This window comes from Methylocaldum sp. GT1BB, from assembly GCF_051027545.1.
Lineage (GTDB): Bacteria > Pseudomonadota > Gammaproteobacteria > Methylococcales > Methylococcaceae > Methylocaldum.
The window spans coordinates 7,501-122,843 of record NZ_CP194902.1 but is presented as its reverse complement, the minus strand read 5'-3'; the positions used below and the strand labels follow the sequence as shown (position 1 = coordinate 122,843).

101 protein-coding genes, 2 tRNA genes and 1 pseudogene (2 of these 104 only partly in view) are annotated in these 115,343 nt (G+C 57.8%); 62 read left to right on the top strand and 42 right to left on the bottom strand.

The window, feature by feature from the left end; genetic code table 11:
* The 15 genes from recA to lpxB all read left to right on the top strand — a co-directional run.
* Window positions 1-778: the 3' portion of a recombinase RecA gene (recA, locus tag ACR2TX_RS01770; RefSeq protein ID WP_077731254.1), read on the top strand. It extends 272 nt beyond the left edge of the window; only the last 778 of its 1,050 coding nucleotides appear in the window; the start codon falls outside the window, past its left edge; the stop codon is at window positions 776-778.
* Window positions 779-795: 17 nt separating this feature from the next.
* Window positions 796-1,236, top strand: a complete 441-nt coding sequence (locus ACR2TX_RS01765) for a regulatory protein RecX (RefSeq protein ID WP_168175468.1) — start codon at window positions 796-798, stop codon at window positions 1,234-1,236.
* 40 nt (window positions 1,237-1,276) lie between these two features.
* Window positions 1,277-3,877: an alanine--tRNA ligase gene (gene alaS / locus ACR2TX_RS01760; RefSeq protein ID WP_434131009.1), complete on the top strand. Its 2,601-nt coding sequence runs from the start codon at window positions 1,277-1,279 to the stop codon at window positions 3,875-3,877.
* Window positions 3,878-3,902: 25 nt separating this feature from the next.
* Window positions 3,903-5,132 carry an aspartate kinase gene (locus tag ACR2TX_RS01755; protein WP_077731251.1) on the top strand — a complete coding sequence of 410 codons (1,230 nt, stop codon included), beginning with the start codon at window positions 3,903-3,905 and terminating at the stop codon, window positions 5,130-5,132.
* A 133-nt stretch (window positions 5,133-5,265) separates the two neighbouring features.
* The gene (gene csrA, locus ACR2TX_RS01750; RefSeq protein ID WP_077731250.1) at window positions 5,266-5,472 is read left to right on the top strand and encodes a carbon storage regulator CsrA; all 207 of its coding nucleotides are present in this window, start codon (window positions 5,266-5,268) and stop codon (window positions 5,470-5,472) included.
* A gap of 24 nt (window positions 5,473-5,496) precedes the next feature.
* Window positions 5,497-5,589 (top strand) — tRNA-Ser (locus ACR2TX_RS01745).
* A 225-nt stretch (window positions 5,590-5,814) separates the two neighbouring features.
* Window positions 5,815-6,078, top strand: a complete 264-nt coding sequence (gene rpsP / locus ACR2TX_RS01740) for a 30S ribosomal protein S16 (RefSeq protein WP_077731249.1) — start codon at window positions 5,815-5,817, stop codon at window positions 6,076-6,078.
* A 26-nt stretch (window positions 6,079-6,104) separates the two neighbouring features.
* The gene (gene rimM, locus ACR2TX_RS01735; protein WP_434131008.1) at window positions 6,105-6,605 is read left to right on the top strand and encodes a ribosome maturation factor RimM; all 501 of its coding nucleotides are present in this window, start codon (window positions 6,105-6,107) and stop codon (window positions 6,603-6,605) included.
* Between the two features lie 12 nt (window positions 6,606-6,617).
* On the top strand, window positions 6,618-7,367 hold the full coding sequence (gene trmD / locus ACR2TX_RS01730) for a tRNA (guanosine(37)-N1)-methyltransferase TrmD (protein ID WP_434131005.1): 750 nt from the start codon (window positions 6,618-6,620) through the stop codon (window positions 7,365-7,367).
* Between the two features lie 11 nt (window positions 7,368-7,378).
* Entirely contained in the window at window positions 7,379-7,729 is a 351-nt protein-coding gene (gene rplS / locus ACR2TX_RS01725) for a 50S ribosomal protein L19 (protein WP_077731246.1), read from the top strand.
* A 193-nt stretch (window positions 7,730-7,922) separates the two neighbouring features.
* A complete protein-coding gene (gene xerD / locus ACR2TX_RS01720; RefSeq protein WP_240502572.1) occupies window positions 7,923-8,786 on the top strand; it encodes a site-specific tyrosine recombinase XerD in 864 nt (287 codons plus the stop codon).
* A 27-nt stretch (window positions 8,787-8,813) separates the two neighbouring features.
* Window positions 8,814-9,602, top strand: a complete 789-nt coding sequence (gene lpxA, locus ACR2TX_RS01715; RefSeq protein ID WP_156880764.1) for an acyl-ACP--UDP-N-acetylglucosamine O-acyltransferase — start codon at window positions 8,814-8,816, stop codon at window positions 9,600-9,602.
* Between the two features lie 51 nt (window positions 9,603-9,653).
* Entirely contained in the window at window positions 9,654-10,589 is a 936-nt protein-coding gene (locus ACR2TX_RS01710) for a Gfo/Idh/MocA family protein (RefSeq protein ID WP_077731244.1), read from the top strand.
* A 106-nt stretch (window positions 10,590-10,695) separates the two neighbouring features.
* Window positions 10,696-11,793, top strand: coding sequence for a DegT/DnrJ/EryC1/StrS family aminotransferase (locus ACR2TX_RS01705; RefSeq protein WP_086134463.1), 1,098 nt, complete (start codon window positions 10,696-10,698; stop codon window positions 11,791-11,793).
* Entirely contained in the window at window positions 11,786-12,991 is a 1,206-nt protein-coding gene (gene lpxB, locus ACR2TX_RS01700; protein ID WP_434114079.1) for a lipid-A-disaccharide synthase, read from the top strand. The genes ACR2TX_RS01705 and lpxB overlap by 8 nt, the downstream gene beginning before the upstream one ends.
* Here lpxB and ACR2TX_RS01695 read toward each other — a convergent pair.
* The gene (locus ACR2TX_RS01695) at window positions 12,967-14,778 is read right to left on the bottom strand and encodes a GGDEF domain-containing protein (RefSeq protein ID WP_434114077.1); all 1,812 of its coding nucleotides are present in this window, start codon (window positions 14,776-14,778) and stop codon (window positions 12,967-12,969) included. The two genes, lpxB and ACR2TX_RS01695, sit on opposite strands and share 25 nt — an antisense overlap.
* 223 nt (window positions 14,779-15,001) lie before the next feature.
* Between ACR2TX_RS01695 and ACR2TX_RS01690 the strand changes: the two genes are divergently transcribed.
* From ACR2TX_RS01690 to ACR2TX_RS01670, 5 genes are all read left to right on the top strand, one after another.
* Window positions 15,002-15,499, top strand: coding sequence for a GreA/GreB family elongation factor (locus ACR2TX_RS01690; protein WP_077731240.1), 498 nt, complete (start codon window positions 15,002-15,004; stop codon window positions 15,497-15,499).
* 3 nt (window positions 15,500-15,502) lie between these two features.
* Entirely contained in the window at window positions 15,503-16,216 is a 714-nt protein-coding gene (locus ACR2TX_RS01685) for a M48 family metallopeptidase (RefSeq protein ID WP_077731239.1), read from the top strand.
* 4 nt (window positions 16,217-16,220) lie between these two features.
* Window positions 16,221-16,712: a protein disulfide oxidoreductase gene (locus ACR2TX_RS01680; protein WP_434131002.1), complete on the top strand. Its 492-nt coding sequence runs from the start codon at window positions 16,221-16,223 to the stop codon at window positions 16,710-16,712.
* Window positions 16,713-16,748: 36 nt separating this feature from the next.
* Window positions 16,749-17,726 carry an NAD(P)H-quinone oxidoreductase gene (locus tag ACR2TX_RS01675; RefSeq protein WP_434132389.1) on the top strand — a complete coding sequence of 326 codons (978 nt, stop codon included), beginning with the start codon at window positions 16,749-16,751 and terminating at the stop codon, window positions 17,724-17,726.
* 61 nt (window positions 17,727-17,787) lie between these two features.
* Entirely contained in the window at window positions 17,788-18,501 is a 714-nt protein-coding gene (locus ACR2TX_RS01670) for a tetratricopeptide repeat protein (RefSeq protein ID WP_133717925.1), read from the top strand.
* Window positions 18,502-18,513: 12 nt separating this feature from the next.
* Here the strand turns inward: ACR2TX_RS01670 and ACR2TX_RS01665 are convergent, their stop codons facing one another.
* The gene (locus ACR2TX_RS01665; protein ID WP_434114073.1) at window positions 18,514-18,825 is read right to left on the bottom strand and encodes a pyrimidine/purine nucleoside phosphorylase; all 312 of its coding nucleotides are present in this window, start codon (window positions 18,823-18,825) and stop codon (window positions 18,514-18,516) included.
* A 178-nt stretch (window positions 18,826-19,003) separates the two neighbouring features.
* On the opposite strand from ACR2TX_RS01665, the gene ACR2TX_RS01660 reads away from it, so the two are divergent.
* A complete protein-coding gene (locus tag ACR2TX_RS01660) occupies window positions 19,004-19,966 on the top strand; it encodes a carotenoid biosynthesis protein (protein ID WP_077731234.1) in 963 nt (320 codons plus the stop codon).
* Window positions 19,967-20,041: 75 nt separating this feature from the next.
* Here the strand turns inward: ACR2TX_RS01660 and ACR2TX_RS01655 are convergent, their stop codons facing one another.
* From ACR2TX_RS01655 to ACR2TX_RS01630, 6 genes are all read right to left on the bottom strand, one after another.
* A complete protein-coding gene (locus ACR2TX_RS01655; RefSeq protein WP_077731233.1) occupies window positions 20,042-22,585 on the bottom strand; it encodes an ATP-binding protein in 2,544 nt (847 codons plus the stop codon).
* Between the two features lie 51 nt (window positions 22,586-22,636).
* Window positions 22,637-23,104 (bottom strand): FKBP-type peptidyl-prolyl cis-trans isomerase, encoded by a 468-nt coding sequence (locus ACR2TX_RS01650; protein WP_077731232.1) that lies wholly within the window; start codon window positions 23,102-23,104, stop codon window positions 22,637-22,639.
* A gap of 518 nt (window positions 23,105-23,622) precedes the next feature.
* Window positions 23,623-25,461, bottom strand: a complete 1,839-nt coding sequence (locus tag ACR2TX_RS01645) for an ABC transporter ATP-binding protein (RefSeq protein WP_077731231.1) — start codon at window positions 25,459-25,461, stop codon at window positions 23,623-23,625.
* A 313-nt stretch (window positions 25,462-25,774) separates the two neighbouring features.
* Entirely contained in the window at window positions 25,775-25,960 is a 186-nt protein-coding gene (locus tag ACR2TX_RS01640) for a hypothetical protein (RefSeq protein WP_434130998.1), read from the bottom strand.
* A gap of 173 nt (window positions 25,961-26,133) precedes the next feature.
* Window positions 26,134-26,838, bottom strand: a complete 705-nt coding sequence (locus ACR2TX_RS01635; protein ID WP_077731229.1) for an endonuclease/exonuclease/phosphatase family protein — start codon at window positions 26,836-26,838, stop codon at window positions 26,134-26,136.
* Between the two features lie 10 nt (window positions 26,839-26,848).
* Entirely contained in the window at window positions 26,849-28,921 is a 2,073-nt protein-coding gene (locus ACR2TX_RS01630; RefSeq protein ID WP_434130996.1) for a VTT domain-containing protein, read from the bottom strand.
* Window positions 28,922-29,761: 840 nt separating this feature from the next.
* On the opposite strand from ACR2TX_RS01630, the gene ACR2TX_RS01625 reads away from it, so the two are divergent.
* Window positions 29,762-30,376, top strand: a complete 615-nt coding sequence (locus tag ACR2TX_RS01625; RefSeq protein WP_166642602.1) for a response regulator transcription factor — start codon at window positions 29,762-29,764, stop codon at window positions 30,374-30,376.
* Between the two features lie 799 nt (window positions 30,377-31,175).
* Window positions 31,176-33,593: a PAS domain S-box protein gene (locus ACR2TX_RS01620; protein WP_434114062.1), complete on the top strand. Its 2,418-nt coding sequence runs from the start codon at window positions 31,176-31,178 to the stop codon at window positions 33,591-33,593.
* Here the strand turns inward: ACR2TX_RS01620 and odhB are convergent.
* Window positions 33,579-34,829 (bottom strand): 2-oxoglutarate dehydrogenase complex dihydrolipoyllysine-residue succinyltransferase, encoded by a 1,251-nt coding sequence (gene odhB / locus ACR2TX_RS01615; protein WP_077731224.1) that lies wholly within the window; start codon window positions 34,827-34,829, stop codon window positions 33,579-33,581. The genes ACR2TX_RS01620 and odhB overlap by 15 nt on opposite strands.
* Complete coding sequence (locus ACR2TX_RS01610) at window positions 34,804-37,656, bottom strand: 2-oxoglutarate dehydrogenase E1 component (protein ID WP_434130993.1); 2,853 nt, start codon at window positions 37,654-37,656, stop codon at window positions 34,804-34,806. Before ACR2TX_RS01610 ends, odhB begins: the two co-directional genes overlap by 26 nt.
* A 555-nt stretch (window positions 37,657-38,211) precedes the next feature.
* Here ACR2TX_RS01610 and ACR2TX_RS01605 point away from each other — a divergent pair.
* Both ACR2TX_RS01605 and moaA read left to right on the top strand, forming a co-directional pair.
* The gene (locus ACR2TX_RS01605) at window positions 38,212-39,417 is read left to right on the top strand and encodes an EAL and HDOD domain-containing protein (protein WP_077731222.1); all 1,206 of its coding nucleotides are present in this window, start codon (window positions 38,212-38,214) and stop codon (window positions 39,415-39,417) included.
* Between the two features lie 125 nt (window positions 39,418-39,542).
* Window positions 39,543-40,544, top strand: coding sequence for a GTP 3',8-cyclase MoaA (gene moaA / locus ACR2TX_RS01600; RefSeq protein ID WP_077731221.1), 1,002 nt, complete (start codon window positions 39,543-39,545; stop codon window positions 40,542-40,544).
* Between the two features lie 123 nt (window positions 40,545-40,667).
* Here moaA and ACR2TX_RS01595 read toward each other — a convergent pair whose 3' ends face one another.
* From ACR2TX_RS01595 to moaB, 3 genes are all read right to left on the bottom strand, one after another.
* A complete protein-coding gene (locus ACR2TX_RS01595) occupies window positions 40,668-40,874 on the bottom strand; it encodes a DUF6494 family protein (protein ID WP_077731220.1) in 207 nt (68 codons plus the stop codon).
* Window positions 40,875-41,099: 225 nt separating this feature from the next.
* Complete coding sequence (locus ACR2TX_RS01590) at window positions 41,100-41,780, bottom strand: NnrU family protein (RefSeq protein ID WP_434130992.1); 681 nt, start codon at window positions 41,778-41,780, stop codon at window positions 41,100-41,102.
* 82 nt (window positions 41,781-41,862) lie between these two features.
* Entirely contained in the window at window positions 41,863-42,384 is a 522-nt protein-coding gene (gene moaB / locus ACR2TX_RS01585) for a molybdenum cofactor biosynthesis protein B (RefSeq protein ID WP_434130990.1), read from the bottom strand.
* Between the two features lie 317 nt (window positions 42,385-42,701).
* Between moaB and ACR2TX_RS01580 the strand changes: the two genes are divergently transcribed.
* From ACR2TX_RS01580 to ACR2TX_RS01570, 3 genes are all read left to right on the top strand, one after another.
* Window positions 42,702-44,069, top strand: coding sequence for a TolC family protein (locus ACR2TX_RS01580; protein ID WP_434130988.1), 1,368 nt, complete (start codon window positions 42,702-42,704; stop codon window positions 44,067-44,069).
* 106 nt (window positions 44,070-44,175) lie between these two features.
* Window positions 44,176-45,258, top strand: a complete 1,083-nt coding sequence (locus ACR2TX_RS01575; protein WP_434130986.1) for an efflux RND transporter periplasmic adaptor subunit — start codon at window positions 44,176-44,178, stop codon at window positions 45,256-45,258.
* Window positions 45,255-48,491, top strand: coding sequence for an efflux RND transporter permease subunit (locus tag ACR2TX_RS01570; protein ID WP_434130984.1), 3,237 nt, complete (start codon window positions 45,255-45,257; stop codon window positions 48,489-48,491). The genes ACR2TX_RS01575 and ACR2TX_RS01570 overlap by 4 nt, the downstream gene beginning before the upstream one ends.
* A 377-nt stretch (window positions 48,492-48,868) precedes the next feature.
* Here the strand turns inward: ACR2TX_RS01570 and ACR2TX_RS01565 are convergent, their stop codons facing one another.
* A complete protein-coding gene (locus ACR2TX_RS01565) occupies window positions 48,869-49,150 on the bottom strand; it encodes a DUF4389 domain-containing protein (RefSeq protein ID WP_077731622.1) in 282 nt (93 codons plus the stop codon).
* 197 nt (window positions 49,151-49,347) lie between these two features.
* Here ACR2TX_RS01565 and ACR2TX_RS01560 point away from each other — a divergent pair, with 197 nt between their 5' ends.
* Window positions 49,348-49,863, top strand: a complete 516-nt coding sequence (locus tag ACR2TX_RS01560; protein WP_086134491.1) for a DUF2127 domain-containing protein — start codon at window positions 49,348-49,350, stop codon at window positions 49,861-49,863.
* Between the two features lie 58 nt (window positions 49,864-49,921).
* Here ACR2TX_RS01560 and ACR2TX_RS01555 read toward each other — a convergent pair.
* A tRNA-Gly gene (locus ACR2TX_RS01555) sits at window positions 49,922-49,995 on the bottom strand.
* Between the two features lie 152 nt (window positions 49,996-50,147).
* Here ACR2TX_RS01555 and ACR2TX_RS01550 point away from each other — a divergent pair.
* From ACR2TX_RS01550 to ACR2TX_RS01540, 3 genes are all read left to right on the top strand, one after another.
* Complete coding sequence (locus tag ACR2TX_RS01550) at window positions 50,148-51,575, top strand: glutamate--cysteine ligase (protein ID WP_434130982.1); 1,428 nt, start codon at window positions 50,148-50,150, stop codon at window positions 51,573-51,575.
* Complete coding sequence (locus ACR2TX_RS01545) at window positions 51,563-52,600, top strand: M14 family metallopeptidase (protein WP_077731625.1); 1,038 nt, start codon at window positions 51,563-51,565, stop codon at window positions 52,598-52,600. Before ACR2TX_RS01550 ends, ACR2TX_RS01545 begins: the two co-directional genes overlap by 13 nt.
* A gap of 151 nt (window positions 52,601-52,751) precedes the next feature.
* Window positions 52,752-53,036, top strand: coding sequence for a hypothetical protein (locus ACR2TX_RS01540; protein WP_434130980.1), 285 nt, complete (start codon window positions 52,752-52,754; stop codon window positions 53,034-53,036).
* A 64-nt stretch (window positions 53,037-53,100) separates the two neighbouring features.
* On the opposite strand, the gene ACR2TX_RS01535 is transcribed toward ACR2TX_RS01540, so the two are convergent.
* From ACR2TX_RS01535 to ACR2TX_RS01495, 9 genes are all read right to left on the bottom strand, one after another.
* Window positions 53,101-53,706 (bottom strand): peroxiredoxin, encoded by a 606-nt coding sequence (locus tag ACR2TX_RS01535; RefSeq protein ID WP_077731627.1) that lies wholly within the window; start codon window positions 53,704-53,706, stop codon window positions 53,101-53,103.
* Between the two features lie 34 nt (window positions 53,707-53,740).
* On the bottom strand, window positions 53,741-53,968 hold the full coding sequence (locus ACR2TX_RS01530; protein ID WP_077731628.1) for a hypothetical protein: 228 nt from the start codon (window positions 53,966-53,968) through the stop codon (window positions 53,741-53,743).
* Between the two features lie 169 nt (window positions 53,969-54,137).
* Window positions 54,138-55,118 (bottom strand): sulfur carrier protein ThiS, encoded by a 981-nt coding sequence (thiS, locus tag ACR2TX_RS01525; protein ID WP_077731629.1) that lies wholly within the window; start codon window positions 55,116-55,118, stop codon window positions 54,138-54,140.
* Between the two features lie 3 nt (window positions 55,119-55,121).
* Complete coding sequence (gene aroG / locus ACR2TX_RS01520; protein WP_077731687.1) at window positions 55,122-56,225, bottom strand: 3-deoxy-7-phosphoheptulonate synthase AroG; 1,104 nt, start codon at window positions 56,223-56,225, stop codon at window positions 55,122-55,124.
* Between the two features lie 176 nt (window positions 56,226-56,401).
* Window positions 56,402-56,782, bottom strand: coding sequence for a hydroxymyristoyl-ACP dehydratase (locus ACR2TX_RS01515; RefSeq protein ID WP_434130977.1), 381 nt, complete (start codon window positions 56,780-56,782; stop codon window positions 56,402-56,404).
* A gap of 41 nt (window positions 56,783-56,823) precedes the next feature.
* The gene (locus ACR2TX_RS01510; protein WP_086134484.1) at window positions 56,824-57,609 is read right to left on the bottom strand and encodes a beta-ketoacyl synthase chain length factor; all 786 of its coding nucleotides are present in this window, start codon (window positions 57,607-57,609) and stop codon (window positions 56,824-56,826) included.
* Window positions 57,606-58,793, bottom strand: coding sequence for a beta-ketoacyl-[acyl-carrier-protein] synthase family protein (locus ACR2TX_RS01505; RefSeq protein ID WP_086134485.1), 1,188 nt, complete (start codon window positions 58,791-58,793; stop codon window positions 57,606-57,608). The genes ACR2TX_RS01510 and ACR2TX_RS01505 overlap by 4 nt, the downstream gene beginning before the upstream one ends.
* Window positions 58,794-58,846: 53 nt before the next feature.
* Window positions 58,847-61,162 (bottom strand): MMPL family transporter, encoded by a 2,316-nt coding sequence (locus ACR2TX_RS01500; protein ID WP_434130975.1) that lies wholly within the window; start codon window positions 61,160-61,162, stop codon window positions 58,847-58,849.
* On the bottom strand, window positions 61,159-61,791 hold the full coding sequence (locus ACR2TX_RS01495) for a LolA-related protein (protein ID WP_086134486.1): 633 nt from the start codon (window positions 61,789-61,791) through the stop codon (window positions 61,159-61,161). Before ACR2TX_RS01495 ends, ACR2TX_RS01500 begins: the two co-directional genes overlap by 4 nt.
* Before the next feature lie 831 nt (window positions 61,792-62,622).
* Here ACR2TX_RS01495 and ACR2TX_RS01490 point away from each other — a divergent pair.
* From ACR2TX_RS01490 to ACR2TX_RS01480, 3 genes are all read left to right on the top strand, one after another.
* Window positions 62,623-63,273 carry a DUF938 domain-containing protein gene (locus ACR2TX_RS01490; RefSeq protein ID WP_156880741.1) on the top strand — a complete coding sequence of 217 codons (651 nt, stop codon included), beginning with the start codon at window positions 62,623-62,625 and terminating at the stop codon, window positions 63,271-63,273.
* A gap of 45 nt (window positions 63,274-63,318) precedes the next feature.
* Window positions 63,319-63,897 carry a beta-class carbonic anhydrase gene (locus ACR2TX_RS01485; protein ID WP_077731637.1) on the top strand — a complete coding sequence of 193 codons (579 nt, stop codon included), beginning with the start codon at window positions 63,319-63,321 and terminating at the stop codon, window positions 63,895-63,897.
* 165 nt (window positions 63,898-64,062) lie between these two features.
* Entirely contained in the window at window positions 64,063-64,419 is a 357-nt protein-coding gene (locus ACR2TX_RS01480; protein ID WP_086132823.1) for a cupin domain-containing protein, read from the top strand.
* Window positions 64,420-65,004: 585 nt separating this feature from the next.
* Here the strand turns inward: ACR2TX_RS01480 and ACR2TX_RS01475 are convergent.
* Window positions 65,005-66,192 carry an ankyrin repeat domain-containing protein gene (locus ACR2TX_RS01475; protein WP_434130972.1) on the bottom strand — a complete coding sequence of 396 codons (1,188 nt, stop codon included), beginning with the start codon at window positions 66,190-66,192 and terminating at the stop codon, window positions 65,005-65,007.
* 206 nt (window positions 66,193-66,398) lie between these two features.
* Here ACR2TX_RS01475 and ACR2TX_RS01470 point away from each other — a divergent pair, with 206 nt between their 5' ends.
* The 5 genes from ACR2TX_RS01470 to ACR2TX_RS01450 all read left to right on the top strand — a co-directional run bounded on the left by ACR2TX_RS01470 (window position 66,399) and on the right by ACR2TX_RS01450 (window position 69,743).
* Window positions 66,399-67,448: a hypothetical protein gene (locus ACR2TX_RS01470; RefSeq protein ID WP_434114027.1), complete on the top strand. Its 1,050-nt coding sequence runs from the start codon at window positions 66,399-66,401 to the stop codon at window positions 67,446-67,448.
* 276 nt (window positions 67,449-67,724) lie between these two features.
* Window positions 67,725-68,351 (top strand): class I SAM-dependent methyltransferase, encoded by a 627-nt coding sequence (locus ACR2TX_RS01465; RefSeq protein WP_086132821.1) that lies wholly within the window; start codon window positions 67,725-67,727, stop codon window positions 68,349-68,351.
* Window positions 68,352-68,444: 93 nt separating this feature from the next.
* Window positions 68,445-68,828, top strand: coding sequence for a hypothetical protein (locus ACR2TX_RS01460; protein WP_086132820.1), 384 nt, complete (start codon window positions 68,445-68,447; stop codon window positions 68,826-68,828).
* Between the two features lie 261 nt (window positions 68,829-69,089).
* Window positions 69,090-69,482: a Rieske (2Fe-2S) protein gene (locus ACR2TX_RS01455; RefSeq protein WP_077731688.1), complete on the top strand. Its 393-nt coding sequence runs from the start codon at window positions 69,090-69,092 to the stop codon at window positions 69,480-69,482.
* Window positions 69,483-69,518: 36 nt separating this feature from the next.
* The gene (locus ACR2TX_RS01450) at window positions 69,519-69,743 is read left to right on the top strand and encodes a hypothetical protein (RefSeq protein ID WP_086132819.1); all 225 of its coding nucleotides are present in this window, start codon (window positions 69,519-69,521) and stop codon (window positions 69,741-69,743) included.
* 562 nt (window positions 69,744-70,305) lie between these two features.
* Here ACR2TX_RS01450 and ACR2TX_RS01445 read toward each other — a convergent pair.
* The 13 genes from ACR2TX_RS01445 to ACR2TX_RS01385 form a co-directional block, all read right to left on the bottom strand.
* Window positions 70,306-72,771 (bottom strand): EAL domain-containing protein, encoded by a 2,466-nt coding sequence (locus tag ACR2TX_RS01445; RefSeq protein ID WP_434130969.1) that lies wholly within the window; start codon window positions 72,769-72,771, stop codon window positions 70,306-70,308.
* Between the two features lie 7 nt (window positions 72,772-72,778).
* Window positions 72,779-73,216 carry a response regulator gene (locus tag ACR2TX_RS01440; RefSeq protein ID WP_086132817.1) on the bottom strand — a complete coding sequence of 146 codons (438 nt, stop codon included), beginning with the start codon at window positions 73,214-73,216 and terminating at the stop codon, window positions 72,779-72,781.
* Window positions 73,213-74,925, bottom strand: coding sequence for a PAS domain S-box protein (locus ACR2TX_RS01435; protein WP_077731646.1), 1,713 nt, complete (start codon window positions 74,923-74,925; stop codon window positions 73,213-73,215). The genes ACR2TX_RS01440 and ACR2TX_RS01435 overlap by 4 nt, the downstream gene beginning before the upstream one ends.
* A 949-nt stretch (window positions 74,926-75,874) precedes the next feature.
* Window positions 75,875-76,414: an IS630 family transposase gene (locus ACR2TX_RS01430; protein WP_156881976.1), complete on the bottom strand. Its 540-nt coding sequence runs from the start codon at window positions 76,412-76,414 to the stop codon at window positions 75,875-75,877.
* Window positions 76,411-76,932: a helix-turn-helix domain-containing protein gene (locus ACR2TX_RS01425; RefSeq protein WP_434130815.1), complete on the bottom strand. Its 522-nt coding sequence runs from the start codon at window positions 76,930-76,932 to the stop codon at window positions 76,411-76,413. The genes ACR2TX_RS01430 and ACR2TX_RS01425 overlap by 4 nt, the downstream gene beginning before the upstream one ends.
* A 90-nt stretch (window positions 76,933-77,022) precedes the next feature.
* A complete protein-coding gene (locus ACR2TX_RS01420) occupies window positions 77,023-78,018 on the bottom strand; it encodes a hypothetical protein (protein WP_077731647.1) in 996 nt (331 codons plus the stop codon).
* Entirely contained in the window at window positions 78,015-78,314 is a 300-nt protein-coding gene (locus ACR2TX_RS01415; RefSeq protein ID WP_077731648.1) for a 3-hydroxyacyl-ACP dehydratase FabZ family protein, read from the bottom strand. The genes ACR2TX_RS01420 and ACR2TX_RS01415 overlap by 4 nt, the downstream gene beginning before the upstream one ends.
* Window positions 78,315-78,354: 40 nt before the next feature.
* Window positions 78,355-78,996, bottom strand: coding sequence for a hypothetical protein (locus ACR2TX_RS01410; protein ID WP_347258467.1), 642 nt, complete (start codon window positions 78,994-78,996; stop codon window positions 78,355-78,357).
* 3 nt (window positions 78,997-78,999) lie between these two features.
* Window positions 79,000-79,269 (bottom strand): phosphopantetheine-binding protein, encoded by a 270-nt coding sequence (locus ACR2TX_RS01405; RefSeq protein WP_240502592.1) that lies wholly within the window; start codon window positions 79,267-79,269, stop codon window positions 79,000-79,002.
* A 53-nt stretch (window positions 79,270-79,322) separates the two neighbouring features.
* Complete coding sequence (locus ACR2TX_RS01400) at window positions 79,323-80,375, bottom strand: hypothetical protein (protein ID WP_077731650.1); 1,053 nt, start codon at window positions 80,373-80,375, stop codon at window positions 79,323-79,325.
* A gap of 41 nt (window positions 80,376-80,416) precedes the next feature.
* On the bottom strand, window positions 80,417-81,697 hold the full coding sequence (locus tag ACR2TX_RS01395) for an NAD(P)/FAD-dependent oxidoreductase (RefSeq protein ID WP_086132813.1): 1,281 nt from the start codon (window positions 81,695-81,697) through the stop codon (window positions 80,417-80,419).
* A gap of 153 nt (window positions 81,698-81,850) precedes the next feature.
* A complete protein-coding gene (locus ACR2TX_RS01390) occupies window positions 81,851-83,059 on the bottom strand; it encodes an SAM-dependent methyltransferase (RefSeq protein ID WP_086132812.1) in 1,209 nt (402 codons plus the stop codon).
* Between the two features lie 490 nt (window positions 83,060-83,549).
* Window positions 83,550-84,335, bottom strand: coding sequence for a peptidase (locus ACR2TX_RS01385; protein ID WP_077731653.1), 786 nt, complete (start codon window positions 84,333-84,335; stop codon window positions 83,550-83,552).
* A 454-nt stretch (window positions 84,336-84,789) separates the two neighbouring features.
* Here ACR2TX_RS01385 and ACR2TX_RS01380 point away from each other — a divergent pair, with 454 nt between their 5' ends.
* From ACR2TX_RS01380 to ACR2TX_RS01350, 7 genes and pseudogenes are all read left to right on the top strand, one after another.
* Window positions 84,790-86,250, top strand: coding sequence for a circularly permuted type 2 ATP-grasp protein (locus tag ACR2TX_RS01380; RefSeq protein ID WP_434132387.1), 1,461 nt, complete (start codon window positions 84,790-84,792; stop codon window positions 86,248-86,250).
* On the top strand, window positions 86,235-87,212 hold the full coding sequence (locus tag ACR2TX_RS01375; protein ID WP_077731655.1) for an alpha-E domain-containing protein: 978 nt from the start codon (window positions 86,235-86,237) through the stop codon (window positions 87,210-87,212). Before ACR2TX_RS01380 ends, ACR2TX_RS01375 begins: the two co-directional genes overlap by 16 nt.
* Window positions 87,213-87,227: 15 nt before the next feature.
* Complete coding sequence (locus ACR2TX_RS01370) at window positions 87,228-88,457, top strand: hypothetical protein (RefSeq protein ID WP_077731656.1); 1,230 nt, start codon at window positions 87,228-87,230, stop codon at window positions 88,455-88,457.
* A 350-nt stretch (window positions 88,458-88,807) separates the two neighbouring features.
* On the top strand, window positions 88,808-89,302 hold the full coding sequence (locus tag ACR2TX_RS01365) for a YchJ family protein (protein WP_077731657.1): 495 nt from the start codon (window positions 88,808-88,810) through the stop codon (window positions 89,300-89,302).
* Window positions 89,303-89,737: 435 nt separating this feature from the next.
* Complete coding sequence (locus tag ACR2TX_RS01360; protein WP_077731659.1) at window positions 89,738-90,679, top strand: Kazal-type serine protease inhibitor family protein; 942 nt, start codon at window positions 89,738-89,740, stop codon at window positions 90,677-90,679.
* A 213-nt stretch (window positions 90,680-90,892) separates the two neighbouring features.
* Window positions 90,893-92,097, top strand: a pseudogene (locus ACR2TX_RS01355) (zinc-dependent alcohol dehydrogenase).
* A 502-nt stretch (window positions 92,098-92,599) separates the two neighbouring features.
* Window positions 92,600-93,619 (top strand): trypsin-like serine protease, encoded by a 1,020-nt coding sequence (locus ACR2TX_RS01350; RefSeq protein ID WP_166642696.1) that lies wholly within the window; start codon window positions 92,600-92,602, stop codon window positions 93,617-93,619.
* Between the two features lie 263 nt (window positions 93,620-93,882).
* Here ACR2TX_RS01350 and ACR2TX_RS01345 read toward each other — a convergent pair whose 3' ends face one another.
* From ACR2TX_RS01345 to ACR2TX_RS01335, 3 genes are all read right to left on the bottom strand, one after another.
* Window positions 93,883-94,836 (bottom strand): response regulator transcription factor, encoded by a 954-nt coding sequence (locus ACR2TX_RS01345; RefSeq protein WP_077731663.1) that lies wholly within the window; start codon window positions 94,834-94,836, stop codon window positions 93,883-93,885.
* 1 nt (window position 94,837) lies between these two features.
* On the bottom strand, window positions 94,838-98,212 hold the full coding sequence (locus ACR2TX_RS01340) for a response regulator (protein WP_434130967.1): 3,375 nt from the start codon (window positions 98,210-98,212) through the stop codon (window positions 94,838-94,840).
* Between the two features lie 224 nt (window positions 98,213-98,436).
* Window positions 98,437-99,285 (bottom strand): hypothetical protein, encoded by an 849-nt coding sequence (locus ACR2TX_RS01335; RefSeq protein WP_434130964.1) that lies wholly within the window; start codon window positions 99,283-99,285, stop codon window positions 98,437-98,439.
* 650 nt (window positions 99,286-99,935) lie between these two features.
* Between ACR2TX_RS01335 and ACR2TX_RS01330 the strand changes: the two genes are divergently transcribed.
* The 15 genes from ACR2TX_RS01330 to ACR2TX_RS01260 all read left to right on the top strand — a co-directional run bounded on the left by ACR2TX_RS01330 (window position 99,936) and on the right by ACR2TX_RS01260 (window position 114,480).
* Window positions 99,936-101,168, top strand: coding sequence for a hypothetical protein (locus ACR2TX_RS01330; RefSeq protein ID WP_434114000.1), 1,233 nt, complete (start codon window positions 99,936-99,938; stop codon window positions 101,166-101,168).
* Between the two features lie 97 nt (window positions 101,169-101,265).
* Window positions 101,266-102,507 carry an urea ABC transporter substrate-binding protein gene (gene urtA, locus ACR2TX_RS01325; RefSeq protein ID WP_434132384.1) on the top strand — a complete coding sequence of 414 codons (1,242 nt, stop codon included), beginning with the start codon at window positions 101,266-101,268 and terminating at the stop codon, window positions 102,505-102,507.
* Between the two features lie 330 nt (window positions 102,508-102,837).
* Window positions 102,838-104,481 (top strand): urea ABC transporter permease subunit UrtB, encoded by a 1,644-nt coding sequence (gene urtB / locus ACR2TX_RS01320; RefSeq protein WP_434130961.1) that lies wholly within the window; start codon window positions 102,838-102,840, stop codon window positions 104,479-104,481.
* Window positions 104,482-104,484: 3 nt separating this feature from the next.
* Complete coding sequence (urtC, locus tag ACR2TX_RS01315; RefSeq protein ID WP_434130960.1) at window positions 104,485-105,570, top strand: urea ABC transporter permease subunit UrtC; 1,086 nt, start codon at window positions 104,485-104,487, stop codon at window positions 105,568-105,570.
* Window positions 105,567-106,382, top strand: a complete 816-nt coding sequence (gene urtD, locus ACR2TX_RS01310) for an urea ABC transporter ATP-binding protein UrtD (protein ID WP_434130958.1) — start codon at window positions 105,567-105,569, stop codon at window positions 106,380-106,382. The genes urtC and urtD overlap by 4 nt, the downstream gene beginning before the upstream one ends.
* Window positions 106,382-107,161 carry an ABC transporter ATP-binding protein gene (locus tag ACR2TX_RS01305; RefSeq protein WP_077731672.1) on the top strand — a complete coding sequence of 260 codons (780 nt, stop codon included), beginning with the start codon at window positions 106,382-106,384 and terminating at the stop codon, window positions 107,159-107,161. The genes urtD and ACR2TX_RS01305 overlap by 1 nt, the downstream gene beginning before the upstream one ends.
* A 136-nt stretch (window positions 107,162-107,297) precedes the next feature.
* Window positions 107,298-107,882 (top strand): HupE/UreJ family protein, encoded by a 585-nt coding sequence (locus ACR2TX_RS01300; protein WP_434130957.1) that lies wholly within the window; start codon window positions 107,298-107,300, stop codon window positions 107,880-107,882.
* Window positions 107,883-107,891: 9 nt separating this feature from the next.
* A complete protein-coding gene (locus tag ACR2TX_RS01295; RefSeq protein ID WP_434130955.1) occupies window positions 107,892-108,716 on the top strand; it encodes an urease accessory protein UreD in 825 nt (274 codons plus the stop codon).
* A gap of 223 nt (window positions 108,717-108,939) precedes the next feature.
* The gene (gene ureA, locus ACR2TX_RS01290) at window positions 108,940-109,242 is read left to right on the top strand and encodes an urease subunit gamma (RefSeq protein ID WP_077731674.1); all 303 of its coding nucleotides are present in this window, start codon (window positions 108,940-108,942) and stop codon (window positions 109,240-109,242) included.
* A 12-nt stretch (window positions 109,243-109,254) separates the two neighbouring features.
* Complete coding sequence (locus ACR2TX_RS01285) at window positions 109,255-109,560, top strand: urease subunit beta (RefSeq protein WP_077731675.1); 306 nt, start codon at window positions 109,255-109,257, stop codon at window positions 109,558-109,560.
* Entirely contained in the window at window positions 109,557-111,281 is a 1,725-nt protein-coding gene (gene ureC, locus ACR2TX_RS01280; protein WP_434130951.1) for an urease subunit alpha, read from the top strand. Before ACR2TX_RS01285 ends, ureC begins: the two co-directional genes overlap by 4 nt.
* Window positions 111,282-111,291: 10 nt before the next feature.
* Window positions 111,292-111,732 (top strand): urease accessory protein UreE, encoded by a 441-nt coding sequence (gene ureE, locus ACR2TX_RS01275; protein ID WP_434130949.1) that lies wholly within the window; start codon window positions 111,292-111,294, stop codon window positions 111,730-111,732.
* A complete protein-coding gene (locus tag ACR2TX_RS01270) occupies window positions 111,722-112,396 on the top strand; it encodes an urease accessory protein UreF (protein WP_434132382.1) in 675 nt (224 codons plus the stop codon). The genes ureE and ACR2TX_RS01270 overlap by 11 nt, the downstream gene beginning before the upstream one ends.
* Before the next feature lie 10 nt (window positions 112,397-112,406).
* Complete coding sequence (ureG, locus tag ACR2TX_RS01265) at window positions 112,407-113,027, top strand: urease accessory protein UreG (RefSeq protein ID WP_086135683.1); 621 nt, start codon at window positions 112,407-112,409, stop codon at window positions 113,025-113,027.
* A gap of 415 nt (window positions 113,028-113,442) precedes the next feature.
* Entirely contained in the window at window positions 113,443-114,480 is a 1,038-nt protein-coding gene (locus tag ACR2TX_RS01260; RefSeq protein ID WP_077731681.1) for a cytochrome-c peroxidase, read from the top strand.
* 123 nt (window positions 114,481-114,603) lie between these two features.
* On the opposite strand, the gene ACR2TX_RS01255 is transcribed toward ACR2TX_RS01260, so the two are convergent.
* Window positions 114,604-115,343 carry the 3' portion of a hypothetical protein gene (locus ACR2TX_RS01255; RefSeq protein ID WP_434130948.1) on the bottom strand. 529 nt of this gene lie beyond the right edge of the window, so the window shows 740 of its 1,269 coding nt (coding positions 530-1,269); its start codon lies beyond the right edge, outside the window; its stop codon occupies window positions 114,604-114,606.

Below are 115,343 nucleotides of genomic sequence, written 5' to 3'. Positions count from 1 at the left end.
TTTCGTCGATGCCGAGCACGCCCTAGACCCCGTTTACGCGGAAAAAATTGGTGTCAATCTGGACGATTTGCTGGTATCCCAGCCCGATACCGGCGAGCAGGCACTGGAAATCGCCGACATGTTGGTTCGGTCGGGCGGCGTCGACATCGTCGTGATCGACTCAGTGGCGGCTTTAACGCCTAAAGCGGAAATCGAAGGCGAAATGGGCGACTCCCATGTCGGTCTTCAGGCTCGTTTGATGTCTCAGGCGCTGCGAAAACTTACGGCCAATATCAAGCGCTCGAATACTTTGGTCATTTTCATCAATCAGATCCGCATGAAGATCGGCGTTATGTTCGGCAATCCGGAGACGACAACCGGCGGAAATGCACTCAAATTTTACGCTTCGGTTCGTCTCGATATTCGCCGTTTGGGGGCGATCAAGAATGGTGACGAAGTGGTCGGCAACGAGACTCGTGTCAAGGTGGTGAAGAACAAAGTGGCGCCTCCGTTCAGGAATGCGGATTTCGAAATTCTTTACGGCGAAGGCGTTTCCCACGAAGGCGAATTGGTCGATTTGGGCGTGAATTACGGCATTCTGCAGAAGTCGGGCTCCTGGTACAGTCTCGGAGCGGAGCGTATCGGCCAAGGTAAGGATAACGCTCGCAATTTCCTGAAAGAGCGTCCGGAGTTGGCTGAAAGCATCGAGTCTAAGATTCGTGAAAAAGCCTTCGGCAGCAGCGCCCCTGCAGTGGGGCAGGTCGCTGCGTCCGATCCGCTTGAGGAGGCCGGATCCTGAGCGACGTTCCCGACTCGTTGCAGGCGGTAAAGGCTGCGGCCCTGCGTTATCTTTCACATCGCGAATGCAGCAGTGCGGAGCTGCGGCAGAAGCTTTGCCGCAAGGGGTATTCGGAAGCCGTGGTTGAGCAAGTCGTTGCAGATCTGGCATCTCAAGGCTTGCAGAGCGATGGGCGTTTCGCTGAAGTGTTCGCGCGCAGTCGCGCCGAAAAGGGATACGGAGCGTACCGGATTAGACAGGAGTTGCGACAGCACGGCGTCGACGTGGATAAATCGCTGGAAAATGATCGGGATTGGGACGCGTTGATCCATAAAACTTATGTCAAAAGGTATGGCGAGACCATTCCGGATTCGCTCCTAGAGCGTGCGGCGCGGGAGCGCTTTCTTAGGCGACGTGGCTTCGAATCGGATCAGATCCGCCGCTTGTTCAAACGCTTGAGATATCCTGACAGCGAATAATCCTCACAAGAATAAGAATGAAACCATCGGTAGCAGCGAAATGACCAGCGCAGAACTGCGTTCACTTTTTTTGAAGTATTTCGAGGAGCGGCAACATACGGTCGTTCCATCCAGCTCGTTGATTCCGGCCGATGATCCTACTCTGCTGTTCACGAACGCGGGTATGGTTCAATTCAAAGACGTGTTTTTGGGGCGAGAAGAGCGTCCGTACGTTCGCGCGGCCTCGGCGCAACGCTGCGTAAGAGCGGGTGGTAAGCACAACGACTTGGAAAACGTTGGATATACGGCGCGCCATCATACGTTCTTCGAGATGCTGGGGAATTTCAGCTTCGGCGATTATTTCAAGCGTGATGCGATTCATTACGCGTGGGAATTTTTGACCGGGGTTTTGAAGCTGCCGGCCGAGCGGCTCTGGGTTACGGTTTACGACCAGGATAAGGAAGCCGAGGCGATCTGGCTTAACGATGTAGGCGTTGATCCAACACGGTTTGCACGCATAGGCTCTAAGGATAACTTCTGGAGCATGGGCGACACGGGGCCCTGTGGCCCTTGTACCGAAATTTTCTATGACCATGGCGAAGGGATTCCGGGAGGTCCGCCCGGTCCGCTCAACGAGGATGGCGATAGGTACATCGAAATCTGGAATCTCGTATTCATGCAGTACGATCGTGCTCCGGATGGAACGCTTACGCCATTGCCTAGGCCATCGGTCGATACAGGTATGGGCTTGGAGCGGATTGCTGCCGTCGTTCAAGGCGTACACAGCAATTACGAAATCGACATCTTTAAGGCTTTGATAAGGGCCGCAGCGGATCTTGCGCGAGTCGGAAGCACCGACAACAGCTCGTTGAGAGTACTGGCCGATCATATTCGCTCGTGTGCTTTCCTGATTGCCGACGGCGTTTTGCCGTCCAACGAGGGGCGCGGCTATGTGCTCCGTCGTATCATTCGAAGAGCGATTCGCCACGGTTACAAGCTGGGGATTCGCGAGACCTTCTTTTACCGGTTGGTTGATCCGCTTTGCGCTCAGATGGGTGATGCGTATCCGGATTTGGCTGCGGCGCGGTCCATGGTGGAGCAAGTCCTAAAGAAGGAAGAAGAGCGTTTTGCCGAAACCTTGGAGCAAGGGATGAGAGTTCTGGAAGCCCATCTCAAGGGGATGAGCGGCAAGACGATTTCCGGCGATGCTGTGTTTCAGCTTTATGACACCTACGGCTTTCCGGTTGATTTAACAGCCGATTTTGCCCGTGAGCATGGTCTGATTTTGGACCTGGAAGGTTTCGAGAAAGCAATGGAGGAGCAGCGGGAGCGCGCGCGCGCGGCCAGTCATTTCGGCGTCGATTACTCCCACGATGTACATCTCGACGTACGCTGTGAATTCACCGGTTATAAGAGTTCGCATGAGGAGACAGCCGTTGAGGCGGCGCTACGGGATGGCAAGCCCGTTGAGACTCTATCGGCCGGCGAGGAAGGCATTCTGATTTTGGCCAAAACTCCGTTCTACGCCGAGTCTGGTGGACAGGTCGGCGATCGAGGCATCATTCGCGCGGGCGACAATCTGTTCGAAGTATCGGATACCCAGAAGAAGACCGGCGATTTGATTCTTCATATCGGGCGAGTATTGAAAGGCGAGTTCAAAGCCGGTTCGATTTGCGAGGCGGAAGTCGATGTCGAGTCTCGCAATGCTACGGCGCTCAATCATTCCGCGACTCACTTGCTGCACGCGGCATTAAGGAAAGTTTTAGGGGATCACGTGACTCAGAAGGGCTCCCTGGTTGATCCCGACCGGTTACGTTTCGATTTTTCCCACTTTGCGCCGGTAACGGCGGAGCAAATCGAGACGATCGAACGGTTGGTGAATGAACAGATTCGTGCCAACAATGCCGTAACGGCGGAAATGATGCCGAGGGAGGCCGCCATCAAGGCGGGAGCGATGGCCTTGTTTGGTGAGAAGTATGGCGATAACGTGCGTGTCCTTCGGATCGGCGATTTTTCGACCGAATTGTGCGGCGGAATTCATGTCAAACGCGCTGGTGACATTGGCTTGTTTAAGATCGTGAGCGAAACCGGAGTGGCAGCCGGAGTTCGTAGAATCGAAGCGGTTACAGGTGAGGCCGCTGTCGATTGGATAGAGAAAAACGATCGCATCTTGCTGTCTCTCGAAGAGAGAGTGAAAGCCGGGCGGGACGCTTTGGATGAAAAAGTGAACCAGCTTCTCGAAAGAAATCGTTCTTTGGAGAAGGAATTGGACCGACTCAAAGCAAAGCTGGCGAGTGCCGCAGGTGACGATCTGGTCTCTCGGGCGATATCGGTCGACGGAGTGAAAGTTTTGGCGGCAAAAGTGGAAGAAAGCGATCCGAAAGGGCTTCGGGATATGGTCGATCAACTCAGGAATAAGCTGGGGAGTGCAGCGATCGTGCTGGGGTCGGTCAAAGAAGATAAGGTGACGCTGATCGCCGGAGTAACCAAAGATCAGATAAACCGGATCAAGGCCGGGGATTTGGTTAACGCAGTGGCCGTGCAGGTCGGCGGAAAAGGTGGCGGCCGAGCCGATATGGCTCAAGCTGGGGGGACCAATCCGGCAATGCTGGACGTAGCGTTGAAGAGCGTACCGGATTGGGTGCGGCGCCATACGGCATAATCACAGACAGACTTCTCAGAAGAACATGGCCTTATACGTACATAAATACGGCGGTACGTCGGTGGGTAGTACCGAGCGAATACGACATGTCGCCGACAACATTGTCAAAGCGCGAGGGAGAGGCGAGGACATCGTTGTTGTCGTATCTGCAATGAGTGGAGAAACCAATCGTCTGGTGACCTTGGCTCAGGATATTCAGGCGCGTCCCGAGCCGCGGGAAATGGATGTACTGCTCGCTACGGGTGAGCAGATCACCATAGCTCTTCTGTGCATGGCTCTGCACGAAAAGGGCATCCCGGCATGCTCATACACTGGCGGGCAAGTCAGAATCGTCACCGACCGCGCCCATACGAAGGCGCGTATTTTGAATATCGACACCGATCGCATCTTGAGTGATCTCGGTCGGGGCAGGGTGGTGGTGGTAGCCGGTTTTCAAGGCATCACCGAGGATGGTGATATCACCACATTGGGGCGCGGCGGGTCGGATACCACGGCGGTAGCCCTGGCTGCGGCGCTCAAAGCGAGTGAGTGCTTGATCTATACCGACGTGGATGGTGTTTACACCACCGATCCGCGCGTTGAGCCGCGCGCCAGGCGGCTGGACCGAATTACATTCGAAGAAATGTTAGAAATGGCGAGTTTGGGATCGAAAGTATTGCAGATTCGATCAGTCGAGTTCGCCGGTAAATACAATGTCCCTCTACGGGTGCTTTCGAGTTTTAAGGAAGGCCCTGGCACGTTGATCAGTTACGAGGAAGAAAACGTGGAAAAGCCGCTAATTTCCGGCATAGCGTTCAATCGAGACGAAGCTAAGCTGACCATTATGGGTGTGCCCGATCGTCCAGGCATCGCCTATAAAATCCTTGGTCCCATCGCAAATGCGAATATTGAAGTCGATATGATTGTCCAAAATATCGGAGAGGACGGCACAACCGATTTCACGTTTACAGTGCATCGCAATGACTATGGAAAAGCTTTGGACATTCTGCATAGCACTTGCGCCGAACTCGGCGCGCGCGAAGTTGCTGGTGATGACAAGATTGTCAAAGTATCCTTGGTTGGTGTCGGGATGCGCTCGCACGCCGGGATTGCCAGCAAGATGTTCGAGGCTCTTGCAAAAGAGGGGATCAATATCCAGATGATATCGACCTCCGAAATCAAGATTTCTGTAGTTTTGAATGAAAAATATCTGGAACTCGCAGTTCGGAGTTTGCACGAAGCCTTTAATCTCGATCAGTCGGTGGAAGCGGCGTGAGGTCAAATTTTCATTATAAACATAAGAAAAACTGATATAATATAGCGCTTAACCGTTTGTGTTGGTTGGCTTGGTGTTGCGGCAAGCGGCACCATTTTAAGGTAGGTCACGAGCGACCGGAAAGGAAGGATTTATGTTGATATTGACTCGTAGAGTCGGTGAGACTCTGATGATCGGGGATGATGTAACGGTTACCGTATTAGGGGTAAAAGGTAATCAGGTTCGCATTGGTGTGAACGCGCCCAAGGAAGTTTCTGTGCATCGGGAAGAGATCTATGAGCGCATAAAAAGAGAGCAGCAGGCTCAAACACCAGAAAAAACAGCTGAGCATACGGAATAAGTCGATTATAATCTCGTCAGTTTCGGAGAGATGGCCGAGAGGCTGAAGGCGCTCCCCTGCTAAGGGAGTATAGGGTCAAAAGCTCTATCGAGGGTTCGAATCCCTCTCTCTCCGCCATTCCATTAAAGCGCAGAAGATCTCGAGTGGCGATTACCCGGTTCGGGTGGGTTCGGGAGCTGCGAGTCTGTTTTCAATCTAGCCCGTATGACGCAAATCTGTTTCAATTTTGGCGCTGAGTCTTGGTTTGGCATGATTTTGGCGGCCAAGTCTTCACATAGACAGGTTTTTCGGTAAAATATCTGGTTTTTTCGGGTTGTTCTTGCATCCTTAAGAGGAAATTTAATGGTCACGATTCGTCTTGCCCGTGGTGGCGCAAAAAAGCGCCCTTTCTATCATGTCGTTGTTGCCGACAGCAGATGTAAACGAGATGGTCGTTACATTGAGCGAGTTGGGTTTTTTAACCCGATCGCTTCCGGGAAAGACGAAAGACTGCGTTTAAATGATGCGCGTGTTCAGTACTGGCTGAGTCAAGGCGCCAAGACGACCGAACGGGTTCACTCCTTGATTAAGGAATTTCGGAAAGGCGCAGACTCGGCTGCGGCTTAAATTTATTCCCGCGACACAAGTTTACAGTGGCGCGGCAGATTGTCGCCGGTGAAGTGTTGGGTGCGTTTGGCGTCCGAGGGTGGGTAAGAGTTCGCTCACATACCGATCCGCCAGACAATATCTTGAGTTATTCGCCGTGGCTGATCGGCGATGAGAAAACTCAAAAGGAATTTAAGATCGTCGGCGGGCGCCGGCATGGGAACACGGTCGTAGCGCATCTGGAGGGTGTGGATAACCGTGACCAAGCGTTGCAGTTATCTACGCTGAATATCTTCGTTAACAGAGAACAGTTTCAGCCAACGAAGCCAGGCGAATATTATTGGGCGGATTTGATCGGGCTTGAGGTCCGTACGACATCCGGCATTAGTCTGGGTGCCGTGACCGGCATGATGGAAACCGGTGCGAACGATGTTATGACGGTTCACGGCGAGCGAGAGCGCTTGATCCCTTTTGTGGTCGGCGAATTCGTTAAGAGTGTCGACTTGAATGAGGGTGTTCTAATCGTAGATTGGGATCCGGATTTTTAGAGCCGTAGCTCAATGCGTTTCGATGTCGTTACCCTGTTCCCCGAAATGGTCGAAAGTGCCGCCAGGTGCGGTGTAACCGGGCGGGCAATCGAAAGAGGGATTGTCGATCTCAAGCTCTGGAATCCGCGGGACTGGACCTCGGATCGGCATAGAACGGTAGATGATCGTCCCTACGGCGGTGGGCCGGGCATGGTTATGAAAGTCGAGCCGTTGCGCAGTGCAATCCGTGCGGCACGAGCCGACTCGGACCTAGCGGCAAAGACGATTTATTTGAGCCCGCAAGGCGGTTTGTTGACTCAAGATGTTGTCGTTCGTCTTTCTCGGCAGCCGAGACTTGTTCTGGTTGCCGGACGCTACGAGGGAGTCGACGAGCGCCTGATCGAAGCCGAAATCGACGAAGAGTGGTCGATAGGTGACTATGTCTTGAGCGGTGGCGAGTTGGCGGTGCTGGTGATGTTCGATGCGGTGGTTAGATTGCTGCCTGGTGTTTTAGGGCATGCAGATTCGGCTGTTCAGGACTCGCACATGGCGGGGTTGTTGGATTGCCCCCATTACACTCGGCCTGAAATGCTCGATGGCCGGCGAGTTCCTGAGATTTTGCAGAGTGGAGACCATGCTGCGATCAGACGCTGGCGCTTGAAACAGTCCCTGGGCCGAACTTGGTTAAGAAGACCAGATTTATTAGCTAAGCTTGAGCTCGATGCGGAGCAGCGGAATTTGCTGGAAGAGTTTAAACACGAATTGAAAGCCGGAACGAATTAAGGGGAATCGCAATGTCCAGTCACATTATTCAGCAACTTGAGCGCGAATGGATGAGCCAGAAAACGGTCCCGGACTTTGGTCCAGGCGACACCGTGGTCGTACAGGTGAAGGTGAAAGAGGGAAATCGCGAGCGCCTGCAGGCCTATGAAGGCGTGGTCATCGCCAAGCGGAACAGGGGATACAATTCCGCTTTCACGGTGCGCAAAATTTCTCATGGCGAGGGCGTGGAAAGGGTTTTCCAAACCTATAGTCCTCAGGTCCAGGATATTCAGGTTAAGCGCCGCGGCGACGTTCGTCGCGCGAAACTTTATTATCTCCGCAGCCGCACTGGCAAGGCCGCCCGTATCAAAGAAAAAATTTGATCGGAACGAGAAATCGCCGCGGCGATTGATGCGGGAATCGAAGACGGGCAGCGAGCGCTGCCCGTTTGTCGTATGGGGACCGAGATAAATCAGGCGCGTTTTGTGAAAACGCCATCGTTCATAAGGCATGAAGGCTGTTGGCTCGATTGAACCTCGCATTGCCGATTCGGATGGTGATCTGATCCGGCGTTTCATGAACGCCCTCTGGGTCGAAGAAGGATTAAGCGAGAACACTCAAAAAGCGTACGGAAGTGACGTCAGCCTGTTTGCCGTTTGGTTGAGCAATACGCACAAAAAATCGCTTTGCCAGGTAGAGGCGGGCGAGATAGAAGGCTACTTGGCGCTGAAATATCGTCAGAAGGCGAGTGAGCGGACCAGCGCCCGACTCCTTTCGAGCCTGCGGAAGTTTTACTTATTCGCCACTCGCGAAGGCTGCGTAGATAGAGATCCGACCGTGTCCATAGAGGCGCCTCGCATCGGGCGCCCGCTACCGAAAACGCTCACGGAGAAGGATGTGGAAGCCTTGCTGGAGGCTCCGAACACCGATGAGCCTTTAGGCTGCCGGGATCGGGTTATGCTGGAAGTCCTTTATGCCACCGGACTTCGTGTAAGCGAATTGGTCGGGCTTACGCTCGGGCAATTGAATCTCCGCCAAGGTGTCGTTCGCGTAGTGGGTAAGGGACGCAAGGATCGCTTGGTACCCATCGGCGAAGAGGCGGAAGATTGGGTGAACCGTTACCTGAAGTCGGCACGGCCGATGATCCTGAGGGGGAGACGCAGCGACGATGTGTTCGTCACGGATCGCGGAGCCGCAATGACGCGCCAGGCCTTTTGGCACCTCATTAAGCGCTATGCTTTGCTGGCCGGCATTCATAAGCCGCTTTCGCCCCATACTTTGAGACACGCTTTCGCTACACATTTGCTGAATCATGGCGCTGATCTTCGGGTGGTTCAACTCTTATTAGGGCACAGTGATTTGTCGAGCACACAAATTTATACCCACGTCGCCCAGGAGCGCTTAAAAGACCTTCACGCCCGCTGTCACCCGCGCGGTTGAAACCGTTCTGAGCTTAGCCGAGGATTTATGATTGCGAATATACATCCTACCGCCTGCATCGCTCCGGATGCCAAACTAGGGATAGGCGTTTCGGTGGGTCCTTACGCCGTGATTGAGAGCCGCACCGAAATCGGGGAAGGTTGTCGCATCGAGGCCCATGCCGTCATTCATTCGTACGTTCGCATGGGAAGGAACAACCACGTCTGTCCACAGGCGGTCATCGGCGGATTGCCCCAGGATCTGGGGTTCGATCCTCTAACGGAAACCTATGTGGAGATTGGCGACGCCAATGTTTTTCGCGAAGGCGTGACCGTGAGTAGAGCCACCCGAAAGGGCGACGCTACGCGGATCGGCGCGAATAACTATCTGATGAACAATAGTCACGTGGCACACGACTGCCGGTTGGGCGACAACAATATTTTCGCCAGCGGTGCCACACTCGGCGGCCATGTTCAGGTAGGGGATCGGGTTTTTTTCGGGGGCGGGGTCATGGTTCACCAGTTCTGCCGCATCGGTAGCTTCGCGATCTTGCAGGGACTTGCGGGTATCAATAAAGACGTTATTCCCTTTACGATGGTAGGTGGAAGACCGGGTAAGCATTATCGGCTGAACCTGGTAGGTATGCGGCGCGCGGGGATCGACGGAGACCGTCTGAAAGCCGTATCGACCGCCTACCGGCGTTTGCGGAACAAAAAAAGCCTGGACGACTTGCCGGATACGCCGGAACTGGCCTATCTTCGAGGTTGGCTGGCGGAAGAATCGAAGCGCCACGGGACTTTGGGGTTTATCGATATACATGTCCGTGGTGAAGATTGAATCGGTCGATACGTCGCCGCATCCACTTTCTTTCTCAGTTTAAAAAGCGCCATGAGTTCACTGAAATGTGCCGTGATCGGAGTCGGTTACTTGGGGAAGTTCCACGCGGAAAAATATGCTGCACTTCCTGATTGCGAATTGGTCGCCGTAGTCGATACGGATCTGCGGACAGCCCAAGCCGTAGCGGATAAGACCGGTAGCCAGGCGCTGACTGACTATCGGGAACTGCTCGGCCGAGTCGATGCCGTGAGCATCGTGGTACCGACCAGCTTGCATCACCAAGTGGCCAAGGATTTCTTGGCGGTGGGAGCGCATGTGCTGGTGGAAAAGCCGATCACGGTGACGGTAGAGGAGGCCGATGAGCTTATCCGCATCGCCGAAGAAAAGTGCCGCGTGCTCATGGTGGGGCATCTGGAACGCTTCAACGCCGCTCTATTGGCTCTCGATCTGACCGAGGACAAGCCGATTTTTATCGAATCGCACCGTTTGGCGCCGTTCAAACCACGCGCCAACGACGTCAGCGTAGTGCTTGATCTTATGATCCACGATATCGATATCATCCTGGATTTGGTCGATTGTGAAGTCGACCGCATCGACGCCAAAGGCGTGCCGGTATTGACCGGTGACGTCGATATCGCCAACGCGCGCATTGCGTTCAAGAATGGCAGCGTGGCCAACGTTACGGCCAGCCGCGTCAGCCAGAAAGTCGAACGCAAGATGCGTATGTTCATGCCCAATGCTTATATTTCCGTTGATTTCCAAAATCGCGCTTTGACGCGCCATCGTAAAGGTGAGGGCGAGATGTTTCCCGGCATACCGGAAATCGTCAGTGAAGAGTCCGTGTTCGACAACGGAGATGCTCTGATGGAGGAGATCAAGCATTTCGTCGCTTGCATCCGGAACGGACGCGAGCCTTTAGTGTCCGGGCATGCCGGACGGCGCGCTCTGGCAACGGCTACCGAAATCACCCGGCTACTCAACGCCTGACCATTCACGCCTGAATGGTTTTCCTGCCCCTGGCGCTGCGGTCGCGGGGGCTTAATGTCGCTACGCAACGCTTGTCATGACAACGCCTACAGGAGAGATAGATCTCATGATCCCCATGGTCGACCTAAAAGCCCAATATCTGCAAATCAAGGACGAAATCGATCAAAGCTTGAGGCAGGTCTTGGATAGCTGCGCCTTTGTTCTGGGGCCGAACGTCAAGGCCTTTGAAGAGGAAACGGCGGCTTATCTGGGGGTCAAGCACGCGATCGGTGTCGCTTCGGGAACCGACGCCCTGCATTTGGCCCTTTTGGCAGCCGGTATCGGCGAAGGGGACGAGGTCATTACGACACCGTTTACCTTTATCGCGACGGCGGAAGCCATTCGCTACGTTGGCGCCAAGCCTGTTTTCGTGGACATCGATCCCAAGACCTTCAATATCGATCCTGATGCCATCGAGGCGGCGATCACCGAAAAGACTGCGGCCGTCATGCCGGTACACTTGTTTGGCCAGCCGGCGGACATGCAGCGGATTTCCGCGATCTGCGAAAAGCACGGGCTCAGGATGGTGGAAGACTGCGCCCAGTCGTTCGGTGCATCCATCGGCGGGCAGCAGACCGGCAGCTTCGGCGTGAGCGCCGGATTCAGCTTTTTTCCGAGCAAGAATCTCGGCTGCTATGGCGATGGCGGTTTGGTCACCACGAATGAGGATGATATCGCCGACAAGGTCAAGGTGTTGCGTAACCACGGGTCCGAGGTGCGGTACTACCACGACGTGATCGGTTACAACAGCCGGCTCGACGAATTGCAGGCGGCAATCCTGCGCATCAAGCTGCGACGTATCGACGATTTCAACCACAATCGCCGCCGTGTCGCCCATCTGTATTCGGACCTGATGGCGGATCTGCCGGTAACCACGCCTTATGAGGACGGCATAGGCGTACACGTTTACCATCAGTACACACTGCTGACCAACCGGCGCGACGCCGTCATGCAGGCACTCCAGAAGTCCGGCATCGCCTGCGCGGTTTATTATCCGGTGCCGTTGCATCGGCAGAAGGTATTTGCCGAAGAGTGTGCCGGGCTAACTCTGCCGGTCACGGAAGCGGTCGCGGCGCGTTGCCTGTCCTTGCCCATTTACCCCGAACTTCAGGAAGCCGATGTCCGCCGCATCGTGTCGGTCATCCGTGCGGCTTTGAATGACTGAGCGCTCGCCTCTCGTCATGTTGAGCGCCGGAGAAGCGTCCGGCGATCTCCACGCCGCCCATCTATTTCGGGAGCTCAAAAAACTCATCCCGAACCTCCGCGGCATCGGCATGGGCGGCGTCAGAATGCGCGAGGCGGGGATTGAACTCCGTTGCGACTCCACCCATCTCGCCGTCATCGGGCTCGCCGAAGTGGCCAAGCATTACGGTGAAATTCGGCGAGCGCTCCGTTCGATGCAGCAGATAGCTTGCGAAGAGAAACCGGATTTGCTGATCTGTGTCGACTACAAGGAGTTCAACTTTCGTTTGGCGCGGAAGGCAAAGGAATGCGGCGTCAAAGTCCTGTTCTATGTGAGTCCGCAGGTTTGGGCTTGGCGCCCTGGGCGGGTGAAGAGCTACGGCCGGATCGTGGACCACATGGCGGTGATATTCCCGTTCGAAGTGCCGTTCTACGAGGCCTATAAAATACCGGTGACCTACGTGGGCCATCCTTTGGCGGGAAAGGTAAAGCCCTCCATGGAGCGATCCGAAGCTATGGCTAAATTCGGATTTGCGGGCAAACGCCCGGTTATCGGACTGTTGCCGGGTAGCCGGGTCAACGAGATTAACCGGCTTATGCCTGTCATTCTCGACGCCGCGGGACGGTTGGCGCACGAGTTTCCGGGAGCGCAATTCGTTCTTTTTCGCGCCCCTTCGATATCGGACGAGTTGCTGCACAGCCATCTTGCGCTTAGCGATCTACCCGTCCGCGTGATCGAAGGGCAGGATTACGATGCCCTGCAATGCTGCGATGCCGTGATCACCGTTTCCGGCACCGCGACGCTTGAAGTGGCATTGCTGGGTATACCGATGGCAATCGTCTATCGGCTGACTCCGCTCAGTTATTGGTTGGGGCGCCTGCTGGTCCGCATCCCTTATATCGGATTGCCGAACATTTTGGCGGGTCGTCATGTGGTCCGCGAGTTTATTCAGCACGATGCGGCGCCGGACAATATCGCCGGCGAGATCACCCGAATTCTTCGGGATCACGATTATGCAGAAGCGATGCGGCAGGCGCTCAGGCAAATCAGGGACGACTTGGGAGACAAGAATGGCGCGCTCAAACTCGCGCAGCTGGCAGCGGAAATGCTGAACTTGGAATCGAAGCCGAAAGCGGCATCCGATCAATCAGTCAGTCAGTGCATGAACAACTTGGTTTGAATGGCGATTTCTTCCAGGGTCGAAGTCAGATTGATTCGTTCTTCGCTCTCGAGATTTTCGATGTACATCGCGTTGCCGCAAGATTCCTTAGCCTTCTTTTTGGCTATCGATGCCAGTTCGGCGATAACTTCCTTGGTCAAGCCATTCTGACTCGCGGCCACCGGCAAAATGCCGATCGAAAGAGATACGAAAGGAAAATATCGTTTCTCTCCATACCTGTCGCACGCTTCGATGCCGCCGATTTGTCGGTCTTTGGCGGTGTAATGTTCCGGTACGAGCGTCTCGAAGGTTTGTAACAGGTGTCGACAGCGTTCTTTCCAGTCGGCGCTCCGGAACAGGACGATAAAATCGTCGCCGCCGATATGCCCTACAAAGTCCAAATCGGTATCGGCCGTTTCTGTCATGAGTCGGCCCACAAGCTGGATGAGATCGTCGCCGCGTAAATAGCCATAAACGTCATTGTAAGCTTTGAAGTAATCGATATCGCAATATGCGACGACGAAATCCTCTCGATTACGCAGGAACTCATCCAGTTTCTGTTGAATCAAAACACTACCGGGCAATAGTGTCAGCGGGTTCGCGTAGCGGGCTTTAGTGATCTGCAAATCGGTGATCGTGCTCAGGAGATCCAGAAGAGTGCCTTTGCCGATCAAACGTCCGTTTTCCGTAATAATGAATTCGTCCGTTTGGTGATTGACCGCGCTGGTCAGGCAGCGACTGACGTCCTCGAGGGATGTGTGGAGGTCGAACTTGAGCGTTGGCCTGAAGGCGAATTCCTGTATGGGTTTTCGACCATGCAAGTCGCGTCCGTATCGGCTCGCCAAGAGATTCATCAGGTCGTTGCGCAAAATCAGTCCCAAGGGTTCGCCAGTGTCTACAATGGCCACCGATTGGAGCGTTTCACTGATTCGGAAGAGATCGCCGACTTCTTCCATGGTTGATTGTGGCGATATGGTCGGAACTTCTTTCAACAGGTGTGCGATAGTCAGCTTTTCCGAATAAACGTTGCGTTTTTGTCGGTCACTGAACAGTTGCGGGTTAAGCGCGATATCGGGAGTCTTTTTCGGTGGAGCAAAATAGAATCCCTGGGCCATGTCGATGCCCAGGTTGCGCAAGGCAGCATATTCGTGTTTATGTTCGATACCCTCGGTTATAGTCTGGCAACCCAGAGACTTGGCGATTTCTATGATGGACTTGATGAATTGGCGCTTGGTTTGGTCTTCGTCGACGCCCTCGATGAAATGCCGATCGATCTTGACGAAATCCGGATTCAGCTCTGACCAGAGCTTAAGACTGGAATGGCCGGCTCCGAGGTCGTCCAAGGCGACTTTGAAACCCATTCCGCGATAGTGCTGGAGGGCATGCTGAAAAACTGTCCAGTCTTGAATGGGTTGCGTTTCGGTGATTTCGACAACGACGCGATCCGGATCCAATTTGTGATTCTGTAGGTACATGAGTGTTCGTCCGTGAATGAATTCGTCGTCGGTCAAGGTAATGGGATTGATGTTGACGAAGAGATGTCCCGACAGAGCGAGTTTGGCGAATTGGCGGATGATGAGCTTGCGGCACAGAAAGTCCAGTTCCACCAGGCGCCCATACTTGGCCGCCGCGGCGAACAGAACGTTGGGCCTATGTAGCAAAGATTCGGACGGTCCTCGAATTAAGCCCTCATATCCAAAAATCGCTTGTTTATCCAATACGACTATCGGCTGAAACAAAACGGTTAGCTGTTCCAGCGCGAGAATACGATCCAGCAGGCTTTTGACGTGGACTTCTTGCTTCTGCACCTAGGACTCGTCGCGATCGGTGAATGAGGCAGTCGTTTAATGATGAACTATAGCAGTTTGTATCATTTTGACCGACAAATATGACAGCAAACGTTTTAGGAACGTGTAAACATAAATTGCAACTGGCCTTGGCATTGGCTTCGGCAATGACGCCGAATGCCTCGGCACTTCCGGGCACGGGATTTTTCCATGCCTCTCTCGGTAAGATTTTGAGGTGGTTATCATGAGTCGCGCTTTTGTCAAAGAACCGGATGGCGAACAGCTTGGTGACGATCTTCCCGAACGGCCTCGGAGCTCGTATACCAATTATGTTACTCCGCAGGGATTGGCGCAGCTGCAACGGCGGGTTCGCGAGCTTAGTGCGCAAAAAGAGGCCCTGATTGGGAACGACGATCTGGGCGCCCGGCAACAGCTTAAGCAGGTGGAGCGCGATTTGCACTATTACGAGGAGCGTGTTCAAAGCGCCGTGGTGGTGCAGCCGGAAGCCCAGTCCGACGACAAGGTACGCTTCGGTTCAACGGTCGAGGTTCTCGATTCCGACGGCCAGACGCTGCGTTTTACCATCGTTGGCGAGGACGAGGCGGATGCGACTCATGAGAAGATCAGCTGGATGTCGCCTTTGGCACGGGCTTTACTGGAGGCTCAAGTGGGGGATGTAGTGACGTGGAAGAGACCGGTGGGGGATAAGGAATTGGAAGTCGTCGCGATTCGAAAAGGCTAGGCCGTGTCGTCAGGCTTTCCTTTGCCTTACAGCATTCGCCATAGCCGACGGGCCAAGCATCTTCGTTTGGTCGCGAAACCCGAAGGAATCGAGCTCGTCGTGCCGCCCACGATCAGCGAAGCTCGAGCCCTGGCGTTCTTGCACAAGCATCGCGACTGGGCCGAACGCAAGCTTTCGGAGATGCGTTCGACGACTGCTCAATCCGGGCCGGCGCAGCGTTTGGAGAACGGTTCGACCGTTCCGTTTCAAGGTCGTGAAGTGCCGCTCGTGATCCGCGAGCATACCGGGCGGCGGACGCATATCCAGTATGATGGCCATTTCCTGGTCTCCGTACCTGCGGGTACGGAGAACCAGCCGCATCTCGCCAGGAATGCACTTTTTAACTGGACGAAGTTGTGGATACGAGATCAGGCCGGATTCATCATACAAAGACATGCTGTTCGCTTCGGATTGTATCCGCGTCAAATCAGGGTCAAGCGGATGAGTAGCCGATGGGGGAGTTGCGGCCCTAGGAACGACATCAACCTGAACTGGCTTCTGGCTTTTGCGCCGCCGTCGGTATTGGAATACGTGGTTGTGCATGAACTATGTCACATCCGCCATCGGAATCACTCGGCCGATTTCTGGGCCTTAGTCGCCCGGCATCTGCCCGCCTATTCCGGCGAACGCCAGTGGCTGCGCCAGAACGGCGCTGCTCTTTTGAGACGGTTCGAGTAGCGCCATGGCAAACAAGCTGAAGCAAATATTGGTATTCGGCAGTACCGCGGTTGTGCTGTACATCGGTGTACAGTTGATCGCCACTCGCAGCTTGGTGTCCGGGATGCCGCCCCCGATACGGGCAACTGCTTTGGACGGCACGGCGTTGGATGTACCCAAGCCGGAAGGACGGCCGGCCGTAATCTACTTTTGGGCGAGTTGGTGTCAGATCTGCAAGGCGATGCAGAGCTCCATTCGATCATTGGCACGAGATACGCCGCTGGTCAGCGTGGCGCTGTTGTCGGGGGACGAAACCGAGGTCCGTGAGTACGTCAAACGGGAAGGATTCGAGTTTCCGGTAGTTCTCGACCAGGATGGCGCTATCGGCAGAGACTACGGAATTCGGGGTGTGCCGGCCGTGTTTATTTTGGGTCCTGACGGTCATATTCGTTTTTCCACCATCGGCTACACCAGCGAATTGGGGCTCCGGTTGCGGCTTTGGCTGGCGGGTCTATAGGAGTTTTTTGATTTGACTGGTTTTTTCCCCGGCACGATGGCGGCCGTCGAGATCGCCCAATCGGGCGGTCCGGAGGTTTTGCAGTTGTGTCGGCGACCGATGCCGCAGCCGGGGCCTGGCGAAGTGCTGATCAAGGTAGCTGCGGCCGGGGTGAACCGGCCGGATGTCATGCAGCGCAAAGGGCTTTACCCGCCTCCGCCGGGAGCGTCCGATGTACCGGGCTTGGAAATCGCGGGCGAAGTGGTAGCTTTGGGCGAAAGCGTGCGTGAGCCCGCCATCGGCGAATCGGTTTGCGCCCTGGTGAGCGGCGGGGGATATGCTGAATATTGCGTGGCCGCCGCGGCACTCTGTTTACCTATGCCGAAAGGATTTGGGCCGATCGATGCCGCCGCCATGCCTGAGACGTTTTTCACGGTCTGGACCAATGTATTCGAGCGGGGCGGGCTGAAACCCGGAGAAAGCATGCTGGTACACGGGGGCAGCAGCGGCATCGGCACCACGGCGATTCAATTGGCCCGTGCATTCGGCGCCAGCGTGTTCGTAACCGCGGGAAGCGCGGAAAAATGCCGGTTCTGCGAGCAGCTCGGGGCTACCGCGATCAACTATCGCGAGGAAGACTTCGTCGACCGCATCAGGGCACTGACCGAGAGCAAGGGCGTAAACCTGATTCTCGATATGATCGGCGGCCCTTATCTCCAGCGGAATCTCAGTTGTCTCGCCGCAGATGGCCGCTTGGTCGTGATCGCGGTTCAGGGCGGACCCAAGGCGGAAATCAACCTGCTCCCCATTTTTTTGAACCGTCTGACCTTGACCGGCTCAACCTTGCGGCCGCGGAGCGTGGAAGAGAAGGCCACGATTGCCGATGCGCTGAGGCGGAAAGTGTGGCCGCTGCTCGAATCGGGTCAGGTCAAGCCGGTGGTGCACGCCACGTTTACCTTGGCCAAGGCAGCAGAAGCCCATCGACTGATGGAAAGCAGCCGGCATATGGGCAAGATCGTCTTGTCGGTCGCTTGAGTGCGGACAGGCTAGCGGCTTGCGCGCTTTTTTAGCTGAATTCAAGAAACCGGAATAAATCGTGATCTCAGTTGGCTACAAGAAATTTCCAGTTCTGACGTTATTGGCGGCGAGCGTCTGGCTGGTCTCCCCGGCATCGGCTTGGGCCGGATTCGAGGAAGGTATGGCGGCCATCGAACGGCGTGACTATTCCGCGGCCTTCGCTGAATTCAAGCCTATGGCGGAGCAGGGCATGCCGGAAGCTCAAGTCAATTTGGGCAATCTTTACATGAAAGGGCTAGGTGTGCCGCTGGACTATGTCGAGGCGCGGCACTGGTACGAGCAAGCGGCCAGGCAAGGCGATACAACGGCCGAAAGCAAGCTCGGCGTTCTTTACTTCTATGGTCTGGGAGCTCCGATCGACATGGGCGAAGCTGCGCGTTGGTTCAGCAAAGCGGCCGAGCAGGGCGATGCCAGCGCCCAAGCCGTGCTGGGTTCGCTTTATGCATCCGGCAACGGCATCGACAAGGACAATGCTCAGGCGTATTTCTGGTACACGCTTGCGGCAGAACAGGGTAATCAGAACGCGGCCGATGCCAAGGACAGCCTGGTCGAGGAAATGGCTCCCGGCGAAATGGCCCTGGCTTTGGACCGTCTCGCCGAGTGGCAGAAGCAAAAGGAGAATGCTGAGGCGCTTTCGCTAGAGAAGCCAAAGGCAAAAAACGCGCACGTTAAGAAAGCATCGAAGAAAGCGACTCAAAAGACCAAGATGAACCGCAAGAGCCAATCGCGTTAGTTTTTGTTTGTCTCAGGCGAAGTGGCAAACATAATCCAGCATGTCAATCACTTCGATATCGAATCGGCTGTTGCCAGGAATTTCAAATGAATCGCCGGCCCCGTAAGTTTTCCATTCTGTCTCGCCCGCTAAGCGCACTCGGCAAGCGCCGGCATTAATTTCCATGATTTCCGGCGCGGCGGTGCTGAAAGTCAGGGCCGACGGGAAGATCACGCCGACGGTCTTGCGGCTGCCGTCCGGAAAAAGGACGGTATGGCTGACGCATTTGCCGTCGAAATAGACATTGGCTTTCTTGACGACGCTGACGTTGTCGAATTGCGACATGGTGGCTCCTTAAAAACAAAGGCCGCCATTATACGTGACGGTTCGGCGTCTTGAAGAATCTCGCGGTTTCACGGAGAGCGTAATCGATATCGAGTTGGTGAATGAGCATTCAGGCCACCTGGCCGTCAAAGTCCTTGCCGGTTAATATGAAAGGTTTCGTAAACCTCGCACCTGTCGAATGTTCGAGCAACTCCTCTGGTCCTTGATCCATCGTCCGTACATCACGGTTTTTCTGATCGCATTCCTGCTGCTTTCCTGGCTGGAGCAAGGCGCTCGGCGAACGGTGATCTGGGTGATCAGCAGCTATTTGGTGGCTCTGCTGGCCGAATGGGGGAGCATCAACCATGGAATTCCGTTCGGGAAGTATGTCTACCATTACGAGGCGCTGAGCAACGATTTGGTCGTTTTTGGCGTTCCGTTCTTCGACAGCCTGTCGTTTTCATTTCTCAGCTATGTCAGTTTCTCGCTGGCGCAGTTCTTTATGTCTCCCCTATGGATCAAGGCGTACGACGTGCAGCGCGTAACCTCGGTAGAGGTCCGAAATTCGGTGTCGGTGTTGCTGCTCGGTGCATTTCTTATGCTGGTCGTCGACCTTATCGTCGACCCGATCGCCAACCTCGGCAAATATTGGTTCTTGGGGGACATTTATCATTATCCTGACCCTGGCGTTCATTTCGGCGTGACCCTCGAAAATTACGCCGGCTGGTATATCGTCGCGACGGTGACGATTTTGCTGAATCAGCGCATCGATCGGCTGTTGCTGGACCGGGAGCAAAGGCGCGGAGAGCCGGTTAGACTGGTCTATGTGCCGTTGAAGGGATTGTTCGCTCCGTGTTTCTGGAGCGGCATCGTGATTTTTCAACTGGGAGTGACTTACTGGCTCGCCTATGGGGTAGAGGCGGTTCCCGATCAAGAACAATTGAAGTTACAGGCGCTGACCGGCAGCTTCATCATCGCGCCGATCCTGGTACTCGCCGCGGCGCAGCTGACCAAGCCTTCCAACCGTGTAAAGGGCGACGATATACGGGAACGAATCGGTACCTATCCGTTGGGTTCTGCTGTCCGCAGCGACGACGAACCACGCGGGGCGTCGCCGCCGGCAACGCTCGTTGCGGCGTCGCAAGACCATGAAGGTTTTTGACAGCTCCGGCGTCGCACAAACCGGCGCGGCCCACATCCGACCGGAGATAATTCTTGACATAAGATCCGGGCAGGGTTACGAGGCCTTGGCGCGTGCCGGCTTTGCATGTGAACCGGTGTCGGCGTAGCGCCAGGTCAGGCCCAAGGATTTTTGCAGGCTGTTCAGCAAATCCCCGAGATCTACCGGCTTGGTGATGAAGTCATCGAAGCCCGATGCCAGGCACATGTCTCTGATGTCATCGAACGCATGCGCGGTGACTGCGATGACTTTGACGTTTTGCCCGGATTCCGTCTGCCGTAAATGTTTGACCGTTTCTGCCCCATCCATATCGGGCATCAAGAGATCGATCATGATCAGGTCAGGTTCGAAAAGCGCGAACTTGTCCAAGCATTCTCTGCCGTTCGAGGCCGTTTCTATGACAAAATCCAGTGATTCCAGAAGCGCCGACAGCATCGTCAGATTATCCGGATTATCGTCGACGATCATGATCCGTCGCGCTTTTCCGGTGTAACCAATGACCTGATTCTCATCGGCTTTCGGTTTCGACGGATTCGATGCTGCCGGCAACGCCAGCGAAACCGTAAAAACACTGCCTTGGCCGCGAGTGCTTTGCACGTCGATTTGTCCGCCCATGGCATCCACCAACCGCTTGCTGATAGCTAGCCCTAAGCCTGTTCCTTCCGTAGAGTCGTGATCGGCCACTTGCTCGAAGGCCAGGAAAATTCGTCCCATATCCTCTTCGGCGATACCCTGGCCGGTATCTTCAATCCGGAAATAGACGGTTTCTCCATGACTGAAGACTTTCAGAGCGGCATACCCCTGATGGGTGAACTTTATGGCGTTGCCGAGGAGATTGATGAGTATCTGCCGTAAGCGCTTTTCATCACCGATAACGTATTCGGGTAGAGTCGCGGCCTTTTCATAGATAAAACCAACGCCCTTATTTATTGCTCGGAATTCGAACATCTCGGCAATGCCGTCGAGAAACTCTACGAAATGGAAAATGGAATTTTCCACCTCCAGTCGCCCCGCCTCGATTTTGGATAAATCGAGCAGATCGTTGATCAATGTCAGCAAATGATGTCCGGAGCGGCCGATATAACCCAGATATTCCTTGTGTTTTGAGGTGAGATCGGTCTGTTTTTGAAGCACCTGGGTAAACCCGAGTATTCCGTTCAAAGGAGTTCTCAACTCGTGGCTGATGTTGGCGAGAAACTCGGTTTTGGCGCGATTCGCGGCTTCGGCGGCCTCTTTTGCTTCCTTTAGGGCCAGTTCGCCTTGCTTGCGTTCCGTAATATCGACCCAGGCGCCGATCGCTTCGATCATGTTTCCCTCGGAATCTCGAAGCGATCTAAGCTTGTCGTGAATCCACCGGTACGAGCCGTCCTTGTGTCGAAACCGGTATTGATGCGTGAGTTCGCCTTGACTAATCAGGAGGCTTTGATTTTCCAGAGCGGCAGCACGGTCGTCCGGATGAACATGATCGATCCAGAAGGTCTCGTCGCAATACCATTGGTGCGGTTCATAGCCGGTCACCAGGGTTATGGTTTCGCCCATGAAATCGACCTTGAAGGGGCATTCCGGATTGCCCGTTCGGGAGAGTATGTAAATTACGGATGGGCTGGTATTGACGATATATTCGAGCCGATTCTGGGATTGCTCCAATTTCTGCTGTTGGGTGCGCAGAGCAAGCTCAAGCTGTTTGTAGTCGGTGATATCTGTGAATACCGCTTGGATCAATTTTTTTTGATTGAGCTGAATGACCTTGGTGGTGACGCGGATATTCCGTACGATGCCGCTTTTTGTAATATGCTCGGTTTCGAATACATCTTCCCCGGTATCACGAGTTTTCTCGATATGTCGTCTGATGTCCTCTTCCGATTGCTGCCGATCGATATCGCTTATTCGCAGTTTCCGGAATTCGTCACGCCTATATTCGAGATTTTGGTGAGCCTTCGGATTGAAGTCGATCAATTTGCCGCTTTCGATATCCATCAGCACCAGCGCATCGGGCATTTGCTCGAATAACGTGCGATAGCGGCTTTCCGATTCGCGTAACGATTCCTCGATGCGGAGGCGCTCCAAGATTTCGTCCTCGAGTTGGGCGTTTGCTTCGACCAGTTGCGCGGTGCGTTGCTCCACCATTTTTTCGAGATTGGCGTTTAGTTGTCTGATTTCCTGCTCCTTCCCTTTGCGCTCTTCGATCTCATGCTGCAACTGGCGGTTTGTCTCTTCGAGCTTGGCAGGACTCGGGAGTTTGAGGGCGTGGGGAATCAGCGGCCAAAGCAGGACCGAGGTCGCGATCGAGACTAGGCCGGTAAACAGTTTGACGAATCCTTCCAGCACGTAATTGGGATGCCAAATCGTCCAGATTTCCATTAGATGCGTTGTCCCGCACGCCATGATGAAGATGCCGAACAGGACAAAGATCGAGCGGAACTCAAGGTCCCGCCGCTTGAGGACGAAGAAAATCAGTGCCGCGGGGATGGAATAATAAGCCGCCGTAATCAGCGAATCCGATAGGACATGAAGAAGCAGCAAATCGGAGCGCCAAAGAAGGCACGTCCCGTGAGGTATGAAATCTTTGATCGTCTGAGAATCGAAGAGATTTTCGAACATGGTAGGCTCACTTGAAGTGAAAACCGCATCCGGTTGCGCAGTCAGATCCGATTAAGGATTAACCTTTACCAGTTCCACATCGAAGATCAGAGCCGCGTTTGGCGGAATCACGCGGCCTGCGCCACGTTCGCCGTAGGCCAGTTCAGGGGGGATGAAAAAGCGGTATTTGGCGCCTTCCTTCATGAGTTGCAAACCTTCGGTCCAGCCGCGAATAACCCCGTTCAAAGGAAAACTCACGTTTTCGCCGCTGTCGAATTCCTGGCCCGAGATCAGGCTGCCGCGATAGTTAACGGTTACGGTGTCGGTGGCCTTCGGTGAAAGGCCGTTGCCCTCGCTAAGGATCTGGTACTGCAACCCGCTCGCGGTACTCAAGATGCCGGGCTTTTTCTCGTTGTCGACCAAAAATTTCAAGCTTTCCCGCTTGTGTTTTTCTGCATCGGCAGACGGCGAAGGGGTGCAGCCGGACAGCCCGAATATGACAAGAGCAACTGCTCGGGCAAAAGATCCGAGTTTCTTCATAGTGTTTACACTCCATTTTAGGTTTGATGTGCGAACCGGATGCCGTGTTGGGCGCCTCGAAAAAACTACTTGCGGCCCGAGTCCAAGACGTCCGGACAAATCCGCCGAAAGCGACCATTCCGCAGGGAGCGGAATGAGACGAACCGCGTTCGTCCGAAGGGCAAAGTCCACGGAAGGACATTGCCAATTTGGACTGCCAATGGCAGGCCCCGTTAAGGGCGGCTCCCACGGATGGGAGCCGCGACACAGGAACCGGAGTGTACATGGAGTACATGAGGATTCCGCAGTCCTGTGCGGCGTACGTCCCTGTGCCGCAGGACTGTCCGAGCACGCGCAACACAGCAATCGGGCCGCAAGTAGGTTCTTCGAGGCGCACTGTCGCACGGGCTCCAATGCGCGGCATATTGTCGGACAAGAAAAAAAGCCGAGTCCGAATAGCAGCTCGAATCATCGAGCGAACCACGTTTTTACTCGGCTGGGCCTGCTTCTGCAAGAGTGGCGTCAAGTAAACAGTCTCGCTACTGCGCTGCATAACGCGAGAGATCTGTGCTCGTATCGGGAAGAAAACCCCCTGCCTGCATGGTCCACAATTTGTGGTAAAAGCCTTTTGCTGCAAGCAATTCCCGGTGATTCCCGTCCTCGACGATGCGGCCTCGGTCGAAGACCAGGATACGGTCGAGATGCGCGATCGTGGATAAGCGGTGGGCGACGACGATGACCGTTTTTTGGCCCATTAGCCGATCGAGATTGTCCTGAATCGCCTTTTCCGTTATCGAATCGAGACTGGACGTAGCCTCGTCGAGTATCAAAATCGGCGCGTCTTTGACCATGACCCGGGCAATTGCGATACGTTGCCGCTGGCCGCCGGACAACTTGACGCCGCGTTCGCCCACCAGGGAGTCGTAGCCGTCTTTCATGCCGTCGATGAACTCGTCGGCGCGCGCCATTCGCGCTGCGGCGGCGATTTCGGCATCTTCGGCGTCCGGCCGTCCGTAACGTATATTTTCCCGCAGCGAACGATGGAATAGGCTGGGATCTTGGGGAATCAGACTGACTTGCTCGTGAAGCGAGTCCTGGGTTACGTGAGCGATGTCGGTGCCGTCGATCAGGATCTGACCGCCTTGAGGTTCGTAGTAGCGGAGGATCAGCCCGACGAAGCTGGATTTTCCGGAGCCCGAGAATCCGACCAGGCCGACCCGCTGACCGGGCTCGATGACGACGCTCAACCCGTCGAATACCCACTGTCCCGGCACATAGCCGAACCGGACATCGCGGAATTCGATCCGTCCGCGCGTTATTCGCAATGGTTGTGCCTTTGGCGTATCGACGATGTCATGGGGTCTGACGATGGTGGTGACGCCGTTGCCGACATTGCCCACATATTCGAAGAACTCCAGAAAGCGGCGGCTGAGATTGCGGGCATCACCGATGATCAGAAGCGCCAGTCCGGCGCTCATCGCGAAGTCGCCGACCCCGATCAGACCTTGGTCCCAGAGCCTCAAGGCGAAGTATATCGTGCCTACCTTCAAGGCAGCCGCGGATATGAACTGAAACCAGCGCACCCGCTCCATGTACCAGAAAGTCCGGCGCCCGGCTTTGACCTCCGTTTCGAGATAACGGTCGAGATAATCCCGCTCGTGACGCAGTCGGGCGAACAATTTGACATTCAGGATATTAGTCACGGAGTCGACGATTTTGCCGTTCACTTGGCTGCGGGTTTCGGCATAAGCCTGAGCGTAAGGACGGCAGCGTTTGGCCAGCCAGAACGATACGCCTACGTAGACCAGCACCCAGGCCGCTACGAACCATCCGAGATTATCGTGAGTTCTCAGCAGCAACGCGACGGACACGGCGAATACGACTCCGACCGGCCAGAAATCGAAGAGAATCGCCCAAGCGGTATGATTGACGCTCATGGCGGTTTCGGTGATCCGGTGCGCGAGTGCGCCGGCAAAATGCCCGCTGAAATACCGGACGGAATGGTGCTGCAGGTAGGCGTACAGTATTTGCGTTGTCCTTTTGCGCAAGCGCGGTCCCACCATGATCAGACAGGCGCCGCTGGCCCGGCTGAACAGGATTTCGGCGATATTCAATGCGGCGAAAAGCATCAAGGGCGTTTTCAAGCGCTCCGTCAAGGGAATCGAATCACCGCTTGCCTCGGTCACGCCATCGATGATTTGCCCGATGGCGTAGGGTACGAGGATGTTGCTCATGGCCTGTCCCGTTTCCAGAATCAGCATCAGCAGAAACCATCCACGAAACCCTGCCATACAGTGAATAATGAAGCGAACGCTGGTATTCGGCAGAGCGGGGGCGTCAGTTGCGCGTTTAAAAGCGAACCTTGTCGAATCGTTCATGATGAAGGCAGTGTGTTTGGGGAAACGGTGGCGGCGGTCAGTTTCAGGGCGACTCAGGCGCTATCTATCCGCACGAGCCCGGAAAATCTCGTCGATTACTGCTTTTGGGGCAAGAGGACAACTCTGTCGCGAAAGTCGCAAGACAGGCGTTGTTGACGACATGAGCGGCGGGCGGACTACGCCCGCGTCTGTGGTTAGCTTCGTTGCCCGAACGGATCGGGCAACGAAGCGAGGCGGAGCCTCGGGTCCTCGGGATTATAGGGATAGCCGAAATGCTCGGACGAGTGGGGTCGCGTCAATCCGTAAGCATTCGCTAACGGGCTTGCGCGTGGAAGCCAGACTCGAAGCCGATCGAATGGGGGCGTTCATAGCGGTCTTCGTTGTCTGCATCCATTTCGTTATCGGGTTGAATCCGGATATCCAGCCTATCAACATCGTCTGCCCATTTGTCTAAAAGCGCTGGCAGACTCTTCCTCAAATAGTCTCCTTTGATTCTCATGGTACTTTCCTTATTTTGAGTGAGTTTGCGAATTAAGTCCTGCACCTCGGCAAAGCCTCGGTAGTCAATTTATAAAAAAATTCAAGTCGCAGGTAAATCAGAATTCCTTATGAATATCGAGTTATAGATAAGTAACTGTGAGTCATTCCTGAGACAGTGAACGTAAAAAAACCTTACGGATTCGAGCTCGAATCCGCCGGTTTCAGTACTGCCCGCAAGGGCAGATGATCGGAGGTTTCGCGCGCCAGAGGCGTTGAGTATGCCGCAATGTCCGCAAGAAGCTCGCGGGGTTTGACCCAAATTCGGTCGAGAGGGAACAGAGGAAATATGGACGGGTAAGTGGCGATATCGGGTATGTGTCCGAAATGGTTGCGCAGCCAGCGAAAAGGCCTTCCCCATAGAAACCACTCGTTCAGATCGCCGAAGAGAAGCGCGGGCGGCGGGGCATCGGCCAGTATGCTCAGAAGCCGGGTCATTTGTTTCCGCCGTTCGCCGGGAAACAATCCCAAATGAGTCCCGATCGCGCGAAGAGGCCCGCAAGGACTGTCGACCGACAAATCGATCGCTGCACGGGGTTCCCGGTGCGGTATGCTGAGATCGACACGCCTAATGTTACGAACCGGCAGCCGGGTAAGGATGGCGTTGCCGTAGTGCCCGTTGCGGCGGAGCAGCGTCGGGCCCGGAACGGCCCGGTAGTGCAGACGGGAGGCGAAATGCTGAAGCAGGTCGAGAGCGACTTCAGGCTCCCATTGCAGTTCCTGGAGCGCGATGAGGTCGGCATCGAGTTCCCGAATGATGGTCAGGACTCTCTCCGGATCGTAACGTCCGTCTCGTCCGATGCAGTCGTGAACATTGTAAGTTGCAACGACTAACGACATGCCGGACCCGTTACCCGATCGAGCCGCCGGCGCATGCCGTGTTTTCCGCTTCGCGCCGACGCAGCCATCGGTGCGTAGCGAATGCGGCAGCCCCGATAATGGCGGCGGCGGCGACGAGCAAGGCGATATTGATCGGACTCGGGTGATGGACCGCAGCAGCCAAGCGATCCGAAAAAACCGTGATGGCCATGGCGCCGGGGACCATCCCAAAGATCGTTCCCAATAGAAAGTCGCGGAAACGGATATGGGAGGCTCCCGCAACTAAATTGACCACGGTGAACGGCGCGACGGGTATCAACCGGACCGTAAGCATGGCCAGCAAGCCACGATGACGCAGCCAGCGGCTGAGCGTATTGAGTCGGGCGCCGCCCAGGCGCCGCACGATATCTCGACCGAAAACGTGGCCGAGCGCAAAGGTGAGAGAGGCACCTACCAGTGACCCGAGAATCGCATAAACAAAACCCGTGATAGGACCGAACACAACTGCCGTCGTGAAGATCACCAATGTGATCGGTATCGCTGTTATAGCGGCAAGTATATAGGCGCCGATGACCCATACCGGCGTTGCCGGAGTCCGTTGCAGTGTGCGTCCGACATTGATCAGCGTCTCCTTGTCGAGCCATTCGTGCAGTGGCCCCCAGCGCCACGCGGCCGCAAGCGCCCCGATAGCTGCGAGCAGGCTGAGGGTGGCGGTAATCCGTTTGCGGGCGGAAGGCCGGTGTTCCACGGGGATGAGTTCGTCGATCAATCGATCGGGATCGATGGGCGCTTCCGGATCGACTACGCTGGCCTGGGGTAGAAGGGCATCGGCCTCGGGCGATACTTCGCCTTCAAGGTGCCGAAGCGTGTGCGGGTTTCCCCGTAAGCTTTCTATGGCGACAATCAGCGAGCCCGCCTGTCTGATAGCCAGTTCCATTCGATCCGTTCCGACGCCCAAATGCTCGGCCAGCAAGCGATTTCTTAAACCTGTAATCGCTTTTGCCGTATTTGGCTCGGTCGCTTCGATGGCAAGATTGCATTCCGTGTCCAGCCCCATCGAGCGATTGTTAAGATTCGCCGAGCCGACGAGCGCAAGGCGGTCGTCCACCACCATCAGTTTGGAATGTACGTTGATGCACTGATCGTTCAGCCCATCGCAGTCGGGATAATAGATCCGGAACTTGCCATGTCGGTCGGCTGCGCGAAGGCGGCGAAGCAATCGAGCCCGCAAGACTTCCATTGTGGTTTGCTCGAGCCAACCGCCGCCGGTCAGTCGCGATACGACGACGATCTCCGGCGGATTCGGCTCACGAAGTCTCAATTCGAGTAGAGCGCCGACCGAAGAAGCCGTCAGATACTGGTTCTCGATATAAATCGTGTTCTTCGCTGACCGGATTGCATCGACGTACAGCTCCCGGAGTTCGAGAATTTCGACACCGCCGTTGAACCGTGGGATCGTTCGGACGATTGCGACATCGACATCGCTGATGTCCGGGACGATCGACGGGGGCCAGGGATCGGTTCCGGCATCGCTGTCGGCGCGGAGTTGGTTGCCTGTCGCATTGCGCCAGCGCTCACGGGCTAACATGCCGAGCGCCGCAGCTGCTTCTCCGTCCACCATCATCTGCACATCGTGGACCGGGGCGTAGGCTTGGCCGTTGGATCTTCGACGGTAGGGGGCGTTGGGTTCATGGTCCGGCGTATCCCAACGTTCCTGGGCGAGATCCATGCCACCGACAAAGGCCACGGCGTCATCGATCACGACGATTTTCTGGTGGTGCGAGGCACCGACCGGATGCCGGCCATCCAGATAAAAGTGAAGGTGCCGATGTCTTTGCCAGCCAAGCGTGTAAATCGGCAGGACTTCGCGGCCGGGTGCATAAAGCATTGCGAAGTCCCAATTCAAAATATAGACATCCAATCCGCGGCGGTCTTCGATAAGCGCTTTCAGAAAGTCGCCGAGCTGGATCGGAAATGCATCGCTGACGCCATCTTGGGCTAACTTGGTTCGGCTGTCGATATCCCAGCCGATGATGAAAATAGATCGCTCAGCACGAGTCGCTGCCGCTCGCAAGGCCGGAAAATACGCCGAGCTGTCGATCAAAAATGAAGCTCGACGGGCGCGGGCAATTCGCCAACAGTTGCGTCCAGGTTGCAGTATGCGGTTCTCGCCTTCTCGTTGGGCATCGAAATTCCTCATTCTTGTCCCTTGGTGGTGATCTAAAGGCATTGAAAATTGCCGGAGCAAGTCTGACGGCTTGTATGATCGAGATCGCGGAAACAACGGTCGAATCTCTTTTTAGAGTGTTTGACAAGCTCTAGCCCGCATTTCTCACACCCTTTCGTTGCGAGGGCGTCGAGACGATGCTGTGGGCGCAGCATGGACCGAGCGACGGCGAAGGCGTAGCCGGCACATCAGGCTGTAGGATGTGCCGACGAAGGAAGGGTCGCGACTAAAGCGACCGTTTGCGATTGGAAGGGGTGCGACTAAAGCAACCGTTTGCGATTGGAAGGGTCGCTTCGGCGCTCCCGAAGCGACCGTTTGCGATTGGAGGAGTGTGAGAAATGCGGGTTAGCGGCTAGCTCTCCAAACAATGCGGATTCGCTTGTCTAAACGAGAGGGGGCGGGTTCAATTCGGCGTTGCTGTAGCCGTTTGCGAGGTGCGGGATGGGTTGATCGCTAAGATGAATGTCCTTCGCTTCGGAAAAACGATCCGCTGTCTCATCGTGATGCAGCTTGTCATTCTTACGAATATGGTCTCTCGAAACCGATATAGACGTAAGCCTAGGTTTACAAAGCTGTATTTGGGGAGATAGGATAACGTATTCATCGATCATATTTCGGGCCGGTTTGGCTGCATATTCGTATATACAAATGCATGACCTTCATGGAAAATACCGACCGCATACCCTCGAAACCATACTAATTGGAAAGGCGTTAGATATGGCTGTTAATGGACTAACAGTTTTCATCGTCGACGATGACCCCGACGTGTGCGATGCCTTGGCAGCGCTACTGAGGGCTGAGGGATTTGTTGTTGAAACCTACCTGTCCGGGCCTGATTTCCTGGCTTCGGTGAAGCCCGAGCAACAAGGATGCCTCATTCTGGATATCAATCTCCCGCAAATTTCCGGGTTGGATTTGCAACAGATCCTTACTGAGAGGGGATTTAACCTTCCTATCATTTTTCTGACGGGATTTGGCGACGTGCCCAAATCGACAGCAGCCTTCAAGGGTGGAGCCGTAGATTTTCTTGAAAAGCCCGTCGATGCCGACGTCCTGATACCGGCGATAAGAAACGCACTCGCTCTCAGTTATCAGCGTTACGAAGAAAAGTCGCGTCAGCACGAGCTTGATGCTCTATACGCTAATCTGACACCGCGTGAAAAGGAAATTTTGGTGTACCTAGCACGTGGCTATTCGGCCAAACAGGTCGGCAAGGCATTGGGCATCAGTCATCGTACCGCTGAAATCCACCGTGCCCGCATTATGGAGAAGCTGGGCGTTCAGTCACTCGCCGATCTCGTGGCACTCGCGATTCAGATGGGAATCCGTTAATCGTCACGACGAGATTTGACCGGGCGAGCCATACTTGGGCTGAGTTGGTACGGTTTGTAGCGGGTTGATGACTGTCGTTTGGCACGACAGCGTTGGCTTGTGTCGCCGCTTGGGAACCAAAGCTTGTCGCCTATTTGCGAAACCTAGAAGCGTTGCGCTCCAGAATCAGTTCCGGCGTCGGTTAACCGAACGTCACCATCAGGAGCCTATTCCAGTAGGCCATAGAAACCCTTTGACAAGCTTCGAGCGAACGGCTTATTCCATTCGGCATTCGAGTGAACATTACGTAGGGTGGGTTAGCGGAGCGTAACCCACCGATTCGAGGTCGCTCGGTGGGTTACGGCCTCGCGGCCTAACCCACCCTACAAAAATTAATGCCTTATTGAAAGCGATTTGGAATTACTGGCATAGGCCGTAAATTCCTCTTGGTTCTGCGTCACGGGTCCTTTTGGTAGCAGATAAGGCAGAGAGCGTAATCCAGACATACGTAAGAGTACGTACATTCGAATCGGCGTTAGACATCGTACTCTACGGCCACAGAGCGTTCAGGTCTTTCATATGAGCCGAAATGTTCCAATAAACTCGGCGTGACTGAACGAATCGTTCTTATCTTCGAAATATAAGCTACCGATCGTCGCAGCCTGACCGCAGTGCCGCGATGGCCGTTATTCAATCTGTAGCTGATACAAATACGTAGGAGCTTTTATCGTCCATTCCGTCATCGTATTCGGGTTGGGATGGATAAATGTGCTTAGGACTTGGCAAGTGTTGCCCGGGGTTATCGGAATGGAGGTCAGGCGTGTCCAGCTTCAATAAATCCAGCGAGACGTTGAAGCCCAGCAATCCATTCGCCGTTCTTAAGCCCTATATTGCCGTGCTCGCCTCTCTGATGGTTATCCTAGGGTTGATCGCCGCGACCCATGCGATGAACCGACCGGCTCCGATCAGCCTATTGCTGCTAATTCCGGTTGCCGTGGGTGCCTTCCTAGGCGGATTCGGCGCCGGGATATTGGCGCTGATTCTCGGGCTGGCAGCGGATCATTTTCTTTTCGGAGAATCCGCTTTCGGCATCCAGCGACTTTTTCCCTATATGGATGAACAGGTTCGGCTCGTATTTTTCGTAGCCGAGGGGCTGTTGCTGAGCGGGATCGGTCACTGGCACCGGCTTTCCAGATTCCAAGCCCACGAGTCTGCGCGCCGCCAACAAATGCTGGAGCAAGAAATCGTGCGTCGCCGGAAATTGGAGGAGTCGGTGGTGCGCAGCCAGCGTGCCGTCAAATCGCAACTTGCAGAAATCGAGGGTATTTATGCCACGGCGCCGGTAGGTCTCTGCTTTCTCGACCGGGATCTGCGCTTTGTCCGAATTAATCGTCGGCTTGCCGAAATTCATGGAGTTCCCGTGGAAGCACATATCGGGCGGGACATACAGGAGGTGGTACCGGAGGTCGGTCGAGCAATCATTCCCTTACTGCGGCGGGTGATCGTATCGGGCGAGCCGATTCTGGAAAAAGAGATTTCAGGGACAACGCCGAACAGTTCTCAAACACAGCGGGTTCTGCTGGCGAGTTTTTTTCCGATAAAAGAAAACGATGGCTTTGTGTCCGGCGTAAATGTTGCCGTTAAAGATATCACCGGGCAAAAGCGCTTCGAGGACACGCTAAGGGAAAGCGAAGAAAGATACCGGCTTCTCGCGGAGGTGTCTCCTCTCGTGATCTGGACGGCTGCGCCGGATGGCACTTTGGTCTACGCAAGTCATCATTGGCTCGAGTACAGTGGTTTGACCTTGGAACAGAGTCGTGGGCAGGGATGGACGTCGGTATTGCACCCCGAAGATCGCGAGCGAGTATTCACCGAGCAGCCGGAGGCGCTAAGAAAAAAGCGCCCTTACGAGACAGAACTCAGATTCCGCTGTCATCGGATCGGAGAGTATCGCTGGCATCTCATCCGCGCTTTGCCGCTTTGCGACGAACGCGGCGAGGTCCGCCAGTGGGTGGGTATCGCTATGGATATCCATCAAATGAAATGCGGTGAGAAAGCATGGAGGGACGGTCAAGCACGCCTGCTGCTGGCCCTCGAAGCCGGCCGCATGGCGGTGTGGGAGCGTGATTCGTCGAGCGGCGGAATAACGTGGCTGGACCCGACGGATATGCATTCAGCTATCGGTTTCGAGAACCAATTTCTGGCCTGGGTACGGGATATCGCGGAACGGAACTTGCCCTCGGTTCCCGAGAGCGGCGATCAGCCCGCCGAGAGCTATAGCCAGGAATTCCACATTGTCTCGCCGGATGGACAATTGAACTGGGTCGAAGCGCGGGGACAGCATGTTTTGGGCAACCGGGAGAGCGGCCGGAGACTGGTTGGCGTTCTTTCCAATGTTACCGACCGGAAACGCGCGGAAGAGAGCTTGCGTCACGTCAAGGAGGTTGAAGAAGCACTGCGCGAGGCCGATCGAAGAAAGGACGAGTTCATTGCCCTCTTGGCTCACGAACTCCGGAATCCGCTCGCGCCGATTTTGACTTCGGCGCAATTATTGAAACGGCGTGGCTCGGAACGGCCGGAATTGCTCGAATCGGCTACCGATAGCATCGAGCGCCAGGTTAAATATTTGACTCGGCTGATCAACGATCTTTTGGATATATCGCGGGTCGCGAGGGGCAAGTTACAGCTGAGTTTTGAAGTCACCGATATGGCTTCGGTGATCGCCCATGCTATCGAAGTCTGTCGGCCGGTGATCGAAAAGAACCAGCAGGAGTTGGTGCATAGTGCAGCCGGCCAGCCGATTTATCTTTGGGGCGACCCGGCACGGCTCTCGCAGATCATCGCCAATCTATTGATGAACGCCGCAAAATTTACGCCTGTAAAAGGCCGGATAGAGTTGGCGATGAAGCAGACGGGACGGGAAATCTCGATTAAGGTGAGAGACAACGGCATCGGGATTGAGCCGGACGCGCTCGAACATATCTTCGAACCCTTCGTTCAGTTCGAACGGCCGCTGCATAGTGGCCATAGCGGACTCGGTGTCGGCTTGGCTCTCGTAAAAAGCCTGGTGGAGATGCATGGCGGTAAAATTTCGGTGGCTAGCGCCGGCAAAGATCAGGGCGCCGAATTTTCGATTCGATTGCCTTTGTTCGACCAATCGTCCGGGCGAAAACCAGATCGGACCGAGGCCGAGGACGAGGCGCAGCCTATTAAAGCCTTAGCTTCAGATCTTCAGTAGCAATCTGACCGGATCTTCCAGCAGTTCCTTTAACGTGAACAGAAAAGTCACGGCTTCGCGGCCGTCGATGATGCGATGATCGTAGGAAAGGGCCAGGTAGATCATCGGTCGAATCACGATCTGTCCGTCCTCGACCACTGGCCGGTCCTTGATGACGTGCATGCCGAGAATGGCGCTCTGCGGCGGATTGAGGATCGGGGTCGAGAGCATCGATCCGAAAATGCCGCCGTTGGTGATGGTGAACGTGCCGCCGCTCAACTCTTCGAAGCTGAGTTTGCCGTCCCGCGCTTTTTGTGAAAAATCGATGATCGCCTTTTCGATTTCGGCGAAATTGAGACGGTCGGCGTCACGCAGGATCGGCACCACTAGCCCGCGATCGGTGGATACTGCGATGCCGATGTCGTAATAATCGTGGTAGACGATGTCGTTTCCGTCGATCGAAGCGTTGATGATCGGAAAGCGTCTGAGGCCTTCCACCGCCGCCTTGACGAAAAAGGACATGAAGCCCAGCTTGATCTTATATTCCTGCTCGAAACGTGCGCGGTGCTGATTCCGCAGGTCGAAGATCTTCTGCAGATTGACTTCGTTGAATGTGGTCAATGTTGCGGTCGTGTGTTGCGCCTCGATCATGCGCTCTGCGATGCGGGCTCGAAGCCGGGTCATCGGCACACGTCGTTCGCCCCGGCCTTCCGTCGCTCTGACCTCGGGTCTCTCCTTCGGTGCCGGCTCCGGCCTCCGAGCCGGCGCAACCGCTTCGACGGTCTTGCGTTTTTGCGATTCCAGATAATCCAGGACGTCCTGCTTGGTCAAACGGCCCTCGCGTCCCGTGCCTTTTATCTGCGCCGGATCGAGGTTATGCTCCATGATCAGCCTGCGTACCGAAGGTCCCATGGGTTGGGCGAACCTCACGGGTCTGGGTACCGCCTCGGGCACAGCCGCCGGTTCCGGCTTTGCCGGTATTTCCGGGGGCGCGGCAGTTTCGGCGACCGCGGGACGGGCCTCTGTTTCAATGACCGCCAGAAGCTCACCGCTCCCGACCACGTCACCCTTGGCGTGTCGGATTTCCTGCAGCACGCCGTTGTCCGGCACGGGAACTTCGAGGATCACCTTGTCGGTTTCCAGGTCGACGAGAGTCTCGCTTTTCTGCACCGTATCGCCCGGCTGTTTACGCCAGTCGAGCAAGGTCGCGTCGGTGATGGACTCGGGCAGATTAGGCACGGTGACTTCGATGCGCATGAACTATTCCTAAAGGCTCTTGACGGGGCACGGTTCCAAACAATGCGTCTTCGACAACTTTCTTCTGCTGCTCCAAATGCCGGTGGAATTGGCCTACGGCGGGCGCAGCAGACATCGGCCGTCCAGCATAGCTGAGGACGATGTCCTTTTCCAGCAGGCTCAGGAAGCGGTGCTTGATCTGGTGCCACGCGCCCTGATTTTCCGGTTCTTCCTGACACCAGATCAATTCTTTCATTTGGGGGTAAGCCGCCAGTTCCTGCATGAAGAGATCGTAAGGAAAGGGATAGAGCTGCTCTATGCGGATAATGGCGACGTGGTGAAGGTTTTCCTTGCGCCGAGTCTCCAGAAGATCGTAGAACACCTTGCCGGTGCAGAGGATGACGCGGGTGATCTTGGCCGGGTCATGGGCGTCGATTTCGCCGATGATGTTGCGGAAGCATCCGTCCGACAATTCTTCCAGCCGCGACGTGGCCAATTTGTGCCGCAGCAGGCTTTTGGGCGTCATGATGATCAGCGGCTTCCGGTAAGGTCGCAGCATCTGCCGGCGCAAAAGATGAAAGATCTGGGCCGGTGTCGTCGGCACGCACACCTGAATGTTCTGTTCGGCGCATAGTTGCAGATAGCGCTCGATCCGGGCCGATGAATGTTCGGGGCCCTGGCCTTCGTAGCCGTGCGGCAGAAGCATGGTCAGTCCGCTGAGCCGTCCCCATTTGGTCTCTCCCGAGGTGATGAATTGATCGATCACAACCTGGGCATTGTTGGCGAAGTCTCCGAATTGGGCTTCCCAAATGACCAGGGTGTCAGGCTCGGAGCTGCTGTAGCCGTATTCGAACCCGAGCACGCCTTCTTCGGACAGCAGCGAGTCGTAAATGTAAAAACGCGCCTGGTTGTCGCTGAGGTTCTGAAGCGGAATATAGGTATCGCCGGAATCTTGGTCATACAGAGTTGCGTGGCGATGAAAAAACGTTCCGCGTCCCACGTCTTGACCGGTCAAACGCACGGCGTAACCCGCGGTCAGCAGCGAGGCATAGGCCAGAGTTTCAGCATATCCCCAGTCGAGAGGTATTTCCCCGGCCGCCATTTTGCGCCGGCTTTCCATGATCGCCGCCGCACGCGGATGAAGGGCAAATCCCGGCGGAATGCCGATCAGTCGCTGCGACAGGTCTTGAATCGTTTTCTGTGGCAAACCTGTATCGCAGGGCAGCGTCCACTCGGTGCCGAGGTAGTGATCCCAGCGGGTTTTGTAGTAGCTCATGGCGTCGTGAACGATCGGCCGGAGGAATGTTTCGTCTTTCTTCAGACCATTTTGGTAATCCTCCTCCATGCGCTGGACGACGTCGGGGGTTACCACTCCTTCGGCGATCAATCGGTCGGCGTAAAGCTTCCGAACCGGCGGATGGTTGCGGACAAACCGGTACATCGAAGGTTGAGTCACGGCCGGTTCATCCGCCTCGTTATGCCCGTGGCGGCGATAGCAGATAAGATCGATCACCACGTCTCGCTTGAATTTCATCCGATAATCGAGAGCGAGCCGGGTGACATAGAGCACCGCTTCGGGATCGTCGCCGTTTACGTGAAAAACCGGCGCCTGAATCATGTTCGCAACATCGGTGCAATACAGCGTGGATCGGGCATCGAACGGGTTGCTGGTGGTGAAGCCGATCTGGTTATTAATGACGACATGTATGGTTCCACCCGTCGTATAAGCACGGGTTTCGGCCATGTTGAGCGTCTCCATGACGACGCCTTGCCCCGCAAAAGCGGCGTCGCCGTGAATCAGGACCGGGAGTACGGCGGTCTCGCCGTCTTCGTCCTCGCGCCGGTCCTGGCGTGCGCGCACGGAACCTTCCACGACCGGATCGATGATTTCGAGATGCGAAGGATTGAAGGCCAGGGCAAGATGCACCATGCCGCCGCCCGTTTCGATGTCCGATGAGAAGCCCATGTGATATTTCACGTCGCCTGCGCTGGCATATGGCGGTGCGTTCGGATATATGCCTTCGAACTCCTGAAATAGCGAGCTGGGCTTTTTCCCAAGGATGTTGATGAGCACATTCAGCCGCCCTCGGTGGGCCATGCCCATCACGATTTCCTTGGTTCCTTTTTCGCCTGCCCGCTGGATCAGATCGTCCAGCAGCGGAATCAGGCTTTCCGCCCCTTCGAGCGAGAACCGCTTTTGGCCCACGTACTTCCGATGCAGGTATTTTTCTATACCCTCGGCGGCGGTAAGGAGCTTCAGCATCCATTTCTTTTCCTCGGCACTGAAGTTTCCGCGGGCGCGCGTGCTTTCCAGCCGCTTTTGGATCCATCGCTTGATGTCGCTGTCGACGATATGCGTGTATTCCGCACCGACGTGTCCGCAATAGGTCTGCCGCAGCATCGAGAGAATCTCGCGCAATGGCAGCCGTTCCGGGCTTCGCAGGATGTCGATGTAAAACGGACGGTCCAGCTCATCTTCGCTCAGCTCGTAATGGGCAGGGTCCAAATCCTTCAGCGCTGCCGGGGGGGATAGCTTTAACGGGTTGTTGTCGGCGGACTGATGGCCGCGGGTTCGGTATTGATAAATCAGCCGGTCTACAGCGGATTGCTTGCGCAGCATTTCTTCCGCTTCGGATTCCCCGATTGCCGCTTTGATGACGCGGCGCTCTCTTTCGGCTGCGGGCTCCTCTCTTGTCAATTCGTGCTGGATCGACCGGAATTTCTCCCGCCAGCTTTCATCGACGGACTCGGGATCCCGCAAGAATCTCTCGTAGAGATCTTCGAGAAAACCGACGTTGTCTTCGCTGAAAGCCGATGCGTCTTTAAAGAGTTGTAAGAGCTTATTCATTAGGTTGTCTCGTGTGTCCGTCCCGTTCTTTGAGATTTTAAACGAAGGTCTTGCGCCTACCGTGTGGTGGTCAGTCCGTTTGGCCAGACTGTGGGACGCGTATACGTATGCGTATACTTAAAGACAATTTTGAGCCGAGTTTTATCTCCGATAAAGCCCGGAAAATTTCCTGCTACCAAGCTGCCGGAGGGACCGACACGGCACCGGTGCCGTCGTTTCTCGCCATTGCGGCAGTCCGTTGTTTCCGTCCACGTCCGTCACAGTCTAAGTCTACGTTATTAACCCGGCTTCTAAATTAGGCCGGGTTAATCCGGGGCGGCGATCAGCCGCGTGAGCTAGGCCTAAGCGTGTAACCGGCCTGGGCGGCGGCCCGAAAGACCAGGAGGGTATTTACGGGCCTGATTAATAAATTATTCCGGAGCAGGCTAAACGACCGGTAGTCGGCCGATTTTGGTCGTCATTCCACGCGGCGACAACACGTCGAGCGCATGAAAGTTTCTTGTGCTAGCCTCTTGCTTGGTTTCATTTTGGACGAAATACGGTGGGGGAGACAGTATGTTCGATGGGTTGATCGGTCGTGTGCCCATATACACGCACACTCTCGATGTATACGGCTACGAGCTTAGCTTTTGCAGCGGTGAAGCTCTGAGCGTAGGGACCAAAGACAGCGAAGATCGGTGGACCGAAGCGGTGCGGCAGGCCGGCCAGGCGCTGGATTTGAGAGATTTGGTCGGCGATAGCCGAGCGATGCTCCGGGTGCCGTCCACTTCTTTAACCGTATGCGAAGGATTGGCCTGGCCGAAGTCCCAGGTGGTTCTGGCGGTATCGGGAGACGTCTTGAATGATAGTGCGGCGGAGGAAACCGTATCCCGCCTGGCCGACGAGGGTTTTACCATCGCGCTTCATAATCCGTCCTGCGATTTGGTCGAACTTAGGCGCGAGGCCGACTTCGTATCGATCTGCTCCCTGGATGCCAGAAAGCTGAACGGTTTTAAGATCAGTTGGACGGCCCGCCACGACCAAAATCTGCATCTTCTGGTGAGAGACATAGAAACGCCGGACGAATACGATCGTTTCCGCAAGCTGGGTTTCGATTATTACGAAGGCATGTTTTTCGAGCGGCCCCGACATTTGCGCAGTTGCGATATACCGGGAAACCGCCTGGCCGTGCTCGAACTGCTTGCGCGGCTCCAAAGTCCAAAGGTCGACGTCGCCGAGGCCGAGGCGATCATCACGCGCGATATGACCCTGAGTTATAAGCTGCTCCGATTAGTCAATGCCGCATTTTTCGGTGTGACGAAGCGGATCGACTCGATCCGCCGGGCCGTGATTTTCTTCGGCGTACAGCGGATCAAAAACTGGGCGTCGGTCATTCTGGTCAATTCCGTCGATTACCGCCCGCGCGAGTTGCTGACCACGGCACTGGTACGGGCGCGAACCTGCGAGCTGCTGGCCGAACGAATGAAACGGCCAAATACCGAGCTTTATTACATAACCGGGTTATTTTCCCTGCTGGACGCCGTCATGGACGTTCCCAAGGAGGACATTCTGCGACACTTGAACCTCGATGACCGCATCGATGAGGCGCTGCTGCATGGTAGCGGCCCGATCGGCGATGTGCTCCGCGCCGCGATTGCATTCGAGCGCGCCGAGCCCGGTGAAATTCAGGGTTGCAAGTTTGAACAGGGCGTACCGGCGAGCGCTTACGTGGAATCGATCCGCTGGGCGACGGACGTTCGAAAGGCGCTGGAGGTTTCTTAACCGGGACTTTATGAACGGAAGAAGATGGAGATGAAATCCTGAGTGATTTGCTTGGCTATTGGGCCGCCTTCGTGGGAAAATCGTGATTTAAGCTTTCGAACCTACCCGATCGGAATGACTAGACTATGGCGGCTTTACCCGCGCAATTGATAGACCGCTTCGGGCGGCGTATCAGTTACGTTCGCATTTCCATCACCGACCGCTGCGACTTTCGCTGCATTTATTGCATGAGCGAGGACATGGCTTTTTTGCCCCGCGCTCAGATCTTGACGCTCGAGGAAATCCTGGCCGTCGCCACGGCGTTCGTGGAACTCGGCGTCGAAAAGATACGCATCACGGGCGGAGAGCCCCTGGTGCGCAAGGGCGCGGTCGATCTATTGCAAGAAATCGGCAAGCTGCGGGGCTTGAGAGAGCTGGTTTTGACGACCAACGGATCGCAGCTGGAAAAAACCGCATTGCTGCTGAAGTCCGCCGGAGTAAAGCGCATCAATGTCAGTCTCGATTCGCTGGATGGCGACCGGTTCCGGAAGATGACCCGGATAGGGGACTTGGATCAGGTGCTCCGCGGGATCGACGCCGCGCTGGATGCCGGTTTCGAACGACTCAAAATCAATGCCGTCGTGCTCAAGAATCGCAACCATGACGAGGTGAGCGATCTGGTCGACTATGCGATCGCCAAGAACATCGACATCAGCTTCATCGAAGAGATGCCGCTGGGCGCGGTCGATGGGCACGACCGTGCCGAGGAGTATTATTCCAGCGACGACATCAAGCGGGATCTCGACCGGCGTTTTGTCCTGCTGCCCACGCCGGAAACCACAGGCGGACCTTCCCGTTATTACCGCGTGTCCGGCACCCACACACGTGTGGGGTTCATATCCCCGCACAGCCACAATTTCTGCGGAACCTGCAACCGCGTGAGAGTGACGGCCGAAGGCCGGTTGCTGCTCTGTCTGGGCAACGAACACTCGATAGATCTGAAACGGGTCTTGCGAGCCAATCCCGGCGATATGCACAAGCTGAAACATGCGATCGTCGATTCGATGGCGATCAAGCCCGAACGGCATTATTTCGACATCAAGGCACAGCCCGTGATCTTCCGCCACATGAACGCTACCGGCGGCTGAGCCCGCCGTCGAGGGGCGGCGCGCTAGAGCGTTTTTCATCGCTTTATAGCGGCGTGGACGGGGACACCGCCCGTACCCATTCGTAGGTCGGCAATCCTTTGCCGACGAACGTGTTTGAAGGAACTACTCCAGAGCGATCTCGCCGTCTATGACGTGATGGATGTTCAGGGCCGGAACTTCCAAGGTCATCTTGACGGCGAATTTCTCGTTTCCGACGAGCTTGCCGGCTTGCAGCGCGTCGTGCACGGCCAGCTCGATCTCCCGCTGCGAAGTCACACCGACCTTTTTCAGGAACTTGCGGATGTCCATGTTGAAAGTATCGTCGTTCATTGCCGTGACTCCTTAATTTCAAGAATCTCAAGTTTCGATGCAAAATTTCGGGACTTGATCCCGGTGCTGTTATTAACCCGGCCTATCAATATAGACCGGGTTAATCCGGGGCAGGGATGCGCCCCGGCGCGGCGACCAGCCGCGTGAGCCAAAGCCCAAGCGTTTACCGGGCCTTGGCGGCGGCCCAAAATACCAGGAGGGTATTTACGGGCCTGATTAATAAAGTCAGAAGAGCGGCGAAACTCCGAATAGTTTGCTGTGAAAATGCAGTATTGCGAGATAAAGCGCTACGGCCAGCGTGATGCGCCACCAACCGATCTCGCCCAATTTGAGCTGATTGCGCCCTTCTCGGATGGCGTTGAAAGGTATATTGGATGTAACGGCCGTGAATTTCGCCCATTGCTCTCCGAAGTGCCTTTGACGCTTGGCGTCTATCGAGCGGGTTCCACCTATCGTTAGGATCAGCAAGGACCCGAACAGTACGAGTGCTGCGGCATCGCCGTTGGCGATCAGGTGCACGATGGCCCACAGGCCGATTCCCCAAAGAAAGGGATGACGGGTGATCCGCAGAATGCCTCGTGCCGGCTCTGCTTCAGAGAGTAGAGACTCACCGTTTACCGCAGTCGGATTGGGTGTCGTTAAGCCGACGACAGCCAGGAAAAAAGCGACCAGCATCAAAAGCGCCGCGACGGGTTTGAACCACGCGAGCTGTCCCCAGGTTTCGATGTAAGGCGCACGGCGGTAGGCGTAAATCAGCCAGACTAGGCCGAGCAGCGAAAGGCTGGAAAAACCGATGCGGTAGATCCGCTCGCCGTATTTCTCGATCAGCCGATCCCGCCATCGGGTGCCGGCGATCAAGAAATGAATGCCGACGAAAAACAAGGCGGCAAGCGTAAGCTGGGTCATGAGGATGCTCCGGATTCGAGTTGGCTGCGGTTCATGGGTGTTTACTTAAGTTGTCAGCGTCGTCGCGCACTCCCTGTTCGGCTCATTTCTCCAGCAAGCGGGGCATCAATTCCACCAGATTGCACGGACGGGTACGGTAATCGAGCTGATCTCGAATGATCTGGTCCCAAGCGGTTCGACATGCGCCCGAAGAGCCTGGCAGACAGAAGATATAGGTCCCGTTGGCTACCCCGGCAACGGCGCGGGACTGAATCGTGGACGTCTTGATATCTTGATACGAGACGGCGCGAAAAACCTCGCCGAATCCGTCCAGAGTCTTGTCGAACAGGACTGAAACCGCTTCCGGTGTGCCGTCCCGTCCGGTCACGCCGGTGCCGCCGGTGGTGATGACGACCTGTATCGTCTCGGAGGCGATCCATTCCGATACCACGGCGCGGATTCGGTAGATGTCGTCGGCTACGATGCGTTTATCCGCCAGGTGATGTCCGGCGGCGCTTAGCCGGTCGATCAAGCTTTTCCCGGAAACATCGGTGTCTTCCGTGCGCGTGTCGGATACCGTCAATATGGCGATGTTGAGGGGAACGAAATCTCTTTCCTGGGACATTGAGATGCTTTCCTGTGGTACGTGTTGTAAATTCCGTTCGTGAAACGGTCGGCGGCCTCTTCATTCGCCCGCGCGAGACTGCGGGCTGAGGGGCGAACATTAAAAAGCTATCGAACATCCCGAGGGGGTGCAATCCTTTCGAGCAGGATGCGGACTTGATTAAATATTAGCAAATGCTTATATTTTAGCTTGTCCATGATCGAGCGGTATTCGCATTACGGAGTGCGCTGACAGATCCGGGGTAGGCATTCGAGTTTCGAAGCACTTGGCGGTTTTCAAGCATCAAGGCGCAAGACGATGAGGAGCAAAGGCAGGATATGAGTTTGAAGCTTTTCCAGTCGAGACTTTTGGCCGCGGGTTCGACGCTCTGTCTGATACTGATCGGAGCCGGGTCTGCCGCAGACGCGCTGGCGGAAACAAGCGCTCGCCATCCGCTCAAGCTGGAGGAAGCCATCGATTTGGCCTTCGAGCAAAATCCCGATCTTCTCGCGGCCGCCGCCCGGATCGGCGAGGCCGAGGCCAAGGTTGCCGAAGCCGCCGCGAACTTCTATCCCAAGCTTATGGCGCGGGTCGGTTACGCCTATTCCGACGATCCTTCCCAAGCCTTTTCCTATATCGTGGCACAGCGTCGTTTCAACTTCGGCGTGGATATCAATCATCCGGGCTGGGTGGAAAACTTTCGCCCCGAGATCGTCGGCACCTGGTCGTTGTATCGAGGCGGGCAGGATAGTTATCGGAAGAAAGCCGCCGAATTGGGCGTCGAAGCGGCCGAACTGGAGCGCTCGGCGATTCGCAACCGTCTGGCTGCGGCAGTGACGGCGGCGTATTACGCGCTGCTGTCCGCGCCGCAGCAAGTGGATGTGGCGCGCCATTCGATCGAGGCCGTCGAGCGCGAACTGGAGCATACCAAACATCGGGTGGCGGAAGGCATGGCGCTCAAGGCGGACGTTTTATCCTTGGAAGTCCGCGCGGCGGAGGCCCGCGAGTCCGAGTTGAAGGCCCAAAACGCCATCGAATTGTCCCGTTCGGCGCTTAAGACGCTCCTCGGCATCACGACGGGCGAAATCCTGGAGCTGCGCGAACCCGCGGACAGACTTGCCGACCATCCAGCTCAAGATTATGCGCGACTGCTGGATCAAGCCTTGGCCCAGCGTCCCGAGATGCAGGCCGCGATACATCAGTCGCAGATCCGGCACGAGGAACTTCAGGCCGAACGGGGAGCGCGCTGGCCGCGGGTGAATGCCTACGCTGCTTACGGTCAGAACAGCCGCTCGCCGGATTTCGCGTTCAGCCGCGACAACGTCACCCTGGGCGTCAACGCCGAGGTGGATCTATTTTCGGGCGGCGCGGTCAGCGCCCGTATCGCCCAAGCGGAACGCCGGCTGACCGAAGCTCAAGCCCTGGAGCAGCGCACCCGGCTGGAGATCGAGGATGAAGTCCGGCGCGCCTATACGACCCTGGAAGAAGCGCTGCAACGCCTTAAAGTGGCGGAAGCCGGCGCTGCCGCCGCCGACGAGGCTCTGCGACTGGTTAATGAGCAGTATCGGGGCGGCGCTGCTAGCGTGACGCGGTATCTGGAAGCGGAAACAGATCGTGCCGATGCCGCCCTGCGCGCCATCGTCGCCCGTTACGAGGCGGAGGTGGCGCAAGCGCAGCTGAAGAAGGCGGTGGGACACTGGCGGTAAGGTCTCCGGACAACCTGTGCTTCAACCCCCGCTCTGGCCGGCTTTCATTCAGACGCCGGGGACTTTTGCCCGACTACGAACAAGCAAGAAACCGATAGGCTAATTCATGACGCATGCCACGCACTCCCGGACCAAGCTTGTCTACGCCCTGATCGCGGTAGCCGTTTTGATCCTTCTTCTCGTGTGGATGCAGGGAGGCTTTAAGGACAAGGTGGAACCGGGGGTGAGCGAGGCCTTGGTGGATGGGGGAGTTGATAAGAACGCGTCTACGGCCCAGGTGATTCGAAAGGAAGTCGAAAAAGTCTTTGCCTGGCCCGGAACCATCGCGGCGCGGACGGTGGCGCAGATCGCTCCCAAGATTCCCGGCAGGATTCTGGAAATCACGGTTCGCGCGGGCGACCGCGTCAAGCAAGGCCAAGTGCTGGCACGCCTCGACGAACGGGAAACTCGGTCGCGCCTCGGCCAGGCGCGCGCCGCTCTCGCCGCCGCCGAGGCGCAAGCCGGACGCGCTCGTGCGGATGCGCGCCGAATCCAAAACCTCTACGACAAAGAGGCCGCGACCCGGCAAGCCCTCGATGCCGCCCTGGCGGCGGCGAGGACCGCCGAAGCGCAAGTGCGGGAAGCCAGGGACGCGATTCGCGAGGCGGAATCTTCACTGGCGGAAACGGTGTTGCGCGCGCCCTTCGACGGCGTCATCGTCGAACGCCGTCTGGAGCCGGGCGACATGGCGTTGCCCGGTTCGCCGACACTGGTTCTTCAGGAATCGCAGCGGCTTCGGATCGAGAGCGCCATTCCCGCCGAGTGTGCCGGCCTGGTCGAAATCGGGAATGAACTCAAGGTCCGCATCGCCAATCCGGAACGAGAACTCGATGCCGTGGTGGACGAAATTCAGCCCGCTGCCGATCCCAAGACCCGAACCGTGCTGGTGAAAGCCCGTTTGCCCGAAGATTCGGCCGTGCAGCCCGGCGCGTTCGGCTGGCTCTATCAAGCCTGCGGTCAGGACGAGGTGCTGTTGCTGCCGGTTTCCGCCGTGAGCCGCGTCGGACAGCTCGAGAGCGTGCGGCTGGTGGTGGACGATAAGGTCCGGCTGCGCCACGTCCGCACCGGCAAGCGCTACGACGGCCAGATCGAAATCCTTTCGGGGCTCAAGGAAGGCGACACCGTGCTGCTCCGGGAGGCCGGCCGATGAGCGCGGAAACCTCTGTCGAGCGGGGTTTGACGGCCCGCATCGTCGAGCTGTTCATCACCTCCAAGCTGTCGGTGTTGTTGCTGATCGCGTCCTTTCTGGTCGGGTTCGCCGCGCTGGTGCTGACGCCGCGCGAGGAAGAACCGCAGATCGTGGTGCCGGTGGCGGACGTTTTGATCAGCGCGCCCGGTGCCGATGCCGAGGAGGTCGAAAAACTGGTGTCAACGCCGCTGGAGACCCTGCTGAGGGAAGTGGACGGCGTGGAATACGTGTATTCCGCTTCGCGCGAAGGCGAGGCCCTGGTGACGGTGCGCTTCTATGTCGGCGAAGACCGCGAGGACAGCCTGGTCAAGGTATGGAACAAGCTGATGTCCAACCAGGACCGGATACCGCCCTTGGTCAGCTCCTGGACCGTAAAGCCGGTGGAAATAGACGATGTTCCCATCGTTACGCTGGCTTTGTCGTCGGACGATCCGGCTTACGATGCGGCGGCGCTGCGCCGTTTGGCCGACGAGACGAAGGACAAACTGGCCGTGGTGGAGGATGCCGGCAAGATTACCGTGGTCGGCGGAGAGCGCCGGCAGATCTCGGTTTATCCCGATCCCGCGCGTTTGGCGGCACACGGCGTAACCGTTCTGGACGTGATGCGAGCCTTGCAAGCCGCCAATATCAACCTGCAGGCCGGGACCTTCGAACAGGCCAACCGCGCCGTCCGCTTGGAGGCCGGTCCGTTCTTTACCAGCGCGGACGAAGTCGCCGGCACGCCGGTTGTGGCCGGGCAGGGCGGCAAACTGGTTTATCTCCGCGACGTGGCGGCGGTTATCGACGGTCCGCAGGAAGCATCGAGTTACACCCGGATCGGCTACGGGCCGGCAGCCGCCGAGAGCCCGCACCTGGGCGAAACGGAAGCCGCGAAGCCCGGCGAAGAGCGGCAATCGGTCACCGTAACCGTGGCCAAGCGGAAAGGGGCCAATGCGGTTGCGGTGGCCGAAGAGGTCATCGAGGCGGCGAACGAACTGTACGGCACCGTCATTCCGGAAAACGTCACCGTCAATATCACCCGCAATTACGGCGAGACCGCCAATCACAAGGTCAACGAACTGGTCCGGCATCTCTTCATCGCCATCGCCACGATCGTCGTCCTTTTGGCTTTCGCCTTGGGGCCGAAGGAGTCTTTCATCGTCGCCCTGGCGGTGCCGATGACTTTGGGCGTGACCCTGTTCTGCGATCTCATCTTCGGCTACACCATCAATCGCGTGACCCTGTTCGCGCTGATTCTGTCGCTGGGGCTCCTGGTGGACGATCCCATCGTCGATGTGGAAAACATCTTTCGCCATTTCCAGCTGCGCCGGGAGCCGCCCCTGGACGCCACCTTGACCGCGGTCGACGAGGTCCGTCCGCCCACCATCTTCGCGACCTTTACCGTCATCGTTTCCTTTCTGCCGATGTTCTTCATCACCGGCATGATGGGGCCGTACATGGCGCCCATGGCTTTCAACGTACCTATCGCGATGCTGATGTCGCTCCTGGTGGCGTTCACCGTAACCCCCTGGGCGAGCTATTACCTTCTGAAGAGCGAGTACGGCAAGGGCGAGGAAGCGTTCGATCTCAAGCAGAGCACGGTGTACCGGTTTTATCACCGCACCTTGGGCGGACTCCTGGCGACTGCCGGTCGGGCGAAGATTTTTCTGTGGCTGGTGCTGGCGGCCTTCGTAGTTTCTGCCTTGCTCGCGGTCTTCCGCATCGTGCCGCTCAAACTCCTGCCTTTCGACAACAAGAACGAACTGCAAATCGTCGTCGACATGCCGCGCGGCACCACACTGGAAGCATCCGACGCCGCCGCGCGGGCGCTGGGCGATTATCTCGCCACCGTCAACGAAGTGACCGATTACGAGACCTTCGTCGGACTCGCGTCGCCCATGGATTTCAACGGTTTGGTGCGGCATTACTATCTGCGGCGCGAGCCCCATCAGGCCGAGATTCGGATCAACCTGCTGCCCAAGGAACGGCGCGAGCAGCAGTCTCACGAAATCGCCCTGCGCATCCGTCCCGATATCGAGCGGATCGCCAAGGCTTACGGCGCCAATGCCAAGATCGTCGAAACCCCTCCGGGTCCCCCGGTGCTGTCCACCTTCGTGGCCGAGGTATACGGGCCTCTGGACGCGGCTTATTCCGATCTGGCGCGCGTCGCCGAGCGGGTGAAACAGGAGATCGCCGGGATAGAGGGCGTCGTGGATGTGGACGATACCGTCGACGAGCCGCAGACCGTGATCCGCTATCAGTTGGACCGTCAGCAGGCCGCGCTGCACGGCGTAACCGTGGCGGAGGTCGCGGAAACCCTGCGCGCAGCGTTGAACGGAATGTCCATCGGCGTCGTGCACATTTCGTCCGAGCGCCAGCCCTTGGAAATCGTCATGCGGCTGCGGCGTGCGGAACGCTCCTCCATGGCCGATCTGAATACGCTCCGGGTGAAAGGCCTGGACGGCTCGCTGGTGCCGCTGGGAGAAATCGGCCACGCGATCGAGGAGCCGGCCGATCTCACGATTTATCATAAAGATCTCAGGCGCCTGAGCTACGTTACCGCCGAAATGGCGGGGCGAAGTCCCGTGGAAGCCGTGTTCGACTGGTGGGACATCGAGGACGAAAAACCGCTGCCCGAAGGCTATACGGTCGATCTGGCCGGGGAAGGGGAGTGGAAGATCACGGTGGATGTGTTCCGGGATTTAGGGCTCGCGTTCGGTGCGGCCCTGCTCATGATTTACGTGCTTCTGGTGGCGCAGACGGGTTCCCTGGGGATGCCGCTCATCATCATGGTGGCCATTCCCTTGACCGTCATCGGCATCATGCCCGGCTTCGCGCTGCTCAACCTGCTGTTTACCGAGCCCGTGGCGGGTTTCGACAATCCCATCCTGTTCACCGCAACGGCCATGATCGGCATGATCGCTCTGGCCGGCATCGTGGTGCGCAATTCCATCATTCTCATCGACTTCATCGAGCGGCTGCGGGCTCAGGGCGAAACCCTCGTCGATGCCCTCATCGAGGCCGGTGCCACCCGTCTCCGCCCGATCTTTCTCACCGCCGCCGCCGCGCTGTTCGGCTCTTTCGTCATCACGCTGGATCCCATCTTCTCCGGCCTTGCCTGGAGTTTCATCTTCGGCATCTTCGCGTCGACCGCATTCTCCCTCTATGTGGTGCCGGTGGTTTATTACCTGCTGAATCGGAAAGCGGCGCAATAGCCGCCATCAGAGCCTTTTCCGGTATGTCGTAGCACTATCGGGAGGCCTTCGTCGGCAAGGGATTGCCGATCTACCGCATCTTTTCCAGGCTATATCTCTTGAAGGTGGAAGGCGCTTTGCCGGTCCGCGCCTCATCCGATCACTTCCTCGGCATCGGCCGGGATCTTCGCTCACGCGGCGGCACCTTTGCCGCAACAATTTGTACACAGCAGGCAACAAAATTTCGTGTGCGCATGAACTAACGGGCTGCCACGCTGTCTACATGTATGTGTTCTTCCTCCTCTTGACCCACCGTATGGTGGGTTTTTTTATTTTCGGGGATGCTGAAAGATAAGAGCTTGAAAGCTCGGATAATTGAGCAACGAACTCCGCGACCGTCAATCCTCTCTCGCTCCGAAAGCGGAAAACGGGAAAGGCATGCGGTCGGTGCTGTAGGACATGAAGAGCATCATGTTGTAAATCCACGCCGACAGGGCTTCACCCCATTTCACGCCGAGGCGGGTGGCTCGGCCGGTAAAGAGATGGGCGATGAACTGGAACAGGACGATGGCCCACAGAACAAAACGTACGATACCGAAGAGCGCAAAAAACAGAGCCATGAACAACAGGCGTTTAAAGGCGTTCATGCTGACTTGATTGTTGTCGATCGGGTCTTTCATAAAATGCAAAGGATAAGAAACATAGTGGAGCTACTCAAAAAGGTATTGCCAACGGTCTAGCACAGCCATCGGGGACATGGCGCATGACAGCCGGCGTTAAAAGATGCGACGTCGATCATATTCGCAATCCAATCGCTCGATCCCGAGTTCATTTGCTCAAAAAGTTGGCGGCCAAGGATTTTAGGAGGCGTGTGGTCATGGGACAACTATTATCTGCCAAGCAAAATAGCGTCGTCAGGTCTTCGCACTCGCCGGGAGGCTTACGCGTGATTGCGATAGTCGAGTTGAGCAAAGGTGTGCTGATCGTGCTGGCGGGATTCGGACTCCTCTCGCTTATCCATCATGATGTGCAGCAACTGGCTGAGGAAATTGTCGGTCATTTTCACCTCAATCCAGCCAGCCGGTATCCGCGAATTTTTATCGATTTGGCAGGACGGCTTTCTGATAAGAGGCTTTGGCTTTTTGCCGGTTTTGCATTTACGTACAGTGGGTTGCGGTTTATCGAGGCTTATGGATTATGGCGAGGACGGCGCTGGGCCGAGTGGTTCGCGGTGGCGAGCGGTGCCATCTATATTCCCATAGAGCTTTTCGAGTTGCTGGCCGGCGTCTCGTGGATCAAGGTCCTGACTTTCGCCGTCAATATTGGGATTGTGTCTTATGTGGGCTTTTCTCTATGGCAATCTCAAAGGAATAACCTGAGCCTGCCTGCGTAGGCGGTTCGAACTGAAGTGAAGCAACTTTGATGTTCGAGGATGAAGAAGGCGGGGGACGTGGAGCGGGTGATGGGAATCGAACCCACGTCATCAGCTTGGGAAGCTGAGGTTCTACCATTGAACTACACCCGCTTGTCTTCGTGATTTTAAGCGCTTTCGCTGGCCAGGATCAATCTTTTCGACCACTTTTGCGGTCTATAGCCTGCATAAGATAAATTGCGTCTTTGGTCGGCCTTAAGTCCGTGGCATGATGTGGTCAGAGCGCCAAAACTTTGGGGTGGAACATGGGGCAAGAGATAGAAAAAGCCCGGTTCTCCGATGCCGATTTCGATAATTTTCGCCAGCGCCTGGAAGCGGAAACTGGATTACTCAGCCGCTATGTCCGTAAGGGCGTGTGTTCGTCGCTGGGACCGATTACCGGGTTCGAGCTGGAATCCTGGCTAGTGGATTCGGAAATGAACCCCGCGCCGGTCAATGCCGCGTTTCTCGAAGCTTTCGGCGGCTCGCTCGCCTGTCCGGAGCTCGCGAAATTCAATGTGGAGTTCAATAGCGTGCCGCAATTCCTGCGGGGACAGGTGCTTTCGCAGCTTCGCGTCGATTTGGGCGAACTCTGGCGAAAGGCCTGCGCGGCGGCGGAATCTTTGGGCGTCGAACTCGTGGCGATCGGAATCTTACCTACGGTGCCCTCGGCGGTGCTCAATCTGAACAATATTTCGGAGATGAACCGATACCGGGCGCTAAACGAGCAGATTCTGTCGGCACGTCGCCAGGAGCCTTTGAAACTCGACATTTCCGGTCATCAGCATCTCGCGGTCGAACACCAGGACGTGATGCTGGAATCGGCGGCAACATCGTTTCAGATTCATCTCCAGGTTCCGCTTGAACGGGTACGGGAGTATTTCAATACCGCCATTCTGGTCTCCGCGCCGCTGGTAGCTGTTTCCGCCAATTCGCCGTTCTTGTTCGGAAAGGATCTGTGGGCGGAGACGCGGATTCCTCTGTTCGAGCAAGCGGTCGACAGCGGCGGTTTCCATGAGGCGAGCCACGGCCCCTTGCATAGAGTCGGCTTCGGCAGCGGTTATGCGAGGCACGCTATTACCGAGGTGTTCGAGGAGAATTTTCAACATTATCCGGTTTTGCTGCCGATACTGTCGGAGAGCCCGCCCGAGCAGTTCGCCCATTTGCGGCTGCACAACGGCACCATCTGGCGCTGGAACCGCCCTCTGGTCGGTTTCGATCCCGACGGCCGCCCCCATATCCGAATCGAGCATCGCGTTATTCCCGCAGGGCCGAGCATTGTGGATATGATCGCCAATGCGGCATTCTTTTACGGTTTGGTGGAAGCGTTCGCGAACGAGTACCATGAGCCGTTGATTCCGTTCGCTCAGGCCAAGGATAATTTTTATCAGGCGGCTCGATACGGCCTGGGGGCGCACGTGATTTGGCGGGACGAGACAAAGCTGCCGCTCAAGCCATGGCTTCTGCATGAACTGCTCCCGAAAGCGGAATCCGGTTTAAAGCGATTGGGGTTGGCGGAAGCGGATATCGCCTATTTTTTGGGCATTATCGAGCAACGGATATTATCCGGCCAGACCGGCAGCGAATGGCAACGCCGCTTTATAGAGAAACATCCTGGGGAATTTTCGACCATGACTCGCGAGTATCTGAATCGTCAGAAGAGCGGGGAGCCGGTTCATCGATGGCCGCTCTGATGGATGCTCCGTCTCTGACTCAACTGGACCATGTCCCGCAAGGATTGACCGAGATAGCCGCGGAACGCCTCCATACGATATTGCCGGGACCTACGCTCATTCATCTCCCGGGACGTCAGGAAAGACCCTTGTTCGTGTCCGTTCTGCTTCACGGCAATGAGCCTACCGGCCTACTTGCTGTGCAAAGCTTGCTCAGAAAGTATTCGGACCAGACTTTGCCGCGCGCGCTGTCGGTTTTCATCGGCAATGTCAGTGCGGCGCGGAATGGTGTGCGGCGGCTGGATGGGCAGGTGGATTACAATCGCATTTGGCCCGGAACTACGCATTCCGCTTGCCCTGAGACGGCCATGATGCAGTCGGTAATGGAAGAAATGGCCAGGCGTCGCGTTTTCGCCAGCATCGATGTGCACAACAATACCGGGGTGAACCCTCATTACGCCTGCGTCAACCGGCTGGACCACCGGTTTTTTCGATTGGCGTCCATGTTCAGCCGGTTGGTGATTTATTTTACCTATCCCAAAGGCACCCAAACCTCTGCTTTCGCCCGGCTGTGTCCTGCGGTTACCCTGGAATGTGGCAAGCCTGGACAAAAATACGGGAGCGAGCATGTCTTCGAATATTTGGACGCCTGCCTGCACCTCACCGATATACCGGACCACCCGGTTGCATCGCAGGATCTGGATTTTTATCACACGGTCGTACAAGTCACCGTGCGCGAGAACGTGTCCTTCGACTTTTCATCCGAGGACACCGACCTTCGGCTGAACGAAGATTTGGATCATCTTAATTTCACGGAATTGAGCGCCGGGACGGCTTTGGGAATGGTCAAGAACGGCTCGTCCACTCTTCCGTTCATCGCCTGCGACGAATCGGGGCACGATGTCGCCGCCGACTATTTCGAAATTCGCGAAGACCGGCTGGTGCTGAAAAGGGCGGTGATGCCGTCCATGCTGACCTTGGACAAGCGAATTATCCGACAGGACTGCTTCTGCTATTTGATGGAGAGGAAATCGCTCAATCTTTGATGGTGAAAGGAGTCCGGATCTTTTGTATCGTACGCTGTTACGAAGCGCTTACCATCTCCCGGAGCACGGTCTGGACAAGACAGCTTCGCGATGCCGGAACAACCGGCAAATCTACAACTATTAAAACAATATCACTCAGAGGAGAGGCACCATGATAGGCGGCGTTGTCGCAGTGTTGATCGCATACTGGTTTTATCGGAGCGCGGAAGATCGCGGTCTTCCGACTTTTCAATGGGCTTTCGCGGGGCTATTGGCGTTTTACGTACCCAATTTCGCTTGGAGCTTGTTGGTCGCAAAGCCGTGGATTGCTTCACTCCACGTACAGCAAGCAAGCTTCTCGACCGGGCTGATCAATTTTTCATCGGTTGCCCTCGGTCTCGTGTGCGCCGTGCTGGTTCGGCATTTTTTCTTGCCCAAGGCAGCTAAGGCGCAGTAGCAGAAGACAAAAACGCCCCGCCGGCGTGCGCAGGCGGGGCGTTGATGCGGGAAAAACCCGGATTTTAGAGATTGGCCGCGTTCTTGCTCAGGTAATCGGCCACGCCTTCGGGGTTGGCGTTCATGCCGGTCTTGCCTTTGTTCCAGCCGGCCGGGCAAACTTCGCCGTGCTCTTCGCAGAACTGGAGTGCGTCGACCATGCGGACGAGTTCGTCCATGTTACGGCCCAGCGGCAAATCGTTGACGACCTGGTGACGGACGATGCCGCTCCGGTCGATCAGGAAACTACCGCGATAGGCCACGGCCGCGCCTTCCACTTCTACATCGTAAGCCTTGGCGATGGCGTGGCTGACGTCCGCCACCATGGTGTACCGCACCTGGCCGATGCCGCCTTTTTCAACCGGCGTGTTACGCCAGGCGTTGTGGGTGAACTGGGAATCGATGGAAACCGCGATGACTTCTACGCCGCGCTTTTTGAATTCGTCGATACGGTGATCGAGGGCGATCAATTCGGTCGGGCAGACGAAGGTGAAATCCAGCGGATAAAAAACAATGGCGGCGTACTTGCCTTTGGTTTCCTTCGAGAACCAGTAGTTGTCGACGATCTTGCCATCGCCAAGAACAGCGGCCGCTTGAAAATCGGGGGCGGGTTTACCGACTAATACGCTCATCAATCGTCTCCTTTAATTGTGAATTGTGTCAGGTTTAGATGTACTGGCCATAAGCCACGGAAACCGATCCGGTGGCTTCAAAAGCTTCGGTCATCCTTAAAATGACGGCCGAAAGATCAAAATCAAGAGCCATCGATTCTACACAAAAATAGTCAGAAATTCTTCCCGCAATCCACGCGGGATGACGAACGGAAAAGCCTGCCGCGCTTAGATTGTTGCCCGTCGTTTTGCCGGCGACACAGTATTTTTCCGCCGGCAACAATGGCAGGAATACCGCTTGCTCGTGAATTATTAACCCGGCCTATAAATATAGGCCGGGTTAATCCGGGGCAGGGATGCCCCGGCGCGGCGACAAGCCGCGTGAGCCCAGGCCGGGCGTGTACCGGCCTGGGCGGCGGCCCGAAATACCAGGAGGGTATTTAGGGGCCTGATTAATAAAAGAACAGCCCTGATTCGGGTGAGGAAGCCGAAGCGTAGCGGCGGCGCGGCATGCGGCCGGCGAGAAACGCCTCGCGGCCCGCTTCCACGGCCTTTTTCATGGCTTGTGCCATCAGTACGGGGTTTTTCGCCTCCGCAATGGCGGTATTCATCAATACGCCGTGGCAGCCGAGTTCCATGGCGACGGCGGCGTCGGACGCCGTGCCCACGCCGGCGTCCACCAGAATGGGAACCTTGGCGTTTTCGATGATGGTCAGAATGTTGTAGGGGTTGCGTATACCCAATCCGGAGCCGATCGGCGCAGCGAGCGGCATGACGGCGACACAACCGAGCTCTTCGAGTCGTTTGGCCACCACCGGATCATCGCTGGTATAAACCATGACTTCGAATCCTTCCTTGATCAGAATTTCGGCAGCCGCCAAAGTGCCGGTAACGTCCGGATACAGCGTTTTGGGATCGCCCAGCACTTCCAGCTTGACCAGCTTGTGGCCGCCCAAGAGCTCTCGGGCGAGCCGGCAGGTACGCACTGCGTCTTCCACGGTATAACACCCGGCCGTATTGGGCAGCAGGGTGTAACGATCCGGCGGAACCGCATCGAGCAGATTGGGCTGACCGGGGTCTTGCCCGATGTTGCTGCGGCGTATGGCGATCGTGACGATCTCCGCCCCGGAAGCCTCCACGCAACGGCGGGTTTCGTCCAGATCCTTGTATTTCCCGGTCCCGACCAGGAGCCTCGAATGATAAGTGCGGCCGGCGATGACCAAGGGATCGGCTTGTCCGCCGCCAATGGCATGTACGATTTCTATTTTATCGTCCATAGCGAGTCGATGATCTTCATAGTGCCCGTGAGGCACGATTTCTCGGTTGAGTTCTACGGCGATGCGTTTGCCGCCCAGATTCAATTCGGCGATAAGGTCCGCGAGCGTCGCTCCATCAGCTACGGTACGCAGTTCGCCATTGACGAAAATACGCATGATTCAGGTGCTCGATCGGATAAGCTCTGCGGCGGTTTCTTGGCGGCCATGTCGGCGCCGGCGAGCCACGCCTTTCGCCAAGCGTTGCAGCAGAGAGTTGCTGTCGTCCCAGCCGAGGCAGGGATCCGTAATGCTGAGGCCGTATTCCAGCGGCTTGCGCGGCTCGAGTTTCTGATTGCCGGCTTTCAAATGGCTTTCGATCATGACGCCGAAGATGCGGTAATCGCCGGCTTCGAGTTGCATCGCCACATCCGTTCCTACGCTCAATTGGCGGTGATAATCCTTCATGCAGTTGGCGTGACTGAAATCGATCATGATGTTGGGTGGCAGGCCCGCCTTTTCCAGAGCCTGAGCCGTGGCCTCCACGCTCTCGGCATCGTAGTTCGGCTGCTTTCCACCGCGGAGAATTATGTGACTGTCTTCGTTGCCCGTGGTCGAAAAAATGGCTGAATGGCCCGCCTTGGTCAAGGACAGAAAATGATGCGGACGTCTGGCCGCGCTGATGGCGTCTATGGCTACTTTGATACCGCCGTCGGTGGCATTCTTGAAGCCGACGGGGCAGGAAAGGCCGGAAGCCAGTTCACGGTGCACCTGGCTTTCCGTGGTGCGGGCGCCGATCGCCCCCCAGGCGATAAGGTCCGACACGTATTGCGGCGTAATCAGATCGAGATATTCGGTGGCGGACGGCATGCCAATCTGGTTCAGATTGAGCAGCAGTTGCCGGGCTAATCTCAGCCCTTTGTTGATATTGAAGCTCTCGTCCAGACATGGATCGTTGATCAACCCTTTCCAGCCTATCGTGGTCCTGGGCTTCTCGAAGTAAACCCGCATGACGATCACCAGATCGTCGACCAGCTCCCGCTTCGCTTCCAGCAAGCGTCTGGCGTACTCCAGAGCGGCTTCGGGATCGTGAATCGAGCACGGACCTATGACGACGAGCAGGCGGTCGTCCTGGCCGGCCAGAATACGGTGGATTTCCCTGCGCGCTTGTAAAGTCGTCAGCGCGGCCTCTTGGGTGATGGGAAATTCTTCGTGAACCTGTACGGGCGGAATGACCTCCTTAACTTCGCAAATGCGCAAATCGTCCGTGTTGTATTCGTTATGCATTACCGCCATGATCTCCGAGAGCTGTTTCATAGCCTTGTCTTACCGCAGGAATCGCCTCGTTTGCCCAAATAGAAGCGCGTTATAAAAGGTTAAGTATTGTACTCTCCCGAGGAGGGTGGTTCTACCCGATGCAGTGTTTTCCAAAGAAACGGTCCCGAGCGATATCCCGGTTCGGCTTAGGCCGACAAGAACACCGATACCCTACCCGTGAGAAGAACGTTGCCGTTCGATTCGACGGCAAAAGCGTACAGCAAACCGGTTTCATTTCCGTGAAGTTTTTCCGCTCGAATTACGAGCGTGGATTCGATTCTGTTCAAGTACCCGACGGCGAGTTCGAGCTCGCGAACGGCCGCCAGATAGCCCGGTTTCACCGGAGTATCTTGTTTTCCGGCCAACAGGCTCCCATGTATCGCGGCCGCTTGAGCGGCATATTCGATGCCGCATACGGCGCTTAAGCCCTCTTGACGGCGTAGCGGATTATCCGACCGCCGGTGGCTGGTGGCCGACGCGACAATGCGGGTTTCATCCCAGTCGAGTATGTCATCGAGCAGGCACATGGTCCCCGCATGAGGGAGCAGGCCAATGAGCTCCGATCGGTCTAGGCGCATGGCTTAAGCCCGACCCGCGCTTGGCCATAACTCAGTTCGGCAGGCTCGGAACGCGCCAGAGCCGCCAAAAGCGGCAGGCTTCGAGCCGCGGGATTGCCGGCGCGCAAGGCCTCGAGCCCCGCATCGTCCATGTGGCCTATGTCGCCCGCATTGGCGGTATCGAGGCCGATCGTCAACTCGCCGAGGCTGTGCTCGGATCTTTCCGAAGCAAGCAGTAGGGAGACCGCAAACGGTGCCAGCAACGGACGAGCCCGGAGAATCGGATCAAGCGGCGGGAAATCATAGGCGACGAGTAGAACCTTCGTGTCTTCGACGAATGCCTGGCCGGCGGTTTCCAGCAGTCCCATGGCGAAGGAGTCGTCGAAGCAGGACAGGCTGGTGGACGCCTGCCGCGAACCGGTCGCGATGCTCCAGTATCCGGATGCCGCGTTGTGGACCGAGTTGTGGAATTGGGTCGGCGAGATCTGCCGCTCGACGGTGGCCAATTCCTCGAAAATCCGATGAATGATTTCGACTTCGCCGCCCGAGGACGTGAATACCGTCGCGATATCTCCCGCGTTTACGTCCGGCGGTAGCGCTTGTTCCGCCACGTCGATCGCGAGCCGGGTAACGGCGGTGCTTCTTCGTCGCTCCGCCGCAGGAAGTCGGCTCGCCAGGAGCCGCGGCAGCTCGCCGCCAGCATAGGCTTGCCGTCCGGCCAAAATCTCGCGGCTCTCCTTCCAGGAGGAAAGCCCGGGACCGATCATGCCGACGCCTTCGACGAATACGCGGATCATGAGCGTTTTCCCAGAACCAGGCTGGCGTTGTTTCCGCCGAAACCGAAGGCGTTGCTGAGGACGGTCCGGACCGGCCGCCGCAGTTCCTCGGTGGCGATCCAGGACGCGATCTCCGGATCGACCCGCTCGGTGTTCAGGCTGCGCGGCACGAAGCTTTCGCGAATGCTCAGGCAACCGACGATGACATTCACGATTCCCGCCGCTCCCAGGGTATGGCCCGTCCAGCCCTTGATCGAGCTGCACGGTACCGCTGCGGCGAAGAGGCCGGACACGGCTTTATCCTCGGCGGCATCGTTGGCTTTGGTGGCGGTGCCGTGCAGATTGATGTAATCGATAGCGCCCGGATCGATCCCGGCCCGCTGCATGGCCTTGTTCATGGCCTCCGCCGCACCCAGGCCATCGGGATGGGGCGAAGACATGTGGTAGGCGTCGGTGCTTTCGCCGTAGCCGAGCAGCGCGATATCGCCGGTGCCGCGTTCCGGTTTTTCCAGCAGGGCGAAACCGGCCGCTTCTCCGATGGAAATGCCGTTGCGGTCTGCATCGGCTGGACGGCACGGGGTGGACGATACCAGTTCGAGCGCGGTGAAGCCGTATAGGGTGGTAAAGCAGAGACTGTCGACGCCTCCGACGACTGCCGCATCGCACAGCCCCGTCTGAATCAGGCGCGCGGCGCTGGCGAAAACCTTGCTGCTGGACGAACAAGCCGTGGAGACGACGGATGCGGGGCCCTGCAGATCGAGATAGCGCCGGGTGAAATCGCCCACGGAAAATGTATTCTGGGTCTGCCGATAACGAAAGTCGGGCGGCAGCGCCCCGGTTTCGGGATTGCGCCTCCGATAAGCGGATTCCGTTTCCAGGATGCCGGATGTACTGGTGCCGAGAATCACCGCGATTCTTTCCGGCCCATAGCGCCGCCGGGCGCTTTCCACGGCTTGAACGAAGCCGTCCTGCTCGAGACCGATCCGGGCCAGGCGGTTGTTGCGGCAATCATAATCGCTTAAGCGTCCGCTTACGGGTTCGTTTTCGATTCCGTCGATCCGGCCGATGTAAGTGTCCAGTTCGGTACCCGGAAAGTCGCAGTGGCGAAGACCGCTGCGCTGTTCCCGAAGCGCCGCCGAAGTCGCATTCAGCCCCCTTCCCAGACAGTTGGTCAGGGTGAATGCGGAAATAATCAAAGGCTGCATCAAGTGGGTGTGGAGAAAGATAGCGTGAGATGGCGATGTGAAGAATTCAAGTATTATGCCGAAGACGGATTCCGTCTGGCCAGCATCGCTGCGAAAAGAACCGCGAGAGCCGCGCCCATGGCCACGGTGCTGCCGATGGCGTTGAGAATGTTGACGCTCGATGTTGCCAGAATGCCGAAAGCCATTACTGCGCTGAAGCTGCAAATCAGAAGCGACAGGAGGGTCCGGTTGCGCTCCTCCGGGGTTCGGCTGGGTTTGTTGAAGAACAATGCCTGGTCCATGCCGAGCCCCATTACCAGGAGCAGCGAAACCAGGTGATAAAGCGACAGGCCTCCGTACAGCCTCATCAATACCGCTGCGGTGACGAAAGCCGCAGCGGCCATGGGCGTCACAACCCGCAGCATGCCGCCCGGCGAGCGGAGTCCGAAAGTCAGCAGGATCACGATGGCTGCCACGCTCGCGCCGAGCAAATGAACGGCTTCGCGCCGGTAATCCCGAAGCAGCCGGCTCGATGCCTCGCGAAGATCCAGATAGATGAGGTTCTTGTCCGCCGCGAGCGCCGCCTGCAACTGCGCGGCATCGGCCACGCCGACGAGCGGAACCAGGCCGACCCAGAGCTCGCCATGCCGGAAAAGGAGCGATTCGATCTTGAGTCGGAACGAGGTTCCGGCAAAGCTCGTTTCATCGAGCAGCGGCGTATGTTTCGCATGCGATACGTCGGCGATGAAGGGTTCGAAGGCATTGGGCTTGAAAGACGTTTTCCGGAGCGCTTCATCCAGGTTGCGCCGCAGGATTTCCGTCTCGGGCAAGGCCGACTGCCGATGGCTTTGCGTTTCATGGCTGGGCAGGTAAAGCGCCGCCATGTCGAATCCGGCCATCGTTCCGTTGTCGGCCAGGGGCTGTAGGATTCTTTTCAGATCCTCGCTCCGCCTCAGAACGGTTTCGGCACCGGCGCCGGTTACGACGATCAACTGGCGAAGATCCGGTGCGCCCAGATCGCGGCGCAGGGCTTCGTCCAGCGCTTTGCGGGACTCGGGTACCGGGCTCAGGGCATCGATATCGTCGTTCCAGAGCGACGCGCCGGAGCCGGTTATCCATGCAATCGCGGCGAAGATCAGCAAAGGCGGAACGAAGCGGAACCGGCTTAGCCTTCTGAGAAGCTCATCGGCATGCAACCCTCTGACGATCCGGTCGGGTAGGGCGATATGCTGGGGCATGAGCGCCGGCATGATCCAGCGGCAGGTCAGCCCGGCGGCCAGGAGTCCCGTCGCCGCGAAAACGCCCAATTGTGAAAGGCCTTCGAAGCCCGAAAACAGCATCGCGGCAAAGCCCGCCACGTTGGTGAGTATGCCAAGGCGTAGCGTCGGCCAGATCAGGCTTACCGTCTGGCGGCTGGTCTCTCCACGGCGCACATGGGTGAACAGATGGTTGGGATAATCGGCGGCGACGCCGAGCAAGGTCGCGCCGAATCCCAGGGTGATGCCGTGTATCCCGCCGGACCAGAGGCTCACCGCGCAGGTCCCTGCCAAGGCGCCCGTCGCCAGCGGCACCAGGCCGAGCAGGATGACCCGCAGCGACCGGTACACCGCCGCCAACAGCAGCGTGATCGCCAACGTATTGAGTAGGGACAGCCTAACGGCATCCTGCGTGATGGTGGCGTTGGCTTCCACCGAAAACGCGCCAGGGCCGCTCAGGAGCAGCTCGACCGAGCGGTTTCCCTTGACCGCCGCGAAGCTCTCCCGAATCGCAGCCACGGCTTCGGCCTGGGCATCCAGATCGAAAGCAGGCTCTTTCGTCTCCGCCACGAGCAGCGCCCGACGGCCGTCCGGCGAGAACCAGACGCCCTGTCGGAGCGAAGGCCCCGCGGATTTCATCCAAGGCCGCAAGGTTTCGAGGAATTCGCCGGTCGGATCGCGGGGCAGGAATTCCTTTTCCAATAAACCGGCCGGCGAGGCCAGTTCCGCCAGGCGCGCTTCCAAGGCTTGCCGGAGCCCTTCCGCGCCGAACCGCTGTTCGCTGACCTTAGGGCTCAAGAGATAGCGATTTTCGAACAGAAATTCCCGGTCTGCCGCGGAAAGCCCTTGAGTCCCGTTGTCGATCCGCACGAACGCGCGGTTCTCCCGCAACCGTTCCGCCAGGCGTCGACTGACCTCGGCCAGATCGGATTCCTTGTCTCCCTCCAGCGCCATGAGCAGCAGGCGGGACGCGACTCCGTGACGCAACTGCTCGACCAGGATCTGCTCCGCGATTCCCGCCTTTTTCGGGAGAAAATGCGTGAGGTCGGTGGAAATTGGTGTGCGGAACAGCGCGATCCATGCGCCTGCCGCCATGAGGACCAGCCACACGAAGACCGGCAGGCGCTCCCTCACGGCCGATGCTCGATGGTCATGACGGAGGTGTCGCCCCCGGTTTCCTCGATTTCGACTCGATCGATGCGGTCGCCGCTGCCTCGAATCCGGATGAACCGAACCAGCTTGGCCATATCCGGTTCGGTGGGCACCAGGGCCAGCAGCCAATTACGTTTCGATCCGCCGAAGCTGACTTTGTAAAAGCGGTTCAGGGTCGCGAGATCGCCCGCCAGCGGCGCCCTGATGCTTTCCACGAAAGCCCAGATGGCGGGTTGGGAAGCCAGCGAAAGGGTCTGTTTGACGCCTTTTGCGGGATTCTCGATGGTCAGGGAGTCGCCATCCACCGTATAGCGCTCCTCGAAGGGGGAAAGCACCCGTTTTTCGAGGAACGACGGCGCGCGGTAGATCAACGTGCCGCTCAGGCGCATGGGTTCCTTGAGGAGCGCCATGGTCTTGATTTCGGTATAGCGTTTCTCGCCGCTCTCGATGCGGGACAGTGCGCTCATCAGCGCATCGATGTCCCAGCGCTCGGCCGCGCCAGCCAGGGTTACCGCCAAAATGAAGCTGAGCGGAATGACGAGCCAACGCGAGATATACGGTATGCGTCGCGCCAGGCAGCACGCCCGGCCCGTTCTTGTCCCAAAAGTCATAGGATGCCTATTGTTCTGATTCTTCGAGTAGGTTTCGGCGATGTATCGAACGCCGGAAGGGTATCTGAATAATCAATGATCGCGATGGGTGATGCGAGGTTGCCTACATGATAGTAAGGCGTCCTCCGCCAGGGAATAGCGGCGCGCTTTATCCGCTCCCATCTGGATATTTCTCAAGGTCTAGCCCGGATTTCTCACGTCTCTTCATCGCGATGGCGCCGAGGCGCCGGTGTGGCGCGCCGCACGGATTGAGCGACGGGGAAGGCGTAGCCGATACTACGTCGAGCCGCCGTGCCAGAGCTGTAGGATGTGCCGACGAAGGAAGGGTTGCGACTAAAGCAACCGTTTGCGATTGGAAGGGCAGCTCTGGTGCTCCCAGAGAAGCCGTTTGCGATTGGAGGCGCATCGCTCGCGAACGATGCGGTTCGTTCCTCACCGCATCCTACGGCCTCTGTTTGCAATTGGGACGGCGTCCGCAGTAGGAAGGGCATCTCTGGCGCTCCCAGAGAAGCCGTTTGCGATTGGAAGGGCGGCTTCGGTGCTCCCGGAGACGCCGTTTGCGATTGGAAGGGCGGTTTCGCTGCTGAAATACGCCATAAGAGTTTGGATGTGGATAACGGCGTGATCAGCGACGTGGATCGCCGCCACATGAATTGCATTTTCATCCTGTGAAGCCGTTTTTCAAGCCCGGGTGTGAAGTTTCTTATAAGTACCTGTTTTTACGTTAAAACCGAATCGAATAAGCTTGGCACATAAGCTGCTACCTGCTATAGGCCTGTCCGTCAGGCTTGTCCTAGAACTGATAACCTTTTATTCCAGAGGAGATGTTTCATGTACGAGGACAGACCCCCACTCGATCCCCATCCGTTGAGCCCCTACGTGGCTTGGGCGGGGCATCGCAACCGTGATTCCATCTTGGAAACGCTGAAAACGCTGCTCCCGAAAAACGAGGCCCACGTGCTCGAATTCGCCTCGGGGAGCGGCATGCACCTGCATTACTTCGCGCCGCATTTCGAGCATCTGCAATTCCATCCCACGGACATGAACGAGGAGGTGTTTCCGAACATCGAGAAGCTGACGGCGGAGAGCGGCCTCGGCAATATCCGGAAACCGCGCCGGCTGGATCTCACCCAGCCGGACACATGGCCTGATCCGGACGAGGAGGAGTTCCACGCCATTTACTGCATCAACATTTTTCAGGTTGCACCGGTCTCCATCGCCGACGGCATGATGCAGTGCGCTTCCGAGGTATTGGCGGACGACGGCCTTCTGTTCATCTATGGCCCCTTCAAGATCGACGGGCGATTCACCACACCATCGAACGAAGAATTCGATCGGACCCTGCGTTCGGCCGGCGTGCCGGAATGGGGCTTGAAGGATACGGCCGACCTGAACCGGGCTGCCGCCAAACACGGTATGAAGCTGGACAAAGCCATGGACATGCCCGCCAACAACTTCGCCCTCATCTACCGCCGGGGCTAATAGGCGGCTTGTCTTTTACAACAACAATCCTTAGGAGGAAATCATATGAGCCAGATCCTGACCGAAGTTCTAAACGCCAACCAAGGCTATGCTGCCAGTTTCAACAAGGGCCATCTTCCCTTGCCGCCGGGGCGGCATTTCGCGATCCTGACCTGTATGGACGCGCGCCTCGATCCTGCCAAGTACGCCGGTCTTACCGAGGGCGACGCCCACGTGATCCGCAATGCCGGCGGACGGGCCAGCGACGATGCCATCCGCTCTCTGGTGATTTCGTACAAGCTGCTCGGCACCCGCGAATGGTTCGTGATTCACCATACCGATTGCGGTATGGAACTGTTCACCAATGAGATCATGGGCGATCTTCTGAGCAATAGCCTCGAAACCGCGACCATCGACGCCAGCGGTTGGCACGATGTGGGTAAAGGGCCGGGGTGTACCGACGGCAAATACATCAACTGGCTGACCATCAAGAATCAGGAACAGAGCGTTGCCGAGGACGTGAGACGCATCCGTAATCACACCCTGGTGCCGAAGAACATTCCGATCTACGGTTTCATCTACGACGTAAGATCGGGCAAGCTGATCGAAGTACCGGAGGCGATGAAAGCCGGTCGCGTCGGCTGAATTTCGGTTCCGACGAGTCGAAGCGGATAAGCCCCAAGTGGAGTCGGTCGGAGTATCCATCCATCGACCGACTTCCCGCCCAAGATTCGGTCGGTACGATTGGTATGAACAATTTCGAGAGGCAATACCATGCAACGAAATCCAAGCTGTTCGTATATCGCCCTCATGCTGGGCATATTAATTTTCGGTGCCGGGATCGGCTCGGCCTACGCCGAGGAAGCGCCGACGATGGCGCCGCGGCAACTGTTGTTGAAAAAGGCGGTACCGCTATCCGCCGATACCGTCGAAACACGAGTCGTTCGGGTTCAGTTCCCGTCCGGCTACAAGACGCCCCTGCATACCCACGAAGGTCCCGGTCCGCGCTACGTACTCAAGGGGAGGTTAAAGGTGGAGGACTCCGGCGAGACGCACGTCTACGGTCCGGGCGATGTTTTCTGGGAAACGGGGGCCGCCATGACCGTCGAGAATATTGGGGGAGGCGACGCCGAGATCGTGATTTTCGAACTCGCGCCGGTGAAGTGAGATTAAGGCCATGAATCGCCGTGTCGATTCCGGAGGATGACCCGTTCGGTTCATCCGGCAGATGCCGACTTGCCTGTTGTCGGTGACTATTTTTCGTTCGGAACCAGCCGTTGTTTGGCACGTGGCGGACGGTCGGAATCTACCGGCCTGCCGCATCCATCGTGCTCCCTGCTGCTATACCGGTTTCAGGTCATCCGGCCGCGCATCCGGCTGTCCCATCGCCGCCATTAGAGCATTTTCATACCTACTGTACGGGCACTCGCGAGTAGGTCGGGAATCCTTCCCAATCGCAAACGGCGTCTTCGGGAAGGGCGTGGCCGGCGCTCCCGGCCAGGCCGTTTGCGATTGGAGCGCCGAAGCCGCCCTTCCCGACACCACGTCCCGGCCGAGCGTCTTCGTCGGAAGGGTCGCGACTAAAGCGACCGTTTGCGATTGGGAAAGGATTGCCGAGCTACGAATGCTTGAATCAATTCACCCGAGCCGAAGGCGCCAACGACTTTCGCCAAGCCGGTTTTGCCGTACGAGCGAGATGAAAACGCTCTATCATCCTTTGAAACCTCGCGGCGTGTGATCGGCTTGACCCCTTTAATTCGTCCGCCCTTGCGCTTCTTCCTCGCATAACGCCTTCCATCGTTTCAGCGTCATTTTCTTCCCGAACCTCAGATTCTCATCTTGCAGGCTTACATTCGCCGGATCGCGTGCAACATCGATGAATTCTCGAGGGGCGCTGGTTGGTGCCCCTTTCGAGACGAGGTAATTCAAAATGTCGGGCCTTTCCGCATAGATAGCCATGTCGCTCGGAAAAACCCTGAGCTCGGGGTCTTTTCTATCAACCGCGTAACCGGCTTCGACGAGAATTTCGACGGCCTCTCTGTTTTTGACGGCGATGGCCAATAGAAGCAGGTCGTCCTTGGACTCGATACTTGCGTTTCTCTCGATCAGCTCCTTCAAAACGAAAGGGTTTTGGTAGCGAACGGTATAATAGATGACCGAGTGGCCTCTCCAATCCCTGGCATTGATGTCGAACTTTTTCTGCATCATGAGGCGAGCAATTTCATCGTGACCGCCTTCCAATGCGGCCATTATCAAAGTGTTTTTATAGCTGTCATATTCATGGTAATCGAGGTTCAGCTCTTCATTATTCAGGAGATTTTTCGCTTGCGCGTAATCTCTTTTCTTCATTGCCTGAATGAATTCTCGTTCGAGGTTGCCCGGTTTCCAGGTGTCCGGAATCAGTCCGGGAAGATACTCTTTCGATGCCATGACGGCAGCAAAACCAAAGATGCCGATAAAAGCCCATTTGACGTGTTTGAACCAAACGGGAGCGTGTTCAAAAATAGGGTCGACATCGTTTTCTGTCGCCGCGGACAGCATTGGCCAGCATAGAAGAGTCAATCCGAAGAAGATCGAACCGAGAACAAAATAAATGGCGGCGGCGGTATAGCGTACGTAAAAGGTATCGACATACACGCCGCCTTTTCCATCGGCCACGACGCTGATAGGGACCTGGTCTCCAGGCTCATACCATTCGATGGGAACGATATTGGGATCGGTGTAAGTTTTGCCCTTGTACTCGACCTTGGGCTGCGGAAACCAGACGCCCGTCGTGTAACCGGTGCCTGTTGTTTTTCGGACTCTGGATATCTCTTGGTGGTAGCCAAGCAGTTTGGCGGTGGTTTTCTCGAGAGAGGATGAGAGAACCGTTACCCGCAGTGATTCGTAGGTTTCATGGCAGGCGAGCCCAATCAGGCCGATGCCCGTTACGATGAACAAGCCGGCGACAAACCTAAATAGTCCCATAGCTTATCGTTTCTTTCGATGGTTTATTGTTGCGATCATATATTGCGTCGGCATAAAGAGCGATCTTCGACAATTCAGTCCGTAGGACGCACCGACATTCGGGAAGCGCCCTTCGACTCGGCTCAGGACAGGCGTCGTCGCCGGTTTGGCAATGCTGAAAGCGGCCAAGGTTCGGTTGATTGTCCGCCGCAAATTCTAGTCTAAGACATAGTGGCGGCGCACAATTCCACTGTTCGGATTGGTATCTCTCGCGCGGCGGGAAACACCTGGAGCCAGTTACCTCCCTGTTGCCATCCGGGGATTTCGTTGAGCAAGTTGCGAATAATGAGGAAAACGTCCCTTGTCATTTGCCAGGCTTATCCACCATGTTGTTTCGGGTCTCATTCCTTGAACGCGTATTGATCCGGTTTAGCGGAAAGATTTCGACCTTATCCGCCAGGGTAAAAATCTCCGCTTTCCTTGTTTTGGTCGCGTTCGCCTTGGTCGGTGTTTATGCCACCGTCACATTCATGGTCGAGCGATGGTATTACGGCGCGTTCCCTGAAGCGCAAGTTACTGCCAGCTATCGGAGAGACATCAAGATATCGAAACATCTCTTCGCTCTTGAGCTCGCAAGAACAATCAATACCAAACACCCAAACAGAAAATACTCGACCGTTGCGGCCGCCCGCCTCGATATCGAAAGCGCTGTTTACAAGGTAGAGCCAGACCATTACAGAAGCATCGATAATTTTATCGAGGATGTGAAAAAGGAGGTTTCTTCCGGGATTAATCTCAATAATCCCGACAAAAAGGACGTCCAGCGTTTAGCCGATGTCATCAAACATATCCTGTATCTTCGCCTGATAAATCACACGGCTCCGCAATACCTGTTGTCTCAAGGACTGGATGAAAAATCGCTGGATTGCGATACGCTGGTAACGCTCTATCTCGCGGTCGGTGAAGCGCTCAATCTTCCGTTTCGAGCGGTCGTCCTAAAGACGAACGATGCGGCGCGCGGGAACATCGAGCACGTCATGCTCGTTTGGAGAACGGGGAAAGGACGCTGGTACATCGAAGTGACCAATACCGAGCTTGCTGTGCCGTTGAATGAAGACGAATTTCGCGCTTACCGGGAGAAAGAAGGATTTACGACCTTTTCGGAACTCAACTCTTCCGATTTTTTAGAGGACGTGAAATGGACGGAAATCGCGAAGTATTACTACAACACGATTATTTATCGCCCCTGATTCCGTCCTGCTGGTCGGACAAGACCGGTTCGCCTCATCTTCCCGCATTTCGGGACAACCGCCGAGAGCTTCCTCAACCGCCCGAGGTCGTCACCGGCACCGTACAAATCGGCATTCGCATGACCCCGAGGGTCAGCATCGGCGACAACTTCCGGAGAAAGCGAAGCTTCTACTGTGCCGGTTCGTCTCCCTGCCGCGCTCGAAGGACATTGCGTCTTAAGACGACCGCCGAAGTGCTATACACTGGGATCGGAAATTCCCACTCACTGATCGACCATGAAGCTACTGCCCGACGATCTGAACAAGATCGTAACCCTGACACTGGCGCACTATAACCGGCATGCGGAAGATTTTCGGGAGGGAACGCGGAATCACGACGTCAGCCAGAACATTGATGCGCTGCTGCGCCATATCGAAGGGGACCCGCCCTTCAGAATCCTCGATTTCGGCTGTGGGCCGGGGCGTGATCTCAAGGAATTCGCCAGGCGCGGACACATAGCTGTAGGCGTGGAGGGGGCGGAGCGCTTTGCGGCCATGGCGAGGGAGGATACCGGTTGCGAGGTGTGGCAACAGGATTTCCTGCAACTCGACCTTCCGAAAAGTTCCTTTGATGGCGTATTTGCCAATGCGAGCTTGTTTCATGTTCCATCCCAGGAACTGCCGAGGGTACTCGGTCAATTGCATGTCGCCCTGAAACCGGGCGGCGTCCTTTTCAGCTCCAATCCGCGCGGTACCAACGAGGAAGGCTGGAGCAGCGGACGCTACGGCGCTTACTATGACCTGGACGGGTGGCGTCAGCGGATGACCGCTGCGGGATTCGTGGAGCTCGAACACTATTTCCGGCCCGCCGGATTGCCTCGACCGGCGCAGCCCTGGCTGGCCAGCGTGTGGCGGCGGTCCTAGGTTCCATGAAACGAATCCTGCAGTTTCGCCGGCCGGTCTCTTCGCGCGAGCTGGCTTGCACGTCGGGAAACTCAATAGACAGGAGATTTCACGATGAATGTCGGCGATCAGAAATCCTTTTCCGTCCGCGCTAGATCGTTCTGGAACGACAGCGGCATCGATCTCGCCGCGGGTGGCATTTATCAGTTTTCCGCTCGGAGAACATGGACGGATTTCTTCATTTCCTGCGGCCCCGCCGGGTACTCCGGTTTGTCTTATCAGAACAAGTTGGGGTCGTCGCTGCGTCTTCCACGCGAGAAATGGTTCGCTCTCTGCGGAGCCTTGGACCGGAACGGCCAGACGGCATTTGTTATCGGGGAAAGCTGTCGGTACACCGCCGAAGCCGCAGGGCGGCTGTACTGTTTCGCGAACGATGTGCCGGGGTGGTACTGGAACAATTTCGGAAGCGCGGAAGTAATTGCGACGCGCCTTGCTTGAACCCGATTCTTGCCGCTATCGACCTGTGACCGTTTCTCCAAACGATTCGGTGCCGATCGGCACGTTCACGACAAACATTGTCGGGTTTCCATCACTCTTCTTTCTTCGGATATCGGCAAAGGCCCGCGAGATGGTGAAAAATCGAGCAGTTTGTATCGGTTTAATCCTGGTACCGGAATTGCTTGATGGCTCATGGGCGTAACGTCCGCCGAGATCCTGTGCGCGGCGCTTCGGTCCGATCCTCAATCTTGGGTGTGCGATATGAATGAGCTATTTGTAGTTTGCCGTACGACGGAAATAGACGAAGAACAGGCGCGGGGCTTTTGGCTGGCCGTGCGAACCGAGACCGGCGAGGTAAAACCCTGGCCGATTCTGATTACGCGCAAGGGCAACCGTTTTTTTGGATTTGAAAATGTCTGCCCTCATGCCGGCAGCCGGCTGGATACCGTACCGGGGCAGTTCATGGATGAAGATGGCAACTTTCTGACCTGCGGCCAACATCACGCCCAGTTCGACATCGATAGCGGGCACTGTTTCATTGGACCCTGCCAAGGCAAGCAGCTCACAGCCGTGCCTTTGATCGTCGATGACGGCGATGTTTGCGTCACCGGCGTGGAACTAGCCGAAGAAGACGGCCTGGATCTCGACGCGTGATGAATTTCCGGACGGCGGTTTTGTGAGGAATCCGAGATGACACCGGAGCAGCAAGTCCGGCTTCGCGCTTTTCTGGCGAGCCTGCCGGAGATGAGCGTGGATCAATTGTTCGAAGCTCTGCACAACGCGCGCAGCTGCAAAGCGGCAGCGACCGAAGGCGATGCTCCTTATTGGCGCGCGCTGATGCTCGGCGTGGGCGAACAACTGCACCGGCGTCTTGGCCCCGGCGCTCTGCAAGAATATGCCAGCCGTTATTGCTGAACCGATCGGCTGATCGCGATCGACACGATTCACCGAAAACGTTCCCGGCGAAGAGTCCGCGCGTTCGGGTGGTCTTGCGGGCGTGAACGCATCGGTAAGAAAGCTCTGATCAGGTCCTTCTTCAGGATCGGGACAAACGGTAAGGTGTTGATTCGGCTCGTGGTGAGCTCATCGACTCCCCTCATGCGTCCAGACGAAGGGCACGAACTGAACCAACTTCTTTAGCGTTTCCGTAATTTTTCCGGAATTCGGCCTCGCTGGAAACCACACTTCCTCGCCGGGAAACCGGCTTTAGAGCATTTTTCACCACAATATAGCGACATAGCATGGGAGACCGCTCCACCCCCTAAAATGGAAGCCGAAAGAATCGTAGGTCGGCAATCCGTTGCCGACAAACCCGCTGGCCGGACAGTTGCTGTCGGGAAGGGTCGCGACTAAAGCGACCGTTTGCGATTGGGAAGGATTCCCGACCTACAACAGCGGGCGCTACACCAAACCGAGAAACCGGCTCTAGCCAAGTTTTTGAGCAGTTCCAGCGCACCCATAAGCGAGTGAATGCCATTCATCGGTTCGCCATGGCCGCTTCCAAAATGGCTTGCATCGTATCGGCTGTCATCGGGCGGCCGAATAAATAGCCCTGGGCGACGTCGCAGCCGTGGCGCTTCAGGAAAGCTAGCTGGGCTTCCGCTTCCACTCCCTCGGCCAGCACCTCCAGATTCAGGTTCCGCGCCATGGCGATGATGGCGGCGGCGATTTCCATGTTGGACGTATCTTGAGGAATGTCCCGCATGAAGCTTTGGTCGATTTTGAGCTTGTCGATGGGGAAGCGCTTCAGATAGGCCAGCGACGAGTAGCCTGTACCGAAGTCGTCGATCGCAATCCGGACGCCGAGGTCCTTGAGGGCCGCCAGTTTGGCCTCGTTCTCCGGGCCATCCTCCATGAGGGCGGTTTCGGTGATTTCCAGTTCGAGGTGATGGGACGGCAGGCCGGTTTCGGCCAGGATGGCACGGATGCGTTCGTGAAGATCGCCCTGCTGGAACTGGCGCGGCGAGAGATTGACCGCCAGCATTTCCAGCGGCAGACCGGCATCCAGCCAGGCTTTCATGCACCTGCAGGCCGTGCGCAGTACCCATTCGCCCAGCGGCACGATGAGGCCGGTTTCTTCCGCCAAGGGAATGAAACGATTGGGGGAAAGCAGACCCTGGTCGGGAATCTGCCAGCGCAACAGGGCCTCCACGCCGAAGATCCGGCCATCCGTCAGCGTCACCAGCGGCTGATAGTGCAAGATGAATTCATCCCGGTCCAGCGCGTGGCGCAGCCGGGTTTCCAGAGCGAGCCGCTCGTTGGCGGACGTGGTCAACGACTCGGTATAGAAGTGATATGTCCCTCGACCGCTGTCTTTTGCCTGGTAGAGCGCCGCATCCGCGTATTGGATGAGCCGATCGGCATCATCGCCGTCGTCGGGGAAAATGCCGATACCGAGACTGGCGCCGATGTAAACCTCCTGTCCGCCGGACAGCACGAAGGGCGCGCTGAGCCGGTCGATCAGGTGATGAGCCACGCTCGCGGCGTTCTCGGGATCGGACAGTTCTTCCAGCACCACGACGAATTCGTCGCCGCCCAAGCGGGCCACGGTATCGGTCTCGCGCAGGCATTCGCGCATGCGCTGCGAGGCGAGTTGCAACAGTTCGTCGCCGGTGGCGTGCCCCAAGCTGTCGTTGACGTTCTTGAACCGGTCAAGGTCGAGAAACAGTACGGCGCCGCGACTCCTATCACGCCTGGCGCGCTCCAGGGCATGGTTCAGGCGGGAGAGGAGCAAAAGCCGATTGGGCAAGCCGGTCAGCGGGTCGTAATGAGCCAAGTATTCCAGTTGGGTTTCCGAACGCTTGAGGTGGGTGATGTCGGTAAACACCCCCACGTAATTGACCGCCTCGCCTTGCTCGTTGCGTACCGTGCTGATGTTGAGCCACTCCGGATAGATTTCGCCGCCCTTGCGCCGATTCCAGAGTTCCCCCTGCCAGGAGCCGGTGGTACGGATGGCGTGCCACATGGCTTGGTAGAACGAGCGGCTATGGTGGCCCGATTGCAGAAGGCGCGGGTTCTTGCCCGAAACCTCCGCCTCGGTATATTCGGTGATCATGGTAAAAGCCGGGTTGACCGTGAGGATGTTGCCATCGAGGTCGGTAATGATCACTCCCTCTTGAGTGCTGGTGAATACGGTAGCCGCCTGACGCAGCCGCTCCTCCGCCTGGCGTTGCTCCGTGATGTCCGAGGCCACGCCCGAGGTCAGGATAACCTTGCCGGCATCGTCGCACAGCGCGTAGCTGCGGTCGTTGATCCAGCGCACCGTGCCGTCGGGACGGTTGATGCGGTACTGAATGTCGTAGCGCTGGCCATGGGCCAGCTCTTCCAAGGCACGCAAGACTTGCCGGGAATCCTCGGCATGCACGGCCTCCAGCCAAAGCTTGGGATTCGCATACAGTTCGGCGCAGGGTCGTCCCCAGACCTGTTCGAATGCGGGGCTCACGTAAAGAACGGACCGGAAATCCGGCGAGCTCAGCCAGAACACTTCGCCTATCGTTTCCGCCATCCGGCGAAAACGCAGTTCGCTCTCGCGCAGGGCCATCTCGGCGGCATGCCGCACACGCCGCTCCTCCATCTCGCGCAAGCTGCGCTCTATGGCCGGCCCGAGACGGCCCGGACGGTCCTTGAGGACGAAGTCCCAAACGCCCTGTTTCAGGAGTTCGACCGCTCTCTCTTCGCCGATACTTCCCGAGATCAGGATCACCGGCAAATCGGGCAGCCGTTCCTGTATGAGCCTGAGACTCGCTTCGAAATCCAGGCCGGGTACGCTGTAGTCGGATAACACGGCATCCCAGCTCTCTTCCTCCAGGGCCTGGTTCAGTTCTCCGCAGCTCACAACTCGCCGACAGCTGGCGGTCAACCCGTGAAGCCGCAGCTGGCGCTGAATCAAGAGGAAGTCGGTCTCGCTATCTTCGATGACCAGAAGGTTTAGCGGCGCGGTCACGGTCTCGTCAACCCCATGGCGGTTCGTTCGTGGCTAGCCAGTAAACCCCGAGGCGCGCCACCGTTTCTGCGAATTCGGTGAAATCCAGGGGCTTGCGGACGAAACTATTGGCACCGTGTTCGTAGCTGCCCAAGCGGTCTCTCTCCTCGTCGGAGGACGTGAGGATGACCACCGGCACCAGACGGGTACGCGGATCGGCACGCAGCCGTTCCAGCACTTCCAGACCTCCGATTCTGGGCAGGTTGAGATCCAGCAAAACCACCGTGGGCAAGTCGGGACCTTCGCGTGTCGCGAATTCGCCCTCCCGGAACACATAATCCAGCGCCTGCTGGCCATCGCGTACCACGTCCACCTGATTGGCCAGATTGACCCTGCGCAGCGCGCGCAGGGTCAGCATCTCGTCCTGAGCGTTGTCCTCCACCAGCAGAATCGTCTTGGCTTTCATCGAATTTCCTCGTCTCCGCGGCCCACGGCCGGTAGCGAAAAACGGAAGGTAGCGCCCTGGCCCGGAGCAGAAACGGCGTCAATCGTGCCACCGTGACGATGAACGATGCGCTGGACCGTGGCCAGGCCTATGCCCAGACCCGGAAATTCCTCTTGCCGGTGCAGCCGCTGGAACGGCTGAAACAGTTTGCCGGCGTGGGCCATGTCAAAACCGGCGCCATTGTCTGCCACATAAAATCGCCGATACTCGCCTTCAGAGGCTTGCTCGGCATACACCCGGATCATCGGCGTATCGGTGCCGGCGGTGTATTTCCAGGCGTTGCCGATGAGATTTCTCAGAACCACTTCGATCATTCGAACATCGCCCCGAGCGAAAAGGCCCGGTTCTACGCACCATTCCACCCGGCGGGCCGGTTCCACCCGAGTCAACTCGGCGAGGATGCGTTCCGCAAGCGCGGAAAGATCCACCGGGTCACGCCCCAACTCACCGCGGGTGCAGCGCGAAAGCTGGAGCAGGCCGTCGATCAGTTCGCCCATGCGACGACTGGCGAGCATGATTTGATCCAGATAGACGCGGGCTTCGCCTTCCAGGCGCTCGCCGTAATCCTCCATCAAGGCCTGGCTGAATCCGCTCATAGCCCTAAGAGGCGCGCGGAGGTCGTGAGAGACGGCGTAGGCGAAACTCTCCAACTCCTGGTTGGCGGCCTGGAGTTCGGCCGTACGCTCCTCGACCCGTCGCTCCAGATCGGCATTGAGGAGGCGGATTTCTTCCTCGGCCCGCTTGCGCAGGGTGATATCGACGACACTGACGATCACATGGAGCTCCCCGCCAATGGCCACCGGCCCCAAGCTCACCTCGCAGGGAAACTCTTCCCCGTCGGCCCGGACAGCGTGCAGATCGCGGCCCTTGCCCATGGCGCGCGGCTCCGGATGGCGGAAATACTCCGAAGCGAGCATCTGATGACGAACATGAAAACGTTCGGGTATAAGGACGTCCATCGGACGTCCGATCAGCTTTTCGGACGGGCAGCGGAAGAGCTCGGCGGCACGCCCGTTCGCTTGGACGATTTGTCCGCCGCTATCGACGACGAGCATGGCCAAAGGCGAGGTATCGAAAATCAGCTGGGCTCGCGCCTCGCTTTCGCGCTGTGCCGCCTCGGCCGTGTCCTTGGCCCGGGCATAAATCTCCGCTTCCATCCGCAAAACTTGTTCACGCAGCGACTCGGTGAGCCGGCTCTGCTCGATTCCCTGCTGTTTGAGCCGGACGAGTTCGGTGACGTCCTCCACTCGGTGGATGATGTAGGCGACCGAGCCGTCCGCGCTCAGCACGGGGGAGTTGAATGGGCTCCAGTAGCGCACGGCAAACCCGCCGCCTTCCTCCTCTGGTATACGGATATCGTATTTCTGCACCGCCATGACATCCGCCGTACGGTTCCGCAGCACACGCTGCAGGGAGGCTCTCAAGTTGCGTACGCCAGTGGCGTCAGGGTCCTCGGGGTTGTCCGGGAAGACCTCGAAAATATCGCGGCCGATAATCTCCTTCCGTTGCGTCATCGTGGCACGCGCATAGGAGTCGCTGACGGCTGCGATACGGAGGTCCGGAGTCAGCACAAGATAAAGGCCCGGCGCAGATTCGAATAAGACCCGGAAGTCCGGATCGTCGATTGGAATGCGAGTTAACGGCTGCGAAGCGTCTGGCTCGGCGTTCATATCGCTGATCGGATCAAGCCTGGCCTATTTCGGTTGTCCGGCTGCGGAAAAGCATAGCCTTCGGCGGCACGCGGCAGAGCCAAATTGTTATCGTTCATTGTTATTCTTTATAGTCGTTCATTGTGCCGTCGGCGCCAGCGTTCTCTCCGCTATCGCCGTCGAACAGTCGTTGTCCCAACCCATAACGCAGCACCAAGCGTTACCACGGGCTGCGCCAATCATATTCCCGACCTTACCGTAGAGAAACATGGCGTGCTATCACGTTTGACGTAGCGACCAGCCCGCGGCTTTCCAAGCTGTCCGCTCCCGGCTTCTCGCGTCTGCTCGACAAAAACCGAATCGGCGCTTTCCGTTAAAGAACTATAAAAATAGTAGGAAATTTCGCGCAACGTGAATTGTTATCTTGACAGAGAAAAATTCTACTGGAGGGTTTTGTGCCGGCACATCATCCGCGGAAGAGATTCCTCAGGCGCTCGAAGATTTGATATGGCATCGGCTTGGCGGTTCGAGTGACGCGGCGTCGCCGTGCTGTCCGTCATTTCACCGGCGAGCGCTGCGCAGCTAGTGCATTTTTAAACCTACTGTACGAGCACTGGCGAGTAGGTCGGGAATCCCTCCCAATCGCAAACGTCGCTTTAGTCGCGACCTTCCAATCGCAAACGGTCATCCCAGGAGCGCTGGGATGACCGTTTGCGATTGGAGCGCCGAAGCCGCCCTTCCCGACGCCATGCTCCGGCCGAGCGTCTTTGTCGGCAAGGGATTGCCGACCTACGATCGTGCATCCCCGTAGATCGGGAGTCCTTTCGCGACGCCACGGCCCGGCCGAGCGTCTTCGCCGGCAAGGGATTGCCGACGAATGCTTGAATCGGTTCACCCGAGCCGAAGGCGCCAACGAGTTCCGCCAAGCCTGTTTTGCCGTACGAGCGAGATGAAGACGCTCTAAGTACATTCATGAAACTTTTACGGCATAGGAACCGATAATCGAGAGCACCAGCTGTGGAGAGCGGTTGTGACGGTCGAAGAACTCGCGGGCGGCTTGGAGCAAGGCGGCTACCGTCTCGAAGAGTTCGCAATGGGTCACTTCGCGGCGGAAATGGCGCCACAGCATCTCGATCGGGTTGAGCCAAGGGCTATAGGTCGGCAAGTACAGCAGGACCAGTCGCCCGGCGGCTCCGCGCACGACCGCTTCGATCTCGTCGTCTTGATGCGTGTCGGCATTGTCCCACGCGACGTAAATCGTCCCCGTGGGATGCTGGTCCACTATGGCTTGCAGCAGTTCGGCCACCTCCCGACGGCGCTTGTGTCGTTTGAATAAGACCACGGTTTCACCGGTATGGTAATTCACCGCTCCCAACCCATAGCGCTTCTTAGGCTGACCTGGGGTCGGAATCATAATTTGCTGGCCTACCGGGCTCCACAACGCCGTCAAGGTAGGCAGCCAACTGAGGTTAAACTCGTCGGCGTAGTAAAACACATCGCCCGGTTTCAAGTGATCACGGGTGTCTTCGACCGCTTTTTTTTCACCGCATAGTCTGGATCAGGGCTGCTGATCTTATGCTGCGGACGACTGAGCACAATCCCTTCGCGCTTCAAGGTTTGGCGCAGGGTTTCCAGAGCGATGCGAATCCCGGTTTGCTCGGCCAGGTAATCCACCAGCCGTTGCAGGGTCCATATGGAAAACGGCAGGTCCAAACTGCGCGGACGGCGCCGTACCGCCGCCACCAGGGCGGCCCGATACGCCGCCGTCACTTTGGCTTGCCGTCCCGCTCGCGGCGCATCTTTCAGCCCGTCCACGCCTTCGCTCTGATGCCGTTTCAGCCACCGCACCACGGTGTCCTCGCTCTCCCGCACGATCCCCGCGATCTCCAGCGCTTTGAGACCCCGCTCGGCCGAGAGCAAGACCATCTGGGCACGAGTTCGGAGTCGTGGGTCCTTGGTCTTTCGATACAGGGTGTCTAACTCACTCTGTTGCGCTTTGCCCAACGGGGGGATCAGGATGGCTTTCATGCCACCAGTGTACGCCCTTTCCGCAGAACTTTATGGGATGTACTTAGTGCAAGATCTTCGGTTCGACCGTCTGAGCGGGGCTGGATCGAATTATGAAGCCGGAGAGCCACGATTGGCGGATGCTCGACGAGGTTCAAAATTCCGGGTCATTTCGGGACTTAAGGCATCGGACATACGCTGCTCGTCCGTGCTGTCGCTCTTATCCCAAAAATCATAAAAATTGAACCAATTGTAAGGCGCCTGGCGGCAGTAATGTTCCAGCCGGTCGGCGTAGTGCTGCATGAACGCCCGGATTTTTTCGTCGCGGTTTTTCCGGGAACACTCGATGCGCTCGGCCAGCAGCTCAAAGTGTACGTCGTAATCGGCGCCGCCTTTGTGGAGACAAAAGAACAGAATCACCGGAGCCTTGAACAAGTTCGCCAGCAGCACTGGCGCCGCCGGGAACCAGGCGTCCTCGCCGAGAAACCGGCACAGGACGCGCTTCTCCCCGTGTACGCTGCGGTCTCCGAGCAAGGCGACCACGCCGCCGTTAGCGATGTGCTCATCCAGCCCCAGAAGGGCGCTCGCCGTGCCTACGGGGATGATGTCCTTGAACAGATCCGGGTTCAGCGTCCTGAAAATGGCATTGATCTTGGGGGAATTTTCGCCGTAAACCAGCGCCTTGACGGAAAGCCCCCTGTGCCTCAGCCCGAGGCCGCGGAGGATTTCGAAGCTGCCGACATGGGCGCCGACCAGGAGGAATCCCTGTTTGTCCGCTATCAGCCGCTCCAGCAGATCGAATCCGTGCATCCGGATTTGAAAGAATTCGTCCCGCTCGGCGAACACGAACACCCTGTCGAGCAGAGCTTCGGCGAAAGTGTGATAGTGGCGGAACAACTCCCGGCCCGACGGTGGTCTACCGAAGATGCGTGTCAGATAGGCAGCGGAAGCTTGCCGCGCGCGGTCGGCGAAAATCAGAAAATACGCCGTGATGGGGTAGAGCAGGGCGCGGGCGATCGGCCGCCCGAGCCGCAGGGCGATCCAGACGATCGTTCGCAGCCAGAAGCCGGTGCTGCGCTCTTTTTGATTAATCCAGCTGCGGCTCATGGTGCGACTGAGGTGAACAGTAGACGCCCTTGCGCGATGCGCCGGTCGCCCGAGAAGCAGTCGAATTTCACCGATTTTTCTCCCGCATCATCGAATTGCACCCGGCACGGTTCGCCCGGACGGAGCACCGAGAGAAATTTCGCGGCAGGAATGCCGGCGAGGCGAAAGCCTGGATGGCCCGCCAGCCAGAGACAGGCGATCTCGTCCAGAATCACTACGCCGGGCACCACCGGATTGCCCGGAAAATGACCGGGCAGGGCAGGGTGGTCTGATGAAACGGTAAAGTGTGCCTCCATCGGTCTGGTTGTCGTTCGAGTTCGCCCGGCGGAATTCCGGTCAGTTCTTGGGAGCCGAGATTACGCCCGAGCGGGCGATGGTCGCGATCAAGTGGAGGATGGACGGATGGCTGTGATGCCGGTAGCGGATGCGCCGGTAGATGTACTCGGTGATGAAAAACGCGCCGACGAAGAAATAATTCACGGTGTTGGTGAATAGGAGAAAGGTTTTCACCGGAGCGAACAAGGCCAGCAACACCGATTCCAGAACCAACAGGCAGAAAAAGATCGCCCAGGCCCAGGTGAGATTGCGAGTGTAAATCCGCAAATCGTCGGGCAGCACACCCCGCCGCTCCAGCCGGGCAAAGCGTGTAATCAGCGGTTCCCGTCCCGGAGTCAGCGTCGTCAGGAATAGGCTTGCGAGTATCAGGCCGATGCCGACGGGCGAAAAATAGATCATCGCGTCCGGCCTCAGGTAAAAGAGCGGCGCGCAGAGGCCGATGCCCACCGCGAAAGGCCAAAGGCGGCCTATCATGCTCGACCGGCCTTCGCCCGATAAGCGCATTGCGATCAAGATGGCCGTGAAGAGAAGAAAGTCGACGAATCCAAGCCAGACCGGCGAGATGTCCGAACGGACGGCGGCAAAGGAAAAAACCGGAAAGAGCGCCGCCAGGCACACGGTTAAAGCCGGTTTGATCCCCATACCTTATTTCGAACGCCGCTTTTCGATGGTGCTGGCCAGCGCCCGGAGCGAAGAGAAAATGTTAGTGACGTCCGGATCGTCCGATTTGATCTGAAGTCCGTATTTTTTGGAGATAACCAGGGAGAGTTCGAGCAGGTCTATGGAATCGAGTCCCAACCCGTCCCGGTACAGAGGTTTTTCCGGCTCGATGTGCTCGGGAATGGCTTCGAGATTCAACGATTCGACGATCATCCGTGCCAGTTCCAGTTCCATCGGGGTCAGTTGCGTGGTCATAAGCTATTGATATTCGACAGTTAGATCATTAAGGCCGATCGCCTTGGACCGGATTACGGACGGGGCAATCGAATAATGCCTTCGATTTCCAGCAAAAGGTCTCTGCGGCAAATATCGCCTTGTAGAAAGATAACCGGGCATGAAGGATTCAGGGTTTCCGCGAGCAGTCGCTTCGCGATGCCGAAATGTTCGTGATGGCGTATATAAACTTTCAACATGCTGTCTGGCCCCAATTCTTCGAGCTTGATTCGGGACTGGCCCAGCTCGTTTAGTACGGCCTGAATGTTGCTCAGCGTTTCCCGCAATTGCCCGGCCGCATCCTCGTGATGCAGGGTTTCGTGCCCTACGATGCTCGCGGTTCCCGACAGATAAAGCTGGCGTTCACCGCCGAACTCCGTCAGCGTCGCGCGCGAAAACGACGGGCTGCGCGGTCCGTATTGTAACGGATATCGATAGGCGCTCACCTGGCGCGGATTCTCGATCTGGCGTCCCGGGACGCGGGAGGCGATGAAATAGATCCGCAGCCCTTCTGCCCCGGTCCCGATCGCGCTGGCGGCGGGCAAATCCCGGTCGAACACATAATCGGCTTCGGCGAAGGCTTGGTGCCGCCCCAGGCAAAAGCGCTGATAGTTTTCGAGCCCAAGGTATTCGCCGTTGATCCGCGGAAGATAGTTCCACATGCGGATGAGATGGGTATAGCCGGAGACGCGGATCAGATCCAGTATCCGGCAGTACGTCCGGTAAGTCCGGGCTTCCACCGAATCCTGCTCCTGGTCGGGTAAATAAAAGCAGCCGAACAGAATATCGCCGTTGCAGGCGTAGCGTATCCCCTGATGTTCTCCGTAGCGTGCCGGCTGTGGGCTGAGCCAGACTTCGCAAAGCTTTTGTTCGTCCAAGCTGCTCATGGGCAGCGTCAGGACCGGGTACGGCGTGTCTGTACCGGATTCGGAAAAGCCATCGAAGCCGATGATTCCGAGCACGGAGGCTGGCTTCGTGTTCGTCAGACCGCTCAGGGCTTCGGCAGGAAACAGGGTGAGATAAACGGGCGGATCAAGCCTGGCGGAACGCTGTTGCGTAACGCCTAGGCTCGGATCGAAAGAGCCCATTCGTGCTGGCAAATTCATGTCGGGCGTATATGAGACGAGCTTCAGGATGCGATGTTTTGGCGTCTGCGCTTATGGGCCGCGTAGTTATTGATCGGGTCGAACAGGCTTTTCAAATAATAAATAACCTTGAACATCAAGAGTTTGGGCGCGATCGGGGTGTTCCGGAACAGGTCGCCGGCAAGCAGCGAAATGACGCCTTCCTTGATACGGAACCGGTTGTGAGGATGGATGATCAAGTCCCGCATGGCGGGTGTGGTGATGCGGTAGATGAACCAGGAAAACGTCTTCAGCCCGCGGCGCACCGATTTTTCGTACTGCTTGAGGCGTTTTTCCGCGGTTTTCGGCTCGCGCAGGATGCCGTCCACGGTCTCCGCGCCGGACATCGCGCCGTACAGCGCGAGATGGACGCCGCTGGAAAATACCGGATCGATAAAGGCGAAAGCATCGCCGATCAACAAGTAATTCTTGCCCCTCATCCGTTTGGAAGCGTACGAATAATTGCCGGTCGCGGTTACGGGCGATACCAGCCGGGCGTTTTTCAGGCGAGCTTGCACCGGCGGGCATAAGGCGATGGTGTCGAACAGGAATTGTTCGACCGGTGTCTGGCGGCCTTTCAGATAATAAGGCCAGCAGACGGCGCCAACGCTCATCAGGTCCCCCTTGAGCGGGATCATCCAAAACCAGCCGTGATCGAACCAGTAAATGCTGATATTGCCTTCGTCCCGGCCGCTTCTGCGCTCGGCTCCTTCGAAATGGCCGAAAACAGCCGCGCTGCTGTGTTTCTTGTTGCGCTCCTTGGTGCCGAGCCTGTCGGCCAAAAAGGTGTCGCGGCCCGATGCATCGACCAGGAAGCGCGGTTGCCAGACATGCTCCGCGCCGTTTTCACCGGTCGCCCTGACTTTATCCACGCGGCCTTCGTGGAATTCCACCGAAGTCACGCGGCAGCCCTCGCGAACGTCCGCGCCCTTGGCGGCGGCGTTTTTCAAGAGGATATGATCGAACTCCGCCCGCTTGACCTCGAAGGCATAGGGATGAGTTTTGTCCAGAGCCTCGCCGAACTGAAAGTCGGAGCACTTGCCGTGGTAGATGGAATCGAATTCGGCGGCGTACTTGCGAAGACCGATCTTCTCGACCTCATTCAGCACGCCCAGCCGTTCCAGGTAAGGAAGACTCAAAGGCAGCAGGGATTCGCCGATGTGAAACCTCGGATGTCGATCCTTTTCGGCCAGAACGACGCGCCAATTCTTTTCCGCCAGCAACGCCGCAATCGACGATCCGGCCGGTCCTCCCCCGATGACCAGCACATCGCATGATTCGCTCATATGAGAATTCTTGAGTTGATAAGTCAGCCCCCGAGGCCGATAAGGATAATCGGCAAGATTCGTGCTGCCAAGCCACGTTTGCAGAAGACAGGCGGCGCAGACCCGCCCGGCCGCCGGCGCGGCCGGGATCGGCCGATCAGGGACGCGCCTTTCTCAATGATCCGTCACGAGGTAGTTCCGGGTGATCGGTACGGCTCCATGCCGCTTCGCCAGCTGAAGTTGAAAAACCACCATATCGCGCCAGCGGAACGAGCCTTCGCATACCGCCAGATAAAATTCCCACATGCGGGCGAAGCGTTCTCCCATCCGCTCGACCACTTCGGCTCTATGGTTCTGGAAACGCCGAAACCATTCGCGAAGGGTATATGCATAATGCAGCCGCAACACCTCCAGGTCGGTCAGAATCAGGCCCGAGCGCTGCATTGCCGGCGACACGTCGGAAAGCAAAGGGATATAACTGCCCGGAAAAATGTGGCGCTTTATCCATGGGTTGGCAGGGCCATCCTTGTTGGTGGCGCCGATGGTATGGAGCAGTGCTATGCCGTCGGGTTTCAGCAGTTTCGCCATTTGCCGGAAGAAAGCCGGATAGTGTCGGGCTCCGACATGTTCGAACATTCCGACGCTGACGATCCGGTCATATTCTCCGGTGTGCTTCCGGTAATCTCGAAGATGGAAGCGAACCTGATCTTGAAGTCCGAGTCGTTCGGCATCGGCTTGCGCCACTCGGAGTTGCTCCCTGGAGAGCGTTACGCCGGTTACTTCGACGCCGGCTTCTTGCGCGAGGTAAACGGCTAAGCCTCCCCAGCCGCTGCCGATATCGAGGACCTGCATTCCGGGCTGTAGACGCAGCTTTCGGGCGATGAGCCGGCATTTGGCGAGTTGCGCCTCTTCGAGCGTCTGCTCGGGCGTTTCGAAATAAGCGCAGGAATAAAACAGGCGTTCATCCAGAAACCGTCGGAACAGCCATTCGTCGAGATTGTAATGATGGCTCACATTCCGGTAACTGCGGGCGATGGCGTTACCCGTTCTAACAAGCGGGTGCAACCATCGGCGGACATGCAGATAGGGTGCGGGTCCCGGTTCGGAGAAATTCCGCATCATGACCTCCATGAACGCCGGCAACGCCTCGGAGGATCCCACGTTCCAACCGCCTTCGAGATAGGTTTCGCCCAATTGAAGTTCCGGATCCCACAAGAGACGGAGCAGGGCCGAGGGGTCTAGAACATTCCAGTGCGCTTCCGGCTGCCCGGTTCCGAAGCGGCGGCTCGGACCGCCTGTAACGTGAAGATGGAGAGAGCCTTCCCGGATATGCCGGTCCAATAGTCCGGTTACGGTCTGATGCAGTATTTTTTCCAGTGCCATCGGTTTTCACTCCTTGTTCACCGCGGTACGAAAAGCCTACCCGGATAGGATATAGCCAAAAACAATGTTCCGATTCGTGTTTCCGGCGTAGGGCGGGTTGGGAGAGCATCGCAAGGGAACCGAAAAGTTCCTTTGGGACACCTCGAAAAATCTACTGCGCGACTCGATTGCTGCGTTGCGCGGTGCGCGGAATCCTCATGTACTCCATGTACACTCCGGTTCCTGTGCTCCGGGCGCCTAGCACTCGGGGCGCTCGCGACGGTTTTTCGAGGTGTCCTTTGGTGTTTCCACGCGCCGTCGTCCACCGGGCAAGGCCGCGGAATCAGTGAGTTAGGCGCGCGGAGAGTCCGGCAGCGACGGCATGGTTCGTAGCAGTGCGCGTCTAATCCACCCTATATCTGAGTGAGACAAAACGGGAAGCGACAGATGCCGAACCGCTGGAACCGGGTACGCGCCAATCGGCATCGTTCAGCGAAAAGCCTGTTCGTTTCTATAGATCGAGTTGCTGCTTGAGCAGGGCGAGCTTAAAGTCGGCAGTTTGCGATTCGGCGTTTTCCCAGGGGAAATTCGGCAGATTTTCCAGAGCGAGAATCAACCCCTCGTTCCATTTCTCGGAAAGCTGCCGGGCGAAAGGATCATCCTCGGTGAGGAACAGCCGGCGGCCTTCGGTCAGGCTGTCTCGCTCGTAGATCAACAATTCCACCGGCGGGCCGACGGTCACGTTGCTGCGTATGGTGGAGTTCATGGAGACCAGGGCGCATCGGGCGGCCCGCTCCAGGCCGATGTCCCGCTTGATGATGCGGTCCAGGATGGGCTTGCCGTATTTGGTTTCGCCGATTTGCAGGAAGGGATGTTCCCCCGATTCGTGAATGTAATTGCCCTGCGGGTAAATCATGAAGGTCTCGGGCGGGCTATGGCCCAGCTGGCCGCCGAAGATGAAGGTGGCCTCGAAGCTGGTGTTGGCGGTATCGCGGCTAGCCTGCTGGCGCTGTAGCTGGGTGCTGATCATGCCGACGTAATCCGCGGCTTCGCACATGTTGGTCGCCGTCATCAGATTGGGTACCCAGGCCTGCTCGACATCGCGATACATCTTTTTCACCACCGCCTGGGTGGTGGCGAGATTGCCGGCGGAGAGCAAGACAAAAACCCGCTCTCCCGGCCACACGAAGGTGTGCATTTTCGAATAGGTGCCGATGCTGTCCATTCCGGCATTGGTGCGGGAATCGGAGCAGAACACCAGGCCGCGTTCCACGTTGATCGAAAGGCAATACGTCATGGCAATGTCAGAATGGACTCAGTGTATGGGTATTCGATCGATTCTATCGTCAGACGTTTCAGGAAGAAATCGTTTAGTACTACAGCTTCAGTAGATCGGGAATCCCTTCCCAACCCTGAGTCGGCAAAGGATTGCCGACCTGCTTTCCCGTTGCTGACCTTTTTCCGCACGCGAAAACCATTCTTGCTCAGGGATCATCGATCAACCGTCATACTAAGGCTGACAAGGCGTTAGTACTACAACTCCGGTAGAGATGGAGCGCCCGAACACCACGCCAGATCACGGAACGCACCACAACAGCGCGGGGCGCTTGCAACCGTGCACCTTATTCGCTTTGTCAGGGAATCGACGCAGACGGCGAAACGCTTGCTTGCCCGGTGGCGCGCCGTAGCGCTCGTCTGTGCCATTGGCACGGAGGATGCTTCGTCGGAAACGTCAACATCATCGTTCGCTCATGAACATTTCCCACGACTACCGCAACAGCGAAGCCTACGACGAACTCCTGGAACCGGGCGGCCAGCCTCGGTGCGCCGCCCGGGCTCTGTTCCGTTATCTGAACTCTCTTCAGCCGGGAGAATTGGAAGCCCGCCGGCAGTCGGTGGATGCGGCCATCATGACGATGGGCATCACGTTTACCGTGTACAGCGAGGCCGGGAACATCGACCGGGCCTGGCCTTTCGACATCATCCCCCGGGTCATGGCGAAAAGCGAATGGATGCGGATCGAGGAGGGGCTGAAGCAACGGCTTACGGCTCTGAATTTGTTCATCAACGATCTTTATAACGAGCAGCGCATCGTCAAGGACGGCGTTTTTCCGCTGGAAGTGATCGCGGGTTCGCGCAACTTCCGCCCGCAGTGCCTAGGTATCACGCCCCGTTTTGGCGTATGGGCCCATGTGTGCGGTACCGATTTGGTGCGCGACAAGGACGGCACGGTCTACGTGCTGGAGGACAATCTCCGGGTGCCGTCGGGCGTGTCTTATATGTTGGAAAACCGACAATTGACGAAGCGCCTGTTTCCCGAATTTTTTCAGGGTTGCGATATCTTGCCGGTCGATGACTACCCGGTTCAGCTCTACGATGCGCTGGCGGCTCTTTCTCCGAGGGATGGCGAGAGGCCGGTGGTGGCCGTGCTGACTCCGGGAATTTTCAACTCGGCTTATTTCGAACACAGCTATCTGGCGCAGCAGATGGGCGCCTTCCTGGTGGAAGGCTCGGATTTGATGGTGGATGCGGATGACCGGGTCTACATGAAGACCGTTTCCGGCCCCAGGCGGGTCGATGTGATCTACCGCCGCATCGACGACGATTTTCTGGATCCGGAGGCCTTCCGTCCGGGCTCGGCGCTCGGCGTTCCGGGTCTCATGCGCGCCTGGCGCAACGGCAAGGTCGGCATTGCCAATGCGCCCGGCTCCGGTGTGGCGGACGACAAGGTCGTATACACCTACGTGCCGAAAATCATCCGCTATTACCTCGATCAGGACCCGATCATTCCCAACGTGCCGAGCTACCTCTGCATGGACGAAAAAGAACGGGCCTATGTGCTGGCCAACCTGGACAAATTGGTGGTCAAGCCGGCCAACGAGTCGGGCGGCTACGGCATGATCATAGGCCCTAGGGCCAGCCGCGAGGAACGTGCGGCGTTCGCCGAGCTGATCCGGGCCAATCCGCGCAATTACATGGCGCAGCCGACGCTCAGCATCTCCACCGCGCCGACTCTGGTCGGCGATTGCCTCGCTCCCCGCCACCTGGATCTTCGGCCTTTCATACTGCAATCCAGCCGGCTCTACGCCACCACCGGCGGACTGACGCGAGTGGCGCTGAAAGCGGGGTCCCTGGTCGTGAATTCATCGCAGGGCGGGGGCAGCAAAGATACCTGGATCGTCGACACGGAGGACGCATGCTATCCCGCGTAGCCGAGAACTTGTATTGGATGGCCCGTTATCTGGAGCGGGCCGAGAATACCGCACGCCTGATCAACACCACGACCGATGTGCTGCTGGATCTCCCCAAAGGCGCCTCGTTCGGCTGGGATATCCTGCTCAAGTTGGTCGGTCTGGACGAACTCTTCGAAGAGCATTACCGAGAGGCGAACGAATCCAATATCCTGCGCTTCCTGATCCAGGACGAGCGCAACCCGAGCGCCATCGTATCCAGCATCCGCCGCGCCCGCGAGAACAGCCGCACATTCCGGGAAATCCTTCCCAAGGAATTTTGGGAGCGGGTAAACGGGCTTTATCTCTATGTCCAAGGATTCGCGTCCAGCGCGGCGCAAAATCGGGCGCAGCGTTACGAAGTCCTCAATCACATCATCGAGCGCAACCAATCGCTGGCCGGCTTGCTGATCAGTTGCATGAGCCACGACCTGGTTTATGAATTCATCAGGCTGGGGAGAAACATCGAGCGCGCCGACATGACCACGCGCATCGCGGATATCAACGCGGCCGTGCTGCTCCCGCGGCAAGGCGGCGCGTTGGAGCCTTTGCAGGAGCGGTTGTGGATGAGCGTGCTCAAGGCCCTGAGCGCTTACCAAATGTACCGCCGTCACGTGGACGTGCATGTGCGCGGCCACGCCGTGCTGAATTATCTGCTGCTCGATCCCCATTTTCCGCGGACCGTCCGTCACTGCCTCTCGGAAATCGAGGAGTGTCTGGCCATGCTGCCGAACCACAAGGAGGTCATGAAAGTGACTCGCCGGACTTGGCGGCGGCTCACGGGCCTGCGCTGGGAAGGCTTGGCGCCTGCCGTTCTGCACGAGTACTTGGATCAGGTCCAAACCGACTTGGGCGCCATTCATGTGGCGGTGTCGAATCAGTATTTCTATTTCTATATGCGACAGCAACAGACTACCTCGACAGTACGGGTAGTCAATGAATAGGGAGTAGCGACCGTGATGTCTTCGCTCGATTTTCCCCGTCATGGAGACAAGGCGAACTCGCCGTTTTTCGAGGAGTTCCTGGTCAAACTGCTGGAGCAGCGCGATAGGATCGGGCTTACCGAGCTGATCCATCAGGTGGATGCCATGATGATCGCGGTCGAGCCTGGGCACTCGGTTCCCTATGTGGGCGAGCTGTGCCTGATGACGCCTTATCATTATCTCGCGACGATCGAATCGGAACGCCATTACACCCATGTGCTCCGCATCGACCTGAACGCTCCCGACGTTCTGATCCGCGAAGTCAAGGACCCCGAGACGCGAGGCATTTTCCGAAGCCTCAACGAGCTATACCCGATCGGCGCGCACAAGCCGAATTCGCGCTACATGGGCGAAGTGTTTCGGGTGACCGATGTGAACGAAGTGGTGGCATTGCAGAAGTCTAGGGATGTCCGCTTCTTCAATCGGGATCAGATCCAGAAGCTGGAAATGCCCGACGACATGGCCATCGTCAAGCCGTCGCCCTATACCCACAACATCGTCGGCTATTGGGAGCGGTCGGAAGCGGACACCCGTGTTTATGCCCCGAGTCGGAGCACCATTCGCGACGACGTTCAAAGGGCCTACCTGGAGGCGAAGGAAGCTCAGGTCAAACTGGGGCTGGAAGCGCTGCTCCTGCCCATCGACCATCTCGCCACCCGCATCTATAGCCAGAACCGGGAAGCCGCCATCCTCGAATGGCTGACCTTGACCAGTTATTACTACTGGGGCTCTTACGACATCGTTTCCCAGAATTCCTCGACCAACGTCACCAAGAGCGTGCATTACTCGAACGAGCTGGAATGTCCCGCCAAGGTGTTCACGGCCGCGAATCATCCCTATTTCGTCAACCACCTGCTCAAGCTGCCGTCGCCCACCGAAGCCTTCGTCCGCAACTACGGGCCGAGGCTCCATCATCTTGCGGTTGCGGTCCGGGACGGCGAAACCGAAGGGAAGGCCAACATCGATTACGTGGTGGGCACGCTGCGGGACTGCGGCAAGGAATTCCTGCTCGACGTCATCGGCTCCAGGGAGGAAGGGCTCAAGCAAATCTTCTCCAGCGCCTCGGAATATTCCTCCCTGATCGTGGAATACGTGCAACGCTTCGGCGACTTCCAGGGGTTCTTCACCAAGGACAACGTGGCCGAGCTGACTCATGCCGCCGGGGTGGAAGAAAACTTGCGCGCTTTGGAGACCGAGGTCGTTTAATCGCGGCGTAAGAATGCGGCCGGTTTCGCGCTTGCCCTGGCGCGCAGATCGGCGGTCGGTCAGTGCTGATGTGCGCCTAACCCACCCTACGAAAATGAATGCCTGATTGAAAGCGATTTGGATTCAGCCGCTTTAGAATCGCCTTTCCATCATTCAAGTTACAGGTCGACAATCCTCTGCCGACGAAGCTGTCCGGGCTCGTGTTATCGCGTTCGTGAGGGAACAGGCCGTAATGACGTCCCCGTGTTAGAATCGGCCCTCGACAATTCGAGCCGAAACGAACTTCGGCGCACCGCTCGTCGACCTTCAGCCGATCAACCCGCACTCTGCAGAATCCTGTGAATACTCCTATGACTTGCCCCTGCGGCTCCGAAAAGCCTTTCGATCAATGTTGCGGCCCTTATCTGGCGGGACAATCCGCTGCGCCCACCGCTGAAGCCTTGATGCGCTCGCGGTTTACCGCTTTCCAACTGCGCGATGCCGATTATCTCAGGGAGAGCTGGGACCCCGGCAAGCGGCCGGCATCTTTGGACTTCGAAGGCGACACCCGCACCTGGTCCCGTCTAGAGATCGTCGGAACCATAGGTGGCGGCGAAAACGACGATAGAGGCGTCGTGGAATTCAAAGCCCAGTTCGAGTTGGGAGACGACACCTATCTGATCCATGAAGTCAGCCGGTTTCACCGGGTGGCGGGACGATGGGTCTATCTGGACGGCACCATCAATTATCACGGCAAAATCGCCCACAAGGGCGAAATCCTTCGCAATGCGCCGTGCCCCTGCGGCAGCGGTAAAAAATACAAGAAATGCTGCGGCGGTTCGGCCAAACGTTCGGGCGGGGCATAGCGCCCGTCGTGCGCTAGCGACGCAGCACGGCCATTCCGATAGCGTTTCCGCCCCTAATCGCGGCGAAAATGTAGGCTATGGCAATTCCATCATTTCCCTGCGGCATCTCACGCCCTTTATCCACGCGCGTTTCGGCAAGTGCTGCAACAACTGGCGTTGCGCATGGCATATGAATTGCAATTTATATTTCGGCGGCCGGTGAGTGATCGGCAGGATGCCACCAATCAACATCCACTCATCGGACCGCACCATTCAGCGTCTCCGATTCTCTCCCCTCCCTCTCTGGACCGGGTGTCGCCGAGAATGGCGACACCTTTTCTTTTGTCCCGGTTTATCGTGCCTTCGTGCGGCTTTCTTCCGGATTCGTGATATTTCCTCGATGCCTTGATACGATCGGTATCGCGGACATCGAATCGAACGGAAGGAGGATCAGGAATGATCAAAGAGCTGGCTCTATGGCTGACGATCATAGGTCTCTGGGAAAGCAGTCCGATCTATGGAGACGAAGGCCGCTACTTCAAGGTTGCTCGCCAAGATCCAAGACAGTGCGTTGCACCAACGTGCGACAAGGTTTTCGTTAAGGAAGTCAACAAACCGCGAACGCGCTGCGCCGACGGGATTTGGCGCCGGGAATGCTATGTCGGCGCGATAGACTTTTCCGAGACGGGAGGCGTGCCGCAACAAAACGAGGACTTCAAGAAGGAGTTCGTTTTGGGGCGCGGGCTGGTGCGCGGAATTCTCGAGAGGCGTGCGACCGATTCCAACAGAGAAGACAGCGTTCTGGTCGTGCACGAAACATGGCGGGCCCAGGCACGGGCATCTCCCGCGGGCGCTCTGTACCGGGTGAGGGATGTCGATGGCCCTTGTCCGACCGAGCCCTGCGAGCACATCGAGGAAGAGCGGCTGAATACGCTGACCAAGGCTCTGATTGCCGAGGTCGACCTGCTCGCATCCGCCGCCGATCCGGAGAAGGTCAATGCCGGATATCAGGCTCTCAAGCAGGGGAGCATACTGGTGGCCGGCACTCATCAGGCCGTGACCGGCCCGGCCGGTACGAGCAAGTCCCTCATCGCGAGCGAATTCTACCTGATGGAATCCCCGGCGCCGGTGACCGGCCAAGCCTGCGGCGGAACGACAGGGGCACGGTGTCCGCCCGGCCAATACTGCGAGATCGGAACTCCCAATGCATGCGGTTCGACCAGCATATCGGGAACCTGCGAGGTTCCGCCCGAAATCTGCACGACCGAGCACAATCCCGTCTGCGGATGCGACGGCGAAACCTACAGCAACGATTGCGCACGCCGCCGCGCCCAGGTTCAGCTCGATCACGCCGGCCCCTGCGCGAAACCGGCCGGGGCGCCGACTTCCAAGCGTTAGGGAGGTTTCGATTCATTTGCCGCCCGATCTGTGCGAATGTCTCGGCGGCGCAAGTCGGCGGGAACTGCGGCGAAACTCGATCATCAAACCAAAAATCAACGGGCGGGTATTTCGCGGGGAAAAACAGGCTTTTAGGCCAGGGGAAGAGTCCCGATCGGGCGCTGGGATTTGGTGCGGCGCCCCGAAACCACCAGGTGAAGACCGGAGGCAAAAATGAAGGGAGTCGTTTTTCACGGAATCGGCGATATTCGTCTGGAAGATATCCCCGAGCCGCATATCGAAGATCCTACAGACGCTATTTTGCGAATCACCGCCAGCGCGATTTGCGGAACCGATCTGCACATGGTGCGCGGCACCTTGGGCGGGCTCAAACCCGGCACCGTACTGGGACACGAGGCCGTCGGCGTCGTCGAATCTCTGGGATCGAACGTTCGGAATCTCAGGGAAGGCGATCGGGTGGTGGTGCCGTCGACCGTTGCCTGCGGCTATTGCTCCTATTGCCGAGCGGGCTACTACGCCCAGTGCGACAACGCCAATCCCAACGGTCTTCTGGGCGGCACGACCTTTTTCGGCGGTCCGGCGATCGCCGGCGGCCTGAACGGATTGCAGGCGGAAAAGGCGCGCATCCCGTTCGCCAATGTCGGGCTGGTCAAGCTGCCGGACGACATCACCGACGATGAGGCCATACTCATCTCGGACATTCTGCCGACGGCGTACTTCGGCGCGGAACTGGCGGAGATCAAGCCCGGCGATACCGTAGCCGTCTTCGGGTGCGGACCGGTCGGGCAATTCTCAATCACTTGCGCCAAGCTTCAGGGCGCCGGCCGGGTCCTGGCTGTGGACAACGAACCCTCTCGTCTCGAGATGGCACGCAATCAGGGTGCGGAGGTCATCAATTTCGATCTCGAAGATCCGGTGCAGACTATCCGCGATCTGACCGGCGGGATCGGCGTGGACCGCGCCATCGATGCGGTGGGCGTGGTGCCGAGCGTCCCCATCATGGGCCGGCCGCGCAAAAGGCCGATGAGCAAAAGGCCCAGTTCGACCAGGAACTGAACGAAATCGCGCCGGAAGCCCAGCAGGCCGGGATTCGCTGGCATCATGGCGACAGCCCGTCCCTGGTTTTGACCTGGGCCGTTCAGGCTCTGGCCAAGGCCGGAACATTGTCGATCATCGGCGTTTATCCGCCATCCGACCGTTTCTTCCCGATCGGCATGGCGATGAACAAGAATCTCACCCTGAAGATGGGGAACTGCAATCATCGCCAGTACATCCCCATGCTGATCGACCTGGTTCGGAGCGGAGTCATCGATCCGACCGAGATCCTGACCCAAACCGAGCCTTTGACTTCAGTCATCGAAGCCTATCAGGCATTCGACGAGCATCGACCCGGCTGGCTGAAGGTCGAACTGGTTTGAGGTTCACGGGCGGGTTTTATATCCCATACGGCATTACACCTTCCGTAACTCAAGGCATCCGAATTGATTCCCTCTGCCGGTCCACTCTCATACTCGTGATAGAGAGATTGATGTTTTAAGGAAGCTCTGAACAAGTGGAATCCGTTCATGCCCCTTCGACAGGCTCAGGGCAGGCTCAGGAGAGCGTTCGACAAGCCTGTCCTGAGCCGAGTCGAAGGGCCTGTCCTGAGCGAAGCCGAAGGGCTCACCGCGAACGGAACCAATACGTTACCGTTCGTCCTGCGCCTGTCGAAGGACTTAATCAGAGCTTCCTTAACTCAACCGCATTTTCGAAAGCTTGTTTTCCCATTGAAACTTCCCCCGCTGTGCAGTATCGCTACCATTGAAATGTGACGGCCTGATCGGGCCCGGGAAGAGGATTGGATGCGAACGGATGATCCGGGCAGAATCAGTGCTGAATTGCGCTGTCAGAGAAATAGGGAGAGATCACAGGACTGTCTGCATGAACATCGTTGTGCTGGCGTTTGCGGTTATTGTGGCCGTTCTGTCGGCCGGGCGCGTCTTTGCGCTCATCCACGGCGAACCGTTGCCGATCGGCCGGGAATCGACCCTGCCGCTGACGATCGAACTACATCACTGGGATGAGTACCGGCGGGTCTGGAAAAGTGGGAACGGTGCTTGCAGTTCCGCGGTACTCGGCACGCGCCCGCTGACTTTGATCACGGCTGCGCATTGTCTGCGCGACGTACGTCTGGAGGGACCGCTTAAATTGCCGGCGGTCCGCTTGCAGGCCGCTCCTTCCGCAACGGTATCGAATGCCAGGCTGCGCGCGGCGGTGTATCCGAATTTCGGCGTCGTGCAGGAGAACATCGCCGAGGATATCGCCATTCTGATTTTCGACGCGGATGTCGGGGACGCGCTGCGGCCATTGCCGATCACGACCGGGAATACTCCCGATAAGGCCCTGATCTGTGGCTTCGGTTATGGTTACCGGGAAACGGAAATCGATGGTCCCCGCTGTGCCGAGAAGCGCGTCTTCGATTTGACGAGCAGTTTCTATGAGTTCGTGCCGAAGCGATACGAGGATCTGGATCCCATACTTCACCTGCAGTTCCGGGCGCAGTTCGAATCCAAGGAATCATCGGTGTCTTCGCTTTCCACCCTGCTGGCGGTCAACCGATTGGATGCTCAAGGGGCTTATTCGGTCGACGAGCCCATGCCTACGCGCGGCGATTCCGGCGGTCCGTGGATCGCTTCCGATCCGCAGGGGAATGCTTCGCTCTTGGCCATCACCAGTTTCGTGGAAACCTTCTACCGCAAGAACAAGCAATGGCCTTTCTTTCAGGGGAGCCGCGCGCCGCTTTCCGACCTCGCCTACGTGGCGTACGGCGTGCGCCTGGACACCCGTGAGGCGAGGGCGCGGATCGAAGAGGCGCGCCGCCTGGATGCGGATATCCGCGAAATACCGGTGGCGGGGTCGGCGCATGGCTTCGCCGGGAGCGGAACCACGGAAACCCGATAGAGCGGTGTGGTTTGGCTGTTTTCGTTACCTCGGTTTGTTACGCAGGACGTACGCAGATACAAAATAGACCGGGCACATGGTTTACATCCATTAAGGTATTGGCGAGGAGGAAACGCCGATGCCGTGGAAAGAGACCTGTGCCATGGACCAACGAGTTCAATTTATCGGCGACAGCCTTCGTAGGTCGGCAATCCTTTGCCGACGAAACCGCCCGGCCGGGAGATGGCGTCGGCAAGGGATTCCCGACCTACCGGGTGCCTCGGTCAAGCCGCTTCGGCTCCCGTCCTCATGCGCTGCATGACGACGGCGACCGCGGCGGCGCGGGTGCCGACGCCCAGCTTTTCGAAAATGTGCTCCAGATGTTTGTTGACCGTCCGGGGACTGCTGCCGAGGATAGTCCCGACCTCGCGGTTGGTTTTGCCGCGGGCGATCCACATGAGGATTTCCGCTTCGCGGAAGGTAAGTCCGAGTTCGTCCCGCAAGGACTCCAAGTTCCAGTCGCCGGAAAATTCCTGCAATAGCAGCAGGTATTCGCGTCCGCTTTCGCATGGGGCGAGCTTCGCGGTGAATTTCTTGCCGTCGCGATGAAGCGTGAACAACTCGTGTTCCGTGGTTCCGCCCGGAGCGATACGGGCTAAAGCCCAATCCAGAAGTGTCTTGGGCAAAAAGCAGGCTGAGGTCTCGAAATCGAACACCTTGATTCCCGAGAACGCCGCCAGCCAGCGGACGGCCGAGGATGTCAGCCAGATGATCCGCCCGGCGGCATCGATGCTGATCGTCGCGAATCCGCTGCGCTCCAGGGCTTCTTCCGCGCGGAACACCATCCGCGACTGGGCCAGATGTGCTTCGACCCGGGCCAGAACCTCCTCATGGCGGATCGGCTTGACCAGATAATCCACGGCGCCTTCGCGAAAACCCCGGAGCAAATCGTTCAGCTCGCCGAGTCCGGTCATGAAAATGATGGGAATGGAGCGGGTCGCGGGATTCGCCTTTAGGTGGCGGCAGGTTTCGAAACCGTCCATGCCCGGCATGACCGCGTCCATCAATATGACGTCGGGTTCGGCGTAGCGAAGCTGCTCCAGGGCGGAAGCGCCGTCGGTCGCAACCAGTACGCGATAGCCAGCTTCGTCCAGGGCGTCGGAAAGCAGGGCGAGATTGGCCGGTACGTCGTCCACGATCATTACCGTGCCTTGGCGGTATTGACGTTTTAAGCTCATCTTAGACCTCGCTGAGTGTTTTCTTGATGTCGCCGAGACGGAACTCCCGCGAAAGCGCCTGGAGATGCTCGGCGAAAGGGATGTAGCCGGCATCGCTTCCGGCCAGCGTGTCCAGGCGGTCCGCAAGGCCCCGAAGATCGCCGATGCGGGCGAATGCGGCCAGTTCTTCGAGGCAGTCGGGCGGCGGCCTTAACATCGGCTGCGCGGTGTCGGGGGCGGTTTCGATTTGCTCCGTATCCTCTCCCCGATAGAGCCAGTCGAGACTCAAATGCAGTTTGAGTTTGCGCAGGAGTTCTTCGATCTGAATCGGCTTGGCCAGGAAATCGTCGCAGCCGGCGGCGCTGGCCGAACGGCGGTCGCTTTGGTAGGCATTGGCGCTGACGACGATGATGGGGGTCTTGCATCCGGTCTGGCGCAGGCTGGCCGCCGCTTCGATGCCGGTCGTTCCGGGCATGATGATGTCCAGCAGAATCAGGTCCGGATTCCATTCCCTGGCCTTCGCCAGGCATTCTTCGCCGGAACCCGCTTCCTCGAGAACGAACCCCAAGGGGGTTAGCGCCGAGGTCAGAATGCCGCGATGCTCGGGTTGGTCGTCGACCACCAGGATCTTGCGGCGCGGACCGCGGTAACCCACGATGTCGCCTTCATCCCGAACCTCTTCCGCGCTGCGCAGGCTGGGAAGGAAAAGCCGGACGGCAAACGTGGAACCCTTTTGAGGCTCGCTCTCCACCGTCAGTTCGCCGCCCATGATTTGTGTGAGCATCTTGCTGATGGTGAGTCCGAGACCGCTGCCCGGAATGGCGTTGCCGCGGGCTCTGGGCAGGCGCCGGAAGGGCAGGAAGATGGTTTCGATCTGGTCCTGCGATATGCCTTCTCCGGTGTCCGTCACCTGGAACCGTGCGATTTCTCCGCTGTAGCCCACACGGAAAACGATTCCGCCCTCCTGGGTGAACTTCACGGCGTTGCTCAGCAGATTGATGAGAATCTGGCCCACTCGCTTTTCGTCGCCGCGAATCCGGCGCGGCAGCACATCGACGATCTGGCAACGGAAGGTCAGTCCTTTCGCTTCCGCCTGCGGCCGGAACATGCGCACCAATTGCTCGATGAACGCGGGAAAATCGATAGCCCCGTGCCGCAGCTCGATCTTGCGCGCCTCGATGCGGGCGATGTCGAGAATGTCTTCGATCAGGGAAGAAAGGTGTTCCCCGCTGCGCTGAATGATCTCCACCGCCTCCCGGCGATGTGCCGGGATGCTCGGATCTTTGCGCAGGATCTGGGCGTACCCGAGTATGCTGTTCAATGGCGTTCGAATCTCGTGGCTCATGTCGCTAACGAAGCGGCTCTTGGCCTGATTGGCGCGGTCGGCGGCCTCCCTCGTTTTCTGGAGCATGCTGTCGGTTTTGCGATGTTCCTCGATTTCCTTGAGCAGCAGGGCGGTTTGTTTCCCGGATTCCTCCTGCGCCACCTGACGGCTTTCGTTGCTGAGCACGATCCACCACGCGGCGAGGCCCAGGAAAACCAGCAGCGCCGAATAGACCTTGAGGAAATTGGCGAACAGCGCTTGAGATAAAGCCTCGTCCCCGGAAGCGGCTGCCAGGATATCCTGGTAATAGATCACACCTACGAAGACGCCGGTGAGCGCGGCGAGCAGCAGGTAAACGAGAGCGAACTGAATCAGGCGCAGCCTGAATTGCGGCGACAGGCATGAGGGCAGCCAGCGGCGGCTGGCCCGTTCGAGCTGGTCCTTGAGCCGCGCGTTCGGTTTGCAGGTGTCCAGGCAACGGGCATCCAGGGTGCAGCAGAGCGAGCAGATCGTTCCCTGATAGGCCGGGCAGTACGCCTTGTCTTCCAGTTCGAAATCGTTTTCGCAAATGCAGCATTTGGCATGGGGCGTGGTCGAGCCCCAGTCGTTGCGGTCTCTCGCCAGATAGTGGCGGCCTCGGGTCAGCCAAGCGATGACCGGCGTCAGCAGAAAAGCGGCCGCCAAAGCGATGAAGGCCGAAAATGCTTGCGGCAGCGCCCCGAACAACCCCGTGTAGGCTGCGGTCGAAATCGCCGAAGCACCGAGCGTGGACAGTACGCCGACCGGGTTGATGTCCGGCAGGTACGCTCGCTTGAATTCGACGAAAGGCGGACTCAGGCCCAGCGGCTTGTTGATCACCAGATCGGCCACCAGGGCGCCGATCCAGGCGATGGCGACGTTCGAAAACAGGCCGAGGACCCGCTCGAGCGCGCCGAAAACGCCGAGCTCCATGAGGAGCAGGGCGATCATCACGTTGAAGACCAGCCAGACCACTCGACCGGGATGGCTGTGGGTCAGCCGCGAGAAGAAATTCGACCAGGCCAGCGAGCCCGCATAAGCATTGGTGACATTGATCTTGAGTTGCGATACGACCACGAACAGTGCCGTTGCCGCGAGCGCCAGCCTGCCGTCGTCGAACAGGTAGCCGTAGGCCACCCGATACATCTGGGTGGGTTCGTGCGCCCGCTCGCCGGCGATGCCGTGCTTGAGCGCCAGATACGCCAGGAAAGCGCCGCCCAGTTGCCGGGCCATGCCCAAAAAGATCCATCCGGGGCCGGCGATAATGGTGGCCGCCCACCACCGATATCGGTTGCGATGATTCTTTTCCGGCAGAAACCGTAGAAAGTCCACTTGCTCGCCGATTTGGGCCACCATGGAAAAGGCCATGGTCGCGGCCGTTCCGAACAGTATCCAGTCGAACTGCGCGCCGCGATTCTCGCTTCCGGGGAACAGGGCGAGTTCGGTCAGAGCCTCTGGTTCGCGCCAGATGACGGCCGCGTAGGGTGCGACAAGCAGCACGATCCACAACGGTTGGGTCCAGAGCTGAAGCCGGCTGATGGTGGTGACGCCGAAGGTGACGAGCGGAATGACCGAGAGGGCGCTGACGACATGCGCTGCGGCGATGGGAATGTCGAAGTACAGTTCCAGCGCCAGCGACATGATGGACGCTTCCAGCGCGAATAGGGTGAAGGTGAAGGAGGCGTAGATCAGCGAGGTCAGGGTCGAGCCGATATAGCCGAACCCGGCGCCGCGGGTCAGCAAGTCCATGTCGATGTTGTGTTTGGCGGCGTAGTAGCTGATCGGGAGCCCGGTGAGGAAAACGACGAGGCCCACCGCGATGATGGCCCAGCACGCGTTGACGAATCCGTAGTTGATCGCGAGAAAGCCGCCGATGGCTTCCAGAACCAGAAACGAAATCGAGCCGAAGGCGGTGTTCGCCACCCGGAACTCGGACCACTTCCGAAACGACCGCGGCGCGAACCGAAGCGCATAGTCTTCCAGGGTCTCGTTCGCGACCCAGGCGTTATAGTCGCGCCGTATCTTTACGATGGCCTGACGGCTCAATCCTTCCAAAGCGATGGTTTGCCTCTTGTCTGATCTTGTTGTTTTTATGCCGAGTGCAATTCCAATTTGTCGCTCGAATTCAACAAGGCGAGCAAATCACGTGCCGTTGAGTTGACTACAGGGAGAAGGCAGAAGAAGAGGGCATTGATGAACGGTCTGCGCCCCGATTTGGGGCGAAGACCGCAGGATTGCACGCTAAAAGGGCGGGCAGCGGCAGGAAGCCGGCGTCGGGCCTATTTCCGCTCGAAGCCGAAGTCGAGGATCACCGGATTTCCGCGATTGTGAATGATGATTCGTTTGCGGCCTTCCTCGGTATTGCTGCTGGTTTCGGTTTTTACGGGCGGCTCTTCCGGCGGGTTCGAAGGGCCGTCTTCGGAATTCGGCGCTTGCCGATTCGTGGGGTTATCCGTTTCCGCGGGGAGAACGGGAATCGCGCCGGTCGAGGTTCCGCTTTCGGAATTCGCCGGTTTTTCCGTGACTTCGATGCGTATCTCGGGCATCCAGGTGCTGGTACTGGTCGACGAGGCTGCTTTCTTCCTCGGCACCTTCAGCTTGTCGAGAAGATTGAAGCAGACCGTTCCGATGTGATTCTCGTAAGTTTCCAGCAATGCCGGATCGCTCTTGATGCGGTTCGGATTCTTGATTTTCTCGTCGGCGATGAAATCCATGAAGAGGCTTACGGTTTCGGACGAACGGGCGGTGGATTTGAGCGTACAGGTTACCGGCAGCACTTCCGCCTTTTGAAAATCGAGCGCGCGCGGGTCGGAGTTGCCGATGCTGAACGAGAACCCGGTGGGCGTGCTCTTGTTCTCGATCCTGCCGACCCGTGCTTCCATCTCGTGAGTGGCGCCGGTTTCGCCGCTCTCGTCTAGATCCGGCTCCACCGGATATCCCCAGGAACTCAGATTCTTGCTGATCCGTTCGGCCATGGCTGCGGTTTGCTCCTCGTCCAGATTATCCGGCGCCACGCGGAACAGAATCTCGCCCACCGATTCGGGCCGGAGCGGAGTGCCTTGGGGTTTCAGGCCGATGGAGCAGCCGGCGAGCAGGCTAAAAGAAACGATCAGAAACGGAATACGCATATTTTTTCATAAGGTTAAGAGTGCTTACGGCGTCGGCGGCCAAGCCGGTTCGAGTTCTCTGAGCGGCCCGGTACCTAACGTCGGCAAAGGGTTGCCGACCTACGACCGCAGCCCCTGTAGGTCGGGAATCCCTCCCAATCGCAAACGGCGTCTTCGGGAGCGCCGAAGCCCCCCTTCCCGACGCCACACCCCAGCCGAGCGTCTTCGTCGGCAAAGGATTGCCGACCTACAACCGTGCACCTTGTAGGTCGGGAATCCGTTTGCGATTGGAGCACCGAAGCCGCCCTTTCCGATCTTGGCGTTCCGGGTTGTTCGCCACTGCTTACACACCCTCCAAGTCGCCTGTAACCGGCCGCGAGTGCGCTGCCGAGACTCTAAGCCGATACCCCCCGCTCCGGGATACGTCATTTGACTGATTGTGACATATACCCCCCGGAAATCTAATTACCCCCGTGCCGACAACGAGTTAGCCGCAACGGCCGACTCCGTGAACAGCTCTTCGGATTCAACCGATAAGGATATTTGCCGCGCCCGATGAAAGGCCTTCGCCGACGGGGCGCGGACATCCGGGCGGCTCGCGACTACACCGGAAACGACCGGTGGCGCGGACCGCCCGCGGACCGACTTCAACGATCAGGGGGTTTCAAGTCATGAAGAATCGAACAACATGCGCGACGCAAGCGGATCGCCGCGGCTTGCGGATTGCGCTTTTGCCCGCCGCCTTGGCGGCGCTGACGACGGCGTACGCACCCGTGTCGCTTGGGGGAGCGACGTTCAAAATCGACGATACCAAGTGGGTGAGCATAGGCGCCGGCCTTAGAACGAGCTTTACCGCTACCGAGGAAGCCGCCAATGCGGGCAAATGGTCGAACGATTTCAATCTGGACAATATCCGTTTGTACCTGAACGGCCAGATTCACAAGTATTTCAAGATCGAGTTCAACACCGATTGCCAGACCTGCGGCGATGGCGGCGAGATGCGCATTCTCGATGCCATCGGCAAATTCGAATTCGATCCCATGTTCAATATCTGGATGGGCCGCATGCTGGTGCCCGCCGAGCGCCGCGAAATGAACGGACCGTTCTTCAGCGCCGTGTACAACATCTTCGGCGCCGGCACGCCCTTCGAGCCGGCGGACTTCAACACGACGATCCGATCCGACGGTACGTCCGCCGGCTCCTTCGGCCGCGACGACGGCGCCACCATCTGGGGTTCGTTCTTCGACGGCCGCCTGCAATACGCGGCGGGCTTTTTTCGTGGGCTCCGCAACGGCGCCAACGTCGACGACAACATCCTCTACGCCCAGCGCGTCGCCTACAACTTCCTCGACGTGGAAAAGAACCCCGGTTACTACACCAGCGGAACCTACTACGGCCAGGGCGGCGACATCCTGACCTTGGGCGTTTCCAACCAGTATCAGGAAGACGGCGCCGGGACGCGGAGCGATCCGGGCAATTTCCGCGGCACCGCGGTCGACGTTCTGTTCGAGAAGCCGTTGGGCGATATGGGCGTGGTGACCGTCAATGGCGAATACAAGAACTACGGCATCAAGGGCTACGGCATGGCGTCCAGGCTCGCGGGCGGCGGCTTCGCCATGTTCGAGGGCAACGCCTACGACGTAAGCGCCATGTACCTGCTTCCGCAAAAGGTGTGGGTCGGTCAATTCCAGCCTTACGTCCGCTATGTCAACGTCGATCCGATCAAAAGCGCCAGCCGCGACGTTTACGAAGCCGGCATCAATTACATCATCGACGGCCACAACGCCAAGATCATGCTGATGTACGAGTACGGCGATCTGCTCACCAAGGGGCTGGATTACACCTCGACCGCCGCGGGCGACGACGTCAGCTCGATCAAGCTGGGCTTCCAGTTGCAGATCTGATCACTCCTAGACACTCCATCAATTACTCGCGAGGTAACTATTCATGCCTGATTATGCAAGATCCTTACGACAGTTCTGTTTGGCTCTGTCGGCGGCCATGCTCCTTTTTGGTGCGGAGGCGCGCGCCGAAGACACGATCAAGGTGGGCATTCTCCATTCGCTCTCCGGCACCATGGCGATCAGCGAAACCACGCTGAAGGACACCATGCTGATGCTGATCGACGAGCAGAACAAGAAAGGCGGTTTGCTCGGCAAAAAACTGGAACCGGTGGTCGTCGATCCCGCCTCGAACTGGCCGCTGTTCGCCGAAAAAACGCGAGAGCTTCTGACCAAGGACAAGGTCGCCGCCATCTTCGGCTGCTGGACCTCGGTGTCCCGCAAATCGGTGCTGCCGGTGGTGGAGGAATTGAACGGCCTTCTCTTCTATCCGGTTCAGTACGAGGGTGAGGAATCGTCGAAGAACGTGTTCTATACCGGCGCCGCGCCCAACCAGCAGGCGATTCCCGCCGTCGATTACCTGATGAAGGATCTGAAGGTCAAACGCTGGGTACTGGCCGGCACGGATTATGTATATCCGAGAACGACCAACAAGATTCTGGAGGCGTATCTGAAATCGAAAGGCGTGAAGGACAAGGACATCATGATCAATTACACGCCGTTCGGCCATTCGGATTGGCAGAGCATCGTCGCGGACATCAAGAAGTTCGGTTCGGCGGGCAAGAAGACGGCGGTGGTGTCCACCATCAACGGCGACGCCAACGTGCCTTTCTATAAGGAGCTGGGCAACCAGGGCATTTCGGCCGAGTCGATTCCGGTCGTCGCGTTCTCGGTCGGCGAAGAGGAGCTATCCGGCATCGACACCAAGCCTCTGGTCGGCCATCTCGCTGCCTGGAACTATTTCATGAGCGTCGATACGCCCGAGAACGCCGCGTTCATCACCAAATGGCACCAGTTCATCAAGAACCGGAGCCGGGTAACCAACGACCCGATGGAAGCGCATTACATTGGCTTCAACATGTGGGTCAAGGCGGTGGAAAAGGCGGGCACGACGGATACCGACGCGGTGGGCAAGGCGATCATCGGCATCGAGGCGCCGAATCTCACCGGCGGTGTGTCGAAGATGCTTCCGAACCACCACATCACCAAGCCGGTGCTGATCGGCGAGATTCAGGACGACGGCCAGTTCCAGACCGTATGGCAGACCAAGAGTTTGGTCGAGGGCGACGCCTGGTCGGATTACCTGCCGGAAAGCAAGCCGATCGTCGCCCAGTGGACGGCGCCGATCAATTGCGGCAACTACAACACCAAGACCAAGAAGTGTTCGGGTCAGAAGTATTGATCGATGGGGTTTCTTCTGGGGATAGGCCGACGCAAAACCTCTCCCTCTCCCGCCGGCTACGACAGCGGCGAACGGAATACGGGATAGGCGGGGGCGAGGTTTTGACTCGGGGTTCCGCCGTAGGGTGGGTTAGGCGCGCCTTGCACTGAGTCCGCAATGTTCGCTGGTGGTGTCGCGCGCCGTAACCCACCGGGCAAGGCCACGGAATCGGTGGGTTACGGCGCGTTCATAGCCCAGTGACCGCCAGAAAACGTTTTCTGGTACGCGCCTAACCCACCCTGCGACGGAAACATTCGCGACCAGACTTTGTTCAAGAATTCGGGAGACGAGATGAGACCTTTGATTTTCGGCATGAGCAGATGGTGTATCGCCATGCTGATTATGATGATGCCGGGCTTGTGCAATGCGGTGGCGGAGCCGGGGGGACCGTTCGTCGACGCATTGGCCCGGCTCAAGGAGGCTCCTCTGACTGAATTGGGCGAAGCCGTCGATCGGCTCGCCGAAACCAAGGACCCGAGGGTCGCGCCCGTGTTGCGGGCTCTGCTCGACGGTCGGCTTTATTACCGCAAGGACGACGGCAGCGTCGTTTTCGGCGATCCGGCCGAGGACGGCCTGGCTATCGTGAACGTCCTCGACGGAGAAACTTTGGGCATAGTCGGCAAGTTCGATCTCAAGAAGGTCGGCGTCAACAATGCGCTGCGCACGAGTTTGCGCGAAACCCTCGGGCGGCTCGAATTGACGGCGGACGACCCTGTTCAGCGGCTCAAGGCGGTCGAGGCCATGAGCAAATCGCTGGACGAAGAAAACCTCGAACTGCTGCGGGCCCGACTGAATACCGAAACCGATGCCAAGGTGTCGGAAGCGATCGAAACGGCTTTGGCTCTGGCCGATCTCTCCAGCGACGACAAGGCCGTGCGCATCGCCGCCATCAATGTCTTGCACGGCAGCCTCAATCCGGATGCGCTCAACCGTCTGAATCAATTGCTGGAGAAAGACGACGCGGGACAATATCTTGAGCCCGACCCGGACGTTCGACACTCGGCGCAGGTCGCCGTCAAATCCATCGAATCCAAGCTGGCGGTATATCGCGCGGCCGAGACAGTGTTTTTCGGTTTGAGCCTGGGCGCGGTGCTGGTACTTGCCTCCATCGGTCTCGCGATCACCTTCGGCGTCATGGGCGTCATCAACATGGCCCACGGCGAATTGATGATGCTGGGCGCCTACACCACCTACGTGGTCCAGCAGCTGATGCCTGGGCATCTGGACATTTCCTTGTTCGTGGCCATCCCGGCGGCATTTCTGCTGTCCGCGCTGGTCGGGATCGCCATCGAGCGCGGCGTCATCCGGTTTCTGTACGGGCGGCCGCTCGAAACCCTGCTGGCGACGTTCGGTGTGAGCCTGTTTCTTCAGCAGCTCGTCCGTACGATCTTTTCGCCCCTGAATCGCAGCGTCGCGACGCCGGCCTGGATGAGCGGTTCGCTGGAAATCAACGGCGCGTTGTCGCTGACCTTGAACCGGTTCTACATCCTGATGTTTTGCCTTCTGGTGTTCGCAGCCTTGCTGCAAGTCCTGAAACGTAGCCGGATTGGTCTGGAAGTGCGGGCGGTCGCGCAAAACCGCGCCATGGCCAAAGCCATGGGCATTCCGACCGACCGGGTCGACGCGCTGACCTTCGGCCTCGGCTCGGGCATCGCCGGCGTCGCCGGCGTGGCGCTCAGCCAGCTCACCAACGTGGGACCGAATCTCGGGCAGTCGTACATCGTGGATTCGTTCATGGTGGTGGTGTTCGGCGGGGTGGGCAACTTGTGGGGCACCCTGATTGGCGGATTTTCGCTGGGGATCGCCAACAAGCTGCTGGAACCGTACGCCGGCGCGGTGCTGGCGAAAATCCTGATGCTCGTGTTCATCATCCTATTCATCCAGAAACGCCCGCGCGGATTGTTCCCGCAGAAGGGCCGGGCAGCGGAGGCTTGATCCATGGCGTTCGGTTTATTGCGGAAATCGACGGTTGACGTTCCGTTTCTGGCGATGCTGGCGGCCATAACCGTGCTCGTTCCGCTAGCGAATCTGGCCTTGCCGGAATCGTCGCCCTTGCACCTTTCGACTTACACCGTGACCTTGGTGGGCAAATACTTGACCTACGCACTACTGGCGCTGGCCGTGGACCTGGTTTGGGGCTATTGCGGCATCCTGAGCCTCGGCCACGGCGCTTTTTTTGCCTTGGGCGGCTATGCGATGGGCATGTATCTGATGCGGCAGATCGGCGAACGCGGCGTGTACGGCAATCCGGTACTGCCGGATTTCATGGTCTTTCTCAACTGGCAGGAATTGCCCTGGTATTGGTACGGCTTCGATCATTTCTGGTTCTCTCTCCTCGTGGTGGCTTTGGCGCCGGGCCTGCTGGCCTATGTGTTCGGATGGCTTGCGTTTCGCTCGCGGGTGACCGGCGTCTATCTTTCCATCATCACTCAAGCGCTGACCTACGCCCTGATGCTGGCATTCTTCCGCAACGAGATGGGCTTCGGCGGCAATAACGGCCTGACCGATTTCAAGGACATCCTGGGTTTCAATTTGCAGTCCGACGGCACGCGCGCGGCGCTGTTCGCGGCTTCGGCGATTGCGTTGATGGGGGCGTACGCGGCCAGCCGCCTGGTGGTCGAATCGAAGCTTGGTCGGGTGGTCGCGGCGATCCGCGACGCCGAAAACCGCGTGCGCTTCCTGGGTTATCGGGTCGAACAGTTCAAGCTCTGGGTCTTCGTCTTTTCCGCGGTCCTCGCTGGCATCGCCGGGGCCTTGTACGTGCCCCAGGTCGGCATCATCAATCCCAGCGAATTTTCGCCGCTGAACTCGCTCGAGATCGTCGTCTGGGTCGCGGTCGGCGGTCGCGGAACGCTTTACGGCGCGGTGGTCGGCGCGATTCTGGTGAATTACGCCAAGACCGTGTTCACCGGCGTGCTGCCGGAAATGTGGTTGTTCGCCCTGGGGGCGATATTCGTACTGGTCACCTTGCTGCTCCCCGAAGGCCTGACCGGGTTTTGGCGTCGAAAGGAGCAAGCCGCATGATCGCCGCAAAGGCGGAAATTCCCGGCGCTCCGGCGCATGACCAACCCGCCGCCGATCGCCGGATCGAGCCGGCGCACAAGCCGATCCTTTATCTGGAAGAAGTCACGGTTAGCTTCGACGGATTCCGGGCGCTTAACGCGCTGACCCTGTACATCGACGAAGGCGAGCTGCGCTGCATCATAGGGCCGAACGGCGCCGGCAAGACGACGATGATGGACGTCATCACCGGAAAGACCCGGCCGGACAAGGGTACGATCTATTTCGGCCAAACCCTGGATCTTTTGGAACTGGACGAGCCGGCCATCGCCGAAGCCGGCATCTGCCGGAAATTCCAGAAGCCCAGTGTGTTCGAGAAGCAAACCGTGTTCGAAAACCTGGAGCTGGCCATGCGCACCGACAGCCGGGTGTGGCCGACCCTGTTCGCGCGATTGACCGGGGAGCAGCGGGATGCGATCCACGAAGTGCTGGAGACCGTCGGCTTGACTGCCCACCGCGACCGGCGGGCCGGCGAGCTGTCCCACGGCCAGAAGCAATGGCTGGAAATCGGCATGCTGCTGATGCAGGAGCCCAAGCTGCTCTTGGTCGACGAACCGGTGGCGGGGATGACCCACCAGGAGACCGAACGGACCGCCGAGCTGCTGTTGTCGCTGGAAGGGAAGCACTCGGTCGTGGTGGTGGAGCACGACATGGAGTTCGTGCGTTCGATTGCCCGCAAGGTCACCGTGCTGCACGAAGGCTCCGTATTGACCGAGGGCCGCATGGACGAGGTGCAGAACGATCCGCGCGTCATCGAAGTCTATTTGGGGGCCTGATGCTGAGCGTTGCCGCACTGAATCAATACTACGGCGAAAGCCACACGCTCTGGGATCTGAGTCTCGATATTCCGGCCGGGTCCAGCGTGGCCCTGATGGGGCGGAACGGCGTCGGCAAGACCACGCTGCTGAAATGCATCATGGGGCTGCTGCCCTCGCGCTCGGGCGAGATTCGCTATGAGGATCGTTCGCTGACTGCGCTCCGAGCGGAACGCCGCGCGGAGCTCGGAATCGGCTATGTCCCGCAGGGGCGGGAAATCTTTCCCATGCTGACCGTGGAGGAAAATCTCAGGACCGGACTCCGGGCGCGCGGCGACAAGTCCAAACGCATCCCTGAGGAAATCTTCGAGATCTTCCCGGTGCTCAAGACCATGCTGCGCCGCCGGGGCGGCGATCTTTCCGGCGGTCAGCAGCAGCAACTCGCCATCGGCCGGGCGCTGGTGCTGAGACCCAAGCTGCTGATCCTCGACGAACCCACCGAGGGCATACAGCCCAACATCGTCAGCGAAATCGGCGACGTGATCATCCGCCTGAACCGGGCGCGGGGGAAGGAGGTCCATTTCGAGAAACGCGAGCCGTCGATGGCGGACGAGATCCGCGATGCCATCGTGCGCGTCAACCGGGAAATGGGGGTAACGGTTCTCCTCGTGGAACAGAAACAGCATTTCGTAAAGCGCGTGGCCGACCGGTTCCTGGTCATGGACAAGGGACGCATCGTCGCCGGCGGAGCCATGGCGGAATTGACGGAAGATTTGGTGCGGCGATATCTGACCGTGTAGCTTAGAGTCCATCTCAGTAGCCCGTTCGCCCTGAGCCCTTCGGCAGGCTCAGGACCGGCCTGTCGAAGGGTTTTTGGGACCTACTGGGATAGGGTCTTGGTAGATCCATTACCGATTTCGATTTTTGGGAGAATTTATGAGTAAGCGGTTTTTCCACAGCCTGGCGGTTATCGTGAGCTTGGGCACACTGCCCGAAGGCGTGTTCGCCCACACCGGCGCGGATTCGATACACGGGTTTACTGCCGGATTCGCGCATCCCTTCATGGGACCGGACCATCTGCTGACCATGCTCGCAGTCGGTGTTTGGGCTGCCGCGTTGGGCGGTCGCGCCTTGTTGCTCGTACCGCTATCCTTCGTTACCGTGATGGCGGTCGGGGCGGGTCTACAGCATTTCGGTTTGGTTTTGCCGTCCGCCGAGATGGCGGTGGCGCTTTCGGTCGCCGTGATGGGGCTGGTTCTCGTCGTCAACTGGCGCGCGGGCTACGGTCTCGCGGGCGCTTTGGCGGCGGGGTTCGCGCTTTTCCACGGCTATGTCCATGCCGAGGAGATCGGGCGGGACATGGGCGCGTTTCACTACGCCGGGGGATTTTTGATCGCGACCGCAGTCTTGCACGGATTGGGTATGCTGCTCGGTGCGGCCGTCGGCAATCTGGATTTGCTGCGTCGGGCGCTCGGAGCGTTTTGCGCGGGGGTGGGGGTCTACCTTCTGGCGGGAAGCTAGGCGGCTCGCTTGTTGGCCCAAGAATTGGGAGGCCCCGGTTGGGCGGCGGAACTCAAGCTCGGTTTCGAATCCCGAGGCGACAGGACCGTCCTGGCGGAGCGGCGGCACCGCGGCCCGCTTGCGGTGCAAAGGCCGTTTTATCCGGAAGGAGAGGTTTGCCACGTGTATCTTCTGCATCCGCCGGGCGGCGTCGTCGGGGGCGATCGTCTGGACATTCGGGCAACGGCCGGAAAGGAGAGTAGGGCTCTGATCACCACGCCCGCTGCGGGAAAGTTCTATCGGAGCGAGGATATGCCGGCACGGCAGACGGTGCGTTTGGCGGTGAACGACGTCGCTGCGCTCGAATGGCTTCCGCAGGAGTCGATTTTCTATCGCGGGGCTCGCGTCGTTTCGGAGGTGGACGTGGACTTGGCGGAAACAGCGCGGTTTATCGGCTGGGAAAGCTTTTGCCTCGGTAGGCCGGCCAGCGGCGAAACGTTCGATCGGGGAAGGGCTGCGTTTTGCTGGTCGGTGCGGGTGAGCGGACGGCCGCTGCTGATCGAACGGTTCGAGGTGGATGAGGAGGTTTTGAACGCGAACTGGGGCTTGCAGGGGCAGCCGATAGCCGCAAGCTTGTTCGCCTATCCCGCGCTTCCGAAAAATCTGGAGTCGGTGCGGGCAATCGCGGGCGATCGAGCCGGCTTCGGAGCCACGCTGATCGACGGTTTGCTGGTGTGCCGGGCACTGGATAGTCAGATCGAACCGCTGCGCCGGCTGTTGGTCGAGTTGTGGCGGGCCGTTCGTCCGGACGTCATCGGCCGGAAGGCATGCTTGCCGAGGATTTGGGCGACTTGACGACCTTTGAATGTAGGGTGGGTTAGGCACGCTTTCCGATTACCTTTCCGGTTGAGACGCGAGTTTGATGCGTGCCGTAACCCACCGGCGACGTTCGGGGCAAGCTCAAAGGCTAATCTGGTGGGTTACGACGCGCACGAAGGTAGTGTAAAGGGAAGGGTCAAAGGAGGCGCGTCTAACCCACCCTACCCATGAATTTTCGTTTTTGAATGTAGTACCGGCCATGCAATTAACCCCACGCGAAAAAGACAAACTGCTCCTCTTCACCGCCGCGCTGCTCGCCGAGCGGCGCAAGGCCAAGGGATTGAAGCTCAATTACCCGGAAGCGGTGGCCTATCTCAGCGCCGCCATCATGGAAGGCGCGAGGGAAGGGCGCAGCGTCGCGGAACTGATGGAATACGGACGCACTCTGCTGAGCCGGGACGATGTGATGGACGGCGTGGCGGAGATGATTCCGGAGGTGCAGGTGGAGGCGACGTTTCCGGACGGCACCAAGCTGGTGACGGTTCACGAACCGATTTTGTAGGGGGGAGACTCGATGATACCCGGAGAAATCATCGTCGAAGACGGCGAGATCGAGCTGAACGCGGGACGCGAGGCCATTACCGTGGTCGTGGCGAACACCGGAGATCGGCCGATACAGGTGGGCTCGCATTACCATTTCTTCGAGACCAATCCGGCCTTGCGTTTCGATCGGGATCTGGCGCGGGGCTATCGGCTGGACATTCCGGCGGGCACGGCGGTGCGCTTCGAGCCGGGGCAGACGCGCGAGGTGCGGCTGGTGCCGTTCGCGGGCAAGCGCCGCGTTTACGGGTTTCAACAGAAGATCATGGGGGCCTTATGAGCCGGATCGGGAGGCAAGCCTATGCCGAAATGTTCGGCCCGACCACCGGGGACCGGGTGCGGCTGGCGGACACCGAGCTTTTCATCCAGGTTGAGGAAGACCGGACGGTTTACGGCGACGAAGTGAAGTTCGGCGGCGGCAAGGTGATCCGCGACGGTATGGGGCAAAGCCAATGCACGTCGGAAACCGCGGTGGACACGGTCATCACCAATGCGCTGATCGTGGACCATTGGGGTATCGTCAAAGCCGATGTCGGCATCAAGAACGGGCGGATCGCCGGGATCGGCAAGGCGGGCAATCCGGACACCCAGGCCGGCGTCGACATCGTTGTCGGGCCCGGCACCGAAGTCATCGCGGGCGAGGGCCAGATTCTCACGGCGGGCGGCATCGACGCGCATATCCATTTCATCTGTCCGCAGCAAATCGAAGAAGCCCTGATGTCCGGCATCACCACCATGATCGGCGGCGGCACGGGCCCCGCAACCGGCACCAACGCCACCACCTGTACGCCGGGACCTTGGAACATCCATCGCATGCTGCAGTCGGTGGACGGCTTGCCGATGAACATCGGCTTTCTCGGGAAAGGCAATGCCAGTCTGCCGGAGGCGCTGGAGGAGCAGCTTCGCGCCGGGGCGATGGGATTGAAGCTGCACGAAGACTGGGGCACGACGCCGGCCGCTATCGATTGCTGCCTCTCGGTTGCCGATCGTTTCGACGTGCAGGTGGCGATTCATACCGACACCTTGAACGAATCCGGCTTCGTAGAAGACACGATCGCCGCGTTCAAGGGGCGCACCATTCATACCTATCACACCGAAGGCGCCGGCGGTGGCCATGCCCCGGACATCATTAAAGCCTGCGGCGAAGCCAACGTGCTGCCCTCCTCCACCAATCCCACCCGACCTTATACAGTCAATACGGTGGACGAACATCTCGACATGCTGATGGTCTGCCATCACCTGGACCCGAGCATTCCCGAGGACGTCGCTTTCGCGGAATCCCGCATCCGCCGGGAGACGATCGCTGCCGAGGACATTCTGCATGATCTCGGAGCATTCTCCATGATCTCGTCCGATTCGCAGGCCATGGGACGGGTGGGAGAAGTGATCACGCGCACCTGGCAAACCGCCCACAAAATGAAGATTCAGCGGGGATATCTCCCCTCTCCCTTTGGGAGAGGGGATGGGGGTGAGGGGCGGCACGACAATTTCCGCGTGAAGCGCTACATCGCGAAGTACACCATCAACCCGGCCATCAGCCACGGCATCGCCCACGAGGTGGGTTCGGTGGAAGTCGGCAAGCTGGCCGATCTGGTGCTGTGGCCGCCCGCTTTCTTCGGCGTGAAGCCCAGTCTCATCATCAAGGGCGGGATCATCGCCGCGGCGCCGATGGGCGATCCCAACGCTTCGATTCCGACGCCGCAGCCGGTACATTATCGCCCCATGTTCGGCGCCTACGGCGGCGCTTGCCAGGCCACCTCGATGACCTTTCTATCGAAGGCGGCGGCCGAAGCAGAGGTTGCGAAACGTCTTGGACTTCAAAAGCTCGTCGGCGTCGTTTCGAATACCCGAAGCATCGGTAAAGGCAAGCTGGTTCACAACGACTACATGCCGCGAATCGAAGTCGACCCGCAAACCTATGCGGTGCGCGCGGACGGCGTATTGCTGGCCTGCGAGCCGGCGAACGTGCTGCCCTTGGCCCAACGGTACTTCCTGTTTTGATTCTTGGGGCATGACTAGACTCGCAGAATTGGCCCCGCCGGGAGCGGAGCATCACGACACCCTGACCCTGCTTTACGAGGCTCGCCAGAAATCCCGTTTGCTGGTACGCCTGGACAGCGGGGCCGAAGCAGGCGTTTTTCTCCCTCGCGGTACCGTTCTTCGCGACGGCGACCGTTTGCTAGCCGATGATGGCGGCGTGGTGTTGGTGCGCGCGGCGGCGGAGCCGGTATCGGTGGTACGGACCGCCGATGCCCTATTGTTCGCACGCGCCTGTTACCACCTGGGCAACCGGCATGTCGCTTTACAAATCGATAGTGGGGAACTGCGTTATCTGCGGGATCACGTCTTGGACGACATGGTGCGAGGATTGGGGCTCACGATCGAGCATGCGTTGATGCCTTTCGAACCGGAACGTGGGGCTTATCATGGGGCTCACAACCATGATCACTGATCTGGGGCTGGTGAGACTGCTGCAACTGGTCAGTCCGGCGCTGCCCATCGGCATGTACAGCTATTCGCAAGGCCTGGAGCGCGCGGTAGAGGACGGTTGGATCGGAAATGAGCGGCAGGCGGGCGAGTGGATTGCCGGCATTCTCGAACGCTGTCAAACCAGAACCGATTTGCCGTGTCTGTCGCGCCTCTACGATGCCTGGGCTGAAGGCGATGTGGCCTCGGTCGAGCGCTGGAGCATCCATCTTCTGGCCTGCCGAGAGACGAGCGAGTTGCGGGCGGAGGACCGGCAGAGTGGACAAGCCTTGGTGAGACTTCTCGTCGGCTTGAGCGTCGAGAGGGCAGAGGCCTGGATACGGCACCCGTCCGCCACTCTCGCCACGGGTTTCAGCTTGGCGGCGGTAAGCTGGAAGATCCCGAAGTTCGAAGCATTGCTGGGTTACCTTTGGAGTTGGCTGGAAAACCAGGTTTTGTGCGCGGTCAAGCTCGTGCCCTTGGGCCAGGCGGCGGGACAGCGGCTGCTAAGCCAACTGGCGGAACATCTTCCGGAGCGAGTGAAGGCAGCGCTCGATCTGAGCGATGACGAGATCGGCGGGAGTGCCTTCGGCCTGGCTCTAGCCAGCAGCCGTCACGAGGTGCAGTACTCGCGATTATTCCGTTCATAAGAGCAACGAAATGACTGATCAATATCGACACGTATTGAGAGTGGGGGTCGGCGGTCCGGTCGGTTCCGGAAAGACCGCGCTGGTGGACGCCTTGTGCAAGCTGATGCGGGAGCGCTATGAGATTGGCGTGGTGACCAACGACATCTACACGAGGGAAGACCAGCAATTCCTGATCCGCAGCCAGGCGTTGCCCGAAGAGCGCATTCTGGGCGTGGAAACCGGCGGCTGCCCCCATACGGCGATCCGGGAGGACGCTTCGATGAACCTCGCAGCGGTGGATGATCTATGCCATCGCTTCCCGGAGCTGGATTTCGTGCTGGTCGAAAGCGGCGGCGACAATCTGAGCGCCACCTTCAGTCCGGAATTGGCCGATCTCACCATTTATGTCATCGACGTGGCCGCCGGGGACAAGATTCCTCGTAAGGGCGGGCCGGGCATTACCCGCTCGGATCTCCTGGTCATTAACAAGATCGATCTCGCGCCCTATGTTGGGGCTTCTTTGGACGTTATGGAGCGCGACGCCAAGAGGATGCGCGGCGAGCGGCCATTCGTCTTCACCAATCTCAAGACGGGCGAGGGACTGGAGAGCGTTGCGGATCTCGTGGTCCGCCAGGGGATGCTGCACGACTAGTGCGTTTTTATCTCGCTCATACGGCATAACAGGCTTGGCGGACGTCGTTGGCGCCATCGGCCAGGGTAAATCGACTCACGTATTCGTAGGTCGGCAAAGGATTGCCGACCTACTCGCGAGTTCCCGCAGGGTAGGTACGAAAATGCTCTGGCTGGTTGCCGCGGATCGTACCCTACCCTAACCGTCTTCTTTCGGCCTAAGCGATCCGCGTAGCGAAACCCTCGGCGATATTTCCTGCCTCGTCCGTTTCTTACCGTTCCGAAGGTTCGAGCCTTCGCGCTCGTGCGGTTCCGTGCTTCCGGTTGCAATTGTCAAAGTAATTCAATATAAGGGTTTTCCCCTATCTCCATAGAGCGATGCGACGGCCTTTCCGTCGCCGAAGAACCCAATAAATAGAAGAGAGGAGCAGCATTCTATGTTTAAGCTGAATCTACTAATCAGTGCTCTGGCACTGGCAGGGGCGTCGATGACTGCTGCGGCGGTCGAGTGGCAAGCTTTGCCGGGCAAGGCGCCGGAGCCCGCGGATAATCCGAGCACGCCCGCTAAAGTCGAATTGGGCAAAATGCTCTATCACGACCCCCGTTTGTCCTCTAGCGGCACGGTGTCATGCAGTTCTTGCCACAATGTGATGGGCGGCGGCGAGGATAACCGCGGCGGCTCCGTAGGCGTGCGCGGACAGGTGGGTGGGCGCAGCGCCCCGACCGTTTGGAACTCTGCCTTCAATTCGGTGCAATTCTGGGATGGGCGGGCACCGAGCCTCGAAGCGCAAGCCAAGGGGCCGGTTACCAATCCGATCGAAATGGGCATGAAAAGCTGGGACGACGTGGTTGCTCGCTTGAAGTCTATTCCGGGTTATGTACAGGCGTTTTCCGCTGCTTTCGGTGGTGCCGATTCCGTTACCGCCGATAACGCCGCCAAGGCGATCGCCGCCTACGAGCGGACGCTGATTACGCCGAACAGCGCTTATGACCGATACGTCAACGGCGATAAGAATGCCATGACCGCGCAGCAGGTGCGGGGCATGAATACTTTTGCCGAAGTCGGTTGCAGCAGCTGTCATTCGGGGCCCGCTTTCAATGGCCCGCAATTGCCTGAGGGCACGGGTTTCTTCATGAAGTTTCCCACTTATCAGAACGGTTATCTCGAGGCCCAATACGATTTTTCCAAGGATTTGGGCCGTTACGACGTGACCAAGAACGAAGCCGACAAGCACATGTATAAGGTGCCGACGCTGCGCAACGCCGCCTTGACCGCGCCTTACTTCCACAACGGCAAAGTCAAGAACTTGGAGGACGCCGTTAAAGTCATGGCCAAGCTTCAGTTGAACAAAGATCTGACGCCGGAGCAAACCGGGGATCTTGTAGCTTTCCTCAATGCTCTGACCGGCGAGTTCCCGAAACAGGAAATGCCGCGCCTGCCGAGCTATGCGGACAAGACGTTCAATTACGAATAACCGCAACGGTCGGCGTTTCGCAAAAAGCCAGCTCGTTTCGAGCTGGCTTTTTTATTTGCGCGCGCCGGACATCGCTATATTCACGACAGGGATAATTATTTCGTCTACGGCGCCTTAGGGGGATTACGGCTGATAGAGACTGCAAGCCAGGATTCGCTCTTCGATCTGCTGTTTCAACGCATTGAATTCGGGACTTTGGATGTCCTTGAAACGTTGCGCGAAATCGGCGGGACTCAAATTTTCCGGCAAGTCTTTGATGTTCGGCATAAACAAAGATTCGTCGGCACTCTGGCTCAGAATATTCTGTACTCTGCGTGCCTTTTCTTCCGAGCGTACTGCGGTCTTGCCGAACAGTGTGCCGGCATGATCGGCGGCTAAATCGGTGAAACTGAAACCGCTGCCACTGTGGGTATCATTCATTTCTTTGGCGAGGCCGATCATGTTCGCCAAGGTACTGTGGCCGGACATCGCCAAAGCCGCTGACGCCATGAAGTGTTGGGCGGTATCCGTGCGACGGTTAAGGAGAACCTCGCGCCGGGAAGGAATTACCGGTTGGTGATTTAACGGAAGCCACTGAACGATGTTTTTACCGTTAACGTATGCGCTCAAAACTAAGATAAGCGCGCGGTTTTCCGCGATAGGGTCGCCGTTAGCTTCGGATCTGCTCTTGGCCAAGGCGAATAGTTGTTGCATCAAAGAGCCGAGTCGTATGAATCGCTTCAGTTGTGATTGATTGATGGTTTCGGCGAGCTTGTCGTTGTAAACCAATAATCGCTCTTTATCGGCCAAATCCGTTATTAACCCCTTTGCCTGGCTCAATGCGTCGCGGTTCCAGTTGACAGCCACCTGTAGCTGCCCATCGA

What these genes read in the sequence shown, in the direction of transcription:
- moaA (WP_077731221.1), top strand. Translation starts at nt 39,543, where the DNA reads ATGGCGGCTTTACCCGCGCAATTGATAGACCGCTTCGGGCGGCGTATC.
- rpsP (WP_077731249.1), top strand. Translation starts at nt 5,815, where the DNA reads ATGGTCACGATTCGTCTTGCCCGTGGTGGCGCAAAAAAGCGCCCTTTC.
- ACR2TX_RS01300 (WP_434130957.1), top strand. Translation starts at nt 107,298, where the DNA reads ATGAGTAAGCGGTTTTTCCACAGCCTGGCGGTTATCGTGAGCTTGGGC.
- ACR2TX_RS01455 (WP_077731688.1), top strand. Translation starts at nt 69,090, where the DNA reads ATGAATGAGCTATTTGTAGTTTGCCGTACGACGGAAATAGACGAAGAA.
- ACR2TX_RS01375 (WP_077731655.1), top strand. Translation starts at nt 86,235, where the DNA reads ATGCTATCCCGCGTAGCCGAGAACTTGTATTGGATGGCCCGTTATCTG.
- ACR2TX_RS01390 (WP_086132812.1), bottom strand. Translation starts at nt 83,059, where the DNA reads ATGGCACTGGAAAAAATACTGCATCAGACCGTAACCGGACTATTGGAC.
- urtD (WP_434130958.1), top strand. Translation starts at nt 105,567, where the DNA reads ATGATCGCCGCAAAGGCGGAAATTCCCGGCGCTCCGGCGCATGACCAA.
- ACR2TX_RS01660 (WP_077731234.1), top strand. Translation starts at nt 19,004, where the DNA reads ATGTTCGAGCAACTCCTCTGGTCCTTGATCCATCGTCCGTACATCACG.
- ACR2TX_RS01640 (WP_434130998.1), bottom strand. Translation starts at nt 25,960, where the DNA reads ATGAGAATCAAAGGAGACTATTTGAGGAAGAGTCTGCCAGCGCTTTTA.
- xerD (WP_240502572.1), top strand. Translation starts at nt 7,923, where the DNA reads ATGAACGCCCTCTGGGTCGAAGAAGGATTAAGCGAGAACACTCAAAAA.
- ACR2TX_RS01425 (WP_434130815.1), bottom strand. Translation starts at nt 76,932, where the DNA reads ATGAAAGCCATCCTGATCCCCCCGTTGGGCAAAGCGCAACAGAGTGAG.
- ACR2TX_RS01545 (WP_077731625.1), top strand. Translation starts at nt 51,563, where the DNA reads ATGGCCGCTCTGATGGATGCTCCGTCTCTGACTCAACTGGACCATGTC.
- ACR2TX_RS01705 (WP_086134463.1), top strand. Translation starts at nt 10,696, where the DNA reads ATGATCCCCATGGTCGACCTAAAAGCCCAATATCTGCAAATCAAGGAC.
- ACR2TX_RS01370 (WP_077731656.1), top strand. Translation starts at nt 87,228, where the DNA reads ATGTCTTCGCTCGATTTTCCCCGTCATGGAGACAAGGCGAACTCGCCG.
- urtB (WP_434130961.1), top strand. Translation starts at nt 102,838, where the DNA reads ATGAGACCTTTGATTTTCGGCATGAGCAGATGGTGTATCGCCATGCTG.
- ACR2TX_RS01395 (WP_086132813.1), bottom strand. Translation starts at nt 81,697, where the DNA reads ATGAGCGAATCATGCGATGTGCTGGTCATCGGGGGAGGACCGGCCGGA.
- ACR2TX_RS01665 (WP_434114073.1), bottom strand. Translation starts at nt 18,825, where the DNA reads ATGTCGCAATTCGACAACGTCAGCGTCGTCAAGAAAGCCAATGTCTAT.
- ureE (WP_434130949.1), top strand. Translation starts at nt 111,292, where the DNA reads ATGACTAGACTCGCAGAATTGGCCCCGCCGGGAGCGGAGCATCACGAC.
- ureA (WP_077731674.1), top strand. Translation starts at nt 108,940, where the DNA reads ATGCAATTAACCCCACGCGAAAAAGACAAACTGCTCCTCTTCACCGCC.
- ACR2TX_RS01385 (WP_077731653.1), bottom strand. Translation starts at nt 84,335, where the DNA reads ATGACGTATTGCCTTTCGATCAACGTGGAACGCGGCCTGGTGTTCTGC.
- ACR2TX_RS01635 (WP_077731229.1), bottom strand. Translation starts at nt 26,838, where the DNA reads ATGTCGTTAGTCGTTGCAACTTACAATGTTCACGACTGCATCGGACGA.
- ACR2TX_RS01400 (WP_077731650.1), bottom strand. Translation starts at nt 80,375, where the DNA reads ATGGGCTCTTTCGATCCGAGCCTAGGCGTTACGCAACAGCGTTCCGCC.
- ACR2TX_RS01625 (WP_166642602.1), top strand. Translation starts at nt 29,762, where the DNA reads ATGGCTGTTAATGGACTAACAGTTTTCATCGTCGACGATGACCCCGAC.
- csrA (WP_077731250.1), top strand. Translation starts at nt 5,266, where the DNA reads ATGTTGATATTGACTCGTAGAGTCGGTGAGACTCTGATGATCGGGGAT.
- trmD (WP_434131005.1), top strand. Translation starts at nt 6,618, where the DNA reads ATGCGTTTCGATGTCGTTACCCTGTTCCCCGAAATGGTCGAAAGTGCC.
- odhB (WP_077731224.1), bottom strand. Translation starts at nt 34,829, where the DNA reads ATGCGCATCGAAGTCACCGTGCCTAATCTGCCCGAGTCCATCACCGAC.
- ACR2TX_RS01460 (WP_086132820.1), top strand. Translation starts at nt 68,445, where the DNA reads ATGAATGTCGGCGATCAGAAATCCTTTTCCGTCCGCGCTAGATCGTTC.
- ACR2TX_RS01675 (WP_434132389.1), top strand. Translation starts at nt 16,749, where the DNA reads ATGGCGGCCGTCGAGATCGCCCAATCGGGCGGTCCGGAGGTTTTGCAG.
- ACR2TX_RS01305 (WP_077731672.1), top strand. Translation starts at nt 106,382, where the DNA reads ATGCTGAGCGTTGCCGCACTGAATCAATACTACGGCGAAAGCCACACG.
- ACR2TX_RS01420 (WP_077731647.1), bottom strand. Translation starts at nt 78,018, where the DNA reads ATGAGCCGCAGCTGGATTAATCAAAAAGAGCGCAGCACCGGCTTCTGG.
- ACR2TX_RS01610 (WP_434130993.1), bottom strand. Translation starts at nt 37,656, where the DNA reads ATGAATAAGCTCTTACAACTCTTTAAAGACGCATCGGCTTTCAGCGAA.
- rplS (WP_077731246.1), top strand. Translation starts at nt 7,379, where the DNA reads ATGTCCAGTCACATTATTCAGCAACTTGAGCGCGAATGGATGAGCCAG.
- aroG (WP_077731687.1), bottom strand. Translation starts at nt 56,225, where the DNA reads ATGCATAACGAATACAACACGGACGATTTGCGCATTTGCGAAGTTAAG.
- ACR2TX_RS01410 (WP_347258467.1), bottom strand. Translation starts at nt 78,996, where the DNA reads ATGGGGATCAAACCGGCTTTAACCGTGTGCCTGGCGGCGCTCTTTCCG.
- ACR2TX_RS01755 (WP_077731251.1), top strand. Translation starts at nt 3,903, where the DNA reads ATGGCCTTATACGTACATAAATACGGCGGTACGTCGGTGGGTAGTACC.
- ACR2TX_RS01450 (WP_086132819.1), top strand. Translation starts at nt 69,519, where the DNA reads ATGACACCGGAGCAGCAAGTCCGGCTTCGCGCTTTTCTGGCGAGCCTG.
- ACR2TX_RS01480 (WP_086132823.1), top strand. Translation starts at nt 64,063, where the DNA reads ATGCTGGGCATATTAATTTTCGGTGCCGGGATCGGCTCGGCCTACGCC.
- lpxA (WP_156880764.1), top strand. Translation starts at nt 8,814, where the DNA reads ATGATTGCGAATATACATCCTACCGCCTGCATCGCTCCGGATGCCAAA.
- ACR2TX_RS01680 (WP_434131002.1), top strand. Translation starts at nt 16,221, where the DNA reads ATGGCAAACAAGCTGAAGCAAATATTGGTATTCGGCAGTACCGCGGTT.
- lpxB (WP_434114079.1), top strand. Translation starts at nt 11,786, where the DNA reads ATGACTGAGCGCTCGCCTCTCGTCATGTTGAGCGCCGGAGAAGCGTCC.
- urtA (WP_434132384.1), top strand. Translation starts at nt 101,266, where the DNA reads ATGCTCCTTTTTGGTGCGGAGGCGCGCGCCGAAGACACGATCAAGGTG.
- ACR2TX_RS01505 (WP_086134485.1), bottom strand. Translation starts at nt 58,793, where the DNA reads ATGCAGCCTTTGATTATTTCCGCATTCACCCTGACCAACTGTCTGGGA.
- ACR2TX_RS01645 (WP_077731231.1), bottom strand. Translation starts at nt 25,461, where the DNA reads ATGAACGATTCGACAAGGTTCGCTTTTAAACGCGCAACTGACGCCCCC.
- ACR2TX_RS01345 (WP_077731663.1), bottom strand. Translation starts at nt 94,836, where the DNA reads ATGAGCTTAAAACGTCAATACCGCCAAGGCACGGTAATGATCGTGGAC.
- moaB (WP_434130990.1), bottom strand. Translation starts at nt 42,384, where the DNA reads ATGTCCCAGGAAAGAGATTTCGTTCCCCTCAACATCGCCATATTGACG.
- ureC (WP_434130951.1), top strand. Translation starts at nt 109,557, where the DNA reads ATGAGCCGGATCGGGAGGCAAGCCTATGCCGAAATGTTCGGCCCGACC.
- alaS (WP_434131009.1), top strand. Translation starts at nt 1,277, where the DNA reads ATGACCAGCGCAGAACTGCGTTCACTTTTTTTGAAGTATTTCGAGGAG.
- ACR2TX_RS01380 (WP_434132387.1), top strand. Translation starts at nt 84,790, where the DNA reads ATGAACATTTCCCACGACTACCGCAACAGCGAAGCCTACGACGAACTC.
- ACR2TX_RS01335 (WP_434130964.1), bottom strand. Translation starts at nt 99,285, where the DNA reads ATGCGTATTCCGTTTCTGATCGTTTCTTTTAGCCTGCTCGCCGGCTGC.
- ACR2TX_RS01535 (WP_077731627.1), bottom strand. Translation starts at nt 53,706, where the DNA reads ATGAGCGTATTAGTCGGTAAACCCGCCCCCGATTTTCAAGCGGCCGCT.
- ACR2TX_RS01590 (WP_434130992.1), bottom strand. Translation starts at nt 41,780, where the DNA reads ATGACCCAGCTTACGCTTGCCGCCTTGTTTTTCGTCGGCATTCATTTC.
- ACR2TX_RS01575 (WP_434130986.1), top strand. Translation starts at nt 44,176, where the DNA reads ATGACGCATGCCACGCACTCCCGGACCAAGCTTGTCTACGCCCTGATC.
- ACR2TX_RS01515 (WP_434130977.1), bottom strand. Translation starts at nt 56,782, where the DNA reads ATGTGCCTGCTCGATGACATACTCGACTGGGATGAAACCCGCATTGTC.
- ACR2TX_RS01570 (WP_434130984.1), top strand. Translation starts at nt 45,255, where the DNA reads ATGAGCGCGGAAACCTCTGTCGAGCGGGGTTTGACGGCCCGCATCGTC.
- ACR2TX_RS01405 (WP_240502592.1), bottom strand. Translation starts at nt 79,269, where the DNA reads ATGACCACGCAACTGACCCCGATGGAACTGGAACTGGCACGGATGATC.
- ACR2TX_RS01490 (WP_156880741.1), top strand. Translation starts at nt 62,623, where the DNA reads ATGTACGAGGACAGACCCCCACTCGATCCCCATCCGTTGAGCCCCTAC.
- ACR2TX_RS01605 (WP_077731222.1), top strand. Translation starts at nt 38,212, where the DNA reads ATGTTCGATGGGTTGATCGGTCGTGTGCCCATATACACGCACACTCTC.
- urtC (WP_434130960.1), top strand. Translation starts at nt 104,485, where the DNA reads ATGGCGTTCGGTTTATTGCGGAAATCGACGGTTGACGTTCCGTTTCTG.
- ACR2TX_RS01435 (WP_077731646.1), bottom strand. Translation starts at nt 74,925, where the DNA reads ATGAACGCCGAGCCAGACGCTTCGCAGCCGTTAACTCGCATTCCAATC.
- thiS (WP_077731629.1), bottom strand. Translation starts at nt 55,118, where the DNA reads ATGCGTATTTTCGTCAATGGCGAACTGCGTACCGTAGCTGATGGAGCG.
- ACR2TX_RS01440 (WP_086132817.1), bottom strand. Translation starts at nt 73,216, where the DNA reads ATGAAAGCCAAGACGATTCTGCTGGTGGAGGACAACGCTCAGGACGAG.
- ACR2TX_RS01560 (WP_086134491.1), top strand. Translation starts at nt 49,348, where the DNA reads ATGGGACAACTATTATCTGCCAAGCAAAATAGCGTCGTCAGGTCTTCG.
- ACR2TX_RS01655 (WP_077731233.1), bottom strand. Translation starts at nt 22,585, where the DNA reads ATGTTCGAAAATCTCTTCGATTCTCAGACGATCAAAGATTTCATACCT.
- ACR2TX_RS01510 (WP_086134484.1), bottom strand. Translation starts at nt 57,609, where the DNA reads ATGATCCGCGTATTCGTCGAAGGCGTCGGCATGATCGGTCCCGGGCTT.
- ACR2TX_RS01465 (WP_086132821.1), top strand. Translation starts at nt 67,725, where the DNA reads ATGAAGCTACTGCCCGACGATCTGAACAAGATCGTAACCCTGACACTG.
- ACR2TX_RS01540 (WP_434130980.1), top strand. Translation starts at nt 52,752, where the DNA reads ATGATAGGCGGCGTTGTCGCAGTGTTGATCGCATACTGGTTTTATCGG.
- ACR2TX_RS01710 (WP_077731244.1), top strand. Translation starts at nt 9,654, where the DNA reads ATGAGTTCACTGAAATGTGCCGTGATCGGAGTCGGTTACTTGGGGAAG.
- ACR2TX_RS01690 (WP_077731240.1), top strand. Translation starts at nt 15,002, where the DNA reads ATGAGTCGCGCTTTTGTCAAAGAACCGGATGGCGAACAGCTTGGTGAC.
- ACR2TX_RS01270 (WP_434132382.1), top strand. Translation starts at nt 111,722, where the DNA reads ATGATCACTGATCTGGGGCTGGTGAGACTGCTGCAACTGGTCAGTCCG.
- ACR2TX_RS01650 (WP_077731232.1), bottom strand. Translation starts at nt 23,104, where the DNA reads ATGAAGAAACTCGGATCTTTTGCCCGAGCAGTTGCTCTTGTCATATTC.
- ACR2TX_RS01415 (WP_077731648.1), bottom strand. Translation starts at nt 78,314, where the DNA reads ATGGAGGCACACTTTACCGTTTCATCAGACCACCCTGCCCTGCCCGGT.
- ACR2TX_RS01495 (WP_086134486.1), bottom strand. Translation starts at nt 61,791, where the DNA reads ATGACTTTTGGGACAAGAACGGGCCGGGCGTGCTGCCTGGCGCGACGC.
- ACR2TX_RS01580 (WP_434130988.1), top strand. Translation starts at nt 42,702, where the DNA reads ATGAGTTTGAAGCTTTTCCAGTCGAGACTTTTGGCCGCGGGTTCGACG.
- ACR2TX_RS01595 (WP_077731220.1), bottom strand. Translation starts at nt 40,874, where the DNA reads ATGAACGACGATACTTTCAACATGGACATCCGCAAGTTCCTGAAAAAG.
- ACR2TX_RS01260 (WP_077731681.1), top strand. Translation starts at nt 113,443, where the DNA reads ATGTTTAAGCTGAATCTACTAATCAGTGCTCTGGCACTGGCAGGGGCG.
- ACR2TX_RS01550 (WP_434130982.1), top strand. Translation starts at nt 50,148, where the DNA reads ATGGGGCAAGAGATAGAAAAAGCCCGGTTCTCCGATGCCGATTTCGAT.
- ACR2TX_RS01285 (WP_077731675.1), top strand. Translation starts at nt 109,255, where the DNA reads ATGATACCCGGAGAAATCATCGTCGAAGACGGCGAGATCGAGCTGAAC.
- ureG (WP_086135683.1), top strand. Translation starts at nt 112,407, where the DNA reads ATGACTGATCAATATCGACACGTATTGAGAGTGGGGGTCGGCGGTCCG.
- ACR2TX_RS01485 (WP_077731637.1), top strand. Translation starts at nt 63,319, where the DNA reads ATGAGCCAGATCCTGACCGAAGTTCTAAACGCCAACCAAGGCTATGCT.
- ACR2TX_RS01350 (WP_166642696.1), top strand. Translation starts at nt 92,600, where the DNA reads ATGAACATCGTTGTGCTGGCGTTTGCGGTTATTGTGGCCGTTCTGTCG.
- ACR2TX_RS01360 (WP_077731659.1), top strand. Translation starts at nt 89,738, where the DNA reads ATGATCAAAGAGCTGGCTCTATGGCTGACGATCATAGGTCTCTGGGAA.
- ACR2TX_RS01330 (WP_434114000.1), top strand. Translation starts at nt 99,936, where the DNA reads ATGAAGAATCGAACAACATGCGCGACGCAAGCGGATCGCCGCGGCTTG.
- ACR2TX_RS01365 (WP_077731657.1), top strand. Translation starts at nt 88,808, where the DNA reads ATGACTTGCCCCTGCGGCTCCGAAAAGCCTTTCGATCAATGTTGCGGC.
- ACR2TX_RS01565 (WP_077731622.1), bottom strand. Translation starts at nt 49,150, where the DNA reads ATGAAAGACCCGATCGACAACAATCAAGTCAGCATGAACGCCTTTAAA.